Annotated in this window: 107 protein-coding genes and 8 tRNA genes; 47 read left to right on the top strand and 68 right to left on the bottom strand. The window is 35.4% G+C overall.

The annotated features are described in order from the left end of the window. The first annotated feature begins 37 nt into the window (after positions 1-37). The 4 genes from rpmG to VB248_RS00560 all read left to right on the top strand — a co-directional run bounded on the left by rpmG (position 38) and on the right by VB248_RS00560 (position 2203). Positions 38-220: a 50S ribosomal protein L33 gene (rpmG, locus tag VB248_RS00575; RefSeq protein ID WP_109742450.1), complete on the top strand. Its 183-nt coding sequence runs from the start codon at positions 38-40 to the stop codon at positions 218-220. A 119-nt stretch (positions 221-339) separates the two neighbouring features. Continuing rightward, entirely contained in the window at positions 340-492 is a 153-nt protein-coding gene (locus VB248_RS00570; RefSeq protein ID WP_309924211.1) for a DUF4295 domain-containing protein, read from the top strand. A 203-nt stretch (positions 493-695) separates the two neighbouring features. Beyond that, positions 696-1670 (top strand): signal recognition particle-docking protein FtsY, encoded by a 975-nt coding sequence (ftsY, locus tag VB248_RS00565; protein WP_323294783.1) that lies wholly within the window; start codon positions 696-698, stop codon positions 1668-1670. Then, the gene (locus VB248_RS00560) at positions 1670-2203 is read left to right on the top strand and encodes a carboxypeptidase regulatory-like domain-containing protein (RefSeq protein ID WP_323294782.1); all 534 of its coding nucleotides are present in this window, start codon (positions 1670-1672) and stop codon (positions 2201-2203) included. The genes ftsY and VB248_RS00560 overlap by 1 nt, the downstream gene beginning before the upstream one ends. Before the next feature lie 55 nt (positions 2204-2258). Here the strand turns inward: VB248_RS00560 and VB248_RS00555 are convergent, their stop codons facing one another. Beyond that, entirely contained in the window at positions 2259-3932 is a 1674-nt protein-coding gene (locus tag VB248_RS00555; RefSeq protein ID WP_323294781.1) for a glutamine--tRNA ligase/YqeY domain fusion protein, read from the bottom strand. A gap of 327 nt (positions 3933-4259) precedes the next feature. On the opposite strand from VB248_RS00555, the gene VB248_RS00550 reads away from it, so the two are divergent. After that, complete coding sequence (locus VB248_RS00550) at positions 4260-4550, top strand: TIGR03643 family protein (RefSeq protein ID WP_323294780.1); 291 nt, start codon at positions 4260-4262, stop codon at positions 4548-4550. A 289-nt stretch (positions 4551-4839) separates the two neighbouring features. After that, positions 4840-5307 carry an Lrp/AsnC family transcriptional regulator gene (locus VB248_RS00545; RefSeq protein WP_323258707.1) on the top strand — a complete coding sequence of 156 codons (468 nt, stop codon included), beginning with the start codon at positions 4840-4842 and terminating at the stop codon, positions 5305-5307. A gap of 66 nt (positions 5308-5373) precedes the next feature. Here VB248_RS00545 and bshC read toward each other — a convergent pair whose 3' ends face one another. Continuing rightward, positions 5374-6921, bottom strand: a complete 1548-nt coding sequence (bshC, locus tag VB248_RS00540) for a bacillithiol biosynthesis cysteine-adding enzyme BshC (protein WP_323294779.1) — start codon at positions 6919-6921, stop codon at positions 5374-5376. Positions 6922-7080: 159 nt separating this feature from the next. Next, positions 7081-8799 carry a hypothetical protein gene (locus tag VB248_RS00535; RefSeq protein ID WP_323294778.1) on the bottom strand — a complete coding sequence of 573 codons (1719 nt, stop codon included), beginning with the start codon at positions 8797-8799 and terminating at the stop codon, positions 7081-7083. Between the two features lie 355 nt (positions 8800-9154). On the opposite strand from VB248_RS00535, the gene panB reads away from it, so the two are divergent. Beyond that, positions 9155-9970, top strand: a complete 816-nt coding sequence (gene panB, locus VB248_RS00530) for a 3-methyl-2-oxobutanoate hydroxymethyltransferase (protein WP_323294777.1) — start codon at positions 9155-9157, stop codon at positions 9968-9970. Positions 9971-10027: 57 nt separating this feature from the next. Beyond that, positions 10028-10753 carry an RluA family pseudouridine synthase gene (locus tag VB248_RS00525; protein WP_323294776.1) on the top strand — a complete coding sequence of 242 codons (726 nt, stop codon included), beginning with the start codon at positions 10028-10030 and terminating at the stop codon, positions 10751-10753. Here VB248_RS00525 and VB248_RS00520 read toward each other — a convergent pair. Then, positions 10719-10904 (bottom strand): hypothetical protein, encoded by a 186-nt coding sequence (locus tag VB248_RS00520; RefSeq protein ID WP_323294775.1) that lies wholly within the window; start codon positions 10902-10904, stop codon positions 10719-10721. The genes VB248_RS00525 and VB248_RS00520 overlap by 35 nt on opposite strands. Positions 10905-11321: 417 nt before the next feature. Between VB248_RS00520 and VB248_RS00515 the strand changes: the two genes are divergently transcribed. Further along, complete coding sequence (locus tag VB248_RS00515; RefSeq protein WP_323294774.1) at positions 11322-13685, top strand: S9 family peptidase; 2364 nt, start codon at positions 11322-11324, stop codon at positions 13683-13685. 70 nt (positions 13686-13755) lie between these two features. Here VB248_RS00515 and gmk read toward each other — a convergent pair whose 3' ends face one another. The 10 genes from gmk to VB248_RS00465 all read right to left on the bottom strand — a co-directional run bounded on the left by gmk (position 13756) and on the right by VB248_RS00465 (position 22158). After that, positions 13756-14325 carry a guanylate kinase gene (gene gmk / locus VB248_RS00510; RefSeq protein WP_323294773.1) on the bottom strand — a complete coding sequence of 190 codons (570 nt, stop codon included), beginning with the start codon at positions 14323-14325 and terminating at the stop codon, positions 13756-13758. Positions 14326-14435: 110 nt separating this feature from the next. Beyond that, positions 14436-14702: a phosphohydrolase gene (locus VB248_RS00505; RefSeq protein WP_323294772.1), complete on the bottom strand. Its 267-nt coding sequence runs from the start codon at positions 14700-14702 to the stop codon at positions 14436-14438. Between the two features lie 150 nt (positions 14703-14852). Next, complete coding sequence (locus tag VB248_RS00500) at positions 14853-15470, bottom strand: sigma-70 family RNA polymerase sigma factor (RefSeq protein ID WP_323294771.1); 618 nt, start codon at positions 15468-15470, stop codon at positions 14853-14855. A gap of 171 nt (positions 15471-15641) precedes the next feature. Next, on the bottom strand, positions 15642-16148 hold the full coding sequence (locus tag VB248_RS00495; protein WP_323294770.1) for a hypothetical protein: 507 nt from the start codon (positions 16146-16148) through the stop codon (positions 15642-15644). Between the two features lie 50 nt (positions 16149-16198). Then, positions 16199-17047, bottom strand: a complete 849-nt coding sequence (gene mreC / locus VB248_RS00490; protein ID WP_323294769.1) for a rod shape-determining protein MreC — start codon at positions 17045-17047, stop codon at positions 16199-16201. 280 nt (positions 17048-17327) lie between these two features. Next, positions 17328-18353, bottom strand: coding sequence for a rod shape-determining protein (locus tag VB248_RS00485; RefSeq protein WP_323294768.1), 1026 nt, complete (start codon positions 18351-18353; stop codon positions 17328-17330). 180 nt (positions 18354-18533) lie between these two features. After that, on the bottom strand, positions 18534-19199 hold the full coding sequence (locus VB248_RS00480; protein WP_323294767.1) for a beta/alpha barrel domain-containing protein: 666 nt from the start codon (positions 19197-19199) through the stop codon (positions 18534-18536). A gap of 1 nt (position 19200) precedes the next feature. Beyond that, on the bottom strand, positions 19201-20208 hold the full coding sequence (locus tag VB248_RS00475; protein ID WP_323294766.1) for a sugar kinase: 1008 nt from the start codon (positions 20206-20208) through the stop codon (positions 19201-19203). Continuing rightward, positions 20205-21662 (bottom strand): tagaturonate reductase, encoded by a 1458-nt coding sequence (locus tag VB248_RS00470; RefSeq protein ID WP_323294765.1) that lies wholly within the window; start codon positions 21660-21662, stop codon positions 20205-20207. Before VB248_RS00470 ends, VB248_RS00475 begins: the two co-directional genes overlap by 4 nt. Positions 21663-21840: 178 nt before the next feature. Then, positions 21841-22158: a DUF3467 domain-containing protein gene (locus VB248_RS00465; protein ID WP_323294764.1), complete on the bottom strand. Its 318-nt coding sequence runs from the start codon at positions 22156-22158 to the stop codon at positions 21841-21843. A 155-nt stretch (positions 22159-22313) separates the two neighbouring features. On the opposite strand from VB248_RS00465, the gene VB248_RS00460 reads away from it, so the two are divergent. Beyond that, positions 22314-23009 carry a YjjG family noncanonical pyrimidine nucleotidase gene (locus VB248_RS00460; protein WP_323294763.1) on the top strand — a complete coding sequence of 232 codons (696 nt, stop codon included), beginning with the start codon at positions 22314-22316 and terminating at the stop codon, positions 23007-23009. 204 nt (positions 23010-23213) lie between these two features. Here VB248_RS00460 and VB248_RS00455 read toward each other — a convergent pair whose 3' ends face one another. Next, entirely contained in the window at positions 23214-23831 is a 618-nt protein-coding gene (locus VB248_RS00455; RefSeq protein ID WP_323294762.1) for a hypothetical protein, read from the bottom strand. Between the two features lie 140 nt (positions 23832-23971). Continuing rightward, positions 23972-24274: a (2Fe-2S) ferredoxin domain-containing protein gene (locus VB248_RS00450; protein WP_323294761.1), complete on the bottom strand. Its 303-nt coding sequence runs from the start codon at positions 24272-24274 to the stop codon at positions 23972-23974. 165 nt (positions 24275-24439) lie between these two features. On the opposite strand from VB248_RS00450, the gene VB248_RS00445 reads away from it, so the two are divergent. The 4 genes from VB248_RS00445 (at position 24440) to VB248_RS00430 (ending at position 28335) form a co-directional block, all read left to right on the top strand. Next, positions 24440-25321, top strand: coding sequence for a fructosamine kinase family protein (locus VB248_RS00445; protein ID WP_323294760.1), 882 nt, complete (start codon positions 24440-24442; stop codon positions 25319-25321). Between the two features lie 49 nt (positions 25322-25370). After that, a complete protein-coding gene (locus VB248_RS00440) occupies positions 25371-26417 on the top strand; it encodes an AAA family ATPase (RefSeq protein ID WP_323294759.1) in 1047 nt (348 codons plus the stop codon). 6 nt (positions 26418-26423) lie between these two features. Further along, positions 26424-26933 (top strand): hypothetical protein, encoded by a 510-nt coding sequence (locus VB248_RS00435; protein WP_323294758.1) that lies wholly within the window; start codon positions 26424-26426, stop codon positions 26931-26933. Positions 26934-27048: 115 nt separating this feature from the next. Continuing rightward, complete coding sequence (locus VB248_RS00430; RefSeq protein ID WP_323294757.1) at positions 27049-28335, top strand: O-acetylhomoserine aminocarboxypropyltransferase/cysteine synthase family protein; 1287 nt, start codon at positions 27049-27051, stop codon at positions 28333-28335. A 148-nt stretch (positions 28336-28483) separates the two neighbouring features. Here VB248_RS00430 and VB248_RS00425 read toward each other — a convergent pair whose 3' ends face one another. After that, positions 28484-29359: an SDR family oxidoreductase gene (locus VB248_RS00425; RefSeq protein WP_323294756.1), complete on the bottom strand. Its 876-nt coding sequence runs from the start codon at positions 29357-29359 to the stop codon at positions 28484-28486. A gap of 161 nt (positions 29360-29520) precedes the next feature. On the opposite strand from VB248_RS00425, the gene VB248_RS00420 reads away from it, so the two are divergent. Genes VB248_RS00420 through VB248_RS00410 form a run of 3 tightly spaced genes read left to right on the top strand, consistent with a single transcriptional unit; the run spans position 29521 to position 31285 of the window. Next, positions 29521-29886: a winged helix-turn-helix transcriptional regulator gene (locus tag VB248_RS00420; protein WP_323294755.1), complete on the top strand. Its 366-nt coding sequence runs from the start codon at positions 29521-29523 to the stop codon at positions 29884-29886. A gap of 35 nt (positions 29887-29921) precedes the next feature. Then, a complete protein-coding gene (gene nadD, locus VB248_RS00415; protein WP_323294754.1) occupies positions 29922-30494 on the top strand; it encodes a nicotinate (nicotinamide) nucleotide adenylyltransferase in 573 nt (190 codons plus the stop codon). Beyond that, positions 30491-31285: a Rossmann-fold NAD(P)-binding domain-containing protein gene (locus tag VB248_RS00410; RefSeq protein ID WP_323294753.1), complete on the top strand. Its 795-nt coding sequence runs from the start codon at positions 30491-30493 to the stop codon at positions 31283-31285. The genes nadD and VB248_RS00410 overlap by 4 nt, the downstream gene beginning before the upstream one ends. 147 nt (positions 31286-31432) lie before the next feature. Here the strand turns inward: VB248_RS00410 and VB248_RS00405 are convergent, their stop codons facing one another. The 3 genes from VB248_RS00405 to VB248_RS00395 form a co-directional block, all read right to left on the bottom strand. Continuing rightward, entirely contained in the window at positions 31433-33148 is a 1716-nt protein-coding gene (locus VB248_RS00405; RefSeq protein WP_323294752.1) for a GMC family oxidoreductase, read from the bottom strand. Between the two features lie 76 nt (positions 33149-33224). Further along, positions 33225-33770: a gluconate 2-dehydrogenase subunit 3 family protein gene (locus tag VB248_RS00400; protein WP_323294751.1), complete on the bottom strand. Its 546-nt coding sequence runs from the start codon at positions 33768-33770 to the stop codon at positions 33225-33227. 385 nt (positions 33771-34155) lie between these two features. Beyond that, positions 34156-35367, bottom strand: coding sequence for a 4-hydroxy-3-methylbut-2-enyl diphosphate reductase (locus VB248_RS00395; protein ID WP_323295056.1), 1212 nt, complete (start codon positions 35365-35367; stop codon positions 34156-34158). A gap of 249 nt (positions 35368-35616) precedes the next feature. Here VB248_RS00395 and VB248_RS00390 point away from each other — a divergent pair, with 249 nt between their 5' ends. Beyond that, entirely contained in the window at positions 35617-36096 is a 480-nt protein-coding gene (locus tag VB248_RS00390; protein ID WP_323294750.1) for a flavin reductase family protein, read from the top strand. A 132-nt stretch (positions 36097-36228) separates the two neighbouring features. Here the strand turns inward: VB248_RS00390 and prmA are convergent, their stop codons facing one another. From prmA to VB248_RS00370, 4 genes are all read right to left on the bottom strand, one after another. Then, the gene (gene prmA, locus VB248_RS00385) at positions 36229-37062 is read right to left on the bottom strand and encodes a 50S ribosomal protein L11 methyltransferase (protein WP_323294749.1); all 834 of its coding nucleotides are present in this window, start codon (positions 37060-37062) and stop codon (positions 36229-36231) included. Positions 37063-37246: 184 nt separating this feature from the next. Further along, on the bottom strand, positions 37247-38092 hold the full coding sequence (locus VB248_RS00380; RefSeq protein ID WP_323294748.1) for a hypothetical protein: 846 nt from the start codon (positions 38090-38092) through the stop codon (positions 37247-37249). 152 nt (positions 38093-38244) lie between these two features. Continuing rightward, complete coding sequence (locus VB248_RS00375; RefSeq protein ID WP_323294747.1) at positions 38245-39066, bottom strand: HipA family kinase; 822 nt, start codon at positions 39064-39066, stop codon at positions 38245-38247. 257 nt (positions 39067-39323) lie between these two features. Beyond that, positions 39324-39396 (bottom strand) — tRNA-Phe (locus VB248_RS00370). Positions 39397-39657: 261 nt separating this feature from the next. On the opposite strand from VB248_RS00370, the gene VB248_RS00365 reads away from it, so the two are divergent. The 7 genes from VB248_RS00365 to VB248_RS00335 all read left to right on the top strand — a co-directional run bounded on the left by VB248_RS00365 (position 39658) and on the right by VB248_RS00335 (position 46173). Further along, entirely contained in the window at positions 39658-40986 is a 1329-nt protein-coding gene (locus VB248_RS00365; RefSeq protein ID WP_323294746.1) for a (Fe-S)-binding protein, read from the top strand. Between the two features lie 74 nt (positions 40987-41060). Beyond that, on the top strand, positions 41061-42053 hold the full coding sequence (locus tag VB248_RS00360; RefSeq protein ID WP_323294745.1) for an alpha/beta hydrolase: 993 nt from the start codon (positions 41061-41063) through the stop codon (positions 42051-42053). A gap of 76 nt (positions 42054-42129) precedes the next feature. After that, positions 42130-43005, top strand: a complete 876-nt coding sequence (locus VB248_RS00355; protein WP_323294744.1) for a sterol desaturase family protein — start codon at positions 42130-42132, stop codon at positions 43003-43005. Positions 43006-43021: 16 nt separating this feature from the next. Further along, positions 43022-43453 (top strand): PBECR3 domain-containing polyvalent protein, encoded by a 432-nt coding sequence (locus VB248_RS00350; protein WP_323294743.1) that lies wholly within the window; start codon positions 43022-43024, stop codon positions 43451-43453. Positions 43454-43592: 139 nt separating this feature from the next. Next, positions 43593-44390: a (Fe-S)-binding protein gene (locus VB248_RS00345; protein ID WP_323294742.1), complete on the top strand. Its 798-nt coding sequence runs from the start codon at positions 43593-43595 to the stop codon at positions 44388-44390. Between the two features lie 254 nt (positions 44391-44644). After that, the gene (gene rlmN / locus VB248_RS00340) at positions 44645-45724 is read left to right on the top strand and encodes a 23S rRNA (adenine(2503)-C(2))-methyltransferase RlmN (protein WP_323295055.1); all 1080 of its coding nucleotides are present in this window, start codon (positions 44645-44647) and stop codon (positions 45722-45724) included. A gap of 8 nt (positions 45725-45732) precedes the next feature. Further along, positions 45733-46173, top strand: a complete 441-nt coding sequence (locus VB248_RS00335) for a DUF3291 domain-containing protein (protein ID WP_323294741.1) — start codon at positions 45733-45735, stop codon at positions 46171-46173. 40 nt (positions 46174-46213) lie between these two features. Here VB248_RS00335 and VB248_RS00330 read toward each other — a convergent pair whose 3' ends face one another. Beyond that, positions 46214-46897: a response regulator transcription factor gene (locus VB248_RS00330; RefSeq protein ID WP_323294740.1), complete on the bottom strand. Its 684-nt coding sequence runs from the start codon at positions 46895-46897 to the stop codon at positions 46214-46216. 49 nt (positions 46898-46946) lie between these two features. Continuing rightward, positions 46947-48698, bottom strand: a complete 1752-nt coding sequence (locus VB248_RS00325) for a sensor histidine kinase (protein WP_323294739.1) — start codon at positions 48696-48698, stop codon at positions 46947-46949. 275 nt (positions 48699-48973) lie between these two features. Between VB248_RS00325 and VB248_RS00320 the strand changes: the two genes are divergently transcribed. The 6 genes from VB248_RS00320 to VB248_RS00295 all read left to right on the top strand — a co-directional run bounded on the left by VB248_RS00320 (position 48974) and on the right by VB248_RS00295 (position 53195). Further along, positions 48974-49768, top strand: a complete 795-nt coding sequence (locus VB248_RS00320; RefSeq protein ID WP_323294738.1) for a T9SS type A sorting domain-containing protein — start codon at positions 48974-48976, stop codon at positions 49766-49768. Positions 49769-50209: 441 nt separating this feature from the next. Beyond that, positions 50210-50282, top strand: a tRNA-Gly gene (locus VB248_RS00315). A gap of 67 nt (positions 50283-50349) precedes the next feature. After that, positions 50350-50433: transfer RNA gene (locus VB248_RS00310), tRNA-Leu, on the top strand. A gap of 183 nt (positions 50434-50616) precedes the next feature. Then, positions 50617-50898: a hypothetical protein gene (locus tag VB248_RS00305; RefSeq protein WP_323294737.1), complete on the top strand. Its 282-nt coding sequence runs from the start codon at positions 50617-50619 to the stop codon at positions 50896-50898. Positions 50899-51029: 131 nt separating this feature from the next. After that, entirely contained in the window at positions 51030-52109 is a 1080-nt protein-coding gene (locus tag VB248_RS00300) for an LptF/LptG family permease (protein ID WP_323294736.1), read from the top strand. A gap of 204 nt (positions 52110-52313) precedes the next feature. Beyond that, complete coding sequence (locus tag VB248_RS00295; protein WP_323294735.1) at positions 52314-53195, top strand: DMT family transporter; 882 nt, start codon at positions 52314-52316, stop codon at positions 53193-53195. 35 nt (positions 53196-53230) lie between these two features. On the opposite strand, the gene VB248_RS00290 is transcribed toward VB248_RS00295, so the two are convergent. Both VB248_RS00290 and VB248_RS00285 read right to left on the bottom strand, forming a co-directional pair. Next, entirely contained in the window at positions 53231-54190 is a 960-nt protein-coding gene (locus tag VB248_RS00290) for an AAA family ATPase (protein WP_323294734.1), read from the bottom strand. Between the two features lie 164 nt (positions 54191-54354). Further along, positions 54355-54726 (bottom strand): DMT family protein, encoded by a 372-nt coding sequence (locus VB248_RS00285; RefSeq protein WP_323294733.1) that lies wholly within the window; start codon positions 54724-54726, stop codon positions 54355-54357. Positions 54727-54831: 105 nt separating this feature from the next. On the opposite strand from VB248_RS00285, the gene VB248_RS00280 reads away from it, so the two are divergent. After that, a complete protein-coding gene (locus tag VB248_RS00280) occupies positions 54832-55461 on the top strand; it encodes a hypothetical protein (protein WP_323294732.1) in 630 nt (209 codons plus the stop codon). Between the two features lie 42 nt (positions 55462-55503). Here the strand turns inward: VB248_RS00280 and VB248_RS00275 are convergent, their stop codons facing one another. Continuing rightward, positions 55504-56472: an SMP-30/gluconolactonase/LRE family protein gene (locus VB248_RS00275; RefSeq protein ID WP_323294731.1), complete on the bottom strand. Its 969-nt coding sequence runs from the start codon at positions 56470-56472 to the stop codon at positions 55504-55506. Between the two features lie 168 nt (positions 56473-56640). Beyond that, complete coding sequence (locus VB248_RS00270) at positions 56641-57711, bottom strand: mechanosensitive ion channel family protein (protein WP_323294730.1); 1071 nt, start codon at positions 57709-57711, stop codon at positions 56641-56643. A 124-nt stretch (positions 57712-57835) separates the two neighbouring features. Between VB248_RS00270 and VB248_RS00265 the strand changes: the two genes are divergently transcribed. The 3 genes from VB248_RS00265 (at position 57836) to lptC (ending at position 60471) form a co-directional block, all read left to right on the top strand. Continuing rightward, positions 57836-58564 (top strand): type III pantothenate kinase, encoded by a 729-nt coding sequence (locus tag VB248_RS00265; protein ID WP_323294729.1) that lies wholly within the window; start codon positions 57836-57838, stop codon positions 58562-58564. Continuing rightward, positions 58545-59864, top strand: coding sequence for a hypothetical protein (locus VB248_RS00260; protein ID WP_323294728.1), 1320 nt, complete (start codon positions 58545-58547; stop codon positions 59862-59864). The genes VB248_RS00265 and VB248_RS00260 overlap by 20 nt, the downstream gene beginning before the upstream one ends. A gap of 145 nt (positions 59865-60009) precedes the next feature. Then, complete coding sequence (gene lptC, locus VB248_RS00255; RefSeq protein ID WP_323294727.1) at positions 60010-60471, top strand: LPS export ABC transporter periplasmic protein LptC; 462 nt, start codon at positions 60010-60012, stop codon at positions 60469-60471. A 35-nt stretch (positions 60472-60506) separates the two neighbouring features. On the opposite strand, the gene VB248_RS00250 is transcribed toward lptC, so the two are convergent. The 6 genes from VB248_RS00250 to VB248_RS00225 all read right to left on the bottom strand — a co-directional run bounded on the left by VB248_RS00250 (position 60507) and on the right by VB248_RS00225 (position 67115). Beyond that, a complete protein-coding gene (locus tag VB248_RS00250) occupies positions 60507-60971 on the bottom strand; it encodes a c-type cytochrome (RefSeq protein ID WP_323294726.1) in 465 nt (154 codons plus the stop codon). Then, entirely contained in the window at positions 60968-61621 is a 654-nt protein-coding gene (locus VB248_RS00245; RefSeq protein ID WP_323294725.1) for an SCO family protein, read from the bottom strand. The genes VB248_RS00250 and VB248_RS00245 overlap by 4 nt, the downstream gene beginning before the upstream one ends. A gap of 27 nt (positions 61622-61648) precedes the next feature. Continuing rightward, the gene (locus VB248_RS00240; protein ID WP_323294724.1) at positions 61649-62041 is read right to left on the bottom strand and encodes a hypothetical protein; all 393 of its coding nucleotides are present in this window, start codon (positions 62039-62041) and stop codon (positions 61649-61651) included. 40 nt (positions 62042-62081) lie between these two features. Beyond that, entirely contained in the window at positions 62082-63746 is a 1665-nt protein-coding gene (gene recN / locus VB248_RS00235; RefSeq protein ID WP_323294723.1) for a DNA repair protein RecN, read from the bottom strand. A gap of 73 nt (positions 63747-63819) precedes the next feature. Continuing rightward, entirely contained in the window at positions 63820-64626 is an 807-nt protein-coding gene (locus tag VB248_RS00230) for a crotonase/enoyl-CoA hydratase family protein (RefSeq protein ID WP_323294722.1), read from the bottom strand. 116 nt (positions 64627-64742) lie between these two features. Then, positions 64743-67115, bottom strand: coding sequence for an outer membrane beta-barrel protein (locus VB248_RS00225; RefSeq protein ID WP_323294721.1), 2373 nt, complete (start codon positions 67113-67115; stop codon positions 64743-64745). A 240-nt stretch (positions 67116-67355) separates the two neighbouring features. Here VB248_RS00225 and VB248_RS00220 point away from each other — a divergent pair, with 240 nt between their 5' ends. Next, positions 67356-68225, top strand: coding sequence for an AraC family transcriptional regulator (locus tag VB248_RS00220; protein ID WP_323294720.1), 870 nt, complete (start codon positions 67356-67358; stop codon positions 68223-68225). Positions 68226-68247: 22 nt separating this feature from the next. Here the strand turns inward: VB248_RS00220 and VB248_RS00215 are convergent, their stop codons facing one another. After that, positions 68248-70026, bottom strand: coding sequence for a hypothetical protein (locus tag VB248_RS00215; protein ID WP_323294719.1), 1779 nt, complete (start codon positions 70024-70026; stop codon positions 68248-68250). A gap of 397 nt (positions 70027-70423) precedes the next feature. Between VB248_RS00215 and VB248_RS00210 the strand changes: the two genes are divergently transcribed. Then, positions 70424-75145: a hypothetical protein gene (locus VB248_RS00210; protein ID WP_323294718.1), complete on the top strand. Its 4722-nt coding sequence runs from the start codon at positions 70424-70426 to the stop codon at positions 75143-75145. A gap of 99 nt (positions 75146-75244) precedes the next feature. Here the strand turns inward: VB248_RS00210 and VB248_RS00205 are convergent, their stop codons facing one another. Next, a complete protein-coding gene (locus VB248_RS00205; RefSeq protein WP_323294717.1) occupies positions 75245-75463 on the bottom strand; it encodes a hypothetical protein in 219 nt (72 codons plus the stop codon). A gap of 161 nt (positions 75464-75624) precedes the next feature. Between VB248_RS00205 and VB248_RS00200 the strand changes: the two genes are divergently transcribed. The 7 genes from VB248_RS00200 to VB248_RS00170 all read left to right on the top strand — a co-directional run bounded on the left by VB248_RS00200 (position 75625) and on the right by VB248_RS00170 (position 81463). Continuing rightward, on the top strand, positions 75625-77079 hold the full coding sequence (locus VB248_RS00200; protein WP_323294716.1) for a BatD family protein: 1455 nt from the start codon (positions 75625-75627) through the stop codon (positions 77077-77079). Between the two features lie 73 nt (positions 77080-77152). Next, entirely contained in the window at positions 77153-78265 is a 1113-nt protein-coding gene (gene aroC, locus VB248_RS00195) for a chorismate synthase (RefSeq protein ID WP_323294715.1), read from the top strand. A 3-nt stretch (positions 78266-78268) separates the two neighbouring features. Further along, positions 78269-78709 (top strand): nucleoside deaminase, encoded by a 441-nt coding sequence (locus VB248_RS00190; protein WP_323294714.1) that lies wholly within the window; start codon positions 78269-78271, stop codon positions 78707-78709. 87 nt (positions 78710-78796) lie between these two features. Next, entirely contained in the window at positions 78797-79408 is a 612-nt protein-coding gene (locus VB248_RS00185) for a superoxide dismutase (RefSeq protein ID WP_323294713.1), read from the top strand. 97 nt (positions 79409-79505) lie between these two features. Then, positions 79506-79581 (top strand) — tRNA-His (locus VB248_RS00180). 58 nt (positions 79582-79639) lie between these two features. Next, on the top strand, positions 79640-80323 hold the full coding sequence (locus VB248_RS00175) for a carotenoid biosynthesis protein (RefSeq protein ID WP_323294712.1): 684 nt from the start codon (positions 79640-79642) through the stop codon (positions 80321-80323). Between the two features lie 261 nt (positions 80324-80584). Beyond that, positions 80585-81463: a MerR family transcriptional regulator gene (locus tag VB248_RS00170; RefSeq protein ID WP_323294711.1), complete on the top strand. Its 879-nt coding sequence runs from the start codon at positions 80585-80587 to the stop codon at positions 81461-81463. A 37-nt stretch (positions 81464-81500) separates the two neighbouring features. Here the strand turns inward: VB248_RS00170 and VB248_RS00165 are convergent, their stop codons facing one another. Beyond that, positions 81501-82574, bottom strand: a complete 1074-nt coding sequence (locus VB248_RS00165) for a mannose-1-phosphate guanylyltransferase (RefSeq protein ID WP_323294710.1) — start codon at positions 82572-82574, stop codon at positions 81501-81503. A gap of 380 nt (positions 82575-82954) precedes the next feature. Between VB248_RS00165 and VB248_RS00160 the strand changes: the two genes are divergently transcribed. Continuing rightward, complete coding sequence (locus VB248_RS00160; protein ID WP_323294709.1) at positions 82955-86032, top strand: TonB-dependent receptor domain-containing protein; 3078 nt, start codon at positions 82955-82957, stop codon at positions 86030-86032. An 88-nt stretch (positions 86033-86120) separates the two neighbouring features. On the opposite strand, the gene nusG is transcribed toward VB248_RS00160, so the two are convergent. The 10 genes from nusG to VB248_RS00110 all read right to left on the bottom strand — a co-directional run bounded on the left by nusG (position 86121) and on the right by VB248_RS00110 (position 91954). Then, positions 86121-86672, bottom strand: coding sequence for a transcription termination/antitermination protein NusG (gene nusG, locus VB248_RS00155; RefSeq protein WP_323294708.1), 552 nt, complete (start codon positions 86670-86672; stop codon positions 86121-86123). Between the two features lie 92 nt (positions 86673-86764). Beyond that, complete coding sequence (secE, locus tag VB248_RS00150) at positions 86765-86956, bottom strand: preprotein translocase subunit SecE (protein WP_323294707.1); 192 nt, start codon at positions 86954-86956, stop codon at positions 86765-86767. A gap of 154 nt (positions 86957-87110) precedes the next feature. After that, positions 87111-87181: transfer RNA gene (locus VB248_RS00145), tRNA-Trp, on the bottom strand. 117 nt (positions 87182-87298) lie between these two features. Then, a complete protein-coding gene (gene tuf / locus VB248_RS00140) occupies positions 87299-88486 on the bottom strand; it encodes an elongation factor Tu (RefSeq protein WP_323294706.1) in 1188 nt (395 codons plus the stop codon). Positions 88487-88640: 154 nt separating this feature from the next. Continuing rightward, positions 88641-88712, bottom strand: a tRNA-Thr gene (locus VB248_RS00135). A gap of 111 nt (positions 88713-88823) precedes the next feature. Then, positions 88824-88899: transfer RNA gene (locus VB248_RS00130), tRNA-Gly, on the bottom strand. Positions 88900-88992: 93 nt separating this feature from the next. Continuing rightward, positions 88993-89075: transfer RNA gene (locus VB248_RS00125), tRNA-Tyr, on the bottom strand. A 213-nt stretch (positions 89076-89288) separates the two neighbouring features. After that, a complete protein-coding gene (locus tag VB248_RS00120; protein WP_323294705.1) occupies positions 89289-90488 on the bottom strand; it encodes a porin family protein in 1200 nt (399 codons plus the stop codon). A 114-nt stretch (positions 90489-90602) separates the two neighbouring features. Beyond that, positions 90603-91373, bottom strand: a complete 771-nt coding sequence (locus VB248_RS00115; protein WP_323294704.1) for a hypothetical protein — start codon at positions 91371-91373, stop codon at positions 90603-90605. Positions 91374-91399: 26 nt separating this feature from the next. After that, complete coding sequence (locus VB248_RS00110) at positions 91400-91954, bottom strand: RNA polymerase sigma factor (protein ID WP_323294703.1); 555 nt, start codon at positions 91952-91954, stop codon at positions 91400-91402. A 205-nt stretch (positions 91955-92159) separates the two neighbouring features. On the opposite strand from VB248_RS00110, the gene murI reads away from it, so the two are divergent. Next, positions 92160-92966, top strand: coding sequence for a glutamate racemase (murI, locus tag VB248_RS00105; protein ID WP_323294702.1), 807 nt, complete (start codon positions 92160-92162; stop codon positions 92964-92966). A 37-nt stretch (positions 92967-93003) separates the two neighbouring features. On the opposite strand, the gene VB248_RS00100 is transcribed toward murI, so the two are convergent. The 17 genes from VB248_RS00100 to VB248_RS00020 all read right to left on the bottom strand — a co-directional run bounded on the left by VB248_RS00100 (position 93004) and on the right by VB248_RS00020 (position 112203). Then, complete coding sequence (locus tag VB248_RS00100; RefSeq protein ID WP_323294701.1) at positions 93004-93273, bottom strand: hypothetical protein; 270 nt, start codon at positions 93271-93273, stop codon at positions 93004-93006. 22 nt (positions 93274-93295) lie between these two features. Next, the gene (locus VB248_RS00095) at positions 93296-93838 is read right to left on the bottom strand and encodes a DUF420 domain-containing protein (RefSeq protein ID WP_323294700.1); all 543 of its coding nucleotides are present in this window, start codon (positions 93836-93838) and stop codon (positions 93296-93298) included. A gap of 30 nt (positions 93839-93868) precedes the next feature. Beyond that, complete coding sequence (locus tag VB248_RS00090) at positions 93869-94594, bottom strand: SCO family protein (protein ID WP_323294699.1); 726 nt, start codon at positions 94592-94594, stop codon at positions 93869-93871. An 89-nt stretch (positions 94595-94683) separates the two neighbouring features. Continuing rightward, positions 94684-95001 (bottom strand): cytochrome C oxidase subunit IV family protein, encoded by a 318-nt coding sequence (locus VB248_RS00085; RefSeq protein WP_323294698.1) that lies wholly within the window; start codon positions 94999-95001, stop codon positions 94684-94686. Between the two features lie 27 nt (positions 95002-95028). Then, complete coding sequence (locus VB248_RS00080) at positions 95029-95787, bottom strand: cytochrome c oxidase subunit 3 (RefSeq protein ID WP_323294697.1); 759 nt, start codon at positions 95785-95787, stop codon at positions 95029-95031. Positions 95788-95840: 53 nt separating this feature from the next. Then, entirely contained in the window at positions 95841-96434 is a 594-nt protein-coding gene (locus VB248_RS00075; RefSeq protein WP_323294696.1) for a cytochrome c oxidase subunit 3, read from the bottom strand. A 33-nt stretch (positions 96435-96467) separates the two neighbouring features. Beyond that, positions 96468-97355 carry a heme o synthase gene (gene cyoE / locus VB248_RS00070; protein WP_323294695.1) on the bottom strand — a complete coding sequence of 296 codons (888 nt, stop codon included), beginning with the start codon at positions 97353-97355 and terminating at the stop codon, positions 96468-96470. A 50-nt stretch (positions 97356-97405) separates the two neighbouring features. After that, the gene (locus VB248_RS00065; RefSeq protein WP_323294694.1) at positions 97406-98386 is read right to left on the bottom strand and encodes a COX15/CtaA family protein; all 981 of its coding nucleotides are present in this window, start codon (positions 98384-98386) and stop codon (positions 97406-97408) included. Positions 98387-98510: 124 nt separating this feature from the next. Next, positions 98511-100394 (bottom strand): cytochrome c oxidase subunit I, encoded by a 1884-nt coding sequence (locus VB248_RS00060; RefSeq protein ID WP_323294693.1) that lies wholly within the window; start codon positions 100392-100394, stop codon positions 98511-98513. 37 nt (positions 100395-100431) lie between these two features. Continuing rightward, complete coding sequence (locus VB248_RS00055; RefSeq protein WP_323294692.1) at positions 100432-101541, bottom strand: cytochrome c oxidase subunit II; 1110 nt, start codon at positions 101539-101541, stop codon at positions 100432-100434. A gap of 92 nt (positions 101542-101633) precedes the next feature. Continuing rightward, on the bottom strand, positions 101634-102953 hold the full coding sequence (locus tag VB248_RS00050) for a quinol:cytochrome C oxidoreductase (RefSeq protein WP_323294691.1): 1320 nt from the start codon (positions 102951-102953) through the stop codon (positions 101634-101636). 86 nt (positions 102954-103039) lie between these two features. Next, entirely contained in the window at positions 103040-103657 is a 618-nt protein-coding gene (locus tag VB248_RS00045) for a c-type cytochrome (RefSeq protein ID WP_323294690.1), read from the bottom strand. Positions 103658-103713: 56 nt separating this feature from the next. After that, positions 103714-104238, bottom strand: a complete 525-nt coding sequence (locus VB248_RS00040; RefSeq protein ID WP_323294689.1) for a DUF3341 domain-containing protein — start codon at positions 104236-104238, stop codon at positions 103714-103716. Positions 104239-104295: 57 nt separating this feature from the next. Continuing rightward, positions 104296-105705, bottom strand: coding sequence for an NrfD/PsrC family molybdoenzyme membrane anchor subunit (nrfD, locus tag VB248_RS00035; protein ID WP_323294688.1), 1410 nt, complete (start codon positions 105703-105705; stop codon positions 104296-104298). A 113-nt stretch (positions 105706-105818) separates the two neighbouring features. Beyond that, positions 105819-108902 (bottom strand): TAT-variant-translocated molybdopterin oxidoreductase, encoded by a 3084-nt coding sequence (locus tag VB248_RS00030; RefSeq protein WP_323294687.1) that lies wholly within the window; start codon positions 108900-108902, stop codon positions 105819-105821. Positions 108903-108973: 71 nt separating this feature from the next. Continuing rightward, complete coding sequence (locus tag VB248_RS00025; protein WP_323294686.1) at positions 108974-110179, bottom strand: cytochrome c3 family protein; 1206 nt, start codon at positions 110177-110179, stop codon at positions 108974-108976. Positions 110180-110898: 719 nt separating this feature from the next. Continuing rightward, complete coding sequence (locus tag VB248_RS00020) at positions 110899-112203, bottom strand: D-alanyl-D-alanine carboxypeptidase/D-alanyl-D-alanine-endopeptidase (protein ID WP_323294685.1); 1305 nt, start codon at positions 112201-112203, stop codon at positions 110899-110901. Between the two features lie 279 nt (positions 112204-112482). On the opposite strand from VB248_RS00020, the gene VB248_RS00015 reads away from it, so the two are divergent. Further along, on the top strand, positions 112483-113544 hold the full coding sequence (locus VB248_RS00015; protein WP_323294684.1) for a ferredoxin--NADP reductase: 1062 nt from the start codon (positions 112483-112485) through the stop codon (positions 113542-113544). 252 nt (positions 113545-113796) lie between these two features. Here VB248_RS00015 and VB248_RS00010 read toward each other — a convergent pair whose 3' ends face one another. Both VB248_RS00010 and VB248_RS00005 read right to left on the bottom strand, forming a co-directional pair. Then, positions 113797-114816, bottom strand: a complete 1020-nt coding sequence (locus VB248_RS00010; RefSeq protein WP_323294683.1) for an SDR family oxidoreductase — start codon at positions 114814-114816, stop codon at positions 113797-113799. Positions 114817-114892: 76 nt separating this feature from the next. Continuing rightward, positions 114893-115213 (bottom strand): Crp/Fnr family transcriptional regulator, encoded by a 321-nt coding sequence (locus tag VB248_RS00005; protein ID WP_323294682.1) that lies wholly within the window; start codon positions 115211-115213, stop codon positions 114893-114895. Between the last annotated feature and the right edge of the window lie 130 nt (positions 115214-115343).

Here is a 115343-nt window from a genome sequence, read left to right as displayed (position 1 = left end):
AAAACGATTTTTTATAACCAATTAAGCAAACAAAGCAATGGCTAAGAAAGGCAATAGAATCCAAGTGATTTTGGAATGTACTGAGCAAAAAACTTCAGGCGTTCCAGGGATGTCTCGTTACATCACTAAGAAAAACCGTAAAAACACGACAGCTCGTTTAGAGTTAAAGAAATACAATCCTTTCTTGAAGAAAGTGACTGTTCATAAAGAAATTAAGTAATTCATTTAGTTGTCAACGACAAGTTATCAGTTCTGTGTTATCGTAATTTTTGGTTTATCCATTAATTAATTTTAATCAGTCGATAACTCAAAACCGATAACAATAACTTATACAAAGAAATGGCAAAGAAAGTAGTTGCAACCCTTAAAAAAGAAGGTGGCGTAAAATACGCAAAAATCGTTAAAGCAGTGAAAAACCCTGCTACTGGTGCTTACACATTCAAAGAAGAAATCGTTCTTCAAGATGAAGTAGCAGCTGCGTTGAAAGGTTAATTCTTTCGACTTTAAAGAAAGTCCCCTATCTAAATTTAGTTAGGGGACTTTTTTTGTTATATATTTGATAAATGTATTTGTTGGTAAAATATTAGTTTAAAGAGGAATATTTGGCTAATTTCATTATTATTTGATTTCGCACATTTATTTTTATCACTAATTACGAAGCAACAATTATCATTATTGATAACTAATACGTAAAAATGGGCTTATTTGATTTTTTTAAGAAAAAGGAAACTTTAAATACTGAAGAAAAAGAAACACTTGATAAAGGATTAGAAAAAACCAAAGAAGGGCTTTTTTCTAAACTTAGCAGAGCGGTTATTGGCAAATCGAAAGTAGATGAAGAAGTACTTGATGAACTGGAGGAAATCCTTATTTCTTCAGATGTTGGTGTTGATACTACACTTAAAATTATTCGTAGAATTGAAGAACGTGTTGCCAGAGATAAATTTGTTACTACAAATGAATTAGATGGCATTTTAAGAGAGGAAATCGCCGAGCTTCTCGCTCAAAATAAGTCGCAAGATGTCTCTGATGCTTTCAAGTCTAACGTCAAACCTTATGTAATTATGGTTGTTGGCGTAAATGGTGTTGGTAAAACTACCACTATTGGTAAACTTGCTTCTCAGTTTCATAAAGCTGGCAATAAAGTAATTTTGGGGGCTGGTGATACTTTTAGAGCTGCGGCTGTTGACCAGCTCAAACTTTGGGGTAATAGAGTGGGCGTTACCGTTATTGACCACGGAATGAATAGCGACCCTGCTTCTGTGGCTTATGATACTGTAAAACAAGCCGTAGAGCAAAATGCCGACGTAGTAATCATTGATACGGCTGGTCGTTTGCACAACAAAGTAAACTTGATGAATGAGCTTTCAAAAATCAAGCGAGTAATGCAGAAGTTTTTGCCTGATGCCCCACACGAAATCCTCTTGGTGTTGGATGGTTCAACAGGACAAAATGCTTTTATTCAGGCTCAAGAATTTACTAAAACTACCGATGTTACGGCATTGGCTATTACAAAATTAGACGGAACAGCAAAAGGTGGAGTTGTCATTGGGATTTCAGACCAATTCAAAATTCCAGTAAAATATATCGGCGTTGGAGAAAAAATTGAAGATTTACAAGTTTTTAATAAGAAGGAATTTGTTGATTCATTATTCAAAAAAAATAAGTAATGATTAAAGCCAAAATCTTGCTCTTACTTGGATGTTTTTTAATGGTAGCTTCTTTCGGACAAAAATCTAAAAAAAAGATAAAACGAAAGAGTAGCCTTCCTTTGGCTACACAAAAACTCAGTTCAGAACCAACTCCCATTATTAATTCAAAATCTGTGCAGCAAGGTATTTGTGGAACAATTTTTTGGAAATCGGGCAATATGATGCCTTCGCCAGACAAACCAAGCCCAAAAGGTAGGCCTGTTCAAAGAGAATTAGTCATTTACGACCTTACCAATACAGCCGAAACTACTCGTGAAAATGGATTTTACCAAAGTATCGCTACAAAATACATTACCAGTGTAATGTCTGATGAAGAAGGGAAGTTTTGTGTTAATTTAGAAGAAGGACGTTACTCTTTGTTCGTCAAAGAAGGGAATAAAGGATTGTATGCAAATTCTTATGATGGCGATGGCAATATTTTCCCCATCAAAGTATCCAAAGATAAAGTAACGATTGTTGTCTTTACGATTGACTATCAGGCTTCATATTAAATAGAGCATTTAAGAATAGCTTTTCTATCCTCAAATGCTCTATTCTTTTTAATACTTATTTTCTCTGCTCTTTGCCCCAAGTATCTTTCAAGCCAACGGTACGATTGAATACCAAATTTTCTTCAGTACTATCAGTATCTAAACAGAAATAACCTTTTCTGATAAATTGATAATTTGTTCCAATCTTAGCTGTTTTCAAACTTGGTTCGAGATATACTTGTGGAAGTACAATCAAAGAATCTGGATTGAGGAACTTCTTGAAGTCGTCACCTACTTGCGAAGCATCTTCCAAAATCAACAACCTGTCGTACAAACGTACTTCTGCTGTACAAGCGTGCTGAATAGAAACCCAATGAATTGTACCTTTTACATGAATGCCAGAAGTATCCGAACCTGAACGACTTTCAGGAATATAGCTACAATGTAATTCGGTAATATTACCAAATTCATCTTTTACAAAACTATCACATTTAATAATGTAAGCTCCTTTCAAACGAACCATCAAGCCTGGGCCTAAACGGAAGAATTTTTTCATTGGTACTTCCATAAAATCCTCACGTTCGATATAGATTTCACGACTAAAAGGAACGATACGATTGCCTGATTCTAAATCTTCTGGATTATTTTCTACCTGTAATTCTTCTACTTGTCCTTCTGGATAATTAGTAATTACTACTTTCAGAGGGTCGAGTACAGCCATTACACGAGTAGCTTTTTTATTCAAATCTTCTCTAACGCAGTAATCCAAAACGCCAACATCAATCAAATTGTCACGTTTTGCTACTCCAATTCTATCACAAAAATTACGAATAGATTCAGGAGTAAAACCACGACGACGTAAAGCCGAAATCGTAGGCATACGTGGGTCGTCCCAGCCAGAAACTACTTTTTCATTTACTAATTGTAATAATTTTCGTTTACTCATTACAGTATGAGTAAGGTTCAAGCGAGCAAATTCGTATTGATGAGAAGGATAAATTCCTAATTTTTCAATAAACCACTCATACAAAGGTCTGTGAACGTCAAACTCCAAAGTACAGATTGAATGGGTAATTTCCTCAATCGAATCCGACTGACCATGTGCAAAATCGTACATCGGATAAATACACCAAGCATCGCCAGTACGGTGATGCGGAGCGTGCTTGATACGGTACATCAGAGGGTCTCGCATGTGCATATTCGGATGAGCCATATCAATTTTTGCTCTCAATACTTTTGCTCCATCCTCAAACTCGCCAGCTCTCATTCTTGCGAACAAATCAAGATTTTCCTCAATCGTTCTATAACGATAAGGGCTGTCTTCACCCGGAAAATTCGGATTTCCCTTCTGCGAGGCAATTTGTTCAGCCGTTTGGTCATCTACGTATGCCAAACCCTTTTTAATTAACTCTACGGCAAACTGGTATAATTTCTCGAAGTAATTTGATGCGTACAACTCCTCACCTGCCCATTCAAAACCCAACCAACGAACGTCCGCCTTAATAGAATCAACATACTCTGTTTCTTCTTTTTCTGGGTTTGTATCATCAAAACGTAAATTAGTTTTGCCGCCATACTTAGCAGCCAAACCAAAATTCAAACATATTGATTTAGCATGACCAATATGTAAATACCCATTCGGTTCTGGAGGGAAACGTGTTAAAATACGTCCTCCGTGTTTACCCGCTTGTAAATCTTCTTCTACAATTTGTTCAAGGAAATTAAGTGATTTTTTTTCTTCTTCTGCCATACTTCTAAATCGTTATCAAGTTGTAGGTTATTACTCAGGAACATTTATCATGCTAATTAACAAAATTGAGATAACACTATCTTACGAATTTACGGATTTTTTAGGGAAAGGACTTCTTCGAGAGGACGGTTTTATCTTGATTTTGCTGCTTAAACAGCAAAAAATATCATACATTCTGGAATTGTTCTTAAAACGAAGTACTTAGAATCCTGAAAAAACTATTCTTCTGAAACAATAAAATGAGCTTCGAGTATCAAACAATCATTAAGTACTTCGGGTTATGGCATAAGTCAATCTTATGAATGGCTCTGAAATATTGATTATTAAATGGAAAAAGTAAAAACATTTACAGCAGAAGACATCGACAGAATCATCGAAATGGCTTGGGAAGACCGAACTCCATTCGATGCTATTTTTTTTCAATTTGGCATAAAAGAGCAAGAAGTAATTGAACTCATGCGAAGAGAAATGAAGGCTTCGTCTTGGCGTTTATGGCGAGCAAGAGTACAAGGACGAAGTACCAAACACGAAGCCAAAAGTGCAGTAGATGGAAGTCGTTTTAAGTGTTCTTTGCAAAGAAAAATCACCTTGAACAAAATTTCAAAGCGTAGAGCATAATTAGTACCAAATAATATTCTGTTAAGATTTTTAATCTTGGCATTACAAATTTTGTTTTATCAAAATTAACTTAACATATTCTACTGATTTTACCGTTTAATAAAAATATTATTCTAAAATTTAGCTTTTTTGTAGAATTTTTTACAAAATCTACTGAAAAGCTATTAGATTTGCATTGTATTTCCTTTCATAGAAACAATCACTCAATTTAACAATCATGTAATATTGAAAAACCATTGAATTTATCAATGGTGTTTTTCGTTTTCATCAATTCTAAACTCTTTAAGAAATGAGTATTAAATTAGATCAAATTGACCATAAAGTTTTAGAAATTTTGCAACAGAATGCAAAAATTACTAATGCTCAATTATCAAAAGAAATAGGGCTATCACCTGCTCCAACACTTGAACGTGTAAAAAAATTAGAAACTGCTGGTATTATTGAAAGCTACCATGCCCAACTCAACCGTGAAAAGGTAGGTTTGGGTGTTACTACTTTTGTAACAGTAACATTAATCGGACACAAGAAACAGGTTACAGAGTCATTTGTTGCTCAAATCAATCAAATTCCAGAAGTTATCGAATGCCACCACGTAACGGGTTCAGGAGATTTCCTTCTTAAAATTATTGCCAAAGATATTGCGTCATATCAAAAATTAATGTTAGAAAAAATCAATGAAATTGAAGAAGTAGCAGGAACACAAACCATGGTGATTCTTTCTACTTTTAAAGAAAGTAAAGTATTACCTATTCCTTGATTTTCGGTTACCTCTTCCTAAAAGACCTTCAACAAAAAAGTCGAACTTGTAAGTTCGACTTTTTATTTATTCCTCAATCAGTACGTAAAACTTAAAATTCAGCGGGTCGAATACTTCTGAAATTTGGATGAGAAACTCAGGATTGTTCAAAAAGAAATTCAGGAAATTCTCAGACCTCTCTTGCGGAGTGCCATTCGGGAAAAGTTTCTGTTTCACGCCCAGCAATTGATTTACTTCTGTTTCATGATTTCTCTCCTCAGCTTTTTTTATTCTCTTTTCTAAGTTTTCAACTGCGTTTAATAGCTTTTGCTGCTCACCTTTTACTGCACCTTCCAGTGTTTTATCAATCTTTACTGCTTTAGCTAAAATCTCCTCAAAAATTTGAACAAACTCATTACTTTGTTCTGATAAACTTAAACTATTCTCTGAGTGTTTTTCTACGAAGCTTTTCTTTAAACTTACTTCATCTAAAAATAAGTCAGCAACAGATAAGTCCAATTTTTCCATTCTTTTAGCTGTCGCTTTATTCACAACCAAAGCAAAATTCCGAGGCATAAGAATCGGAAAAGCTACTTGATGAAAATCAAAAATAGCCTTTAATTGCAACCAATAAGGTACTTCCGAAGGCCCACCAATATAGGCTAAATTTGGAAGTATTACTTCTTCATACACAGGGCGTAATACTACATTGGGGCTAAACTTTTCGGGTTCATTTGCCAATAAATCCAATATTTCTTCCTGAGTATATTCCAGTGTGGTATTGAGTACTTTATAAGTATTCCCTTCCCGAACAATACGTTCACGTAATCCGTCGGTTAAATAAAAGAAGTTGATTTCACGGGGAGAGATTTGGGTTTTGTAGCCTAAATTTTCAAGCTCTTTTGTTGTACTTGAAACCAAATCAAAAGCAGAGTGTTGTAATAAATCGTTCTTAATAACAGGTGTAAATATTTTTTTCAATGCACGATTATCAGCATCAATACAAATGAGTCCTTGCTGACCAAACAATTCATTGGCGTAACATCGAGCTGCATTTGCCAAAGTTTCGTTATTCAAGTAAGCATCTTTAAAAACCGCAGGACATTCAGACATTTCAAGAATCAAGCTCTCCAATTCCTTTGGATTCATCCTTCCAACAGCACCAGCTTGTGATGTTTCCCAAGCTAATTTTTTCCCAAATAGCGAAAAATGATTGATTTCAGCAAAATCATGGTCTTCAGTTGCCATCCAATACACTGGCACAAAGTTGTAAGCAGGAAAGGCTTCTTTTAATGCTTTTGCTAAATTAATTACAGTTATTAATTTATAAACCACATACAAAGGCCCAGTGAAGATATTCAATTGATGCCCAGTTGTTACGGTAAATGTATTTTCGTCTAAAAGAATATCAATATTGGGTTTATGAGCAAGTGAAGCATATTGTTCTTTTAAAACCTCTACTAATATTTGTCTTTTTTCTACATCAAATCTTTTAGCGTTCAATTGCTCTTTGAATCCTTGAATATCTGGATAATTTAAGTAAAAATCGCTTGTTTTAGGGGATTTACTGATGAAGTCTAAGAAAAGAGGCGAAAATTGATGTACGCTCTCTAAAGGGAGTTGATGTATTTGCATTATTGCTTTATACTTTTGAAAAATTAATGCCCAAACCGTGTTGATTGAGTTACAAGTTTAACGTAGAACTTTTAAAGTTTGTTCTTTTGAGAATTAAAATTCAATAAAAAAGCTCTTCAATCAATGATTGAAGAGCTTTTTTATTCTTATTAAGAATGATTATTTCTTATTTGGAAGAATACGAATATCATCTGGATGTTTAGGGTCAATATAGAATTTATATTTAGCCACAGTACCAGTTGGTTTACAATCACCTGGGTTCAAGCGTTGTACTTCATATTCATAGATTGAAGGATTCTTAGGTAGCGGAAGGTCTGCTGGCCATTTCACCTTCGGATCAGTTGTTACGTTTTCGTAGTTTACATAATCGTTTGCAGGTTTTGCTTTTCTACGAGGTACTAATTTCTTAGGCTGAGCAACAGCTACTGGTTTCACTGCTTTACGACGAGCTTTAGTAGCTTTTTTCGCTGGAGCAGATTTTCCTCCGAATACTTTAAACATGTACTGGTCTTCAACTGGTCTTGTTGCTCCGAATACAGCTGGTGCTGGTTTAGCTTTGTAACCAAAACTTGCAGAAGATGCTTCAGAGAAATGCTTGTTCTGAACTACTGATTGTACTGTATAATAGTAGAAGCTACATTCATCACCATTAGATAAAACAACGTTGTTAGGTAAAGTCAAGCTGTTGTTTTTAGTAGTTTGCTGATAAATTGGTGTTTGAGTACCATCAGCTTTGTACAATTTGAATAAATACTCTTCTTGCTCTGGATTTGGTGAATTACTTTTCCACTTGAATGCAGGTACTTCCGTAGATTTATAATCAAACATTTTTCCATTTACTCCTAACAAAGTTGGAGCATAAGCTACAACTGGTGCAGGTGGTGGAGGTAACAATGTATAAACTGTTTTGCTCTTCTCTTCACCGAACACGTGTGATAACGAAAGACCAATATTATAGCCACCATGTGTTGCTACGTCTTCTTTTGTCAAGGTTTTTGTCGAACCTGGCATTAAGTCTTGTCCAGTCGTTGTGAAAGGTGTTTTTGTAATAAATCCTTGAACGTTAGCACCTAAAGCCCATCTTGGAGACAATTTATATAATAAATCTAAACCAACAAGACCTCCTAACTTATTTTTAGACGCTGAAGAGTTCATTCTAAAAATTAACTCTTGAGCACCAAAGTTTCCATCTTGAAGATAACCGCCAAATCTTGGAGCAGAAGTATTAATTAAACCTCCACGTAAATCAAGGTCGATTTCAAGCTTTTTACCAATTGGCAATGCAAAAGAAGGACCAACGAAGATATAGAAATCTTCCATACTCGAAACTTTATCGTAAAGTAACTTTGAGTTTGCTGGAATTCTTCCTGTTGATAACAAACTATTGAAGTTTTTGTAAATCAAACCATCTGGACCACTGTAATCATCTCCAACTTTAAAGTTTTGATAACCACCTGTAAGTCCTAATCCAAATCCTCCCCAAAAGTGAGTCACAGAAAGTGAATTATAAACGCCAGGTTTCAAAAACATTGTTACATCTTTGCCATTATCATCATTACCTACTGGTACAGAAATACCAACTCTATCAGTAACTTTCCAATATCTTTTTGCGTGGGTTGCCTTTAATACGTTAGCATTTTTATAAAATGCCGAATCCAGATAATATCCATCGGCAACAGTTTTTACTACCTGTCCGTTTGAATAAGTTGTAGTTACAATTCCGTTGTCTGTAACTGTACTAACAATTGTAGGTTTAGTACTTGACGTAGAGCCTTGCCCTATCGACAAATGGCTTAGTGCTAAACAAGTCAATAACCCCAATCCTATTTGGGCTGACTTATTTGGCAATAGACTTTTTTTTGAAAAAAGCTGCTTCATAACTTGTTTGATTTAAGTATAAATGACTGGGACTAAAATAGATTTAATTACAACTGTATAAATTTTCTATGGTAAAAATACTGATTTTAGTCGAACTAATCGCTAAAATTACAGTGAAAAAGCCATATTTTCTAAAAAAAAATCAATCTATTGATTTGAAACCTATTTTACAGACTAATAAATCTTAAATTTGTACACAATTTTAAAATCGGTGGTGTCGAATTAACTCAGGGATGACTCAAAAAAAATAAAACTTCCTAACAATCAAATAGTTACCCTTTGTTAATTTGTTTTAAAATTTATTACAAGTATTTATCGTCTATTAATGACTCATCATTGCTAATCAATAAAAACCATGCCAGCAAATAACGAAATCAAGAGAATTACTACACATATCTTACAAGAAATGAAAAATAGAGGTGAGAAAATCTCTTGCCTTACGGCTTACGACTACTCTATGGCAAGAATCGTTGATGCCGCAGGAATTGATTTAATCCTTGTTGGCGATTCGGCCTCTAATGTAATGGCTGGGCATGAAACAACTCTTCCTATTACGCTCGACCAAATGATTTACCATGCCAATTCTGTGGTTAAGGCTGTTAAAAGAGCTTTAGTGGTGGTTGATATTCCTTTTGGTTCTTATCAAGGAAATTCTTCTGAAGCTTTACGTTCGGCTATTAGAATTATGAAAGAGTCGGGAGGTCATGCTGTAAAAATGGAAGGTGGTTCAGAAATCAAAGAATCTATTCTAAGAGTTTTAAGTGCTGGTATTCCTGTAATGGGACACTTAGGACTTACTCCTCAGTCGATTTATAAATTTGGTACTTATAACGTTAGAGCAAAAGAAGAAATTGAAGCTCAAAAACTAATTGAAGATGCTAAAATGTTGGATGAAATTGGTGCTTTTGGCGTTGTTTTAGAAAAAATCCCGTCAGCACTTACCAAAAAAGTATCTGAAAGTATCTCAATTCCTACTGTGGGTATTGGGGCTGGACCAGATGCAGATGGGCAAATTTTAGTTATTCATGATATGCTCGGAATCAATAAAGATTTTAAACCACGATTCTTGAGAAGATACGCAGACTTAGATGGTATTATGAATGATGCTATTTCACAGTATATTAAAGATGTGAAATCGGTTGATTTCCCTAATGAAAAAGAAAGCTATTAAAATAGCACAATTAAATGTATTCGTGGTTTATACTAAAACCCGAAAAATAATAAAACAATGAAAGATTTTCACGTAGTTTATGAAGACAATCATCTCATTATTGTCAACAAAAGAGCTGGTATATTAGTACAAGGCGACTCTACGGGTGATAGAACACTCACAGACGCTGTAAAAGAATATATTAAAAAACAATACAACAAACCGGGTGATGTTTTCTTGCATCCTGTTCATCGTCTTGATAGACCAGTAAGTGGTTTAGTAATTTTTGCCCGTACTTCCAAGGGTTTAGAAAGAATGATGGAATTGTTTAGAAAGAGAGATATTCAGAAAACGTATTGGGCGATTGTCAGACGCAAACCTAAAGAAGCAAAAGGCAAGTTAGTACATTGGATTGTAAAAGACGAAGCTAAAAATGTGGTTACGGCACACGAGGTTGAAGTGAAAGGTTCGCAAAAAGCTGAATTAAACTATAAACTCTTGGGCGAAATCAATAAACATTTTTTGATTGAAGTTGAACCCATCACTGGTAGACCACACCAAATTAGAGTTCAACTTGCTTCAATGGGCTGCCCAATTCGTGGTGATATAAAATATGGCTTTGACCGCCCCAACGGAGATGCAAGTATTAATTTACACGCCAGAAGAGTTTATTTTATTCATCCAATCAAAAAAGAACCTATTATTTGCAAAGCTGCTGTTCCAGCTAATGCTTTTTGGGAGGAGTTCTTGGAACTTGACCCTGACGATTTTAAGCAAAAGAATCTGGATTATCTTCATGAATAAGCGGATGCGAAACATCGTTCATGATTTGTTCAAAAAGGTCTTGAACAGCGTGTTTTACTCCTTGAAGAATCCCTGAAATGATACTTAGTGGTAAAATCAATGGCAAAAAAACAAGCCATTGTAAAATCATAAATTGATTGTATTTTTTCATGTCTTTTGAGTGGTTAAGCAAATAGTGGTTACAATTATACTTAAATATTTCTTATTGTAAAAGTAACAATTTTTCTAATTATAGTAACATTTCATTTTAAGAAATTGTTACTTTTTTTAGCGTATTTTTTGAAATTATTTTTTTGAAAAATTATCAAGATAAAATCCACTCATTCCCTGAGTGGATTTTTTTATTCATTTAAGAGATTTATTTAAAGATATACTTTACTCTTTTCGTCAAAAATTATATAAAATCACTTATTACTTCAATCGGCTCAAAGCTAAATTTCACTACCGAAAAATCAGTATTTTTCTATCAAAGGAAATACTCCTCAGTTTTGAGTACATTCAATTTATATTCGCTGTTTTTAAAAGTTGATAAAACTGCCTAAATTACAGTTTAAAAAAAATCATCAGCATGAAAAAAATCATTGTTTTAATTCTTCTAAATTGTTTTTGCTTAACACTTTCTGCTCAACAACTTAATATTGAGCATATCATGCAAGACCCAAAATTTACTATTGGGGCTTTGCCTTCTTCTATTTTTTGGTCGGAAGACAGTAAAATGGTTTACTTCAACTGGAATCCTTATCGAAATAAGGCAGATTCTTTGTACGGTGCTTCTATTACCGAAAAGAAACCTTTTAAAATTTTACCTCAAGCACGTAGAGCCATCCCTCCTGCCAATGGTGTTTATAGCAGAGATTTTTCTAAAAAATTACTTACAAAAAATGGCGATTTGTACATTTTAGATTGTAAGACAATGGCATTACGCCAAATCACGAATACTGGTGAAGTAGAGAGTAATCCGCATTTTAATGGAAAAGAAAATAAAGTAATATACAGCAAGGGAAGTAATTTATACAGTTTTAACCTTGAAAGTGGCGAGACGGTACAATTGACCGATTTTTTGACTGGTACAAAAAAAGTGGAGGCGAAACTAAGTGAACAAGAAAAATGGTTGAAAAAAGACCAGCTTAGTCTTTTTGAAGTACTCAAAGAACGTGCAGATAAGAAAAAACAAGAGGCGATTATTGAAAAAGCAGACCTTCCGAAAAGAGCCAAAGAAATTTATATTGAAGATAAAAGAGTAGAAATCCCTCGCTTGAGTCCTGATGAGAATTATGTTACTTATCGCTTATCGAAGCCTGCTGTGGGTACTAAAAATACAATTGTGCCAAGCTACGTAACCGAATCTGGCTTTACAGAAGATATTCCGGGACGAACAAAAGTGGGTGCAGCAGCAAATTCTTATGAGTTTTGGGTATATGACATCAAAAAAGATACAACTTTGCAGGTTTCTACGAAAGAAATCGAAGGTATTTTTGAGCAACCTGCGTACTTGAAAGACTATCTTAAAAAAGATACTACCAAAAACAAAAAAGTAGAAGCTCGTAAAGTAATTTTCAATGACCCATTATGGTCGAGTGATGGAAAGTACTGCGTGGTAGTAGTGAGAAGCCAAGATAATAAAGACCGTTGGATTTTGAAATTAGATGTAGCTACCCGACAGCTACAAACCCTCGACCGCCAAAGAGATGAAGCTTGGATTGGTGGGCCGGGCATTGGCTTTAATTTTAGCTCAGGAAATATCGGCTTTTTAGCAGATAACCAAACACTTTATTATCAGTCAGAGGCAGACGGTTACTCTCATATTTATACCGTAAATATTGCCACAGGTGCAAAAAAACAATTGACCAAAGGCAATTTTGAAATCCAAACACTACAATTATCCAGAGATAAACAGCATTTTTACTTTACTTCTAATGAATCGCATCCGGGTGAACAAAATTTTTATAAGATGTCTATCGAAGGAGGTGAAAGAGTACGTTTAACTAAAATGTCGGGAGCAAACCAAGTAGTGTTGTCGCCAGATGAAAGTAAATTAGCCTATTTGAATTCGTATTCCAATCGTCCATGGGAAGTATATATTCAAGAAAATGCCATTAATGCTGCTCCAGCACAAATCACTAAATCACAAAGTCAGCAATTTAAAGAGTACAATTGGCGAGAACCCGAAATCATTACTTTCCCAACCAAAGATGGCTCTGATGTATATGCCCGTTTGTATGAAGCGAAAGGAGAAAAAGGGAAAAAACCAGCCGTAATTTTTGTACATGGTGCTGGATATTTACAGAATGCCCACAAATGGTGGAGTCAGTATTATCGTGAATATATGTTTCACAATATGCTGGTGGATAATGGCTATACAGTTTTGGATATTGACTATCGTGGTTCGGCAGGTTATGGTAGAGATTGGCGTACAGGCATTTACAGATTTATGGGCGGAAAAGATTTGTCAGACCACGTAGATGGTGTAAGATGGCTGATTGAAAACCAAGGCATCGACCCTAAACGAGTTGGTATTTATGGCGGTTCTTATGGCGGTTTTATTACCTTGATGGCCATGTTTACCAAACCAAAAATGTTTGCTGCTGGTGCTGCTCTAAGACCCGTAACGGATTGGGCGGCTTATAATCATCCTTATACGGCCAATATTTTGAATGAACCTCAAACGGATTCACTTGCTTACCGCAAAAGTTCACCCATCTATTATGCCGATGGTTTGGAAGGAAACCTGTTGATTTGTCATGGCATGATAGATGTAAATGTACACTACCAAGACGTCGTTCGCCTTACTCAGCGTTTGATTGAACTCAAAAAAGAAAACTGGGAATTAGCCTCATATCCGATGGAAGACCACGGTTTTGTAGAACCAACTTCGTGGATGGACGAGTACAAGAGAATCTTTAAGCTTTTTGAAAAAACACTCAAAAAGTGACAATCCAATGAATGTTTTACTTCGTGTTTGCTAAAATGCCTTTTAGCAAACACGAAGCAATACTTCTACTCTATTGTGTAAACTCTTCAAATAATTTCTGTGCTTTTCTGAAAGCTTCTGTCAAATCGTCATTAAGTAAAACAACATCGAATTTATCTTGAAATGACATTTCAAAATTCATTTTAAAAACTCTTTTAGAAATCGAATCTTCAGAGTCTGTACCACGTTCACGCAAACGCTTTTCTAATTCTTGCACGCTTGGTACTTTCACAAAAATCGACAAAGCACGCTCTTTATAATACTCTTTGAGTTTCACACCTCCACGTACATCTACATCAAAAATAACGTGTTTACCAGAAGCCCAAAGGCGTTCTATTTCTGATTTTAAAGTACCATAATAAGCTCCGGGATATACTTCTTCCCACTCCACAAATTCGTCGTTATCAATCTTGATTTTGAACTCATCTGGAGACATAAAGTAATAATCCTTACCGTTTTCTTCATTACGTCCACGTTTATCACGAGTACAAGCAGAAATAGAAAAGCCAAGATTGTCGTTGTTGGCAAGTAAATGTTTTACAATGGTAGTTTTGCCCGAACCAGAAGGGGCAGAGAAGATGATAAGTTTTCCGTTTTCCAATTTTTGAAGCGTCAATGGTAAAAACTTGATTTAAAAAAAAAGTTATTAAGTAAAATCGTAAATAAACGATAAACTTAATAACCATTTTACTGAACCCTCAAAAGGGTTACTTATAATGCACTTATTTTCTTTTTGATACAATCAATCAAATTAGAAGGAATACATTTCTTTTCTAATTTCAATTGCATTGTCTCTTTAATACACTTTTCTAACTCATATCCTTTTTCGCAAGGTAAACATTTATCCATGTTTTCCTTAAACTGAGCTATTTGCTCGTCTGTTGCTTGCCCGTCCACAATTAACTGTACCAATTTCATGCACTCAGACTGATGCTCGCAACTTGTCTTTTTTTGAATTTTTTCAACCTCGGAAACCATTATTCTATAGGATTAATCAATTTTAATTTGGCGTTTCAATGGGGTTTGATTATGATAATCAAGTAGTTATTGAACAGGAAGGTTTAAAAAAAAATTCCCTTTCCTTAAAAAATATAGAAAAATAGTACATTTTTCTCTGTTTGTCAATAATTACTCTGCCATACTGTCAGCATTTACATCATAACCCAATGATTTGGCATAAGATTTTAATTTTTCTTTTAATAACATCCTTGCTCTGTGCAAACGAGAGCGAACTGTTCCGATTGGAATATCCAAAATTTTTGCCATTTCTTCATACGTGAATCCTTCGACATCACAAAGAATAATGACAGTACGAAAATCTACGGGCAACGCATTCAAAGCATTAGCGATTTCATCGCCGATTAAGTCTTGAACAGTATCAGCACGTAAATCTACTGTTTGCGTTGTTTCTGCATCTTCTTCTGAATTATAAGTAGTCTCAACGTCTTGGTAATCAACCTTTGATGGTTCTTTAGATTTTTTTCTAAAGTCGTTGATAAAACTATTCTTTAAAATCCTGAAAAGCCATGCTTTAGCATTAGTTCCTTCTGCAAAAGAGTTGATAAATCTGAATGCTTTAAGATAAGTATCTTGTACAAGGTCGTTGGCATCATCTTCATCATTTGTCAGACGAAAGGCAAAGTTGTACATTGAGTCAATGTACGGCATAAATTCTTTCTCGAAAACCTTGTGTTTTTCGGCTTCAGAATAGGTTTGAGTTATTTTGATTTCTTCTTGCTCGTCCATGGTTGCTGCTGAATATCACTGGATAAAAAATAGAAAATGACATATCATTATCATTCGTCATCAGTCATCCAAATTATAAAGTGTCGGGTATCTTCTACGAACAAACAACTTGCCAAGGATTTTTCAGGCTATATTCCTGACAAAAAGGCACATTATTTTTTTAGAAGAATTTTAATCTTTTCTGAAAAATTGAATGATGATGATTACAAGTGTAGTGAAAATAGTACTGGCTATTACTTTCATTAATATCGGAACTATTAAGCCAAAGTTGGAAGCTTCTAAAGAAAAAAGCACAAAATGGTGAATCATAGTTAGGATAACGACATAACTCAAAAACCATGAAGCTCCCATAGATTTTAAGCTTAAAATCTGACGTTCGTCATAACCTCTTTGTGGCACTAACAAAGTCAACACGGGCTGGCGTAAGTAAGCAATTAAAGTCATGGCGGCGGCATTTGCCCCAATTGTATTGTAGAATACATCTACCAACATTCCTGCCACAAAACCCAACAAGATTAACTGTACTCTTGAGGTATCAAAAGGCAATAAGATGATAGTGGCTACATACACAAAACAAAACGCATAGTTAAAAAATACCAATTGTCTGACAAAGAAAATTTGCAACAAAAGATAAAAAATAAAGGTAAAAATTTGAGGAACTATATTTCTGGGAGTCATTCTTAAATCAGGTTGCCGAGTTTAATGATTGGGCGATGCCGCAAAAGATATTACTTTTTAGGTTCGTTATCAATTTCCTCTAATTTTTTTTGTTCCTTTTCTAAAGTATTGTTAATCACATACACATACGAAAGTGTGTGAAAATCAGTTGCCAACTGTACTTTTATATCATGGAAAGTATTATCTGGTTTTACGCCAACTTTCTTCACGTAGCCAATTACGATGTTTGGCGGGAAAACATAGTTGAAGTCAGAAGTCATAATCGTATCACGTACTCTTACGGTTTTGTATCTTGATACATCTGTCATTTCAACAATTTCAGGATTTACGCCATCCCATTTGATTGAACCAATCTCGCTATTACTTTTTATTTTAGCAGAAACCGTATAATCTGAATGCAAAATTGTGATTACTCTTGAATAATGTTCTGAACAAGATTTAATCTTTCCAACTACTCCAGTTGATGAAATTACGCCCATTCCAGGAGCTAAACCATCAGCCGAACCTTTATCAATCGTAATATAATTATTGAATTGAGAAGTAGTGAGGTTTGTGATTTTGGCTACGGTATATTTAAAACGTGCTGCTACCGCAGAATCTGCTTTATAGCGAACAACAGACGTAGGTACATTAAGCTGCTGAGCCTGTAATTTAGCTACCATTTCATTCAAGCGTTTGTTTTCTGAGGCTAAATCTGTATTTACAGCTTTTAGATTAGAGTATTCAACAAGAGAATTGGATAACTTCAAGGCTTGTGCAACGTAAAGATTTGTGGTATTGAAAAGTATTGCACTTGGATAATTATTGACCGAATAGAAAAACCAGAGACTCAGTATTTCCAACAATGCGAACAAAATGAAGGCTCGTTTTCTGGATAAAAATTGGATTAACTGATACATTTTCTGAAAATAGATTCTTGGATGATTGTATAATTGCGAATTAATTGTGTACGAAAGTTTTAAAGCAATTTATGATTTGGGATTTCTGATTTCGGAAATTGGATAAAATATTTCCTCAAAAAACTTTTTACAAAGCTGAAATCCGACATCTGAAATCCGAAAACAACAGTTTTATAATCCTTCGTACAGTACTAACTGCGAATAGCCCTTAATGTAAAATGAGTAAATGAAAGAACGTTTGGTTTTATTCTTTCATTTACCCATTTCATGTATTGCCACATTAAGAGATAAGTATTGGCTTGAAATGATCAAGGTGCTTGAGTACCTCGCCAGTACCTCGCACAACGGCTCTTAAAGGATCATCGGCAATATGAATTGGAAGTTTTGTTTTATTCGCCAAGCGTTTGTCTAAACCATGTAATAAAGCTCCACCGCCTGTTAAATGAATACCATTATGGTAAATATCGGCTGAAAGTTCTGGAGGAGAAACCTCTAAAGCCTTCATTACGGCTTCTTCAATTTTTGAAATCGACTTGTCCAAAGCATAAGCAATCTCAGAGTACGTTACTTTAATTTCTTTAGGAATACCTGTCATCAAATCTCGTCCACGAATTTCATAATCCGCTGGCGGATTATCTAATTCTGGTAAAGCCGAGCCTACTTCGATTTTGATTAATTCTGCCGAACGTTCACCAATTAATAAATTGTGTTCACGACGCATATAATCAACAATGTCACGAGTAAACACATCACCAGCAATACGAACCGAAGCTTCGCATACAATACCTGAAAGGGCAATAACAGCAATTTCAGTAGTACCACCGCCGATGTCCACAATCATTGAACCATTTGGTTGTTCAATATCAATACCGATACCGATTGCCGCAGCAATTGGCTCGTGAATCATGTACACTTCTTTCGCTCCAGCGTGTTCGGCTGAATCTTTTACCGCTCTTTTTTCTACCTCTGTGATACCAGAAGGAATACAGATAACCATTCGATGAGAAGGTGTAAAGAAACGGTTGCCCGTATCAATCATCTTAATCATTCCACGAATCATCAATTCGGCAGCCGTAAAGTCGGCAATTACTCCATCTTTCAAAGGACGGATAGTTTTGATATTTTCGTTAGTTTTTTCGTGCATCTGCATTGCCTTGTTTCCAATCGCCAACACTTTGTTGGTGGCTTTATCAAGGGCAATAATAGATGGTTCGTCAACCACTATTCTATCTTTATGGATAATTAACGTATTGGCAGTACCAAGGTCAATCGCAATGTCTGAAGTCAGGAAATTAAATAATCCCATTTTATTATTTTGTTCTTTATTTTAGTATTCTTGTCAGGTTTCGTGTAAAGTTAATTAATTAAAACAACCTGTGCTTGGATATTCTTGTAAAAGTACAAAATTAATGAGAATGTAAGATATTACCTTCAAACGATATGAAAAAATTACTCATTGAATAATAAGTAAATGGCATCGTATAAGTTATTCGTGCTTTCCTTTCACTATACTGATACAGTTTCTGACGGTAGTTTCAATCCAATCAAAATTATTTTTTTCCAAAATGTCTTTAGGGAATAATTGTCCTCCCATTCCTACGGCTTTTGCTCCTGCACCAAACCAAGTATTCAAACTTTGAGCAGTAGGCTCAACCCCTCCCGTAATCATCATTTCTACCTTTGGTAAAATACTTTTAATAGATTTAATGAAGGATGGATTCAGTACATTGGCTGGAAATATCTTTACAATATCAGCTCCTAAAAGATGTGCTTGGTAAATTTCATTGGCAGTAAGTACGCCCGGAAACCAAGCCATTTGATTTTGCTGACAAACCTTTGCCACTCCTGCATCCAAAGTGGGCTGAACGATAAAATCAGCATCTAAACTAACAAAGTACTCGGCTTCTTGGGCATTATAAATTGTACCGATACCAATTGCCATATCAGGGAATTCGTCACGAATGTATTTTACCAAAGCTGCAAAAACTTTATCCGCTCCTTTACCACGATTGGTATATTCAAATACTCTGATGCCTCCATCATAACAAGCTTTGGCAACGGCTTTGCTTGTTTCTATATCTGGATGATTGAAAAGTGGCATGATAGGTACTTCGTCCAATTTGGCATAAATACTTTTTTGAGGAAATTTCATCTTATCTTCTTATTTTTCCGCTAACATCGCCATTCATTACGGCTTCTATTTCGGCAACACTGGCAATATTAAAATCGCCTTCAATGGTATGTTTCAAGCCCGAAGCTGCTACCCCAAATTCTATGGCTTTTTGGGTATTTTGGTAAATCAATTCTCCATAAATATAACCTGCCATAAACGCATCGCCTCCGCCAATTCTATCTACAATGTCTGGAATGTTCAAGGTTTTGGTTTCTAACATTTCTACTCCATTCCAACATTTTCCGACAAGTGTATTATGCGAAGCTGAAATCTGTCCTCTTTTGGTAGAAAGTATTTTCTTGAGTTTAGGAAACCGTTCATTGAGTTGCTGACACACAGATTTAAAGCTTTTCTTTTCGTCTGTCGGAACAATACTAAACATATCAGCGGCATCGCCTTTGCTACAAATGATTACATCGCAGTACTCTATCAGTTCGGGCATTACTTCTTTGGGGCGTTTTCCCCATTTCCATAAATTTGAACGGTAACCTACATCTGCCGAAACGGTTAATCCCATTCTACTGGCTGCTTTAACGGCTTCCAAACAAGCCTGAGCCGCCGAAGCAGAAATCGCAGGGGTTATTCCTGTAAAATGAAACCACTGGGCATCTTGAAAAATCAATTCCCAATCAAAATCCGCTGGATTCAGCGTAGCAAATGAAGAAGCGGCTCTATCGTAAATAACTTTGCTGGGTCGCATGGCTACGCCTTGTTCTACAAAATAAACACCGATGCGGTCGCCACCCAAAACGATATGCTGGGTATCCACACCATGTTTTCTGTAAGCGTTGATGGCTGTTTGCCCCAAGTCGTTGTCTGGGAATCGAGTAACATGGCTGGCAGGTATTCCCATTATAGACAAAGAGGACGAAACATTCGCTTCGCCCCCTCCAAAATTAATATCGAAACTTGTCGCTTGTTGAAAACGGTGATGACGAGGCGTACAAAGCCTCATCATTACCTCACCGAAAGTGACTACTCTTTTCATAAATACTTTCTTACGGCATCTGCGAAGCCATCTAATTGTGTTAAATCTTCACCCCACAAACTGCGGTTGGCTAATACTTTGTCTAAATCAAAATTTTCCCAAGCTTCATAGAAGTAAGGAGCAAAATTACAGTTGATTGGATAATACTCTCCGTTCGACTCTCCGTAATAATTTCCATTTACTTCTTTTTCTGCCTTCATAAATTGTAGATAAGCAGCAAAACCCATTGCAAAAAGTTCTGGAGCTTTACCAAACTCACGGTAATATTGAAGCAGAATCGGGATATTTCTCATCTTCATTTTGGCAGTATATTGAACCGTAATATCTAATAATTTATGATTCAAGAATGGATTACGGAAACGGTCTAAAACCATTCTACCGAAACGGTCTTTAATTTTTGAATCAATTTTATACGGAATCGCTAAAGATACTTCGCCAAGCATTAAGTTGGTAATGATTCTGTTCAAATAAGCATTACTCATTACATCTTTTACCAAACGGAAGCCCAATAAATAAGACATTCCACAAGTAAGCGTATGCGTTCCATTGAGCATTCTTAACTTTAATTCACGATATACTTCGATGTCTCTTTCGATAATTACGCCCGAATCAACAGAAGCAAAAGTTAAAATTTTACGAATTTTCTCATCTCCTTGAATCGCCCATAAACGATATACTTCTGAAAGAATCATCAAATCGTCTGTGTAGCCAAATCTTTTTTGTAGGTCAGTTCTCGTTTCTTGGTCTGGTTTTCCCGGAACAATTCTGTCAACTAATGAATTACAAAAATGATTATGGGTTTCGAGCCACTCGATAAAATCTGGCTCAAGTCCGTTTCTATGAGCTTGTTCTAAAACAATTTCTTGAAGTTTATCACCATTTCCTACGATTAATTCCGTTGGGATAATCACCATTCCACTTTTGGCTGTACCACCAAAAGTTTTCCAACGCTCGTATAAAAACGCTAATAATTTAACAGGGAAAGATTGTGGAGGATTGTTGGTTACTTTATCGTTTTCCAGCAAAGCAATACCTACTTCTGTGGTATTAGAAATGATTACTTGCATTTCTGGGTTTTTGGCACAGTTGAGTACTTCATTCCATTCCGAACGAGCAGATAATGTACGAGAAATCGACGCATTCAGCACATACTCTTCTATTGGCTGGCCGTTCTCAAGTCCTTTAATACAATGCGTGAAAAGTCCATCTTGTTCATTAAAATCGTCTGCTTCACCTTTGTCAGTAGATTTTACTACAACAACACGACCATTAAAAACGCCTTGCTTATTTGCTTTGTCGATAAAATAATCACAAAGCCCTCTCAATAAAACTCCTGTTCCAAATTGTAGTACTTTTTCGGGTAATTCAAATACTTTTTCGTCGGGTACTTCAAGAAGTTTGCTCAATTTTTGAGAATGTGAGGCTAAATGTGCTTTGGTCAGTTTTGGGTTCATTGTATCTCAATAGTTTATTATTTATTTTGAAAGTAGTATAGTACAATTTATCTACTGTTTTTGTCATATAAAATCAACAATAAAGCGTAAAGTAAGTGCATAGACCTAAGTCTAAAACCCATTTTACGCTTTGTTGATGAAAATTTTAAATAAATGATTGATGCTATTTTGTCCTTATCTAAGCTTCGCCGATTGGCCCACGGTAATTGGTCGGAAACTGAAAACCGTTCTTGTCTTGAGTAATTGGGCCATAAGCATCCTCGTATTTTTCGATATTTTCTTTCAAAGCATTCAAAAGACGATAAATATGGTCGGGTGTAAGGATTACTCTTGATTTTACTCTTGCCTTCGGAATACCGGGCATCATTTTAATAAAATCAATAACAAATTCACTCTGAGAATGTGCAATCATCGCCAAATTCACGTATTCACCTTCTGCCATCGCTTCGGTTAATTCTACATTTATCTGGTTTTCATCGGTGGGTTGACTTGCCATTTTATAATTTAATTTAATTTCTTAAAATTGTTTTTACAAACTATGAATTTATACAAAAGAATAGCTTATTGCAAATTAATTCATTTTTATCCTTGAAAAACAAAAAGCGAAGGATTTTGTTATCAGCAATAGACTTCTTCTTTCCTGAAAAATTTATGTATAAACATCTCTTCTTCGACCTCGACCATACGCTTTGGGACCATAATACAAACTCAAAACTGGCTTTGGATGAAGTATATCAGCATTATCATTTACAAGAACTCGGCATTAGCTCTTCTGCTCAGTTTTATCTTACTTTCAACGAAGTCAATCATCAATTATGGGATTTGTACGAACAAGGGAAAATCTCTCAATCTGTTTTACGTCACGAACGCTTTCGGATGATTTTCTCTCGCTTAGGCTGCCACGACCATTCGCTTTGCGACGAAATCACCGAACGTTACATTCATACTTCTGTCCGAAAACCACATTTACTCCCCAATACAACAAAGGTTTTAGACTACCTTTTTCCGAAGTATCCGTTACATATTATTACCAATGGTTTTATTGAAATTCAAGAAGTAAAGATGAGTTTTGGTGGAATCAAACATTATTTTCGTGAAATTATTACTTCTCAGAATTCGGGTTACAAAAAACCTGATGTGGGTATTTTTGAATATGCTTTGGATTTAGTCGGGGCGAAGGCTTCTGAGTGTATTATGATTGGTGATAGTTTTCAGAGTGATATTGTTGGAGCAAATAAAGCGGGCATTGATACGGTTTTCTTTAATCCTGACGGCAGAAAACAAGAACGGACTTTTGTGCCTAAGCATGAAGTGAAGGATTTGATTGAGTTGAAGAGAATTCTCTGATTTTGAGACTGAAAGACTTTAGGACTTTAAGATTTTTGGAGATAAGATACAAGACTTTGGGACTGGAGGACTTTAGGATTTTTGGAGACAAGATACAAGAGGCAAGAAACAAGATTTGAAGACTTTAGATTTTTGTGATTTTATTTTTTAAATGAATAGAAAAAAATTAAGCCTATTGCCTACGGCTTATAGCCTAAAGCCACTCTAAAATAACGACAATTGATTGGTGTCTCCTTTTTTGTCGAAAATCTTTTTGTCTTTGATGAGTTTGCGGTGTTGTTCTAAAAAGTCAACAAAAGCATCTATTTGTCGGTAAAGTGGTGCAAAATTATAAGTACTGATGCTGTATTTTTCTTGATACACTTCTTCAAAATCTGTGATGATGTACTCCAACGTTTTTACGCCCCACTTCTGCAAACCCAATAAGTATAAATTCTGATGATTGAAGGCAAAGCGATTGGGTTCATAAAATCGAGTGGATTTTAAATCAACGGCACGGTCGCCACCAACCAAATCTACAAAACCATAAATCAAGCAGTTTTTATACCTTGCTTCGGTATAAAATTGAGTTTTGTACTTGTGTGGCAATAATTCTCTGGTTTTTTCGATAACTTCTTCTTTGAAAGCCTCTTCATTTTCGCCAGTAATGATGGCTTTTTCAAAATCTATTCCCCGTTGTTGTGCGTCGGTAGTTGGCTTTTTTACTCGATTAATGCGGTCTATCATTTCCCATAAATCCACCATAATGTTCCCTTGAAAATCAGTAGTTTGATTTTCATAGAGAGCAAAAGAATTTAATAATGTTGGATAAATTTTGTACATGATACGTTGGAATGATGAGTTGTGAATTGTGAGTGATGAGTTAAAATACTGAATTACAGAAATTTAATTTGCATAACACTTTTTGAGTAATTTTAAAATTGTCCTTTGAAAGAGTTTTGCTATTTCAAAGGACAATCATATTAAGCAATTACTAAACGCTCAACAGCCTTGTCGCCAACTAAGTGGCTTTCTACGATTTCTTCTACGTCCGACAATTGAACATTACCATAAAATACGCCTTCTGGATATACTACCAAAGCTGGGCCAAATGCACAAACATCTAAACAACCTGCTTTCTGAGCTCTGATTTCAGCCGATAATCCTTTTTCTTTCAAAGATGCTTTGAAGGCATCCACTAATGCACTTCCTCTTTCTGCTCCGCAACATTTTTTTGGAGCATCTTTCTGATTAGTACAAATAAAAACGTGTTTCTTGTATTTCATTACTGTGTTTGAATTTTATGAATTGTCGTTGAAGTGATTTTCAACAATTTGTTTTGATAAAATCGTTCATTCCATGCAATTTAATGGTTTTCTCGTAATTTTGGAATAAACCAATGAAGACAGGAAACAAATAAATCCTATTACATACTTCACAATCCTTTTTTTATGACTTTCCAGACACAAGAACAATATCAGTTTATAGAGAGTATTCTTTTTGAAAACTTAGGGCATCATCCAGAAGTACTTGATTTTCAGTTTTTTTATGGCGGAAATTTTAATCTTGCCGTAAAAGTAAAAGTTGCCGAAGGCAATTATTTTATCAAGTGGAATCAAGGCGACCACGAAGGAATGTTTGAATCAGAAGCTCGTAGTCTTAGAGTATTAAGAGAAACAGGTGTTTTGTCTATTCCCGAAGTAATCAATTACGGAAAGATTTTAGACAAAGAGTACTTGATGATGGAATTTCTGACGGCTGGTTTCCAACAAGAAAACTACTGGCAAGATTTCGGACAGAAACTGGCAAAATTGCATTTGCATACCAATCAAAATCACGGATTAGACTTCAACAATTATGTGGGTGCATTACGCCAAAGTAATGAATGGATGGAAAATGGCGTAGCATTTTTTATTGAAAAACGCTTGAAAGTACAAGCTGGTTTGGCTCTGTATGACCGCAAAATTTCGCCAGAATTATACGAAAAGTTTCAACGTTTGTACGAGAAACTCCCCAGCCTAATCCCCAACGAAAAGCCAGCACTTTTGCATGGTGATTTGTGGTCGGGCAATGTAATGACCGACAACGAAGGATTAGTAGCCTTAGTTGACCCAGCCTGTTATTACGGCTTGCGTGAAGCAGAATTAGCATTTACAACCATGTTTGGCGGCTTTAATACCGTATTTTATGAAGCCTATCACGAAGTATATCCAATCGAAAACGGTTTTGGCGACCGCATTCCTTTGTATAATTTATATCCTTTGATGGTTCATGTAAATCTTTTTGGCGGCGGCTACTTGGATGCAGTGGAGAAAATTTTGAAAAAGTTTTAGTAAAAAGAAGTCCTGATAAGTAATTAAATTTCTCTTAAATTACATTAAGATGATTCAGAAAATTCATATTAAAAACTTTACTCGCTTTGAGGATAATTCTTTTGAATTTTCAAAAGGTTTGAATGTATTTGTTGGACAAAATGGCTCAGGGAAAACTCATTTATTAAAACTTTTATCAGTAATTCTAAAAACCAATGAAGCAAATAATGGCTCTGGGAAAGAAAAATTCGAGAGCTTATTAGGAGAAAATTTGGTAAACTATTTCAAGCCTGAAAACTTAGGAAGGCTTGTAAAAAGAAGTCAAGGAAGAGCAAAGGCTGAAATAGAAATCATTATTGACGGCACAGCACAAAACTTCAATTTTTCAACCAATTCAAAAACGAGTGTAAAAACTGAAAAATATGCTACTTTAGCACAAACACCATCTTTATACATTCCTCCACGAGAAATTATCTCTGTTTTTGAAGGTTTTATCAGTTTATATCAAAAAAGAGAAATTAGTTTTGATGAAACATATTATCAATTAGCATTGGCATTAGATACCAGTTTATTAAAAGGCAGACGATTTGATGAAGCTCAAAAATTAGTAAGTCCTTTAGAAAAAATTACTGGAGCAAATGTATTGAAAGAAAATGGACGGTTTTACTTCAAAAACGAACAAGGGAAAATGGAAATGCCCTTAGTAGCCGAAGGTTTTAGAAAAATTGCTACATTGATGTATTTGATTTTAAATGGTGAATTAGGAAAAAACTCCGTACTCTTTTGGGATGAACCAGAAGCCAATTTAAACCCAAGATTAATTAGTCAGATTGCTGAAATTTTAATCACATTAGCCAATAGCGGAGTTCAAGTATTCATTGCTTCACATGATTATTTATTAACGAATTTACTTTCTTTGAAATCAGAATATCGAAAAGATTTAATTGAAGAAAACCTTCCTCCTATCAAATTTTTTGGAATGTATGAAAAAGAACAGGAATTATTAGTGGATGAAGGAGAATGTATCGCCGATTTATCCGAAAATTCGATTTTAGAAGAATTTTCAAACTTCTATGACTTAGAGCAAACCTATTTTAATAAAGCACTCAAATCATAAAATAAGATGACCGTTTTTGAAGAAAGTAATCTACATTTTGAATTTGACTCTCGGTACAACATCATCAAATCGGATAATGATGTCAATATCATTAATGCTAAAAAGTTTTTACAAGGTACAAAAGACACTGATTTTTTGGGTTTCTATACTCCTGATAAAATCTTTTTTATGGAAGTCAAGAATTTTAAGGGCGTAAAACATGAAGATATTGAAGTACTTACCAATGAAGTTGCCCAAAAGCTTAGAGATACTATTTCAATCATTGCTGGAGCATCCAGAAATACGACCAATCATAAAAATTTTTGGGAAACGCTTCATCAGAAAATCGGACAAAGTAATACTGAAATCTTTTTTGTTTTTTGGTTAGAAGAAAACACCTATACACACAGAGAAAAGCATCGACTACAAAATATCACTGAAAAGCTTAAAACAAAGTGCAAGTGGCTTAAAACAAAAGTAATTGTTCAATCCACCAAAAATTTTCAGTTGGAGGGAGTAAATGTAAAATTTTGTTAAAACAATTTATTTTTAATAGATAAAATACTTGACTATAATTTTACGTTTAAATTTATTAATTAACTTTGTCTATCGAATAAGTAGAATATATCGTTTAAAATTAACAAACAATCTCATGAAATTTGAAACACTTCAATTGCACGCTGGGCAGGAAATCGACCCTACAACAAATTCTCGTGCAGTACCTATTTACCAAACTACGGCTTATCAGTTCAACAGTTCAGAACATGGGGCTAACCTCTTTGCTTTGAAAGAATTTGGGAATATTTATACCCGAATTATGAACCCAACAAGTGATGTTTTTGAAAAACGTATAGCTGCCTTAGAAGGTGGCGTGGCGGCTTTGGCTGTTGCTTCGGGGCATGCGGCACAGTTTATCGCTATCAATAATATTACTACGGTTGGCGACAATTTTATTACTACTTCGTTTTTATACGGTGGTTCGTATAATCAATTCAAAAATTCATTCAAAAATATTGGTGTTGAAGCTCGCTTCGCTGATGGCGACGATGTTTCGTCTTTTGAAGCCTTGATTGACGACAAAACCAAAGCGATTTATTTAGAAACTATCGGGAATCCAAGTTTCAGTATTCCTGATTTTGAAGCCTTTGCTGAATTAGCTAAAAAATACGATTTACCCATTATTGTTGATAATACTTTTGGTGCGGGCGGTGCTATTGCACAGCCAATCAAACATGGTGCTCATATCATTGTAGAATCGGCGACTAAATGGATTGGTGGACACGGAACTACGATGGGTGGTGTAATTGTAGATGCAGGTACTTTCAACTGGGGAAATGGAAAATATCCACAGTTTACAGAGCCTTCGCCAAGTTATCATGGATTAGTATTGAATGATGTTTTTGGTATCGGTGGGCCTTTCGGAAATATCCAGTTTATCATTCGTGCCAGAGTAGAAGGTTTGCGAGATTGGGGGCCAGCACAAAGTCCATTTAATTCTTTCTTGTTATTGCAAGGCTTAGAAACGCTAACTTTAAGAGTAGAAAGAATTGGCGAAAATGCACTTGCACTTACTAATTGGCTGGCTGAACATCCAGAAGTTGAAAGTGTAAATTATCCCGGTTTAGCAAGTAGCCCTTACCATGAATTAGCGAAAAAATACCTTACTCGTGGTTTTGGTGGCGTGTTTTCGTTTAAACTAAAAGGTGATAAAGCCAGAGCCGAAAAATTTGTGAATAGCCTTAAACTCATCAGTCATTTGGCCAATGTGGGCGATGCTAAAACATTGATTATTCACCCAGCTTCAACAACGCACTCGCAACTTTCGGAAGCTGAACAAATTTCGGCAGGCGTTGAACCAACTTTATTGAGAATTTCAGTAGGTATCGAACATATCGACGATTTAAAAGAAGATATTGAACAAGCTTTGGCGGCTTTGTAGGTTTTTAGCTGTGAGCGTTGAGCTTAGAGCTGTGAGCTGTCAGTCATCAGCTTTCAGTTTATTTAAAAATACAAAAACCCGTTGTTGAAAATTTCAACAACGGATTTTTGTATTAATTTTCAAATTAACACATCTTCAAATTTTCAAATTACTTCCCATAAACTCCTTGCAAATAAGTCTCAAGAGAAGTTGGTGTTCTACCCAATAAAGTGGCTAAATCTGTGCTTACTTCGTCAAATTCTCCCTCTTTGATTGCTCCACTGAAACCAGCAAATAAACCAATGTACTCTGCTGGTACGCCTGCTTCTGTAAGTGTTTTGCTAAATTCTTCAACACTTGGCGAAACATACACGATTTGCTTACTTGTAATTGATGAAATTATCGCTGCTATGTCTTGATACGAATAGGTTTTCGCACCTGTGATTTCATAAATCTTATTCTCATGACCTTCGCTTGTCAAGATATTTGCTCCTGCTTCTGCCATATCTGTACGCAAAGCGAAAGCTGTTTTTCCATCTCCAGCAGGCTGATAAATTACGCCTGTTTCAAGTACTTGTCCACCGATAAACAATGGCAAAATATCGGCATACAAAGTATGTTTCAAAATTGTGTAATTTAAACCAGATGCTTTTAGCCACTCTTCTGTTTGGATATGCGATTTAGCCACAAATACAATTGGCGAAGTTTCAGTTTCATTTTTACGTTGGAAACTGGTATAAATCACGTGTTTTACGCCTGCGGCTACGGCTGCTTTTACTACATTTTCTTGTTGTGCAAGTCTGTGTTGAACATCACTTCCTGAAACAAAATATAATTTATCAATTCCTTGAAAAGCAGCAATTAATGAATCTATATCGCTGTAATCGCCCACAACAATATTTACTCCTTTTTCTTTCAAGGTTTCCACTTTAGCGGCATCTCTTACCAATACTGAAATGTTTGACGCTGCTGTTTTTTCTAATAAAAAATTTACAACGGCACTTCCTAATCCGCCTGTTGCTCCTGTTACTAATATCTTACTCATTTCTTTAAATGTTTATTTATGAATGTTTTTTTGCAAACTAAAAGTTATTAAGTTACTTTTGGTAAGTCAAAGGTAAAAGGTAAGTAAGTACCTCACAAGAAGGCACGAAAAAGTTAGGCACTTACTCAGAAGTAATTAATATTGAAAATCAATCAATTAAGATGGAAAAAAATTTTAAAAAATTTTCAACCTCTCCTCAATGTCCCATAAGAAATGTATTAGACAGATTTGGCGACAAGTGGTCGATACTGGTGATTTTGGTTTTGGGAGAAAACGGCACGATGCGTTTTAATGAAATCAATAAAACAATTGGAGATGTTTCGCAGAAAATGTTGACGGTTACGCTCAGAACTTTAGAAGCCGACGGCTTGGTGGCAAGACAAGTATTTCCAGAAATTCCTCCGAGAGTTGAGTACCAATTAACGCATTTGGGAATGAGTCTTATGCCACATATTACCAGTTTGGCAAGTTGGGCAGACCAGAATATTCATCAAATTAAAACTTCGAGAGAAAAATTCAATGCTTAATTTTGTAAGCAATCATTAAAGACACATACCTTTTTATGAAAATTGGTTTATTTTTCGGTTCGTTCAATCCTATCCATATTGGACATTTGATTGTGGCGAACGTAATGGCTACTACAACCGACTTGGAGCAAGTATGGTTTGTTGTTTCTCCACAAAATCCATTTAAAAAAAACAAATCGCTTTTGCACGAATTCGACCGTTATGATATGGTAGAAAAAGCCATTATGGATAATCCAAAATTCAGAGTAACGAATATTGAATTTTCGATGCCAAAGCCTTCTTATACCATTGATACGCTGATTCGGCTACAAGAAAAACATCCACAACACGAATTCAAATTGATTATTGGCGGCGATAATTTGGCACAATTTCCGAATTGGAAAAATCATGATAAAATTTTAGAATACTTTGGTTTGTACGTGTACCCACGCCCCAACGCCGAACCAAGTCCTTTAGAAAACCATCCACAAGTACGTTTGGTGAATGCTCCTTTATTGGACATTTCAGCAACTTTTATTCGTGAATGTTTGAAAAAAGGACAGTCAATTAGTTATATGATTCCGGAAGTAGTGGAAGAATTTATCCACAGAAAAAAGTTTTATTTATGAAAATTAGCATTTTAGGTTGCGGTTGGCTTGGCTTGCCTTTGGGCAAATTTTTGGTTGAAAGAGGACACCAAGTAAAAGGTTCTACAACTTCGGAAAATAAATTTCCTTTATTACAAAATGTAGGAATCTCGCCTTATTTACTTCAATTTTCGCCTGCTATTGAGGGCGAAAAACTTTCGGATTTTCTTCAATCAGAAGTATTAATTATTTGTATTCCTCCACGTGCTAGAAAATTTGGCGAAGACTATCACATTCAGCAAATACAGTCTTTGGCAAGTGCCTTGGCGACTTCTACTATCCAATCTGTTATTTATACTTCTTCAACTTCGGTCTATCCAGATTTGAACAAAGAAGTAACAGAAAACGACGTTGTTAATGAAAACTCGGCTTTGATAAAAGTAGAGAACCTACTGAAAAACCTTGAAAATATTCAGACAACTATTTTGCGTTGCGGAGGATTGATGGGCTATGAAAGAATTGGAGCGAAGTACTTTGCAGGAAAACGAATCAATACTGGTAATATTCCTGTTAATTATGTTCATCAGGACGACGTGGTGGCAATCATTACGATGATTCTTGAAAAAGGTTTTTGGCAAGAAACTTACAATGTAGTTTCGCCTGAACACCCGATTCGTAAAACTGTATTTTTAAAAAATTGTGAAAAATATGGCTTTGAAAAACCAATTTTTGAAGAAGCGACTGAAGAAATTCCTTTTAAAATTATTAGTCCTAAGAAATTGATTGAGCAAACAGCTTATCAATTCAAATACGAAAACCCTTCGGATTTTTAAGTAGGTTTGTACATTTACTTCTTGCTTGTTTCTATTAAGTAGCGATTAGTGTTTTATATACCTAATAATCAAATATTTACAAAAACGTCGTTTAAATTGTAAAATAGCTGATAATTACGAATATAAAACACCAATCACTATTATCACTTACAAATTCCCTTTTCTCATTTCCTTCACAGCATAGTCAGCAGAGCGAGCCGTCATAGCCATATAAGTAAGCGATGGGTTTTGTGTTGAAGTTGAAGTCATGGCAGCTCCGTCAGTCACAAACACGTTTTTACAACTATGAATCGCATTCCATTTATTCAAAATTGACGTTTTAGGGTCTTTACCCATTCTTGCTCCGCCCATTTCGTGAATATCCAAACCAGGAGTACGATGCGAGTCGTTCGTTCTGATATTTTTGAAACCTGCTTTTGTGTACATTTCTGTAAGCTGTTCAAAGAAATCTTTCACCATTTTGCGGTCGTTGTCGTCGTAATCTACTGAAATTTTCAATTGTGGAATTCCCCACGGGTCAAGTTTCGAGCTATCCAAAGCTACATAATTACTTTCTTTCGGAATGGTTTCGCCCATCATGTGCGAACCTACATTCCAAACATTGTTATACTCAGGTTTTAATAAAGCCTTTTTCAAATCTTCGCCTAAGCCACTTCTGTCATCATGTTGATAATGCCCTGCCGAGAAGCCAGCCGCATAACCACGCAAGAAATCAGTTTCTTGTTTTTCAACATTTCTGAAACGAGGAATATAAGCAGAATTTGGTTTACGTCCGTCCGTTGTACTTCCCAAAAATCCTTCATACTCAGCATCAATCGTTGCAGTATAATTGTGGAAAGCTACATATTTACCCAACACGCCGCTGTCGTTTCCTAAACCATTCGGGAAGCGATGTGAAGTAGAATTTAACAAAACCAAATTTGAATTTAATGCAGCAGCATTTACAAAAATGATTCTTGCATAAAATTCCATCATTTGCTTAGTATTGGCATCAATTACTCTTACGCCTGTGGCTTTGCCTTTTTTCTCATCATAAATGATAGAATGTACCACTGAGTGCGGACGTAAAGTCAATTTACCAGTTTTAGCCGCCCAAGGCAAAGTAGATGAATTACTACTGAAATATCCACCATAAGGACAACCTCTTTCGCAAATTGTTCGGCTTTGGCACTGAGCTCTCCCTTGGTCGTAATGTACTTGTTTGGGCGAAGTAAGGTGTGCACATCGCCCAGTAATGATATGGCGGTCTTTATAATTTTTGGCTACTTGTTCTTTGAAGTATTTCTCTACACAATTGAGTTCGTGTGGTGCTAAAAATTCACCATCAGGCAAACTCGCCAAATTATCTTTATTCCCAGAAATACCTGCAAATTTTTCTACATAACTGTACCATGGAGCAAGGTCGGCATAACGAATTGGCCAATCAACGGCAAAGCCATCACGGGCTGGGCCTTGAAAATCATATTCTGACCAACGTTGTGTTTGGCGAGCCCAAAGTAAAGATTTTCCACCAGTTTGGTAGCCACGAATCCAGTCAAATGGTTTTTCTTGTACGTAAGGATGTTCGGCATCTTTTACAAAAAATTGTTCTGTTCCTTCATAAAAAGCATAACATTTACTTACAATCGGATTGGCGTCTTTCACTTCTTTTTTAATACGATTGTGGTGTTCAAACTCCCACGGTTGCATCAAAGTAGTTGGGTAGTCCACTACGTGTTTTACTTCTCTGCCTCGTTCTAAAACTAAGGTGCGTAATCCTTTTCCAGTAAGTTCTTTGGCAGCCCAGCCACCACTTATTCCCGAACCAATTACGATAGCATCGTAAGTTTGATTTTTTATGGCATCTATATTTATATTCGACATATCGCTTGAATGATAAATTATTTTACTTGTTTTGATTGCTTAGTCGTTTAACCTTTGGACTAAAAAAAGTAAAAATTTACTTTTTAATAGGAACACATCCATGATAACGTCCCGGAACCATTTCGTAAATTCTTAGATTGGTCATTACATATTCCGAAACCAAGTACCCGTCGATAGTCAGTCCTTTTACCAAATGTAAAAAACCTTTTTCATCACTGTTTTGTGAAGTACTCATTTTTTTCAAAACTTCTAACCGTTGTTTTGAGTCATTTTCTACAAAAGTTTTACCATTCTCTTTTTTAGCTAATTCATCCACAGAAATAAGCCCTTTTGCAAAAATGTCTTGTGATTTTTTATCGTAGCAATCAGCTATCATTCTCAGAATAAACTTATCAGCACCCAGTTCTTTTGCTCCTGGAGTATCAGTTTTTGGAATAATGGTAGCTACGATTTCTGCTAATAATGTTTCCTGAGAAGAAGTAATACTCAATGAATGATTTTGCAGTGTTTCTTTACTCCACGCATTTGCCCATGTCGGTAAAACGATTGTTCCGCCAATCGTCAGGGCTAAGTTTTTAATTGCCGAACGTCTTTGCATTTTGTTGGATTGATTTATGGACACAAATAAAAGATTTTTTACTTTAGACTTTAGTCTGACTTATAGGCTTTTAATTAATTGGTTTTAGGGAACTGAATTTACAAATAATATTCATGCTAAACCAAATTTCTACACCGAGAATGATGGCTGAAAGTTATCCACAATAAAAATTAAAATGTGGATAACTCTGAATTGTGTGGATAAGTAAGCAAGAGTGTAGAATTAGTTTTAAAATTTTGCTTTAGGCTCTAAGCTTTAGGCAATAGGCAAAATGTTTATTTTTTACAGTGAAAAGTATTTTTGCTTACGGCTTACAGCCTATTGCCTATTCTGCCTGATTACTTATTGCTATCAAAAAAAGAGGCTAAACCCTCAAGTTTAGCCTCCAAAATATAAAATAAGAGTATTTTTATGCCACCGAAATAGGTAAAGCTTCTGGGAAAAACGAATGTAATTTCAATAAAATTGATTCTACCACTGCATCTGGACAAGAAGCTCCGCAAGTAAGCATTATGGTTACTTGTTCTTTTTTCGGTATAAAATCACTTGTATGTTTTTCTGTTTTTGAATGTAAATCAAAATGACAAATCAGATTTTCTGTCAAGATTTTATCGGCAGAAGAAATAAAATAGGTTGGCAATTTTTGCTCACATAATTCTACCAAATGCGAAGTATTCGATGAATTATAACCGCCAGCCACTACTGCTAAGTCTGCGTTTTCTTTCAATAAACCATAAGTAGCACTTTGGTTATCGTTAGTAGCATAACAAAGCGTATCACGAGTATCAGCAAAATAAGCCGTTACATCAGAGCCTTCAATATTATACTTTTGAATCATGATTTGCTTCAAATAATCTGCAATTCCTTGAGTATCAGAAGCCAACATAGTAGTTTGATTTACTACACCGATTCTCTGTAAATCTTTACTTACATCAAAACCTTCTGAGTACTGACCTTTAAATTCTTCATAAAATTGTGCTGTTGGTTTTTCTCCAGTGATGTACTTTGCCAATTCTACGGTTTGCTTCATGTCTTTTACAACAATGGTCGGTGCATTCTCTTTAGCATGAGAAAAAGTAGCTCTTGTTTCTTCGTGCGAAGGTTTTCCATGCACTACAATGGTATAATCTTTCTGTCCAATTGCCGAAGCACGATTCCACACTTTCTCTACAAAAGGGCAAGTAGTGTCATACTGGTAAGCATTAATTCCAATTTCAGCAAGTCGATGTTGGATTTCGACCGTTGTACCGAAAGCTGGTACAATTACTACGTCTTTATCTGTCAAATCATCCCACGGAATCAATTGGCTGCCCGAAGTATCCATAATAAAATTCACTCCACGACTTTGTAGATCAGCATTTACGTCAGGGTTATGAATCATTTCTGATAATAGAAAAATTCTCTTATCTGGATTTTCTTCGATAGTACGGTAGGCAATTTCAACAGCGTTTTCAACACCATAGCAAAAGCCAAAGTGTCGGGATATGAGAAACTTTACCGAACCACAATCTAAGACAGTCGGTGTAAAGTCCTTTTTAAGTTTATCTTGTACTCGGCGTTTCTCCTTGATGCCGCCAATAATACTACTTTTATATAGCTCTGGAATCTGAAATGATTTCATTTTCTTCATTTTTTTTCGGGCATCTACGTCTTGTGGCGATATTACCCGAAACCGTTCAACATCAGAAGAATTACTAATTACCTCCATCTCTCTAAACAACTTTTTTGATTAACAGTTTTCAAAGTTACATCAAATTGTAAAATTCAGGACAAATAATATTGGTAATTGAGCAACTGGTTACTAAAATTCAAGCTTTTATAGTTGTTTCATGACCTGTCTTACAATCTAAAAATCCTAAATACGCTACTTATGACTAAAGCATTATTAAAATACAAAAATTACGATGTACATTCAATCACTACGGTTTCTTTATTAGGAAAAATAAATGCTAACATTGCTACTTGGGTAATGCAAAGTGCTATGCAAGGCAAATTTATTACGGTGGCTCTCGACAAAACAGATTATACTATTGAGTTGGTAAAGGAAAGTATGATACTGAATGTAAATCTTTTAGCAAAAGAACAAGCCAAAAAACTTATACCCAAACTGGGTAGAAAAAGTGGTAGGACTTCAAACAAATTCATCAACCTTCCTTTTGAGATGGACGAAAGAGGTTGCCCGTATTTAACCGAAGCCATTGGCTATATTCAATGCCGCTGTGTAGGAAATATCGACTCTGGCGACCATGAATTGTTTGTTTGTGAAGTATTGACTCAAAAAGTACTCAACCCCGAAAAAGAAGTTTTGACGAATGATTACTTGCGAGCGGAAGGATTGGTGAGGGGGTAAAGGGCTTTCGGCTGTCAGCAATCGGCTTTCGGTTTTAAGAAAATAAAAACGGTAACCGTGAAGGTCGCCGCTACGTTTTTTTATCACTTTCAGTTTAAAGCTGAAATCAGAAAGCTGACAGCCGAAAGCCACTTATTTTCTTTCAAAAATCACCGCAGCCCAATTGTTTTTGTTTTCGGTATGTGTTTTTGTTAAACCTGATTCGTTTGCTACTTTTTCAATATCTTCGATGTCGTGCTGATAAAAACCACTAACAATTAATTTTGATGGAGCAGCTTTCATAAATTCAACATATTTTGGAATATCACGCATCAAAATATTACGGTTGATATTTGCCAAAATAATATCGTATTGGTCGGCAGGTTCATCTTCAATTGTTCCCTGACGAATCACTACATTTTCACAAGCATTTAGCTCTACATTTTCACGAGAATTTTCAGCCGCCCATTCTTCAATGTCAAAACCTGCTACTTCCGAAGCCCCCAATTTTGACGCAAAAATGGCTAAGATACCCGTTCCACAACCAACATCTAATACTTTTTTGGCTTGATGGTCAATCTCCATTTGTAAACTCAACACCATCGAAGTAGTTTCATGATGTCCCGTTCCGAAGGACATTTTAGGATTAATCAACAATTCATATTGAATATTTGGGTCAGGTTCATGGAAATTCGCTCGTACTCTTACACGCCCATTGGCGGCTAAAATTGGCTCATAGTTTTTCTCCCATTCCTCATTCCAATTCTTTTTCTCTAAAGTCGAGTAGCTATAACTAATAGGAGTCATCGCTAAATAACGCTCCATAATTTCATCCAGATTTTCTTCCGAAAACAAGTCCTCCGTAATGTAAGCGTTCAAACCCTCCACTTCTTCGGTAAAAGTTTCGTAGCCAATTTCACCTAACTCCGCCATGAAAATATCCGAAAATTCTGGGTTGATGTTTAGTTTTACTTCTATGTAGTTCATGATTAAATTTTGATTTGCTTGTTTGCAATGCCAAAGATAATATTTTTCTATGGGTGGGTTTGAATAATTTTGAAGTGAAGTTTAAAATAAGCATACAACAACAGACTCTTAGTGGTTTGTCAAACGAATATTTGTTAGTAGTACCCACAAAAAAAGAGAACCATTTTTTCGGTTCTCTTTAGATTTATAAATTTAACGCTTCCAAAGTTCGCTGGGAATATTCCTCTAATTGGTTTTCTGCCCAAAGCCTTACACACTTTACTTGTTCTAAAATTGTAATAGCTTCATCGTACTTTTTTACAAGTGATTTCTGCTTTGGTTCTGCTAATAAAATATCAAACATTGCCTTGTTTTCATCTGCATAGCTTTGCAGAAGTGTAAATTTACCAAAATTTAGCGTTGCCTTTCTGATGATAGATTCAGGCATTTTTAAATCTAAACTTACTGGGCTTACAATATTATAAGTACCATTCTGCCAAGCAAACGGGAAAGAGTACTCTCCTATCCTTTTATTTTCTTCGATTTTGTTTTGAGTAAAAATTTGCTCGTTACCTAACTTTATTTTCTTTCTATACTCTTTTATCAAATACTCCTCAGTATGGATTTTATAAGGACTTTCTTCAACCTCATAAAAAGACAAGTACAAATCTTTTAACTGTGTTATAATATCCTTAATATTCTCTGTGTAGAGAATACTTGTTTTAATTTCCCCAAACTGCAATGCAGAAGCATCTTTTATTAAAAGTTCATTATTAATAAATTCAATTGGGCGATTTTTGTAGTCATTAAAAATTTCAGGTTGACGATTCAGAGCATGAACCTTGCCATCAATACCCTTTAAAAAAGCTTTTAAAGTACGTTCTGCAATACTATTCGGATAGGCATAACGAAGACGATTTAGTTTTTCAGGATAAACAAAAGCAATTTTTTGTTGGTCAGGAAACAATACCAATAAGCCCACATTCAATACTTCTCCAGAAGCTGAATTATAGTGATATTGAAGAGGGCTATATTGAAAAATGTTATTCATCTTTTGTTTCAATCCTTATTTTATTAAGATTTAAAATCTTTAAATTATTATTCTAATTGCCTATAATTTTAGGCATTAGGTAATTTTTATTCGCTATTTCAATTCCAAATATATACGACTAAATAGACAAACTCTTTTACTTCTTGCTTGACTCAAGCAATCTTTTGAATCAATAAATCACAAAACTTATCAGGTTTGGACTTTATTTCATAAATATATTCTTTTATCAAATCAAAATTCCCTATCGAAATTTGATGTTGACTTAGGAAAAATGCCGTCTCATCCAAAATATTAGCATCTAAGTTTTTTAGATAATACCAGAACGTACCAAAAATATCCTTTTTTGCTCGTGATGATAAACTTTTCAACAAAGGATAAAATAAGTGTCTTTCAGCCTGATAATTCCAAATATTATTCTTGAAGTCTGCGATTACTGGATTGTCGGAAGCATTGACATCATCTGAAAAGTAAAAAAGTTGTTCATGATCAATCAACAAAAAATGTTCATCATTAACTAACAGATTGGGTTTGTTTCGGTATCCACCTCTATCTAAGTTGAGTACAAAGTTATCGAAAGCAAAAATGGTAGCCAAATCATAATCTTTTAAATGGGATTTTAAGTTATTTGTATCAACAATCTGCATTCCATTAACCCACTCACAACCAAATTTCAATCCATTATCTCTTTGTGAAAGTATATCCTTTTCAGCCTGTCGGAGTTGATACTCAACAAACGGTTCTGAAAAATTCACTAACCCTGCTTCTGGAACATTTAATTCAAACTCACGAGCCAAGACATTACCAAATAATTCTTTGGCAATAGCATGTTGCTGTAAGAGTTGTCGTTTCGTAAATATCTTAACTAAAAATGGTCTGATGTGATTATTTTCATCTACAACCAACACTCGCCACGGATAAGTAGAACCACCAACACCCACAATTTCCTGAAAAGATATAGCCTCGTAAATCTGCAAGTCAATACGTTTATTTTATTTACTCAAATATACTCTTTTAGTCTGTATTTGATGAAGAGTATAAGTATATTTTCAGGATTAACAATTGACTCTTTCTAAAGCCAAGACTTAAAGAATCCTTGCATAAAATTGTGGAATTGGGACTGGGAAAAGAATTGAAATTGGAGGTGGTTTGAAATTCTTTGTAAAAAACTGTCCCCCAAAGCTACTCCGAAAAAGCAAAAACCCCTCAAACGTTGCGTTTAAGGGGTTTTTTGTGGTAAAGGGCGGACTCGAACCGCCGACACACGGATTTTCAGTCCGATGCTCTACCAACTGAGCTACTTCACCTGAATCCCGCCTGTGTTTCGGGACTGCAAAGGTAGAAAACTTTTTTTTAAGACCAAACATTTTCCGAAAATAATTTCAAAAAAATTTAAAATTATTTTCAAATAGTATGCTTGCATACTATTTGAAAAATCAACATCTTTGTATCACACAATAAAATCAGTAAATTGTTAAATAAAGTACAAGATTTACCTTAAATTCATCAAAAAGGGTTCTGATTCATTTTAAAAATAAATAAGTACCAAAACTTATTTTTTCTGAACTATGCAAATCATCCAACAAATTCTCTTCGTAGCAGCTTTCGGTTTGGCGGCTTATTTTATTTCAAAACGCATACAAATCATAAAAAAAACCATTCTATTGGGCAGAGATGAAGACCGTTCGGATAATCCTTCTGAACGATTGAAGACGATGCTACGCATTGCATTCGGACAAAAAAAGATGTTCGACCGCCCCATTGTTGGCATTATGCACTTTGTCATTTATGCAGGTTTTTTGTTGATTAATGTTGAAGTACTGGAAATTGTATTGGATGGTATTTTGGGAACTCATCGGCTTTTTGCTCCTGTTTTGGGTAGCTTTTATACTTTCTTGATTAATTTCTTTGAAATATTAGCCGCTGGCGTACTCTTGGTTTGTGTGGTGTTTTTGATTCGTAGAAATATTACCAAAGTAGAACGCCTACAAGCTACTCGGCACCGAGAATTAAATGGTTTTCCTGTCATTGATGCCAATAATATTCTTTTTGCTGAAATTATTTTAATGACGGCTCTCCTCAGTATGAATGCTGTTGATAGCATTTTGCAAGAACGTGGCAACGAACATTATCATCCAGTGGGTTCTTTTGTAATTAGTACTTTCTTGAAACCCATTTTCAGCAATTGGAATGAAACTGCTCTAATTATTTACGAACGCACGGCTTGGTGGCTACATATTTTGGGTATTTTGGGTTTTGCTTTGTACGTTACTTATTCCAAACATTTACATATTTTCTTGGCATTCCCGAATACATACTTCTCGAATCTGAAAGCAAAAGGCGAAATTCCGAATATGCCAGAAGTGACAAAAGAAGTACAAATTATGTTGGGTTTGGCACAGCCTGATACTGAGGCAAGTACTGAAATTGCTCGTTTCGGAGCGAAAGACATCAAAGATTTATCTTGGAAAAACTTAATGGATGCCTATTCTTGTACAGAGTGCGGTCGCTGTACTTCGTCTTGTCCTGCCAATTTAACGGGCAAAGCTTTGTCACCACGAAAAATCATGATGGATACCCGTGACCGACTTGAAGAAGTAGGTAGAAACCTTGTTGTAAACGGTGGCATTTTTGTAGAAGACGGCAAAGCTTTGTACGGAAGCTATATTACTTCCGAAGAGTTGCGTGCTTGTACTACTTGCAATGCTTGCGTGCAGGAATGTCCGATTAATATTTCGCCTTTAGATATTATTCTGCAATTGCGTCGCTATCAAATCATGGAAGAATCAGATGCTCCAGCTTCTTGGAATGCAATGTTTTCAAATTTAGAAACCAATCAAGCTCCGTGGAAATTTGCGACTTCGGATAGATTCAATTGGGCGAATGAAGTGAAATAAAGCTGTGAGTTTTGAGCTGTGAGCTATGAGATTTCTGAAATTATTTTAGTAAGAAACAAAACAATTTTTGAATAATGAAACCATTATCAAGAGTATTAATTATACTGTTTGTCGTTGGCATTTTTGGTTATTTAATGGGGCCAAAGCCTGATGCCCCTTCGATGAAAGTACCCGCTTTTGAATTGCCAGATTCATTGGCGGACTTAGAAACAAAAATCAATACTGCTGAAAAAGCCGTAGTAGGCATTCGCCCAGACTGTGAAGCAAGAATCATTTGGGCTGATACCGCCAAAAAAGTAAAATCAAAATTAGCCATTGTATATATCCACGGTTTTTCGGCAAGTCAGGAAGAAGGCGACCCAGTTCATACCAATTTGGCAAAGAAGTACGGAGCAAATCTGTACTTGGCTCGCTTGGCTGGTCATGGCATTGATTTGGGCGATTCTACAATGAAAAACGTAAAAGCCGATGATTTTATTAATTCAGCCGAAGAGGCTTTGGCAATTGGCAAAAAACTGGGAGATGAAGTAATCGTGGTCGGAACATCTTTCGGCGGAGCGTTGACTTTGTATTTGGCTTCGCAACATCCAGAAATTAAAGCCATCGTACTCTACTCACCTTGTATCAAGATTTTTGATAATAATGCCGAATTGTTGGACAATCATTGGGGATTAGCTATGGCAAAATTGGTGACAGGTTCAGAGGTAAGAGACTTCCCTCCTCACAATCCGATTCATGCCAAATATTGGAGTACGCATTATCATATCAATGGCGTAATTGCTTTACAGAATTTCTTGACAAACGTAATGACTCCAGAAACTTTTGCAAAAGTAAAATGCCCAACTTTTTTGGGATATTACTATAAAAATGAAGAAGAACAAGACAAAGTAGTTTCTGTGCCAGCGATGCTAAAAATGTATGATGAATTAGGCGTGGCTACCAATCAAAAACAAAAAGTAGTTTTCCCAAATGCTGGAAATCATGTGATTGGCTCTTATGTTTTATCAAAAGATTATCAACACGTTCAAAGAAAAACTGAGCTGTTTTTAGATAAAATTTTAAAATAAAGGCTTTGGGCAATCAGATTTCAGTTGTCGGTTATTTTCAAATTTAGCTCATTTTCAAATTTTCAAATTACGCTCAATGGCTCCTAATCTAATTTTATACGCTGTTCCGTTTTTTGTGCTGACGGTTATTCTTGAGGCAATTTTTATTACTCGTGAACAAAAAGATTATTTGGAAGTAAAAGACACTTTTACTTCTATCGCTTTGGGTTTGGGAAATTTATTCACGGGCTTAATCACGAAAACGTTTATCGCTTTTATCTTTTTGTACTTGTACGAAAATTTTCATGTTTTTACTTTAGACGGTTCGGCTTGGTGGATGTGGGTTTTAGCGTTTTTCGCCGATGACTTTAGTTATTATTGGTTTCACAGAGAAGCACATCTGATTCGATACTTCTGGGCTTCGCACAAAGTGCATCATTCATCTGAAAAGTATAATTTGGCAACGGCACTTCGACAAACTTGGACGGGCAATATTTCGGGTTCATTCATTTTTTATCTGTGGATGCCCATTCTTGGTTTCCATCCCATCGTCGTGGTGATTATGCAACAAATTAGCTTGCTTTATCAGTATTGGATTCACACCGAAACCATTGGTAAAATGTGGAAACCTTTTGAATTTATCTTTAATACGCCTTCGCATCATAGAGTGCATCATGGTTCGGATGTGAAGTATTTGGATAAAAACTACGCAGGTATTTTGATTATTTGGGATAGAATGTTCGGTACTTTTATTGAAGAAGAAGAGCGACCGACCTATGGTTTGACCAACAATTTAAAGACTTATAATCCTGTGAAAATTGCTTTCAGCGAGTGGATTGATATTGCCAAAGACGTTTGGAAGGCAGGTTCACTGAAAAACGCTTTCAACTATATTTTTGCTCCTCCGGGTTGGAGTCACGATGGTTCAAGAAAAACGGCTAAACAGATGCAGGAGGAAATAAATAGAGACTAAAATTTCATACATACCAATGGATTTAAACGAAATTCTAACCTTAGCAAAAACAGACACCGAAAATAAAAACAAAGTTTTGATTATTGGTGAAATATCTCCAGAGTTATCTGTTCTTTTGACAAATCAATCAGGTATTGAACTAAGAAATTATCGGTTTTCGATAGATGTTTATGCTGTAAAACATATTATTAAAAATCATGGAATACCTGAAATTGAAACACCAAAAGGACAAGTAGCTATTACAGACGAAGATTTTACCCTAATCCCTGAAATTTTAGAGAATCCTGATGTTGTTTTCTATGATGGAAAAAATAAGTTGGGAAAAGATGTTTTTCAATTTCAGAAAATAATTGGTGACAAATACGTAATTATTAAAGAAGTGAGAACAGGGAAAAAACAGTTAGCACTAAACTCAATGCGTATAATAAAAAAGAACCATCATTCCTGACAGTTCCTTTTAAAAACAACGAGCGAGTGCCTAAAAATATTTATCCCTCCTCCTAACGTCCAAAACGTCTTTGTTCATTGCAAATATAGTGAAAACTTAAAGACTTATCCAGCAAAATAAAAGATTTATCAATAAAGAAATGACACAAGAAATAGAATATAAAGTGCCAACAATGGCAGAAATGATGAGTACAGGCGAAAGCCCTGAGATTTTGTTTTGGGTGGGTTGTGCAGGTTCGTTTGATGACCGATACAAAAAAGTAACGATTGCTTTTACAAAAATCCTAAATCAAGTTGGGATAAAATTCGCTGTACTTGGCACAGAAGAATCTTGTACAGGTGACCCCGCACGCAGAGCAGGAAACGAATTTCTATTTCAAATGCAAGCCACTATGAATATTCAAGTATTGGATGGTTATGGTGTAAAAAAAATCGTGACGGCTTGTCCACATTGTTTTAATACTTTAAAAAATGAATATCCAGCTTTGGGCGGAAATTATGAAGTAATTCATCACTCTACTTTTTTGCAACAATTAATTGATGCTGGAAAAATAAAATTACAAGGCGGTGGCGAATTTAAGGGCAAGAAAATTACTTACCATGATTCTTGTTATTTAGGACGTGCCAATGATATTTATGAGGCCCCACGCTCGGTTTTGGAAGCATTAGATGCTGATTTAGTAGAAATGAAACGTTGCAAGACCAAAGGTTTATGTTGTGGTGCTGGCGGCGGACAAATGTTTAAAGAACCCGAAAAAGGGAACAAAGACATCAATATAGAACGCATTGAAGACGCTTTAGCCACAGGAGCAAGCACCATTGCCGTAGCTTGTCCATTTTGTATGGTAATGATGTCGGACGGTGTGAAAAACAAAGAAAAAGAAGATTCTGTAAAAGTATATGACTTGGCTGAATTGCTGTTGGAGGGGATGAAGTGAGAAAGTATTATGCTAAAATACCGTTTATTGAAGGCATGACTTCGATTCATGCCTTCAATAGTTTTAAAGCTACAATATTAATATTTATAAACATTTGATTATCAATCCCATACCAACATCTTGGTTTGGTTTGTTTTTATCCTTAACTTTGTGAAAAATTAACCTAAAGAGTAAAGACGCCAATCTTTGCTCTTTTTTTGTCGATAAAAATAATCTTACTTTCGGTAAAACTCAGAGTAACGATTGCCAAATTCATGGAAAAAGCAACAATCACCAAAAAAGATATACGTAAATTATCGTTGGCTCAAATCAAAGATTTCTTGACAGAGCATGGCGAACAGGGTTTCAGAGCTAAACAAATTTATGAATGGCTTTGGAAAAAATCGGCTCATACTTTCGAGGAAATGACTAATCTTTCTAAGAAAACTCGTGAGTTGTTAGAAAACAACTTCGACATCAGAGCCGTAAAAGTATCTGAAAAACAAGTAAGTTCAGACAGAACCATCAAATCATCCTTTGAATTATTCGACCATAATTTAGTAGAAGGTGTATTGATTCCTGCCGACGATAGAATGACAGCCTGTGTTTCTTCGCAAGTGGGTTGCTCGCTTACTTGTAAATTCTGTGCTACGGGTTATATGGACAGAAAAAGAAACCTCGACCCAGCCGAAATTTACGACCAAGTAGTTTTAATTCGTGACCAAGCAGAATCGCATTACCAAACTCCGCTTACCAACATTGTGTATATGGGTATGGGCGAACCTTTGTTGAATTATGCCAACGTGTTGTCGTCTATCAATTACATCACTTCGCCCGAAGGCTTAGGAATGTCACCAAAACGTATTACAGTTTCTACGGCTGGTATTGCAAAAATGATTACAAAATTGGGCGATGATGAAGTAAAATTCAATTTGGCACTTTCGCTTCATGCCGCCAACGACGAAAAGCGTAATCAAATTATGCCCATCAACGAATCCAATACTTTGGAAGCTCTGAAAGATGCTTTATTGCATTTTTACAAGAAAACGGGCAACAGAATTACCTTAGAATATATTCTTTTCTATCGTTTCAACGATACGTTACAAGATGCAAAAGAGCTTTGGGAATTTGCCAAACAGTTTCCTTGTAAAATCAATATTATCGAGTACAACCCAATTGCTGAAGCCAATTATACCAATACTGACCCACAAACTTTATCGAAATTTGCTCAGTTTTTAGAAAGTAAAAACATGGTTGTAAATGTTCGTCGTTCAAGAGGGAAAGATATTGACGCTGCTTGTGGACAATTGGCTGGCAAAAAACCGCCCGTTGTAAAAGAAGAAGTAACCATCTAAGAAGCTATATGAAGAAAAAACTTTTAGCTCAGCTAAATATTTCAAGAATGATTTCTGCAAATATCCAAGACCCCTTGATGGCAGATTTTGTTGCACAATTGGACCGCATCAATCAACTTGCTGAAAGTAGCAAAGGCTTTGTTTGGCGATTGAAAGATGAAGGTGGTAATGCTACCAGTATTCAACCTTTTGATGATGAGAGAATCATTGTGAATATGTCTGTTTGGGAATCTATGGACGATTTAATGGAATATGTTTTCAAATCTGCACATTCGGCAGTAATGCGAGACAGAAACAAATGGTTTGAAAAATTCGGGAAAGCTTCTACTGTATTTTGGTATATCGACGAAGGACATACACCAAGCCTTGAAGAAGCCAAAGAACGACTGGAATATTTACAGAAAAACGGAGCATCGGAATATGCTTTTGACTTCAAAAATAAATACTAAATAAAAAAGCATTGGCTGTATATCGCCAATGCTTTTTTATTTATACTATCAATTTAAAACCTTCTCCATGTAAATTAACAATTTGAATATCAGGTTCTTCTTTTAAGAATTTTCTCAATTTCGTAATATACACATCCATACTTCTGGCATTGAAATAAGTATCGTCGCCCCAAACCATTTTCAAAGCAAAACTTCTACTTACAGGTTTACCCATGTTTTCACAAAGTAATTTCAATAGTGCCGATTCTTTCACTGTCAATTTTTGCGAAACGCCATCTCTTACTAAAATTTGCTTCTCAGCATCAAAAGCAAAACCTTTGATTGTGAAATTTGAAATCTTCTCGTTTTGTAACTCTACTTTCTGGCTTCTTCGCAAAACAGCTTGCAGGCGAGCCAACAACTCTTCCATCGAAAAAGGCTTGGTCATATAATCGTCTGCACCCAATTTAAACCCTTGCAAAGTATCCTCTTTCATCGCCTTTGCCGTCAGAAAAATGATTGGCGTATCTTTATCAGACATTCGTACTTCTTTTGCCAAAGTAAAACCGTCTTTTTTAGGCATCATTACATCAAAAATACAAAGGTCGTAATCTTGCTGTACAAACTTTGTAAGAGCCTCATCGCCATCTTTTGCTAAAATAGTTTCGTAGCCTTTTATCGTTAAATATTCTTGAAGTAAAGTACCTAAATTGGGGTCGTCTTCGGCAAGGAGAATCTTCGTCATGTTAATAAAAATAAATAGGAATAATGATTAATTGGATATACTAATTTTGTTATGAAGTAATGTAAATCGGTAAAATTACCTCAAATTCACTACCTTCATTCAGCTTACTTTGTACGTTTATTTTTCCGTGATGTTCTTGAATCATTTTCTTTACATAGCTCAATCCCAATCCAAAACCTTTAACATCGTGTAAATTACCAGTTGGAACTCGATAGAATTTTTCAAAAATATTCTTCAAAGATTCTTTACTCATCCCAATACCTTTATCTTTTATCGTAATTGAAATTCCCTTTTCGGTATTCTTAGTAGCAATCGTAATTTCAGGTTTTTCGGGTGAATACTTGTTGGCATTATCCAAAAGATTAAAGATAATATTGGTCAAATGTACTTCATCCGCTTCAATTTCTGTGATTTCAGCCTGTAAATCTAAGTCGATGATGCCTTCACGCAATTCAATTTGCGGACTAATATTTTCTAATACTTTCTCAATAATTTCATGAACATCAACCGTTTTCAGCTTCAATTGTACGTCTCCTCTTTCCATTTGAGCCGTTTGGAGTACTTTCTCTACTTGCGAACCTAAACGCTTATTTTCATCTCGAATAATACCTAAGTACCGTTTGAACATCGACGGACTTGCCGCAATGGCTTCATCTTGTAACATTTGAGTCGCCAACGAAATGGTAGAAATTGGCGTTTTAAACTCATGCGTCATATTATTGATAAAATCATTCTTAATATCAGCCAATTGTTTTTGCTTTACAATCGTACTTACAGCTACATAAAAGCAACTCAAAACCACCAAAATCAACAACAATGAAGTGGCGTACATTACCCAAATATTTCTGATAATGTATCGGTCTTGATTTGGGAAATATACTCTCAGATAATTCTCAGAATTGGCATAATCATTCGGAAAAAGATTGACGATATAAGTATCTTTATTGCTCTTCAATCCATTCATTTTATACTTCATCGACGAGGCATAATGCAAATAATTGGGTTCTTCTTGGCTACTAATTCCGTACTCAAAAGGAATTTCTATTCCCTTCATTTTGATTTCATATTTCAACAAAGAATCTAATACTTGGTAGTTGATTCGTTCATAAATATTTCTTTTTGAAAACAAGAAATCATTAAACACCTCTTTGGCAATTTCTGCTTTGTTTTTCACTTTATTGCCAGTGTCAATTACTACCTCATCTACATGCCTTTGATTTACTTTTACTTTTTTTCGTTTTTCCATCAAAGTATTGGCTTTTTGCATAGAATCTTGCTTCAAAAGCATATTTTGATGTTGTTGCAAAACTTCTGTAAAAATTTCATCCAACTGCTTGTGTTCATTCAAACGGTTTTGAAAATCTTGCAAATCCATGTTCATCGAAAATTCCTGATATTCACGAATTTCGCCATTAGGTAAAATTTCCGTTCCTTTAGAAACCAAAATATCAGACGGAAAAGGCGTAGCTCCAACTTTATCCAAACCCAAAGCCGACTGGTTTGCTCCACGACTGGGTACTTTTTCTTTTGCTTTGTCTTTTACTTTTTCTGTAATAGGCTTGGCTATTGCCAAAAGTTGCTTTTGTTTTTCTTCGGCTTCTATTTTTCGCTGTACAAAGTAATAAAACTCTTGCTTACCAAGTTTACGCACTACTTGTTGCATCGCATCACGAACATCGCTACCAAACTGGTCATTTTTTGAACGTACAGTAAAACCCAGCCAATACATTTGGAAGGCTATTAAACCCAACAAAGCAAAAGCCATCAAAGCGATAATATATTGTATCTTTCTTTTAGTCATACTTTCTCAACCATTTTGCCAGATTGCTAAACACTTATTTCAATCTTTTTCAAGTGCAATGGAGCATTTTTCAATTTTTCAGAATAATCTATTGCAACTTTTCAAAAGTGTCTGTGTCTATTTCATGGCAACAAAATTAAACTAAAACTGAAGCAATCTAATCCGTTTAACATCTTTTAACAAAGAACAATGATTTGAAACAGAATAGGTTGATTAAGTTTGTTTGATGAAATTTTTAAATTGATTTTAACAAAATCCGTAAACTCAGTAATACTATGCAAAATTACATTAAAACACTCAGTACAGCCATTTTGCTTGTAGGTAGCTTGTCGGCAATGGCTCAGAAAAATATCACTCAAAACATTGAGGAAAAAGACGGTAAACTTAAAATCCACGTAGAAACAACCGAAAAAGGACAAAAACAAGTTTTCGACCGTACTTATAATGCCCAAGGCATGAATGCTGAGGAAAAAGAAAATCTAATCAACCACATTACAGATTCGCTTTTTGCAGCCAATGGCGACCAAGCACGCAAACAAATCAGAATTAAAGTTGATAGAAACGACGACATTGCCATCAATGAGCCACGTTCAGCTCGTTCTCCACGTAAAAATCAGAAGCGAATTGAAATTTACAAGGACGGCAAAAAAATTGAGAAAAAATTTGACGATAATGACCAAGATGAACTTGAATTTGAATTCAACGATGGCGAGCATGACAACCTTTTTGGTTCGTTGCAACCGATGATGAAGGAGTTTAAATTCAACTTTGATGGCGACTTTAAAAATTTAGACCCATTCAATGAATCAAAAACGGTAAAAGCTCTCAAAATTTATCCGAATAAGCCTTTCGATAATAAACTGAATCTAAAATTTTATACGCCTGAAAAAGGAGATGTGAACGTAATCGTTACCGATGTAAATGGAAAAGAGGTTGGTTCTCAAAAATTCAAAGATTTTCAAGGCGAATTTATGGGACAAGTTGAATTAAAGAAAAATACCAAAGGCACAGTTTTCGTTACTGTTACACAAGGAGAAGACGGTACAGCTAAGAGAGTAGTGATAGAGTAATTTGATTGGGGTGTTACAGAAAAGAGTAGTTGTTTTTCAACAATTACTCTTTTTTTATTGGAATCAATTTTAATAAAAGTACAACCAAGCGTGGGTTTGTCTTAATATTTCTTCAAATTGGCTTTTAAAATCATTTTTTGTACCAACAGAAAAATTTACTCGCCTTTTTAATACAAAAAGTAGAGCCTTTAAACAGCTTCATTTTTACAGTTTCTATTTTTAGAAGTAATAAATAGTCCATTTTATGTTTTGAATTCATCCAAACCATGAAAAAATCTCAAAAAAAATCAAGACTTAATTCAAACAAAATCAACTATTTATAAATTTTATCAAAAATTCTTGTTATTTTTTTTCTTAAAAAGCTTGCACAGAAGAAATCTATCGCATAATTTTGCACCACAATTCAACGGAATTACAACAAAAAATTCAAAAGAATCACAAGCGAAAGTAGCTCAGCTGGTAGAGCGCAACCTTGCCAAGGTTGAGGTCGCGAGTTCGAACCTCGTCTTTCGCTCAGCTTATAGAAGCACCTTATGGTGCTTTTTAAGTTTAAGAGATTAGAGTAATATCTTTAATTTCATGCCAGGGTGGTGGAACTGGTAGACACGCAGGACTTAAAATCCTGTGAACGCAAGTTCGTACGGGTTCGATTCCCGTCCCCGGTACTTTTGGGGCAATTAAAAGCCAAATAAAAAGAGTGTAAATAGCTAAATATCAGCAATTTACACTCTTTTTGCTTTTTAGTTGTTTTTACAAATTCGCTTAAATTCTTTACTTTTACAAAAACGCTCATTCTTTTAAAGAACTTTTACTATTTTTAATCTAACTCCTTTTAAATTTTAGCACTTATGGAAATCATCAAAAATTTAGCCCAGATTCATTATCTAAACGACGAGCAAAAATCAGTCATTGAACAACAAGCTCAAGCACATCTCCGATTCAGTAATATTTCCTTTAATGTTTTACAAGTAGATGAAGATTCTCTCTCTGTACAAACTATTCAGGGTAAGCATTTAAGTGAAAATTATGCTGATGAACAGAGACTCATCGAAATTACCCAAAATACATTCGCAGATGCTTTACTCGGACGAAGCTTAACGATTGAAGTAATCCCTTATGTATCGCAGTAGATTTAAGCCTATTAACAATTTTTAATCCTTCAATTTTGTGCTTCAAACCATAGAGTTTTTTTTTATTCGTAGCTTTGTAGAATATTATGATTTGAATAGCTGCGGTTGTCGCTATTGTGACTTGATAAAAAATGAAAATTCTTGATTTATACATCATTAAAAAATTTCTAAAAACTTACATTTTTGCGGTTATTATCATTGTTACCATTATTATGGTAATTGATTATACCGAAAAAATTGACAATTTTATTGATAATAAGGCATCTGTTAGAGCGGTTTTGTTTGACTATTACCTTAATTTTATTCCCTATTGGGCTAATTATATTAGTCCGCTGATGGTGTTTATCGCTACGGTATTTTTTACGGCAAATTTGGCTTCTCGTACCGAAATCATTGCTATTCTAAGTACGGGAGTAAGTTTCACTCGTTTTATTCGTCCATATATTATTTCGGCTTCTATTATCGGCGTGCTTACTTTTTTTATGGTTGGCTGGATTATCCCTATTGCTAATAAAACTCGTATTGCTTTTGAACGCAAGTATGTTGTAGGCTCATATTATTACAGTGGACGAGATGTGCATATCAAAATCGCCCCACAGGATTACGCTTATATGGAAAGCTATGATACTGGAACAAAAACAGGTTTTAGATTTTCTATTGATAAAATTGAGGGAAATACGCTAAAATCTAAACTCCTTGCCGACCATATTACTTGGGACTCTACTCGAAGAAAATGGACGATTTACGATTATCGTATCCGTACTTTTTTGCCTGATGGTAAACAAAAACTTAGCTACGGTGCAAAGATTGATACAACACTTAATCTACTTCCAAAAGATTTTGAAAGTACTTATCAAATCCACGAAACGCTGACGAATTCTGAGCTTGAACAAACCCTCGACCAAATGCGTAGCCGTGGTTCGGATGGAATTGAAGTATTTTTGATTGAAAAGTACCTTCGCTTTGCTAATCCGTTTTCGGTAATTATTCTGAGTGTAATTGGCGTAATTGTTTCTGCCCGAAAAGCTCGTGGTGGAGTTGGTTTTCAAATTGCTTTGGGCTTTATGCTGGCATTCTTATACATCTTGTTTTTTATGATGAGTAAAGGAATTGCCCAGTCTGGTGGAATGCCTCCGCTATTGGCTGTTTGGCTTCCTAATATTGTGTTTACTGGTATTGGCTTCATTTTATATTATACAGTGCCGAGATAAGTGAGAGTTCGTAATGTAGGATGTTTGATATTGGATGTCGGATTAATTGAACGATTTTTTTAGAAGTATTTCATTAAAAACAAAACCCTTTTATCAACATTCAGAAATCCCAAATCAACAGTAACATTTTAAATTCGTCAGTACCAATTAAGTTATGAGTATGGCATTGAAAAATGCTCTTTAATTCACAACTCCTAATACTTCATGAAAACAAACAGCGTAAAAGATTATTTACAACTTCACTTTGTGGTTCTGATTGCTGGTTTTACCGCAATACTTGGGGCATTGATTTCGGTGCATTCGCTAAGTGTGGTTTTTTTCAGGACTTTTTTGGCGGCTTTGGGGCTGTTTTTATACTTTTCTGTAAAGAAAATTCCTTATAAAGTTCCTCCCAAAATTATTGGCCAACTATTGCTTATGGGCGGAATGATTGCCCTCCATTGGTTTACTTTCTTTTATGCTGCTAAAATCTCGACGGTAGCTATTTGTTTGGCTGGACTTTCTACGACTTCACTCTGGACGAGCTTTATTGAACCTATTTGGAATAAAAGAAAAATACAGTTGGTTGAAGTAGGCTTAGGACTACTGACGATTGTGGGTTTATATTTGATTTTTCTGTTTGAATTTAGTCATCTTGCTGGCTTGTTGATAGCAATATTTTCGGCATTTCTGAGTGCTTTATTTTCCGTTATCAACAATCGTTTTTCTAAACATTATACGCCACAAGTTATCACGCTGTACGAAATGATGGGGTCGGCTATTTTTACTTTTTTCCCCGTAGTGTACTTATTCTTTTTTGGCGAAGAAAACCTAAAAATCATTCCACAGGGATACGATTGGCTCTGGCTGATGATTCTTGCTATTGTTTGTACGGTGTATGCTTTTGCCGAAAGCGTGGAATTAATCAAAAAGTTTTCGGCTTTTACTTTCAACCTTACGTTAAATCTTGAACCCGTTTACGGTATCATTTTAGCCTTTGTTATCTTTGGCGAAAAAGAACGCATGACGTTGGGCTTTTACTTAGGTACTTTCGTAATTTTGGCGGCGGTGTTGGCGTATCCAATTTTGAAAAAAAGAATCGCATAAAAAAAAGGGATGATTGTACAATCATCCCCTTTTGATTATCTACCAATCGCTACTCTTCGCAAAATAGTGTCTATTACTTGCATCGTTGTGATTCCGTCGGCTTCTGCTTCATAATTCAGCATAATTCTATGGTTTAGTACGTCTGGTGCAATTTCCTTGATGTCTTCTGGTAAAACGTAATCTCTTCCGTCTAAATACGCTAATACTTTCGCCGCTAAATTCAGGTTGATACTCGCCCTTGGCGAAGCACCGAACTGTACATAGCGAGCTTCTTCTCTCAAACCATAATCGCCCGGTTTTCGTGTGGCAAAAATCAATTCAATGATATAGCGTTCTAAAGTTTCTGAAATCGTAATATCATTAATTTCTTTTTTGATTTTAAAAATATCGTCTTTATCAAGAATTGCCTGTGGCTGATAATTAAAATCCATGTTCGACATCTTCCGCATTACCTCCAACTCTTGCTCTTTATTCAAATAATCCACAAATACTTTTAGCATAAATCTGTCAACCTGTGCCTCAGGTAGTGGAAACGTTCCTTCTTGTTCAACGGGGTTTTGGGTTGCCAGTACCAAAAATGGTTTATCAAGCGGATAAGTATAGTCGCCGATGGTTACTTGTTTTTCTTGCATGGCTTCCAACAAGGCAGATTGTACTTTAGCGGGAGCTCGGTTTACTTCATCGGCAAGAATAATGTTAGCAAAAACAGGCCCTTTTTTTACTTCAAAATCATCTGATTTTCTACTGTAAATCATCGTTCCAATCAAATCGGCAGGAAGTAAATCGGGGGTAAATTGAATACGGTGAAAGTCGAGTTTAAGAATTTTGGATAAAGTATTGACAGACAAAGTTTTTGCAAGTCCGGGTACACCTTCCAACAGTACGTGTCCGCCCGTGAAAAGTCCAATCAGTAATCGGTTCGTCAATTTTTCATGCCCAACCACTACTCTGCCCATTTCTTCAAAAACCAGCTTTATTTTTTCTCTTGAAACCATTGGTCATTATGAATTTTGATACTTGGATGAGTAATTTTTACAAGTTGAGTTCTATACTTTACTCAAAAAACATTTAAAAATACATTTCCAATTTATCATGCTTTACAGAGCAATTTTACGAAAAAAAATCCGCAATCCGAATTTCCCAATCCAAAATCAGTACCTTACCATTTTCTGAAAATCACATAAACAGCCAGTACAATTAAGCCAAAACCTACTAAATGATTCCAGCCCATTTTTTCGGTACGAAAAACGAAAGTAGTCATAAAAGCAAAAACTATCAGAGAAATGGCTTCTTGAATCGTTTTGAGTTCAAACATCGAAAATGGGCCACCGTTACCTTTATAACCTATTTTATTAGCAGGTACTTGAAAAATATATTCAAAAAAAGCTAAACCCCAGCTAATGAGAATGACAGCAAAAAAGCCCAAATTTTTGAGCGAAGTAATATTTTTAAACTGTAAATGCCCATACCAAGCCAAAGTCATAAACACATTTGAAAGAATTAGCAGGCTAATCGTGTAAATTGTTTTCATTCTTTTATATTCGTAAATAATAATTATTTTATTTCCTCCAGATTACCAGTCAACTTATTAGCTTGAAAATCTTGCTATTTTTCCTCCACGTCAAACAACAATAAAATGAAAAAAATACTCTTGATTACTGTACTCTTTTGCTGTACTTGCTCATTTTTATCTGCACAAGATTTAGAAGGTAAAAAAATTTACAGCGGAAACCTTTCTTTGAGTTTTACTAATGACTTCTATGAATCTAAACTATCAACGGCTACACTCAAAAACTCATATTTAACTACCAACTTAAATTTTTTGACGGGCAGAATCAAAAAGAATAATACTTATATCGCCTATGGTATCACGCTTGGGATTCGTTCGCAAATTGAAGACGAAAATACTTTCAAACAATATACTTTAGGCCCAGCCGTACAATTTGGCAAATTTGTAAAGATTTTTAATCAATTTTATATCGCTCCAAAATCTACTTTTTCGTTGGCAGGTCTTTGGGGGACAAGTGTCAACAATACGCTCGAATCAAGTATCAGTGGTGCTACGGCGGGTGTCAATCTGTCGCCGCTGAACTTTGTTTACCAAGTAAAAAATAACTTGATGCTGAATTTAAGTTTAGGACAACTCGACCTTGGTTATACGTACTTTCATGCAGACAACGACAATTATACACAAAATTCACATAGTTTAAATGTTTCTGGAAATATCTCAAACTATACTGGTTTTGGTGTATTGTACTTATTTTAAGCTAATAGGCTTACAATCGGAGGTGGATTGTAAGCCTATTTTTTAAAATCCTATACCTTTTGTAAGGGTTCGCACTCTACAAAGATAATTTTTGGCAGTGATATACAGCGTTGAACCATCATTTCCCCAAGCACAATTGGCAGTACCCAAACCCGTTTCGATACGCCCCAAAAGTTTTCCTTCTGGCGAAATTATCAATACTCCTCCCGGCCCAGTAGCGAATAAATTTCCTTTTTTGTCGATTTTCATGCCATCGGGCAAACCACTGAACGGCCCTTCTTTTAATATCGGGGTTGCATCGAAAAATACGCTTCCTTTTTCTAAAGTACCGTCTGGTTTTACAGGGTATGCCATATAAATAGCTCTGTCATTGTCCGACTGAGCCACGTAGAGTGTTTTCTCGTCTGGTGAAAAAGCCAAACCATTCGGACGTACCAAATCGTTGGCAACTAAAGTAACTTTTCCATCCGTAGCGATACGATACACGCCAAAATCAAGTTCACGGCTGGCATCGTCTTGCTTATTAGGCAAGCCATAAGGCGGGTCGGTAAAATAATAAGTTCCGCTCGAATGTTGAACAATATCATTGGGACTATTAAATCTTTTTCCTTGAAAATTATCTACCAAAGTACGTTTACCTCCACTTGTTAGTGGCATTGCACTTACCCGTCTATCGCCATGTTCGCAAGCTACCAATTCTCCTTTTTGATTGATGATTAAACCATTACTTCCGGGTTCTTCGCTATAAGGGCCAAGTCCAGTATAGCCCGAAGGTTTCAAAAATACTTTTATGCCTTCGTTTTCATTCCAATGATAAATGGTATTGGCTGGCACATCCGAAAAAAGCAATGAATTACTTTCTTTCAACCACACGGGGCCTTCTGTCCAGATATAGCCCGATGCCAATACTTCAATTTTGGCATCTGTTGAAATAAGTGTTTTTAAGGCTGGGTCGAATTGGGTTATTTTCCCCAAAGTTGGATAAGGTACTTGAGCGGAGATTGCGGACATCGTACAAAAGATTAGTAAAGTTGATATAATTTTTCTCATTGTTTTTGGAATTAAGTACTTACAATAATTTTGGGCATCTTATTTTTGTCAATTTACTGAAAGACAAACAATTAACAAATTTCAGACAGATAAATATCTTGAAGTAATAAAACAACCTTTTTCCACTCATCAACGCACTGGATTGGCAAATTTTGCCCCATTTCTCTCTACAATTTCAATGATTTTATAATTGATTTCCTCTTTGGTAGCATTCAACACCGCAGCATTATTCCCTGCCACATTGTATGAAACTAAAATATCTAAAGAGCCTTCGCCAAAACCTTCAAAACGAGTTACACCGGGGTCGGTTTTGTATATTTTTTCGTGCTTTACTACTTCTTCTTGTATTTCGTGTACGATTTTATAAACAGTTTCAGAAGACGTTTCTATCTGTAATTTCACATGATACTTTGCTCGTCTGAATTGGCGAGAACTCATGTTTTCTAAAGCCTGAGCCGTGAGTAAACGATTGGGAATGGTTACTAAACTTCCGTCTGCGGTACGGATTCGGGTACTTCTGAAACCAATTTTTTCTACATCACCTGCTACTTTATCAATTTGGATAGAATCGCCCACCACAAAAGGGAAATCTACAAAAATCGTAAGCGAAGCAAAAAGGTTTTCTAAAGTTTCTTTAGCAGCAAGGGCAATCGCAAGTCCTCCGATACCAAGCCCAGTTACTAAAGCAACTACATCTATTTTAAAAACAACGCCAAGTATCAGAAAAAATGAAAGCGTTGAAACCAGCAGAATCACCAAATCTTTAAAAAATGGGACGAATTGGTCATCTAATTTTGTTTCGGTTAAAGCGGCTCTTTCCTGAAAAATAAGTGAAATAAATTTGATAACTCTTACAAGTATCCAGTTGATCGAAATGATAATCAAGCATTGAAAACCCTTTGAAAGAATCATTTTCAATCCGAAATTTTCGGGCGATTCTAAGTTCCAAGCATTAGGGAAATGAAGATAAAAAGCACTCGAACTAACAATCATCAACACTATAAATAGCTCGACGGGCTTTCCGAGCATATCGATACAAGTCTGAATCGAAACGGAGTCATGTTTGATAAAACGATAAAGTATTTTGGTGAAAAGAACCGAAAGCAACCGCTTCAACAGGAGTCCGTAGCTTAGAATACCGATAAACCAGAGAATATCACTAACTTTATTTTCAAGAATTTCAGTTTGTAAGAATTCCATACTATTTAATTTTTGGGTTTAATATGCAATAATCGTGATAACGAATTGGTGTTTTGCCGAAAACATTCCTTTGTCAGAACGATAAAATCTTGTATTCATTTTATGTTTTCCACGCTTTATACTCATGAATTTAGCCATTGATTTGGGCAATACTTTTGCAAAAACGGGTCTTTTCCACCAAGGGAAATGCTTAGAAATACATTGGAAATTTACGTATTCAGATTTACAAAAGTATGTAAAATCCGTCAATCCAGAGCGTATTATTGTTTCATCTGTTAGTTATTCAGAAGAACAACTCAAAGAAGATTTTGCTGACATTGATGCTCAAATTTTTCTGTTAAAAAATACAACACCCGTACCGCTCGTCAAGCTTTACGATACTCCCGAAACACTCGGTGCAGACCGCATTGCGGCTGGCGTTGGTGCAAGAGTAGTATTCCCATCCGAAAATGCGATGATTATCGATATGGGTACTTGTATTACCTACGATTTAGTGGATACTTCCGAACAATTTCACGGCGGAATTATTTCGCCGGGCGTAAATATGCGATTCAAGGCAATGAATACTTTTACCCAACGTTTGCCGTTATTAGAACCCGAAGCCTTGCCAAGTATCATCGGAAAGAGTACAAAACACGCCATGCAAAGTGGCGTAATGAACGGAATTTGTGCTGAAATGAACGGTTTTATTGAAGAATACCAGAAAGTTTTAACAAAAATTAACGTCATTTTGTGCGGGGGCGATGCTACATTCTTTGCAAACCGCATAAAATACCCGAACTTTGTAATTCCAGAGTTAGTGCTGATTGGACTTAACAGAATTTTAGAATATAATGTCGAACAAAATAAATAGTATTTCAAATTTCAAACCAACGAGCAAAAGCTCTCTATTTTTCAAACACTTTTGGGTTCTTGCTTTCTGCTGCTTTTCGGCTTTTCAATCATACTCACAAGAAACTAACTCTCCTTATTCTTTTTTAGGTGTTGGTGAAGTTTACAATGGCGGAACAGCTGTCAACTCTATGTCTGGCGGTTTGGGGGTTGCCAGTTCAAACGGACTTTATATCAATACGCTAAACCCTGCCATGTTAGTTAGAAACCGTTATACGGTTTTTGAAATGGGGGTAAATACAGAGTTTAAATCTATGCAGAATACGGCACAGCGTTCGGGGACATATTCTGGAACGATTGGCCCAATTTTTTTAGCACTCCCTGCTTCGCCAAAATGGACGCTTGCTTTAGGGCTTACTCCATACAGTACTGTTGACTATAAAACGGTAGCTTCAAGAAAAAGTAACATTTTGGGTACAGATAGTATCACTTATACTTATAGCGGTAGTGGCGGACTTAACAAAGCCGTAGTAAGCAATGGTTTCAAGTTAGGAAAAAACATGGCAATTGGCTTAGAAAGTTCTTTAATCTTTGGGGTTATCAACCGAAATGTAGTTACTCAAAACTTCAATGATGCACAGCGTTATCAAGTAACTTTAGCCAATAGAACCAATTATAGTGGCGTACATTTTAAATTAGGCTATGCTTGGAGACCAAAAATTAGTAAAGATTATTTCTTGAATATTGGTGCAACGGCAGATTTTGCACAAAATGTTAAAACTAAAAGCTTTAAAAGTTTTGATATTTATGATTCGTCGGGCATTACGCTTATCAATGCTGATACACTCGAACAAACTAATGGAAATGTAAAACTTCCTGCCAATTATAAAGTAGGAATCAGTCTTGAAAAACCGGGTAAATTATTGGTTTCATTAGATTACTCTACTACCAAATGGTCGGGATTCAGTAATGTAAGTGGTAGTTCGGATAATTTAAAAGACGCTTATACCGTAGCCGTTGGGGCAGAGTACATTCCTCAGTTTGATGCTATTTCTGGATATTTCAATCACGTAATGTACCGTGTAGGTGCAAATTACACACAGTCTCCGTATTCATTAAACGGTGGCGAGCCTGCAAAAGACATGAGTTTCTCGGTTGGTGTTTCTTTACCACTCAGAACTATTTCATACATTAATATTGGTTTTGTAAGAGGTAAAAGAGGTGTTTTGGCAACCAATGGCTTAGAAGAAGTATATAACAAAGTGGTCGTAGGTTTCTCATTGGGTGATTTCTACTGGTTCCGCAAGCCAAAAATTGATTAATATTATTTTCAATATGAAGCTTTTACAAAATATCATAAAGTATAAAACAGATTTGACAACTCAGTTCCGAGTTGTCAAATCTGTTTTAGGGCCTTGTATTGTATTATTTTTAATACTTACGGCCTGCAAAGAAGAAAAAAAGGTCATGGACAGAAAAACTTATAATGGCCCACTTTCAGAAGTTTATGGCGTAAATATGGTGTACTCCGACTCCGCCCGAATGGTTGTGAAAATGTCCACAGAAAGCCAACTGACCATGCCTAATGAAGATAAAGTATATCCACATGAAGTTCGGGTTTTCTTTTTCGACAAATTTGGCAATAATAGCACGACATTAAGAAGTGATTCGGCACGATACATCAGAATTAAAAATGTGTATCATATCATGGGGCGTGTGGTTATTAACAACCAAGTAAAACAAGAAGTACTGGAAACAGACGAACTGTACTGGAATGTGGATAACAAGAAAATTTATACAGATAAGCCCGTAGATGTAAAAACGCCTCAGCAAGTATTACACGGTGTAGGAATGGACTCAAATCAAGATTTTACTGATTATAAACTTCGGAAAGTAACAGGTGTACTGAATGTGAAAAGTTTACCATAATAAAAAAGGCGATGTTCATCACATCGCCTTTTTTATTATTCCACTTTGTTTTTACAAGTTGCTAATATTTTTTGTACATCTTTTACATCTGTAATGGCTGTATCTCCTGCCCATTCAGTATAAATAAAAGTAGCGATTTCGGCTACATCAAGTGCCTGTAATTGCGAGTTGGCAGGCATTGGCTGATGATATACTTTCCCGTTTACCGTAATGGTGTCCGTCAGTCCGTTACGCATCGAGCAAAGTATTAATGCTTTATTATTCTTTAAAAAATCAGAACCAGCAATTGGTGGATAAAGTCCTGCTAAACCTTCGCCTTTATCTTGATGACAGTTGGCACAATGGGTTTTGTAAAGTGCTTGTCCGTCGATATAATATTGCTTTCTTTTAAGCTCCTGCTGGCTGTCGCATGAAGTAAACAATGTTGCTACTGCAAAACACAATAACATTCCTAAGCTTACTTTTACACTTGAACTTCTCAACGCTTCTCCCTTATTCATTTTGTTTTTGTTTCTTTTAGTAGGATTTCTAAATCATCCATCAAATTATCTACTTTCGCAGGCACAGTTCCATCATAAATTCCACGAATGTGACGGTCTTTATCTACCAAAATAAATGCCCCACTATGCACTACTCCGCCCGGTTGTGTAGGGTCGTCGGCGGCAGAAACCATATAACTTTTTTGTCCGATTTCAAAAATTTTAGCCTTCTCGCCCGTCACCATTTGCCAAGAATTCCCCTTGATACCCAAATTACTTTTAAATTCCTTCAACACCGCTGGCGTATCGTGGCGTGGGTCGATTGAATGAGAAAGTAAAATTACGTTTGGATTATCCTTGTACTTTTCATAAATCCTCAACATTTGCGTTTTCATTTTAGGGCAAATAGTTGGGCAAGTAGTAAAAAAGAAATCAGCAATATAGATTTTACCTTTTACAAATTCTTGCGTGATTTTTACAGAATCCTGATTGATAAATTCAAAATCAGGAATGGTATGATAAATCGTATCGACCACAACTTTTCCATCAACCGTTTTCTCAACGGCTTCTTTGTTCCCCAGATAAGGCAAGGTTTTAGGCGACTCAGCACAAGCCAACAAAGTTGCCGACAAAACTACTGATGACAAATACTGTACAATACTTCTCTTCATAATGTTGATTGTACAAATACAAAAAGGTTATTTTTTCAAAAATGCTTTTGCCTCTTCAATACTTGTATTGGTTAATTCTTTTACTTTAACAATCTTGTTTTTTTCTTCTTCGTAATACTTCAATACTTCCTCCTCCGACTTCCCTTTTACGGCATCTGGGTTATAACCCGACATCCAATCTGACATTTTTACATCTGCTGAATCTAAAGCTACGTACAAATCTTTGGCTTTTACAGAATCGGGCGATACCTTGGCAACAGAATCTAACTGACCTTTCAAAGTCATAATTTCATCCATTTTAGGCATTACTTCATCGTGAACTGCCATTACTTCTTCAATCATTTTCTTTTGTTTGTCTTCAGATTTTGAACAAGCAAAAGTAATTGACAACATCAAAACAGGGAGTAGGATTTTTCTCATATTGTTGGTTTTTTACGGATGATTAAATGATGATGAAATATTAATTGATAAGATGTTTTTCCAACATCTCACGAGCATTTTCCACAATGGCTTTTGAAGGATTTTCGCCACCAATCATTTGGGCTATTTCCATAATTCGCTCTTCACTACTTAACTTCCTGATTCTCGAAACAGTTCTATCCGAAGAATTATCTTTATACACAAAATAATGTGCCGAACCTTGTGCCGCAATCTGATGCAAGTGCGTAATGGCTATCAATTGGTGATTTCGGCTCATTTCACGCATCATATTTCCTACTTTTATAGATACTTCACCAGAAATCCCTGTATCAATTTCGTCGAAAATAATGGTTGGTAAAGCTCTTTTATTGGCTAAAATATACTTTATCGCCAACATCAAACGACTAAATTCACCGCCAGAAGCCACATTTTTGATGGGTTGTGGCTTCATCCCTTTGTTGGCCGAAAACAATAAATTTATCACATTCGTACCCATTGGCGAAGGTTTGATAATTTCGTCTTCAATTTTCAAAAGAGCGTTCGGCATTCCTAAATCTTTTAACAAATCTGAAATCTGTTTTTCGATAATTGGTAAAGCCGTAAGTCTTGACTTCGACAATACTTCTGCACTTTTCAGTACTCTTTTTTCCGTTTTTTCTACTTCGGCTTTAGCCGTTTCCAGGGCTTCGTCGATATTGAGTACTTTATTTACTTTTTGTTCTAAATCTTTCTGAATGACCAATAATTCAACATCCGTTTTTACTTGATGTTTTTGAAGAAGATTATACAAAGAATCTAATCGCTGCTGAATACTGGTGATTTTTTCATCGTCCAATTCTACTTCCTCGGCTTCACTTTCTACTTCAACGGCAATGTCTTTGAGTTCAATCAAACAACTTTGTAGGCGTTCTTTCAACTGCAAATACTGTTCACCAAAAGTACTGATACCATTCAAATTGGCTAAAGTAGAAGTAAGCAAAGGAATGATAGACTGTTCGGTAGCATTCAAATATTCGGCAGAAAGCAACAATTTAGATTTTACTTCTTCGGCATTTTCTAATTTGTTTAGCTCTTGCTCTAATACTTCTAATTCGCCGGCTTTTAGTTTTACTTTCTGTAGTTCATCCAACAAAAAGGAATTATAGTCAAACTCCTTTTTACTTTCTTTGGCTTCGTGGCGAAGCTGTTCATATATTTTTTGGGCTTTATGAAAAGCCTGAAAATCTTTTTTATAAGTATCTAATAATTCGTGGTTTTGAGCGAAAGTATCAACGATTTCTAACTGATAATCATTTGCCCCCAACAACAAATTATCGTGTTGTGAATGTACATCCATCAACTGCGACGATACTCTGCGAAGTGTTTCTAAATTTACGGGCGTATCATTAACAAATGCACGTGTTTTGCCTTGCGGAGAAATCTCACGACGGATAACGCAATGCTCGTCATAATCCAATTCCTCTTCTTCAAAAATATTTTTGATGATATAGCCCGAAACGTCAAATTCGCCCTCAATAACACACTTTTCATTTGGGTTGAAAAGTGTACGAGTATCGGCACGATTGCCCAATAACAATCCTAAAGCACCCAACATAATAGACTTTCCCGCACCAGTTTCGCCTGTAACAATGTTCAAGGCAGCATCAGGCAATAACACGAGATGCTCGATTAAAGCGTAGTTTTTTATTTGTAACTTCGTTAGCATAAGTTGTTGGCATCAAAGCCTTGTCTGTCATTTCTTCGCAAATATACTAAGGACGGAGGAGTTCCTTTACAATTCAGTTTTCAAATTTCGGTTCTCTTTTGGTCATTTTCGCTTCAAAAGCTTCTTGCAAATCTGCCGAAAGTAACATTCCTGCATTCCAAGTTGCCATATAATTGAGTCCGTCGGCAACTGAGTGTTCACGGCTATGTTGTAAAATATGCTTTGTACCCCGAATTGCCACAGGCGATTTCTGAGCAATTGTTTCCGCCAAAGTCATTACTTCGGTCAACATCGTTGCTTTATCCACAAAAGTACGATTCACCATCCCGATTTTTTCGGCTTCCTTCCCTCCTACATTTCTACCAGTATAAGCCATTTCTCGCACGAATCCTTCGCCAATCAGTTTGGGTAATCTTTGTAAAGTACCCAAATCTGCCACCATGCCCATATCAATTTCTTTGATGGTGAAAAAAGTATCATCCGTACAATAACGCATATCGCAAGCACAAACTAAATCTACGCCGCCACCAATACAACCGCCATGAATAGCCGCCAATACTGGTTTTGAACAATTTTCGATAGCATTGATGGGAGCTTGTAAACGCAAAATATCTTTTCTAATTTTTTCTCTTCTGCGAGCGTCGCAAGGCGTTTTGGCTTGTGTAACAGACATCAGCAAACTTAAATCTATGCCCGCACAAAAATGCTTGCTGTCGCCACCTTCCAGTACGATTACTCTTACATCTGGATTTTCGTCGAGTTCAGTAAAGACTTGTAAGATTTCATCCCAAGCGGTTTGGTTCAGGGCATTGGCTTTATCAGGACGATTGATGATGAGATGAGCAATATGCTTTTGGATTGAGATTTTGAGCGTTTCCATGTTTTTGGGAATAAAAAAATTCACAGAGAAAAAACTGTAAATCAGTAATTTCCCTGTGAATGTTGAAGTTAGACGATATAGATTTGGAACGCAAAAATTAAGCTAAAATATTTCTATCAACCTTTGCCTTTTCCATCACCTCCACCATCTATACTGCTTGGTCTTTGGTTTACTTTTACGTTGGTATTACCAAAATTATAAGTAAAATTGATTCTTAGTCGGCGGTTGTCCCAACGATACTCTCCCGTAGAAATCAATTCGTTGGTACGAGCTACGTTTCTGAAACGGTTTAAATCGGCAGGATCTTGGATTGAAATTTTCAAAGTACCTTTTTTGTCCCAAAGGAATTTCTTGATTCCCAAGTCAAAAGCACCTTGTGCTTTGCTGGTTTCAAAACCCCAAGTTTCACCCGAATTGACATAACCCGAAATTTCGGCTGAAAGCGTTTTGTTCAAAGTAAAAGTTTGTTGCAAGTACAATCCGCTATAAAATTGGTTTACATCAACCACAGCTTTTTCTCGGCTATAATTATACATATTGATACCGCTCCAAATATTTACATTTACATTCCACCATTTTGTAAGATTGAACGGCAATGAAGTACTGAAACTCCACCATGATACTTTACCATTTACATTTTCTATGGATTCTTGAATCAAGCGACGACCCGGAACATAAGTAGAATCTACACTATACACTTCGGCAAAAAACTGATTTACATTGACATAATCTAAAGTAAAACTAAAGGCATCTTTAATAGTGTGCGTCATCGAAACACTGTTTTGTAAAGAAGGTAACAAGAACGGATTTCCTTTTACGTATTGTTGTGGAGAAAAGAATCGGTTGAAAACATTGAAATTATCGCTGTTGGGACGATTGATTCTACGAGAAAAACCCAACGAAACAGCATAATCTTTGGTTACTTTTTTATTCAAAGAAAGTGTTGGGAATAAATTGAAATAATGCTGTGACGAAAGTTCTTCGCCTCCTCTATTTTTACCCGAAGTATTGGTTTGTTCACCTCTTAAACCAATTTGTAAATTCAGCGTTTTGCTCAACTCGGAATTGAGCATAAAGTACGCCGCATTGATATTTTCTTTGAAATTGAAGTATGAATTCACCAATACGCCGTCATCGTTCATAAAATTATCATTGAAGTCTTTGGCATTCGTTGAAAAACTACTCTTGAAGCCCGTTTCTAATTTTACTTTTTTGGTAAAATTCTTTACAAAATCAGCTTTCAAAGCATAAGTAGTGAAATTATTTGGCGAAATTATCTGATTTTCCACTACGCTATTATTGTTTTCCAAAAACGTTGTTGTTGTAAATCTGTCATCATAATTCGACTTATTCAGAATCACATCAAAATCAACATTGAGTACCGTTCCCGAAGTATCAAAAGTTTGTTTCCAGTGAGTATTGATGAGGTAGTTTTTATTATTGGTATTTCGGTTACGCAACATTTCAATGGCTTGAATTGACCCAAGCTGTTGGTTATTTTGGTTGATGGTTCTTTTAAAAAGATTATCCGACAAAGCTCCTTGTACTGTAAAACCTACACTGGTGTTTTTAGTGAAATCATAGTCGAATGCCACTTTAGACGACCAAGAATCTCCATTACCTGTTGCTTTACCAATATTTTTACGAGTTTCCACCAAATTACTGCCTTCGTACAATTCCTGCGTTTCATTAAAAGCATTGAACCAAGTCATGTAATTTCTGCTAATATTGGCATAAAGGGTATATTTTCCTTTTTTGGCATTCATCGTAATTCCCTGATTATTTTTCGGGAAACTGCCGTATTCTTTATAATTGCTATATCCTACACCCATATCCACGATGTAGTTTGTGCCAAAATTTTTGCCTTTTTTCGTTTTGATATTGATAATTGCCGTAGTTCCCGAAGCATCATAACGAGCCGAAGGATTAGTGATTACTTCAATTTTTTCAATGTCATCGCTTTTTAGTGTTTTCAAAAAATTGGCTAATTGTTCATCGCTTAGATACGTTTTTCGGTCGTCAATCATTACCAAAACACCCGATTTTCCTTTTACTTTGATAGTCTCTGAATTTCTATCAACCGTAATGCCAGGTACTTTTTCCATGAGTTCCAAGCCATTCAAACCCGAAGTAATTGGACTGGCTTCAACGTTCATAATCATCTTATCGCCCGAACGTTCTATTAATTGTTTTTTTACACTTACTTCTACTTCTGCAAGTGTTTTTGATTCTGGCAATAATTGAATATTTCCAAGATTCAAATCAGCACGTACTTCTATTTTTTGATAATACTTTTGATAGCCAATCGTTGTAACCGACAACAAGTAAGTATTATGAGCAATTTGTGGCACTTGGAATTTTCCGTCCACATCAGCCACTACACCTTTTACCATACTTGAATCTTTCTGATTCAAAATCAACACATTAGCAAAAGAAGCAGCTTGTTTTTTTTCATCTATTACAATTCCAGAAACGGTTGATTGAGCCATTGATTGAATTGAAGCAAATAGGAAAAAGGCGAAAAAAGTAATTTTCAAGGACATAGCGTTTAGTTGTTAAAATTTCGGAAAGAAGATGTAAATTTTGTACAAAATGTTGCATCCAAGAAGTTAAAAACTATTAATAAAAGTTAAACTTTCTAAAAAACGTTGATTTATACCCCAAGAAAAGACGCAATTTTTATCAGTGAACGCTATTGAAATACGAAAAGAAATGTATAAATTTTTGCCATGATTAGAGTCCCTTCCCTTATTCACGCTGGAGAGTTTCAATCCCTGAAAATTCAGGACATGACTTTCGTTGCCTACCGCAACCAAGACCCTCCGCTCAAGAACGAAGTATTTTTTGAAGAACACGCCATGATTTTTGTTTTAGAAGGCGAAAAGCGTTTTACGCTTCCCAGTCAGACGATTCATGTGCGAAAAGGAAATGTGGTATTTATTCCGAGGGGCTATTATTTGATGCAAGAAACCATCGACTCAAGCTATCGAAGTTTGGTCTTTTTCTTCAATGAAAAATTATTAAAAGAATTTGTCAGCCAACATTTAGAGCTTTTTGAAGAGTACCAAAGCAACCAAACCCAACAAGGTATGTGGGATAATGCCAGTCCGCTGTTGGTCTTAGAAATTACCGAAAGTCTGGATAAATTTACAGAATCTATTTTCCCCTACTTCCATTACGAAACCCAATATTTGAATCATTTCTTACGATTAAAATTGCAAGAATTACTCTTGCATATTCTGGAAATCGACTATTCAAAACAATTCAAGTCAATACTGTTTAGTTTGTACAAAGGCGAAAAACCTGATTTAGCCTTTTTGATGAATTCTTATTACTTAAAACCGCTTTCGTTGGAAGAACTTTCTCGACTTTCAGGACGCAGTTTATCGGCTTTCAAAAGAGATTTTCAACATGAATTCAACACCACGCCAGCCCATTGGATAAAAAATAAACGTTTGGAGTACGCTTTTTTACAAATAGAAAAGACTGATAAAAACGTTTCAGAAATCAGTATGGAAATTGGCTACGAAAGTGTTTCGCACTTTATCAAAGCCTTTAAAGAAAAATACGGGCATACGCCTTCGGCTTTGAAGAGGTAGTCTGTTTTACTATTTAAGATTTTCACATGAATACCTCTGTAAATCCTTTAACATTCATACAGTTAGTAAATTTAAAACTATTCATTTCTAACAATTTGTACTGTATTTCGTAGTACAACAAGCAATCATCAATAGTTATCTGACCACTCCCATCAATATCAATTGGATTTTGAGAAAAATAATCTAAAAAAAGATTAAGAATAAACACTAAATAATATCTAACGTTACTCGTAACAGTAGATATTTCCATGTGAATAGCAGCCTCATGAATTATTTCATTCCTAATTCTATAAATTCTTGCTAAGTGATACTCCAAATTTTCTTTGTGAGAAACTATACTCTCTTTGAGATTCCTTTCTTTACTTATTTTTTCACCATAACGATTAGCTCTGAAAGCTAAAAGAGGTTTTGAACGCAAATGTTCTCGCTCAATATAATCAAATGTATGTTTATCCGAAATATATCTTCCTTCATCATCATAATTGGGAAGACTATTCGATAAATCTAAACGCTGTATATCTTGATGGAAATTATAGAAATTTCTTCTTGTATAATACACAACATCACATTTCACAAAATAATCCTTCATCCTTTTTACCGTATTTTCTCCAATATCAGCATTGGCGAACAAATACTCCATCCCAATCCAATAATGCAAAAATTTTTGTTCCATTTCAGATGCATCCCAGCCCAATCTTAAATTTCTAAAAGCTGAATAAAGTTTATTTTTTGTTTCATTCGCTATAAATGGATTTTGATTAATTGATTGTAATCTTTCAGTAAAAGAATCATAAACAGTTTTACTATTTTTAAAATTCCCATCAAGTCTATATTCCAAACGATGAATTTTTGATTTCTCTGGACTTAACGTTCCTATAACGAGTATTTCATTAGAAATATGAATACTCAATTCGGGAAAACCAATGTGTGAGTAATCCAGAATGGTATTCAATTGCGTTTTTGCTTTTCCTATCACCGAGATATAATCAAGTCCTGAGCAAGTAATTTTCAAGTAATAACGATTTGGACTGTCTTTTAAAAAATATTTACCTGAATCCGCAGAATACTCTTTGATTTTATTCTTCTCTACGTTATTCAATAAAAATTTATCTATAAAATCAAGCTGGGGAAGTTTTGGATTAGCACTGACGGTTGTGAATCTAAAAATGACATCGTAAGATTCTTCTTCACGCTTTGTTAAGCTATTGATAAACCTAAAACCTATGTCGAAGGTAGGCTCGCCATTTTCTTTAAACAGCTTCCAAAATAATTGATGCAAATAGTTTTTAGCAAACCCAATTTGTAATAATTCACTTATAAAATAATCACAAAGTGTGTTTAGACCGCTAAAATCTTGTGCATTTATAGGTAGTTCACGAGTATCTATTTCAGTTATTTCTGAATAAATCAAGTCAATTAATTTTTCAGCATAATTTTGGTTACTATTTATGAGTAAGTTCAAACTATGAAGTAAAATTTCAATTTTCTTAGTACTAATAGCTTCACTAAGTGCTTTAATTAAGAAAGGTTTACTGATTACATCAAAGCAAAGACCTCTTTCTTGATTGATTATTTTGATAGCTTCAAGTATTACAGGTGCAACTGTGATTTCAAAACTTTTAATTTTGTTTCGTTTAAAATCTGATAACACTTTCGCTAACTCAGATAGAATGGATTTGGGGTTATGAAGCCTAACTCTATAAGAATCTAAGGTTTTTCGATGGACAAGCTCTAATAACTTTTCAGCAAAAAATCTCTGCGATACAGTAAAACTGTGATTAGGTATAAATTTAGAAACCATATTTATATTGATTTATCTTGTAAATGCAGAAAAAACCTTACATTTTTGTATTATATTTTTCTGACTGACATAAGAATTATAGATATAATTTAAAGATAATAAAAAAGGAGGGGCGACATAAAATGGTTAGAGATTTTATTCCACATTTTTGAGACCTCCTTTAGGTATTAAAACAAAAGCCCATTATGTAATGGGCTTTTGCTATTTTATATGTTGTTGTGTTTCTACTTCTCTTCACAATACTTCCCTCCCCAATGAAATACAAAATGAAATCATTTCGTTAATTTTATGTGAATATTGCTTGTGTAGGTGCAGAGGCCTATTTGCATTTTATTGCCGAAGCGAGGTTTTTTATTCCTAAAACCTAAATACTCGTAGCCAATTAATTTCTATGACGATGAACACAAACCGCTACCTTTTACTTTTTGTGACGATATTATTCAGCTTTTTCTCGCAAGCTCAAGGCTTAAAAATGTCTGATAAACCAGAGGAATTTTTGAGTGATGCTCAGAATTTTTTAGCCATGTCTGGAAACCCTGCGGCTGAAAGTATTGCTCAGAGTTTGGATAAAAACTGGAATTCGGGGAAAATTTCGGCTTCGCAAAAAGCTACTTTGGCAAAACTTGCCAATTTTATGGTAAAAAAAGGTTACAAACCGCCACAATTTGTGCCGTTTTTTGATGCCATCAATCAAGGAATTAATAGTCTTTTGTTGGAGTCAAATACACTGGATGGTTATTTAGAAACCGTTCAAAAGTCGGTTGAATCGGGCGATGTAAAAAATACAATCAAGTTTATCGACATTTGCCGTTTGTACTTTCGTAACAGAAGTCTTTACTTCACCAATTACAATCGTCTTTATGCCGTAGCGGGTTCGGTAGCTTTTAAATTCAATGACCAAAAAGTTGAGGTTTTCAAACCCGAAAAAGCGGTTCAAGCTCCTACGCCCACTACACCTGAACCTGTTAAAAAAGCAACATGGGACGATTGGGACGCACCACTACCCAACAGCAACACAACCACAACAGCTCCAGCAGCTTTCGACGAACCTATTGCTCAATTCTTGAATCCCGGGCCAAGTATAGAATTGAAAAATATTATGTTGGTAATTGCCACGGCAAGCGATTCGGTCATTTTAGAAAATACAAAAGCTTTTTTGGATGTAAAAGAAGGAATTTTGATTGGTAATGGTGGGAAATTCTCGTGGGAAAGTGCTGGCTTTAATGAAGCCTTTGCCAATTTAGAAAATTACAGTATGGCAATTAAAAATCCGAAACTAAGTGCAGAATTAGCAACGCTGAATTTTCCACAATATTTAAACGCTCCTGTCAAAGGTGTTTTTGAGTACCAAAGTAGAAAACGTGCCAAAAATGCTTCGCCTGTTTTTCCAAGATTTATGTCTTTACAAAATGATGTCAGACTAAAAAACAGTACTGATATAGATTATCTCGGCGGTTTTACTTTGGTCGGAAACAAGATTTCGAGTGCTTCGGTGCAGTCGAAATATGCTACTATTTTGGTAAAAAAAGACGGCAAAACGGTTTTTAAAACCACAAGTAAACGTTTTGAAATTGGCGATTCGCTCATTACTTCGCCTGCGGCAATTTTTACAGGTTATTTCGCTGGACAAGATTCTATTTATCATCCTTCGGTTAAACTCAATTACAATCGTCAATCATCATTACTTCGTTTGAGCAAAGTTGATGAAGGAGGTTTTAGAGAATCGGCGTACTCTGATAGTTATCATAAATTAGACATTACTTCGGACGTGATGCGATGGAACATCAAAGACCAAAGAATGGATTTTATGATTGTGACGGCTAAAAATATTATCCCTGCTCTTTTTGAATCTTACGATTACTTCAACCCTGAGCGTTTTGCCAAAATTGCCTCCAGTTATAATTTCAATCCTTTGTTGGTGGTTTCAAATTTTCTCAAGAAGAACAATTTAACGGCTACTACTTTATCAGACCTTGCTCGTGCTTATCAAAAAGATGTTGCAGCCTTGAAACCAGTATTTTTAGACATGATGCAAAAAGGGTATTTTGACTACGACCCTGATGTTGAAAAACTAAAAATTTCTCGCAAAGGGCTTCATTACTTAGCCGTAGTGAATGCCAAAAAAGACTACGACAATTTCTTGATTCCATCTTATTACGCTTCAAATAGCAAAGATTCTACGTCAAATGCTTCCTTGGATTTAAAGAATAATCAACTGGTTATTCGTGGAGTAAAGCAGTTTTACCTTTCAGATTCGCTGAATGTTTACATGGCTCCTTACGACAATTTGATTAAAGTAAATAAAGACCGAAACTTTGGTATTAGTGGTGAATTAAAAACAGGAAATTTCAGATTTCGTGGAAGAGATTTATCCTTCAATTATGGCGAGTTTAGCGTAAAATTGAACAAAATCGACTCCATTACTTTCGTTCCTCAAAAAGAATTAGCCAAAAAAGGAAGTACAGAAATCGGTGGAGATTTGAAGTATGAATCTGGCGTAATTTATATCAATAAACCCGACAATAAATCGGGGCGACAAAGAATGTTGGAATATCCACGTTTGGTTGTACCCACGGGCGTAACGGCGTATTTCGACCATCCGTGGCGAGCAAACGGCGTGTATCATAAAAATATTTACTTCAAAGTACCCAGTATCGACTTCGACAGTTTGAATGTAAAAGACATCAACTTTGTAGGAACGTTTTACTCTGATGGCATTTTTCCACCTTTCAAAGAAACCCTTATTTCAATGCCCGACAATACTTTAGGCTTTAGTCACAAGGTTACCGAAGGCAAATACAATGTTTACAACAGCAGTACTTTTATAAAATTCAGTTCAAATTTATTGATGGACAGCAAAGGTTTGCATACCGAAGGGGAAATCAATCACCTAACGGCACAAATCAAAGCGAAAGAAGCCTTCTTCACTACCGATTCCGTGACGGCTTATGGTACAACGGGGATTATCAACGAAGGGGCTGTCGGAAAAGCCTATTTTACCAAAGTAGCCATCAATAATTTTACCTTGAAATGGCAACCAAAAGTTGATAGTATGTTGATTGAAACACAGAAAAACACTTTTGATTTTTATGCTGGAAGTTCCAAATTAGAAGGTAAGCTTTTGGTTCGTCAGACTGGTTTATTTGGTTTCGGAAAAGTAAAAAGACAAGATTCTGAAATTACTTCTGATAATTTCAAATTCGGGAAAGCCGCTTTCACCGCTGAAATGGCTGATTTATTCGTAGGCAATACGCTTAATCCAGCAAAACCCGCTTTATTGGGCAATAACATGAATGTCAATTTTAATTTACAAACAGGTTTGGTCAGTATCAAAACGCCTGATAAATTAAAATTAGAAGATTCTACCAGTTTATTTTTCCCTTATACGGCTTACAAAACATCTATCAATAGTGCCGAATGGGACATTAACAAAAAGTTAATTACCATGAAAGGCGATGTGCGAAATACAACTTTCTCTTCGCTCGAACCAAGTCAGGAAGGACTTTCTTTCAATGGTTCAGAAGCCTTGTACAATATCGAAAAACAAACCTTGAATATCAACGGCGTTCCGTTTATTAAATCCGCAGATGCGAAAATCATTCCAGACAAAGGAGCAGTATTTATCGGAAAAGATGCTGAAATCAAAGATTTTCGTCAAGCTAAATTGATTATTGATACCGTAAACGCCTATCATCATTTAGTAAACGGTAATATTAAAATTCTTTCAAGGTTACGCTTTGAAGGTGATGCCAACTACCGTTTTGTGAATATTGCTGGCGATACGTTGAATATCAAAATGGGTAATTTTGACTTTAAAGAAACCATCGTTGACGCTCGCAAGAAAACCAAAGGCTATATCACTACCGCAAAAGCTACGCTCGAACAAGGCAACAAGTTTTACCTTTCTCCGAAAGTAATGTACAGAGGCGATGTGAGTATGACTTCAACCGATGAAAATTTAAGCTTCAACGGTTTTGTGCGTCCTGATGCGAAAAATAGAAGAGGTGAACTGAATTGGCTGGCATACAACGGACACGGCAATAGCCGAGAAGGCGTAAATATCAATGTTCAGCCAAACTTAATGGGCGAATTAAATATGCCTCTTTTTGCTGGGCTTCACTTCCGAACGGCTTCGAGTGGCTTGTACACAACTTTTCTTTCAAGTAAAGAAGATGCCAAAGACGAAGATATTTTTGTAGCGAAAGGTAAATTCAGAGACGTTCCGAAAACGACTCGATTTGAAATCGGAGCAGACGAAACCGAACAATCCTATGAAGCCAATCGCTACATTTATGACGATGCCAAGAAAACCATCAAACAAGAAGGTACTTTTACCTTCTTCAATCCTTCGAGTTTATTACAAACTACAGGTTTTGCAGAAATGCGAGTGGATAGCGGAAAGTATAAATTCGACCAAATGATGGTAGTGAATTTTCCGATGCCAACCGAAGTACTAAAAGCCATGGCTGATAAAATTGTGAAGGAAAATTTAGAAGCAAGAGACCTAACCAGTGCCGATGAACCCGAAGACAAAGAACAGTTACTTTCAAAATTGGCGAATCTTTTAGGTGGGAAATACCTTGCCCCTTTTGAAAAACGCCTGAAAAACGAACACGTTCCGCTTTATACTGTTTCACAAAAACTGAATACTTCAATCGTTTTATCGAAAGTAAATTTGCGATATTCTGAACAAAATTCTTCGTTTTACTCGGTCGGAAAACTGGCCGTTGCTAATATCGGCGGCATAGATATTAATGCCGAAATTGAAGGAATGATTGAAATCAGAAAGACGGTTGAAGGAGACGAATTTTATCTGTACTTAGAGCCTACGGAAGATGTTTGGTACTTTATGGGCTATCTTAAAAATGAAATGGGTGTCATTTCTTCGGATGGCGATTTCAACAATGCCGTAGCAGCAAAATCAAAAGGAGTGAAAAAGGGAGCAGGCAAAAATGCCTATGCTTTCTTGGGCGTAGGAGCAGAAGAAAAATTGGCTTTTGTGGATAGATTTACGGATTTGTACAGAGTACGACCAGAAAAAGGTAAAAAAGTAGCCACAAAAAAAGAAGAAAAACCAAAAGTAGAAAAGAAAAAAGAAGAAGTGAAAGAAGGTTTTTAACCATCTCCTTCCAAAAATTAGAAGTACTTTTGTAAAAATAAATCCGAAGTAAAAGGCTTTTACTTCGGATTTATAAAAACTCAGTTGATAAGTAAAGTCTTAGGTTGAGGCGACTTGCATCTTTCTTCTGATACGATTAAAGCATTTTTCAATTACTCGTTGGTAAGTATTACCAAATTTAACATTACACCATTCACGCAATTCACTAACTTCATCGGATAAAAGCGTTTTAATTGCCTTTTTTAATTCTTTCTCGAATAATTTGGCGTCAAAACTAACTTTTTCCAATATAACTTTGACATAGTTTAAGGTAATCATAGTTTTAGTTGGATTTAACAGAATGACAATACAAAATCTTTAGTCAAATTTATCATTTAAACATCTGATTATCAAGTATTTTAATTGAAAAATTTTCACTCAACAAAACACTCAATTCGTACTATCAAAATATTAATTTTTGAAATTTCTCTTAAAAAACGGTGCAAAATAAAAAATATTATATAACTATTTCAATAATTTTTTATTCTTTACTTTGCTTTCTCGCTAATGCACAGGAAAGTGATATTTCGTTAAACATCGGAGAAAAGACCATAACACTCAACGACCCGTTCGTTGTAACCGTAACGGTAAAGTACAGTGGCGAAGCTCAAGTACCTGCCTGCAAATTCCCAGATTTACCCAATTTTACAAAAAAAGGCTTTTCTCGTTCTATTACGCATTCTTTTGTGAATGGTCAGGCGGTTTCTACTTGCAATATCATGCAAAATTATGCACCACAAAAAATTGGCTCTTTCAAAATTTCCTCCTTCAAAGTCAATGTTAATGAATTAAATCTCAAGGCAGAAAATTTTACGATTAAAGTAAACAAACCGCTTTTTGGTGTAAGTAATTCAGACAAAAAAGATAATAAAACCAACGAAGAAGATTTTACAGATTTTATCGAAGGCAATAGCGAAGAAATCAAAAATATTAAAAACGACGCATTTCTGACTTTAAGTACCAACAAAACAAACCCATTCGTCGGAGAAGGCTTTACCGTAACGCTGGCTTTTTACGTTGCCGACAACAACGCTACTGAAATGGAATTTGACCACAACGAAATTCAAATTCCACAAATCACCAAACAATTGAAGCCCGAAAACTGCTGGGAAGAAAGTTTCGGTCTGACAGAAACCCAACAAGGACAAGTATTATTAAATGGCAAACCTTATACACAATTCAAGTTTTATCAAGCTACTTTTTACCCTTTAAACAATAAACCAATTGTTTTTCCTTCGGTTGGTTTAAAAATCAAAAAGTATGTTATCGGAAAAAATGGCGAAAAAATTCCGCAATACACCACTTTCCGAACTCGTACTTTTGTGATAAAAACGAAAGATTTGCCCAATCATCCGCTTAAACAAGAAGTATCCGTTGGAGAGTTTGCATTGAAAGAAGTCATCAATAAGAGTACTATTACAACGGGCAAATCTGTTCAATATCGAATTCAAATTACGGGCGATGGCTATAATATCAAATTGCCTGAAATGAAAAATGATAGCCTTTTTGATTTCTTTCCACCAGAAGTAGAAGCCAATACTTATCCACAAAATGGAAAAGTTGTTGGCACAAAAACCTTTTCTTTTCTGATTATTCCAAAACAGGCTGGTAACTTTGCACTTGATAAGTACTTTAAGTGGGTTTATTTCAATACAAAAACCGCCCGTTATGATACACTGAGTTCAAAACTCAATTTAAAAGTAAGTGGCGAAACCATAAAAACTTCTGATACACCGCCATCAATCGTTTCGGTATATGACGGTCTGAAAGACAAAGATTCTTCGGAAGCACCCAATAACTTTGGAAAACTTCTGAAAGATGAAGCCAATATTTTACTGGCAATTATGCTGATGGGTATGTTTTTCATTTTATTACCTATCAAAAAAAGAAAATAATTTTGTAAAAATTAAAGATTGGAATTTTACAAATACGCAGTGATTGGTTGAAATTCCTTATTCAAACTCATATATGAGCAGTACATACGGTAGATTATTTAAGATTAGTACATTTGGCGAGTCACACGGCACAGCCGTTGGCGTAATTGTGGACGGCTGCCCAGCAGGTATAGAATTTGATTCAGCATTTATTCAAAGTGAATTAGACCGCCGCAAACCGGGGCAATCTCGTATTACCACACAACGCCGAGAAGCCGACGAATTCCAAGTATTATCAGGAATTTTTGAAGGAAAAACCACTGGTACTCCTATTGCCATGCTGGTTTGGAATGGCGACCAACGTTCAAAAGATTATTCACATATCGCACAGCAATTCCGTCCTTCGCACGCAGACTATACTTATACAGCCAAGTATGGCAATCGTGATTATCGTGGCGGAGGTAGAAGCTCTGCACGTGAAACCGTAGCAAGAGTAGCCGCTGGAGCATTGGCAAAACTGATTTTAAAACAAATCGGTGTTGATATTAAATCTTATGTTTCGCAAGTAGGAAAATTAAAATTAGAGATTCCTTATCAACAATTAGATTTAACCTTGGCAGAAGAAAACGCCGTTCGTTGTCCGCATCCAGAAATCGCTCAACAAATGTTTGATTTAATTGATGAAACTCGTAAAAAAGGAGATTCAATTGGCGGTGTTGTCAACTGTGTAATTACGGGTACTCCTGTTGGCTTGGGTGAACCTGTTTTCGATAAGCTTCATGCCGAATTAGGAAAAGCGATGTTGAGTATCAATGCCGTAAAAGGTTTTGAATACGGTAGCGGTTTTGAAGGCGTTGAAATGTACGGTTCAGAACACAACGACGAAATGTACATCGACGAAAGCAAATCTGTTAGAACAAAAACCAATCATTCTGGCGGTATTCAAGGAGGTATTTCAAACGGAGAAGATATTTATTTTAGAGTAGCCTTCAAACCTGTGGCAACCATTATGCAAGACCAAGACAGCGTTGATGCAGAAGGAAATGCCGTAACAGTTTCAGGAAAAGGTCGCCACGACCCATGCGTTGTACCTCGTGCCGTACCAATTGTTGAAGCAATGGCAGCTTTAGTTTTGGTAGATTTTTATTTAAGAAATAGAGCGAGCCATAACTTAGCCAATGAACTTTCAACTGATATACCGTGGTAAGCCATGCAATTTTCAGATGAGTACTTCATGCGAATTGCTTTACAGCAAGCCGAAATAGCTTTTGACGAAGGAGAAATTCCTGTCGGAGCAATTGTGGTTTGTCAAAATCAAATTATTGCCAAAGCACACAACCAAACCGAAAGACTCAACGATGTAACGGCTCATGCTGAAATGTTAGCTATTACTTCGGCTGCCCAGACTTTAGGTTCAAAATATTTAAAAGACTGTACTTTGTACGTTACTCTTGAACCTTGCGTGATGTGTGGTGGAGCAATTTTTTGGTCGCAATTAAGTAAAATCGTTTGGGGAGCATCTGATGCAAAAAGAGGTTTTCAGAGAGTCCAACCAAGTATAGTTCATCCAAAATCTCGTGTCGTTTTAAATGTCTTACAAAGCGAATGTGAAGAAATTTTAAAGAGATTTTTTGAAAAATTAAGAACTTAATTAGGCTTTTGATAGTTTTTGAAAGAACACGAATGAGAACAATTCTCAAACGCTTTAACTATAATATATTTTAAATCAACATAAAAAATGGCATTCGTATTAGACCCTTTACCTTATGCAAATGACGCTTTAGAGCCTCATTTTGATGCGTTGACGATGGAAATTCACCACGACCGTCACCACAATGCTTACGTTACAAACCTTAATGCTGCTGTAACAGGAACAGAATTAGAAGGAAAATCAATTGAAGAATTGATTGCTGGCATCAGTAAACTTTCGCCTGCGGTTCGTAACAATGGTGGAGGACACTGGAATCATACATTTTTCTGGAATATTCTTTCTCCAAACGGTGGAGGAGCTCCAGTAGGAACTTTAGCAGAAGCAATTACTGCAAAATTTGGTTCATTTGAAACTTTCAAAGACGAATTCAAAAAAGCAGGTTTAACTCGCTTTGGTTCAGGTTGGGCTTGGTTAGTAGTTACTGCTGATGGTTCATTGGCTGTTACTTCAACACCAAACCAAGACAATCCATTAATGGACATTGCAGACGTAAAAGGCACACCAATCATTGGTTTAGATGTTTGGGAACACGCTTATTACTTGAAATTCCAAAACAAGCGTCCAGATTATATTGATGCTTTCTGGAATGTAGTTGATTGGGCAGGTGCTGAGGCTCGTTATCAAGCTGCTAAAGCTTAATTAGTTATAAAAAAATAGCAATTTTTTCTAAGAATTTCTTATGAAAAAATTGCTATTTTAAAATTGACCTTTTACCTTTGCAGTCCCATAACAACACGGAGGATGTAGCTCAGTTGGTTAGAGCATCGGTTTGTGGTTCCGAGGGTCGTGGGTTCGAGCCCCATCTTTCTCCCAAGGTCTTGTCTATTAGGCAAGACCTTTTTTTGTACTCTTTATTCATCCATTCTTGATATGAATATTACTCACATACAATCCGTACTCATAAGCCGCTACACCAAAATTGTCTTTATTATTTTACCCCTCATGTATGTTGTGGGCTTTATCGGACTAATGCTTCCACAAACACAAGCGTATTTTAAATTACTCTCAGCTTTTAATCTTTGGGTTTCTTTTGCTGTCCTTTTAGCTTTTCATCAAGACTTCCAGAAATCTTTTATTTACTTTATTATCATCTCATTTTGTACTGGTTTCTTTGTAGAAGTACTTGGCGTTCATACAGGAATCATTTTTGGTAAATATTGGTATGGAGCTACTCTTGGCACTAAGTTGTTTGAAGTACCCATCGTAATTGGAGCAAACTGGTTTATTTTAGTGTATAGTGCAGGAATCATAGCCGAAAAAGTACTAAGTACTCTCAAAGCTTCATTGTATAAAAAAATATTAGTAGCATTCATTACAGCCACTTTAATGGTTTCTTTAGATATTCTGATTGAACCAATCGCTATCAAACTCGACTTTTGGCAATGGGACGCCAATATTATTCCTCTTCAAAATTTTATTGCTTGGTTTATCATCGCATTTATCTTAGCATTATACTTTACCTTTACACAGTTTAAGAAGACAAATCCACTTGCTTTCCTCATCTTTTCTTTACAATCCTTGTTTTTTTTACTTCATACCTTTTTTAATACTTAGAAATAATATTTTTATTTTTGAAAACCTTTTTATAAACAATAAGTTATCACAGCATACAAAGGTAGAGCCTCGGTAATATCTAAAAAAAATAATAAAAATCTTTAGTGATACATCCATCAATGTTGGAGCGAGGGCATCTCATCACGAAAAATAGTGCTTACAATCACAAAAAATGGTAAAATCGTAGTTTTTAAGTAATTCTTAATTTTGAGATTCTCCTCCAGTTTTTGGCGAATTTTTTAGCATTTTTATCACAATTCCATGAGCAGTTATTCCATTAAAGACCTTGAACACCTGTCTGGTATCAAGGCTCATACCCTAAGAATTTGGGAACAACGTTATGGTATTTTAAAACCAGAACGGACTGATACTAATATCCGTACTTATGACGATACTGACCTAAAGTTGGTTTTGAATATTTCTCTTTTGAAAGACCACGGATACAAGATTTCGGAGATTTCAAAGATGAATCAAGACGAAATGTCTAAAGAAGTATTATTGATTTCTGAAAAGCAATTAAATTATCCTGATCAAATACATGCTTTAACGATATCGATGTTGGACTTAGATGAAGAGAGGTTTGAAAAAATCGTGAGTACTAACACGTTGCAATTTGGCTTTGAAAATATGATGATTAATATCATCTACCCATTTTTAAGTAGAATTGGAACACTCTGGATTACTGGTTCTATCGGACCGGCTCAGGAGCATTTTATTTCAAACCTTATTCGTCAGAAACTTATCGTTGCTATTGATGGGCAATTACCTTCGCTAAAACCTAATGCGAAGAAGTATTTACTTTACTTACCAGAAGGCGAAATGCACGAACTAAGCTTATTGTTTAGTAATTATATCATTCGTTCTCGACAAAATAAGGTAATTTATTTAGGACAAAGTTTGCCTTTTAATGAACTGATTTTCGCTTATCAGGCTCACAAACCTGACTATATTCTTACGATTATTACTTCTGTACCCGGACAGGACGAAATTCAAAAATATGTGTATCGTTTGGCGAAAGAGTTTCCAGATGCGAAGATATTACTTTCTGGTTATCAAGTGATTGGGCAAGACATCGACTGCCCTGATAATGTAGAGATTCTTACTCAGATTCAATATTTAATGGATATTGCGTTAGGATAGGAAACAAACGATTTGTTTACTATCCTAACGTATATATTTAAACAAATTCTTTACCTACTTTTGTAGCATCTGCTACAAAGCTTTTCACGAATTGTTCTTGTTCTTTTTCACAAATCATCAATACGTTGTCGTACTCAGCAATGATGTATCCTTCTAAGCCTTGTATTACAACTAATCTCTCTTTTGGAGTTTTGACAATACAATTTTTTACTCCATAAAGCATTGTTGAGCCATCAATTACATTTTCATTGTCGTCTTTATCAGAAACTTCGTATAAAGACTTCCAAGTTCCTAAGTCAGACCAGCCAATATTTCCTAACACAGTGTGTACATTATCGGCTTTCTCCATCACAGCATAGTCAATTGAAATACTTTCACAAGTTTGATATACTTCATTGATGTAATCTGTTTCTTGTTCGGTAAAATACACATTGTCACAAGCTGAGAAAATTGCATGAAGAGCAGGACTATTTTTAGCAAAAGCTTCTTTAATTGCTTTTGCTGACCAAATGAAAATACCTGCATTCCAAACATATTCGCCACTGGCTACAAATTCTTTTGCTAATTCAAGATTTGGTTTTTCTCTGAAAGTTTTTACTTTTTTCACTTCCGAATCCGACTGTTCGTATTGAATATATCCATAGCCAGTATCAGGTCTTGTTGGAGAAATCCCTAAAGTAACTAATACGTCTCCAGAAGCAGAAGCCTCTAAAGCTATATTAATTCTTTTTTCAAACTCATTTTCTTTTAAGATAATATGGTCGGCAGGAGCTACAACAATATTGGCATCAGGATTTTGCTTACCAATTTTATAACAAGCATAAGCTACACAGGGAGCAGTATTTCTACGAATTACTTCAGTTAAAATTTGGCTGTCTGCTAAAAAGGGAAGTTGCTGTTTTATAATATCTACGTAGTCAATACTGGTTACGATATAGATATTTTCTTTGGGACAGATATTTTCAAAACGGTCTGCCGTTTGTTGTAAAAGTGTTCTACCTGTTCCAAGTACATCATGAAATTGCTTCGGATTATTTGATCTACTAAATGGCCAGAAACGAGTACCTACTCCACCTGCCATAATGACTACATAGTTGTTATTATTCATCATTCTGAATTAAGTAATATAATTTTAGTCTTCTGTGTGTTATTAATCTAAGTAATAAAGATATACAGACTTTTTATAAAAAATAAATTAGGTCTAAGATTTTAAGAGTATATATCTAAAATTCTAATTAAAATACTAAATATTCTATAAAATATCGCCCAACTTATTGGGCTAATGACACCCCTTCTTTTTTCGTTAAAAATGACTAAGATTTTGTCCAATTACTGTACTTTTCAAGTACTATTAGATAATTTTAAGAAATAATATAAAAAATTTGCTCTGCTTGCATAATATTATGCAAAATTTTCTTTCTCTTTGTATTATATTATTCCATAATTCAATCGACAAAAAAATTGGCTTAAAATTCACTAAAAAAGAAACGTATGAAGAATTTATTTACAAAAATGAAGTTTGGCTTTATTGCCATACTTGTTTTATTTACCTCATCTGTTTTTGCCCAAACAAAAATATCGGGAAAAATCAGCGATGGTTCTACTAAAGAGCCTTTGATTGGGGTAAGTATCGCCGTTAAAGGAAAAGTAATTGGTACGATTTCAGACACAAAAGGCTCTTTCTCACTAAGTACCAATACTCCTACTCCATTTACAATTATCATTTCAAGTGTTGGATATACAACGCAAGAAATATCTGTAACTAAAAGTTCGGATGATTTCGATATTAAACTTGAAGAACAAAGTACAATGGGACAGGAAGTAGTAGTAGCAGCTTCTCGTGTTGAGGAAAGTGTTATGAAATCGCCAGTAACAGTTGAAAAAATGGATATTCGTGCTATTCAGAATACTCCATCTGCTTCATTTTATGATGGTTTGGCTAACTTAAAAGGAGTAGATATGGCAACACAAGGTTTGTTGTTTAAATCTGTTAATATGCGTGGATTCGGTTCAACTGGTAACCCCCGTGTTGTACAAATGATTGACGGTATGGACAACTCTGCTCCGGGTTTAAATTTTGCTGTTGACAATATTATTGGTATGCCAGAATTAGATGTTGAAAATGTTGAGTTGTTACCTGGTGCTGCTTCTGCATTGTACGGGCCAAACGCTATCAATGGTTTAATTCTAATGAATAGTAAAAGTCCATTTTTGTATCAAGGTTTAAGTGCCTCTACTAAAATGGGAGTAATGTCGGCAAGTAACCGCTCCACTGTTACTACTCCTTTTACAGATTTGAGTATTCGTTATGCAAAAGCATTCAACAATAAAATTGCCTTCAAGCTCAATTTTTCACATATTCAAGCAAAAGATTGGCAAGCTACGAATTTCACAAACATGAACTTAGGTGGAAATAATGACCCATCAAGAGGACTTGGTACAAAAACTGACTACGATGGTATGAACGTTTATGGAGATGAAATTCAAGCCAATTTACAGTCGCTCAACTCAGCTTTACCAAATGTCAACGTGAGTAGAACAGGTTATAAAGAAGTAGATTTGGTTGACCACAATACAAAATCTCTAAAATTTAACGCTGCTTTACACTACCGTTTAAATGAAAAAGTTGAAGCAATTGCTCAAGTAAACTATGGTGAAGGTACAACTCTTTACACAGGTACAGGTAGATATTCATTACGTGATTTTAAAATTACTCAAGCAAAATTAGAATTAAGAGGAAATAACTTCACTCTAAGAGCATACACCACACAAGAGCGTTCTGGAAGCTCCTACACTGCTGGTTTAGCAGCTATTGGTATGCTTACAGAAATCAAATCTAACAGTACTTGGTACACAGAATATGCTGGTGCTTATGTAAGTGCTAAAACGGCTGGTGGCACTGATGAAAATGCCCATCTTGCTGCTCGCCAATATGCAGACCGCAACATGCCTCAGCCTGGTTCTGCTGCATTTAATACTTTGTTAGATAAATATCGTAATGCTTCAATTACAAATGGCGGTGGTGCTTTTGCTGATAAGAGTAACTTGTATCATGTAGAAGGTATCTACAACTTCAAAGACCAAATCAAATTTGCTGATGTAACTGTTGGGGCAAATTACCGTATGTATGAGCTTCGTTCATCTGGAACGCTTTTCTCTGACCAAAAAGATGGCCGTACAGGAACAATTACTATCAATGAATATGGTGCTTTTGCACAAGTTTCAAAAAACCTTCTTAATGACCATTTGAAACTAACAGGTTCTATTCGTTATGATAAAAACCAAAATTTTGAAGGACAATATACTCCTCGTTTCTCAGCTGTTTATTCTCCTTCGCAAGACCACAATGTTCGTTTGTCTTATCAAACTGGCTTTAGAATCCCAACTACTCAAAACCAGTACATCGACCTTCAAACACCAGCCGGAACTTTAATTGGTGGTTTACCAGAATTTGATGCTCGTTACAAATTGGCAACGGGTGTTACAAGAGAAGTACTTACTGATTTTGCAACCAATCCAACTAAATATATTACGCCAGCAGTTTTAGCAAGTGCACAACAATATGCTACTGCTGCTGTACAAGCTCAATTATCAACCATCCAAAACGCTGTTATTTCAGCAGTTCAAACACAAGTAACTAATGCTGTAACGGCTCAAGTACAAGCCGCCGTAGCTGCTGGTCAAATTCCTGCTGCAAACGCTGCTGCTGCAATTCAGGCGGGCGTTCAACAACAAATGACTTCTACTGCTGTTCAAACTTTAATTCAAAATACAGTTCAGTCAACTGTTGTTCAGAAAGTAACAGAAGTAACGAAACAAGTAGCTCCAGCTTATGCTTTAGCTTCTTTACCAAAATATAAAGCAAAAGCATTAGTTCCAGAAAAAATTCAATCTTATGAAATCGGCTACAAAGGACTTATCAGTAAAAAACTTTTTGTAGATGCTTCATATTATTACAGTGTTTACAGAAACTTTATTGGTGGTAGTACTATTGTAGTACCTACGGCTGCGGCCGCTCCTGGTCTTCCAATAGAATCTGGTTTAGGTAGTGGAAGTACTCGTGCAGGTTATTCTCGTCCTGCCAACTCAGATGAAGACATTACGATTTCAGGATGGTCTTTAGGCTTAAACTATCTGCTTAGTAAAGGTTACACAGTAGGTGGAAGTATCACTAATAACCAAATGAACAATTTTACAGCAAGTACAGAAGTTCCTTACTCTGGATTTAATACTCCTAAAAACAGTTATAAATTTACCTTCGGAAAAAGAATTAGCAGTGGTAACAAATGGGGCTTTAATTTAGCTTATCGTTACCAAGAGGCATTCACTTGGGAGTCGAGCTTCCCTCTTCCAACTACAACGGCTGTACCAATTTTCACGAACACAACAGTTCCTGCTATCAATAACTTCGATGCTCAGTTTAGCTATAAATTGAATAGTATCAAATCTATTGTAAAACTTGGCGGAACTAACATTGGCGGAAAACCATATATCCAAGCTTATGGTAGTGCTTATGTCGGCTCAATGTATTACGTATCTTTAACTTTTGATGAATTATTGAACAAATAAGTCATCAATTGATTGCAATAAAAAAGGTGAATTCATTAAATGAATTCACCTTTTTTATTGATGTTTTTTCAAGAAATACTAAAAAATATTATTTTTCAACTTGTGAATAGTTCAATTCAACTGGCGTATTACGTCCGAAGATTTTAACCATTACATTAAGTTTTTTCTTATCATCAAAAATTTCTTCCACTGTACCTTCAAATCCAGAGAATGGGCCATCAATAACCTTGATAGTTTCGCCTTTAGAGAATGATGCAGGAGCAGATTCTTCAACAGCAATGGCTTCGTCCATTTTCCCTAAAATACGCTTAATTTCGCCAGCACGTAAAGGAATAGGAGTTTTAGAAGTTTTTCCATCATTCCAGCTTAAGAAACCAATAACTCCTGGCATTGAAGTAATCAAGTGAGCTACCTCTCCGTATTTAATATCAGCCTCAACGAAAATATAGCCAGCAAATAATGTCTTCTCACGTACAGTTTTCTTTCCATTACGCATTTCAAATATCTTTTCAGTAGGAATTATAATCTGTGGAATATAATCCTGAAGATTTTGTCGTGCTATTTCATTTTCAAGATAAGTACGTATTTTCTTTTCTTGTCCTGAAACTGCTCTCAGAACGTACCAATTAGTCTCTGCCATTGTTTTATATATTTCGGTTTGCGATTGTTGATTTTGGATTGATAAAATATCTAAACAGATTTACAGGTAAATCCGCATTCCGAAATCTGCAATTAAAATGATTGATAGAACAATTCTAATCCAGACTTGAATAAGAAATCTATTGTACCAACTACTAAAGCAAAAATTAATGATGCCACTAACACAAGTGTTGAACTTGCTTGTAATTCTGAAAATTTAGGCCATGTTACATTTTCGGTAACTTCTGTCCAAGACTCTTTAACAAGTTGTTGTAATTTGTTCATGGTGATTGCTTGCTTTAACTATTACTTGCTTTCAAGAGCGACAGTAATAAAATATTATGCTTATAAACTTTTAAGTTCCAATATTTTAGGTTTTAAATTCAGACATAAAAATGTATTGAACTTAAAACCTAAAACTTGGAACTTAATTACTAAGCACGGGAACAAGGATTCGAACCCTGATCAAGGGTTTTGGAGACCCGCATTCTACCATTGAACTATTCCCGTGTAAATCGACTGCAAAGATAGGTATTTATCCTAAAAACACAAAAAATACTTGCAAATTTTATTAAAAAAAGAGCGTTACAGTTTTGTAACGCTCTTAATCTATTTTTTAGCTAAAAATTAGTCTAAAATTTCAGTTACTTGACCAGCACCTACTGTACGACCACCCTCACGGATAGCGAAACGAAGACCTTTGTCCATCGCTACTTTGTTCAATAAAGTTACTTCAATTGTCAAGTTATCACCAGGCATACACATTTCAACGCCATCTGGCAACTTGATTTCTCCAGTTACGTCAGTTGTACGGAAATAGAATTGTGGACGATATTTGTTAAAGAATGGAGTGTGACGACCACCTTCTTCTTTAGACAAGATATAAACCTCAGCTTTGAATTTAGTGTGAGGCTTAACAGAACCTGGCTTACAAATAACCATACCACGACGGATAGATTCTTTGTCGATACCACGTAATAATAAACCTACGTTGTCACCAGCTTCACCACGGTCAAGGATTTTACGGAACATCTCAACACCAGTAACAACTGATTTCAAGCCTTCAGCACCCATACCTAAGATATCTACTGCATCACCAGAGTTGATGATACCAGTTTCGATACGACCTGTTGCTACAGTACCACGACCAGTGATCGAGAATACGTCTTCAACTGGCATCAAGAATGGCTTATCAACATCACGTTTTGGAAGTGGAATCCAGCTATCAACAGCATCCATTAACGCTTCGATAGTAGCAACCCATTTCGGCTCACCGTTCAAACCACCTAAAGCAGAACCTTGGATTACTGGAATGTTATCTCCATCAAATTCATAGAATGATAACAATTCACGGATTTCCATTTCTACTAATTCTAATAATTCTGGGTCATCAACCATATCCACTTTGTTCATGAATACAACCAATTGAGGTACACCTACTTGGCGAGACAACAAGATGTGTTCACGAGTTTGTGGCATTGGACCGTCAGTTGCAGCAACTACGATGATAGCACCATCCATTTGAGCAGCACCAGTTACCATGTTTTTAACGTAATCGGCGTGACCTGGACAGTCAACGTGTGCATAGTGACGATTTGCTGTCGAATATTCTACGTGAGCAGTGTTAATTGTGATACCACGCTCTTTCTCTTCTGGAGCTGAGTCAATTGAAGAGAAATCTTTTTTCTCTGCAAGTCCTTTTTCTGACAACACTTTAGTGATAGCAGCTGTCAATGTAGTTTTACCGTGGTCAACGTGACCGATTGTACCAATGTTTACGTGGGGCTTACTACGGTCAAAATTCTCTTTTGCCATGATATTTAGTTCTTAATTAGTTTTATTTAAAAATTGTTTGATACTTTTTACATTTGAAAATCTGAGGATTTGAAAATTTGAAAATATTTTCATTTAGTTTTTAATCAAAAACAAATTCAAATCTTCAAATTAGTATAATCTTCAAATTGATTCGAGCCTTTGAGCAGGATTGAACTGCCGACCTCTTCCTTACCAAGGAAGTGCTCTACCACTGAGCTACAAAGGCAATTACTAAAACCTAACCCTTAGAAATTATAAGAGGTTAATTGTTAATCGTTTTTAGCTAAACTAATAACTATTAACTAATTAACAACTAACCACTTACTATTGTTTCTTATGGAGCGGGAGACGGGGCTCGAACCCGCCACCTATAGCTTGGAAGGCTATCGCTCTACCAAATGAGCTACTCCCGCTTGCTTAATAATAGTGAAATGATTGAGTTTTGAATATAGAGTAACAACTTACATGTATATAACCAACTACTCTATATTCACTCATTCAAATCGTGGGGGCGGATGGATTCGAACCACCGAAGGAATACTCCAGCAGAGTTACAGTCTGCCCCATTTGGCCACTCTGGTACACCCCCATTTTCTCTTTTTTGAACTACTTTCGTTTAGCGTTCTGGTGAAAGAGTGTGCAAAGGTAAGTTTATTTTTTATTTTGTCAAACGTTAAAACAGTTTTTTTTACGTTTTTTTTGCAAAAAAATTATAAACTCCTGAAATATTGAAAGTTACAAAATAGACATAAATTGATATTTTTTCTGCCGAATTCAACATCAATTTATGTCTATCTATTTTTTATAATCTTATTCCAAAGCTAACCCCTCCAATTTTAGGGCCTCTTCCATCTTGAAACAAATTATTCATATCATAATTCAGGAATAAATCTGGGAAGTTTTTCAATCCTAATTCAAAGGCTAAACCGTAACGAAAATTATTTACATAAAAACTACTATGATTCCACTCTTTATGACCGTTATCTTCTTCTTTGGTTTTGGTGTAGCTATCAAGTCTATAACCAACGTATCCTCCAGCCGCTACATAAGTAACTACGCTTCCTTTTTTGAATGCCACATAAGGCATTACGGGAATATTAATATTGGCAACCGTAAGCTTATTTCTTGATAAAGGTATTACGTTTCCTTGGTTATCTTTATAATTAGCAAATTCAACATTGTTTGCTCCTTTTACTAAGTAATTATTGTTTTCAAACATATAATTGTTCCAAGAAACTTCTAAGCCGTAGCTTATTTTCAATGCTGCATTTGTACCTCTGCTAATCATTCCGCTACGAGTCCAGCCGAAACCAAAATATCTTGAGCCAAATGGACTTAATTCAAAGTCTTTTGAATTGTAAATTCCAGAAATACTACCTGTATTGCTAAAACCATTAAAACCAAAGTAAATATTAAAACCTGAACGGCTATTAAAACCATACTCTCTTCGGTTTCTCTTGGCTGTATCTTTTAGCATTACGTTGATTTCCTCATCGCCATCTTTTACTTGTACGCCATTAAAACTCACGTGTACTTCTTCGTTTCCGTCTATTACATGAACTCCGTTCAAACCAATTTTTACATTAGTATTGTTATTCATATTATAGTTTTTTTTGCTTGAAGAACTTCCATTTGAAGGTTCATTACGATTACTGTCTTCAACTTTTGCATTAATCGCCACTTTGATACTTTTATTATTTTGTGAAATTACCAAAATGGTGTCTTTGCTTAAATCACTATTAACAACTCTGCGAATACCTTTCCAAGTTTCATCGTCAAGTGTCATACCATTTTTTTGAAATAATTCCTGCAAATCTTCTCTCAACGATTTATTAGGATTTTTGCTGTCTAATAAAGTCTGATTACGTTTGTCAATATTGATTACTGTTGAATCTTTATCGTTTGCTAAACTTTGAAAACTTGTTACGAATAAAAACAAGATGCTTACAAAAAATGAGTTGGTGAATGTTTTCACGATACTCTTACGATTAATTGTTTCCATGACGTTATTTTAGATTTATTGTTAGGTTTTAAGAGATTCCTTTTATACTTCTCAAAACTTGATATTTATACATTCAAGATGCAAATGCTTTAATCAGGGTTGCATAAGTTTTGTTTATTTTTCGGTTTCTTCTCCGTTGGTAAGTGCATTTTCGATTTTAGCATCGGCTCTTGCAATTAGCTTTTGTGGTTTAAATCCTACTTCGTTCCAATTTACATTTTCACCGTTTTTCGCTCGCTTCAATTGTTGCCAAATTTTACTGAACTTACTTTGTCTTTTACCACTTGGTTCTTCGGTTTGGGCTACTTGAGTTGCTTCCTCTCTTGAATCTACCAAATTCAACACAATGGTTTCTTCTCGTTTTGGTTCTTTATCAACGACAAGTACAATGGTATTTGCTTCCTCTATGACTTTATTCATCGGTGTTTGAGGTAAACTCGGATTTTTCGCCAATAGTTGCTCTTCATGTACTGGTTTTTCCTCTGGCAGACTTATTTTTTTTTCAAGTTGGTTGTTAAGCTTCTTTACTTTGTTAATACCTGCTGGAGTAACAATACTGTTTTGTTTTGTATCGATTTCTGATTCGGTTGATTGAGCAAAAACTTTGTTTTGATTTTCTTTTTCAACCAATACTTTCTTCGGTGTTTGAATTGTTGCAAATTCTTTTGCTTCGTTACTTTCACCAGAATTCATCCAGTAAATACCACTTCCCAATATCAAAGCTACCGAAGCAGCCGAAGCGTACTTCCACCATAAAGGAAGTATTTTACTTTCTTTTTTCTCAAGTCGTCCTTGGAGTTTATCCCAAGCGGCTGGTCTTGGCTGACGCTCATAGTTTTTTAAACGTTCAGCAAAAAGTTTATCAATATTTTCCTGATTTTTCATATATCTTCAGATTCCTAAGAATCAAGTTAAATCGTTTGAACTACTGCATTTTGTAAAATAACCCTTGCTCTTGATAATTGTGATTTTGATGTACTTTCGGTAATTCCTAATTGTTCGGCAATTTCAGCATGTGAATATCCTTCGATAGCATACAAATTAAAAACTGTTTTATAACCCATCGGTAATTTTTCTATCAATTTTAGTAAATCAGCTGTTTCGAGGTCTGTTCTAAATTGTTCAGGTTCGGGTTCGTAAAGGATTTGGTCATAGCTTAATTCAAATTGTGTTTTTTTGTTACTCCTTAAATACATTAATGATTCATTGACCATTATTCGCCTAATCCAACCTTCAAAACTTCCTTCTAATTTAAAACTTTGGATTTTTTCAAAAACCTTTATAAAGCCTTCAATCATTATTTCTTCAGCTTCAAATTCATCATGTACATAGCGATAACATATCCCCAACATTTTTGGGGAATATTTCTCGTAAACTTTCCGTTGAGCTTTAGGGTCACCTTTTTGGCAAGCTTTTACCAACGCTTCTTCTGTTTGAAATAAATTAATCAGTTTCACGGTATTCATCCTGGTTTAGCTTAATATGCTGATAATTCAGATTTAGAGGTCGAGCTGTAATTTTATGAATTCAAGATGAAATATCATAATGAAAGGTTGCACAAGAAATATTGAATTTTCAAATTTGTGAACAATATGTCATTTTAATTTTGAATAAGGCTATTTTTAAAGCCCCAAATACCTTCTCAAATACTTAAAAATTAAATTTTACTTTATGAACTCTTCGGCAGCAATCGGAATTTTTGACAGTGGTATTGGCGGTTTAACGGTTGCTCATGCCGTAACAACACTCTTGCCAAACGAAAATATCATTTACTTTGGCGATACGGCTCATTTACCTTATGGAGATAAATCTGCTACTGCCATTCAAGCATATTCTATTAAAATTTGTAATGTATTACTTCAACAGAAATGTAAAGTTATTTTAATCGCCTGCAATTCGGCTTCTGCGGCGGCTTATGAATTGGTGAAAGAGTATGTTGGTAGTAAGGCAAAAGTTATTAATGTAATTGACCCTGTTATTGAATTTCTTGCTGAAAACTATGAAGGAAAACGCATTGGATTAATTGGTACAAAACAGACAGTCAATTCAAATATTTACCGAAAAAAAACAGATTCTTTAGATAAAGATATTACCCTGAAATCTTTGGCTACGCCTTTACTTGCTCCTATGATTGAAGAAGGTTTTTTCAACAATAATATTTCCGAAAGTATTATTCAGGAATATTTAAAAAACGATACTTTAAATGACATCGAGGCTTTAATTTTAGGTTGTACTCACTATCCTTTGATAAAAACACAAATCGAAAATTATTACCAAGGTAGTGTAAAGGTGTTAGACACTTCTGAAATTGTGGCAAAATATTTAAAGAAATATTTAGTTGAAAATGATGCTCAAAATCCGCTGAATGCCCATATCAAGCATTTTTATGTGTCTGATTTTACACAATCTTTTGAAACATCAACCAAGATATTTTTTGGCGAACAAATACGCTTGGAGTATTATCCATTATGGGAATAAATAAAAAAGGTTTCGGAAAATTCCGAAACCTTTTTTATTAGCTAAATGCTTTGCGTAATCGCTGACGCAAAATCCTTTCTGCTGACATATTTTTCTTTGAACTTCTCCACCATAAATACCCAATTACCATTACAATTAAGTATGGTGTAACCAATAAGTACAAAATGGCAAAATTCAGGTTGGAAGCAATTTGGCTTCTACCGTTTGAAACTGTACTCTCAACTGTCATTCTACACATGGCACATTGAGCAAGGCTTATCGTTTGACAAGCCAACAATATCAGTGAAGTTAAGATAAGCTTTTTCATTTTATTCTTTTAAAATTATCTGCTAATTACTGTAATACGGCGAAATCATTAAATAAACGATTACTCCCGAAACCGAAACATAAAGCCACAAAGGGAAAGTCCATTTCACAATTTTCTTATGCTCCTCAATTTGGTTACTTAATGCAAAATAAACTGCTTTTAAAACAAACCAAACCACCCCAATCGAAAGCCCAATATGTGAAATCAATAAGGTATAATAAATTGGTCGAATCAATCCTTCACCACCAAATGGTGTAGATGGATTAGAGATGTGATACAAAATATACAACACTAAAAACAAAGAACCTTGAATAAATGAAAGATACATCATTCGTGTATGTCCGGCAATGTTGTTACTTTTCACGAAAATGAAACCAAGCATCAAAGTAATTGAAGTAGTTGTATTTAATATTCCAATTATGTGTGGTAATATTTTAGTCCAACTTCCTAAATCAATCTTAGTTCTAATTCCGATTAGTAAAGCCACGGCTAAAGGAATGGCTATTGCCAAAACATTTACCAACTTTTCGTTCTTCTTGTTTTTTTCTAATTTGATTGAAGCCATCTTCTGTATTTCAGTTGTTGTGATTAGATTTTAACTTGCTGTTTGGTATATTTTTATTAATACTCTCATTTCTAAAATCAAACGGTCAACATCCTTTTTATTAGTACCATCGTAAAAACCTCTGATGTGTCCTTCCTTGTCCACTAATATTAACTTTTCTGAGTGTATAAATGTTTCATCAGGGGCTTTAATCGCTTTATCATATTCCGACGCATCGGCTACTGGAATATAATAACCTTTTACAGCAAGTGGATAAATCACCTTTTTGTCACCAGTCAAAAAGTGCCACTTTCCGCTGATAGCATCATATTCTTTAGCATATTTTTGAAGCACTTCTGGCTCGTCGTAAAGAGGGTCAACCGAAATTGAAACAAAGTTTACATCTGCATTTTGAATAAAAGTATCTTGTACTCTTGTCAATTGCGTTGACATTTTTGGGCAAATAGAAGTACAACGAGTAAAGAAAAAATCTGCTACATAAATTTTTCCTTTTAACGTTTTACTTGAAAAAGCCTTTCCATTTTCATCTTTCAATTCCCATTCTGGAATTGTATGAAAAACGGTATCCATTTCTGGCTGATTCCATCTTGGATTCGGATTTTTCTTCATCAACACATTTCCAGTTGTTGAATCCGTCAATGGAATCATATAAGGTAGTTCGTAGTGATTTTCACCGAAACCTTTTAAGTATAAAAAAATTAAAGCTGGAACAACTAATGCAGCGATTAGAATTCCAGCTTTGATTGTCTTTTGCATGATTATATTCTTTAATCAATTATAATAGAAGTCTAAAACTTGATTTTAGACTTCTAAAAACTTGTGCAAGTAGTCTAATTGAACGAAAATCAATAAAGGTGACCACCTTCATAAATCAATGCTATTAATAACCAAACAACGAAAATAGTTGGTATTAAAATAGCCCAGATTAATGTTTTTACTTCATGCTTTAAGTGCATAAATTCACCAACAATATAGAATGCTTTTACGATAGTCATTCCTGCGAAAATTGCAACTCTGATTCCGTTAGCAGGTAATGTAAATGCAATAATGAATTCGATAGCAGTAAGGATTAAAAGAATCCAGAATGTTTTCCAAATCGCAGCAGTTTGTGGTGCTGGTATTACTTTCTCCTCAGAGTGAGATGAATGTCCGTGTGATGCCATTTTTATATGAGATTAACTGAATCTAAATTAAACAAGATAGAAGAAGGTAAATACGAATACCCAAACTAAATCTACAAAGTGCCAGTAAAGACCTACTTTCTCAACCATTTCATAATGTCCACGACGGTCATATAAACCTGTTGCTGTATTGAAGAAAATTAAGATATTCAATACCACACCTGAGAATACGTGTGTTCCGTGGAAACCAGTAATGAAGAAGAATAAATCAGCAAATGCAGGAGGGCCGTATGGGTTACGAACCAAGTTTGCACCCTCTATTGGGTTGCCAAGAGCATCTTTAGCAGCAAGTGCTAAATCTTCTGGGCCATGGATAAAGTGTGACCATTCCCAAGCTTGAGAACCTAAGAAAGTAAAACCACCGATAATAGTCCAAAGCATCCATTTTTCAACGTCAGCACGGTCGCCACGATGACCAGCCTCAACAGCTAATACCATAGTAACTGAACTAAAAATCAAGATAAAAGTCATGATTCCGACAAATACTAATGGAGCTTCTACCCCATGTAAAAATGGAACAGCTTCAAATACTTTATCAGGAATTGGCCAGTGAGTTGTTGAGAAAAAGAATTTCTCATGTACTCCCTCGTATGCTTGCTGGCTAAAGCGAATCATACCGTAAGTTACTAATAAGGCTGAAAATGTGAAAGTATCCGAAAGTAGGAAAAACCACATCATTAGTTTTCCATAACTTGCTTTCAAAGGCTCTGAACCACCCGACCATGTCAATTTCTCAGGAACGGCAGAAGCAGCGTGTAATGCAGACATCTTTTATTTTTTTTGGTTTACAATTAATTTAAAACTTCGCTAATTTATAAAGATTAACGATTGAAATACAAGAAAAAGAATAAATACACCCAAAGTATATCCAAAAAATGCCAATAAGTAGCACATAATTGGATTCTGGTAAGATTTTTTGATTCGGCTGTAAATCTGAATGAAGAAACAAGCGAAACCAATAGTACAACTAATCCAGAAATAACGTGAACACCGTGTAAACCTACCAATACATAAATCCACGAAGCGGCAATATCACTACCTGCAAAATATAATTGATTTTCTATCAAATCAGAGAAACCTATTACTTGTGTTGCTAAAAAACACAACCCGAACACAAAAGTAATAGAAATTGCGGTTTTGAGTACAGTGAAGTTATTTTTTTTTGCAGCTTTTACTGCTAAAATCATAGAGATACTACTTACAAAAAGTATTGCCGTTGAATACCAAAAGATATTTGGCAATTCGAATTCATGCCATCTTCCTTCTGCTTTTCTAACTAAATAGCCAGAAGTCCAGCCTGCAAACATCATCGTAATTGATACGATTGCTAACCAGAGCATGAATTTTTTGGGGTTCATCGAGAGCGTTTCCTCTGGCTCACCCACTTTTATATCTGCTAAATGTTCTTGTGTCATGGTATTGAATATCAATTTAACTGTTTTTGGAAATTATATTTTGTCCATTAAATAAGCGATTTGAACAATCGGTAGATAAATAAATGACCCAAACATCATCATCAAAGCAGCCCTATCGGTAGGTTTTGACATCAGGTAAAATGTTTGTGATAAAAACAAAACACCACAAAGTACCGCTACCATCGCCGAATTTATTCCAGTCATGTGTAATAAATAAGGAACAAAACCACAAGGAACTAAGAAAATGGTATAAATCATTATTGTAATGGCGGTTCTCAAATCCTTATGACCATTGTTGGGAAGCATTTTAAAGCCAGCTTTCTGATAATCTTCATCTGCCACCCAAGCAATTGCCCAAAAGTGAGGAAACTGCCAGAAAAACTGAATAGCAAATAAAATTCCTGGTTCTAAACCAAAATGATTGGTTGCAGCTACCCATCCAATCATTGGAGGGAAAGCTCCCGGTATTGCTCCTGCAAATACTGAAATTGGGCCAACTCTTTTAAGAGGTGTATAAACAAATCCATAGAGGAAAAAACTTATTACACCCAATAATCCAGCTTTGAAATTAAATTCTACAAAAAGTATATAACTTGATAAAACAAATAAGATAACACAAAAAACAAGTGCTTCATTAACCGTTAATCTTCCAGTTGGTAACGGACGATTTTGTGTCCTCTTCATCAATTTGTCTAACTCAATTTCTTTGATTTGGTTAACAATATTTGCCGCACCAGTAATAAAAAAACCTGCTAAACTTATCAAAGTTATTTTTCCCCAATCCAAGTAATCCACTGCCAAAGAGTAACCGAATGCCCCAGAAAAAGCCACCAGTAACGACAGTCTGAATTTTAATAATTCGTAATAAGCTTTTACTTTCAAAGCAAACCCGATAGAAACTTTATCCTCTGTTGAAGTCATTTTTAACGCATAAATCTAAAGGAGTACCTTAAATCTATGTTATAATTTGTTTATTTTAATTCAAATAAATGATTATGCTTACCGAAAACACTTGCTGAATTTACTAACAGAAGTATGATAAACTGAATCCCTAAAGAAATAATAGATAAGGTTAAATGAATAGGTTGGATATATGCAGGAACACCAAAGTAAGCCATAATTGCCCCAGTAAAAATTTCAATAACAACAATAGCGACTAAGGCTATCATGTATTTATAAATCAATCCTTGAGGTTTTATGTTCTTTTTAATTAACCAAATCAAATAGATATGGAAGCCCAAAATAACCAAAGAATAAGTTCTATGAATATAAAAAGGAAGCCCCATTTGCTCTATCCAAGTGTTTCTATTGTAACTAAACACTGGATTAGCAATTACTCTATCTATCGCTTCTCTTACTTGCGTTCCAAGCAGTACTTGTAAAGTTGACAGTACAAGCGTAATAATTATTACTTTATTTAGTTGACTTTTGTTTTGAATTGTCTCTGCATTAATTACTTCGGACCAAGCTCTCGCTATGGAATAAAGAATCACAAAGATAACTAAAACAGCTAATAACATGTGTAAAGTTACTACACCTGGCTTTAGAAAAGAATCAACTACAAATTTTCCTAAAACACCATTAGCTCCAATCAATACAACACTCAGAAAAGATAAAAAAACAATTACTTTATCTTTCTTAAAATATGAGAAGAGAGAGACAACAAACGTAGCCAAAACCAATATTCCAGTAATAGCTCCCAGCAATCTATTCACATATTCAATCCACGTTTTGGTAGCGTTAAATTCTACTTCTCCATGTAATTTAGCCCCATAAATTTCTTGATAATTGGCTGGTAACTCACTCACATGGGTAGGTGGAATATATCTCCCAAAGCATTTTGGCCAATCGGGACAGCCCATTCCAGAGCCTGTACTTCTCACGATTCCACCTGCTAATACTAATAAATAAACTGTAATGATAGTAACTATTCCTAACTTTCTAAAAACCATTTCCTGAAGTATTAATAGAATTTCATTCTATTCTATGAAATCATTACAAATAAAAAATTGAGAACATATTAATTCATGGCGAAGCCTAAATTAACATATTCTCAATTTTAGAGTCAATTAGTTATTAATGGCTGTAAGATGAATTTTGCACATCTAATAAGCCTTCAATTTCTTTTTCTAAAGCAATCTCTTCATTCTCCTCTGGAAGATTTGATTCAGTAGTAGCCGAGTATGGAACATTTTGTGGGATAAAATCAACCGCCGAACCAGGCTTACTATAATCGTAAGGCCAACGATAAACAGCAGGGATTTCGCCAGGCCAGTTTCCATGACCAGGTTCAACTGGAGTAGTCCACTCTAAAGTAGTAGAGTTCCACGGATTTTGTGAAGCTTTCTTACCTTTGAAAATTGAGTAGAAGAAGTTGATTACAAATATTACTTGTGCTGTAAATGTTAGAATCGCTGCAATTGAGATAAACATGTTCATATCAAGAAAAGCTTCCATTCTTCCATTTCCTAATGCTGTAAATGAATAATAACGACGAGGGAAACCTGCTAAACCTACATAGTGCATTGGGAAAAATACACAGTAAACACCAATGAAAGTAGCCCAGAAGTGTGCATATCCAGCAGTTTTGTTCATCATTCTACCAAACATTTTAGGGAACCAGTGATAAACACCTGCCATTAATCCGAAGAATGAAGCAGCACCCATTACCAAGTGGAAGTGAGCTACTACGAAATATGTATCGTGTAAGTTAATATCAAGTGCAGCATTACCCAAAATGATACCTGTTAAACCTCCAGAAATAAATAGAGAAACAAGACCAATTGAGAACAACATTGCTGGAGTGAAGATAATGTTACCTCTCCATAGTGTTGTAATGTAGTTAAATGCTTTTACAGCTGATGGAACAGCAATGATAAGCGTTAGGAACATAAATACTGAACCTAAGAATGGATTCATACCAGTAACAAACATGTGGTGAGCCCAAACAATAAACGCAAGCATTGTAATACCCATCATTGAACCAATCATTGCACGGTAACCGAAGATTGGTTTACGAGCGTTAGTAGCAATAATTTCTGATGTAATACCCAAAGCTGGAAGTAATACAATATATACCTCTGGGTGACCTAAGAACCAGAATAAATGTTGATAAAGAATCGCCGAACCACCTACGTTTGGTAAAGCCTCTCCACCAATATAAATTTCTGATAAATAGAATGATGTACCAAAGCTACGGTCAAAAATCAATAATAATGCTGCTGATAACAATACAGGGAATGATAACAAACCTAAAATAGCTGTAAAGAAGAATGCCCAGATTGTCAAAGGTAATTTTGTGAAAGACATACCACGAGTACGTAAATTAATTACAGTACAAATGTAGTTGATACCCCCCATTAATTGTGACACGATAAACAAAGCCATACTTGTCAACCAAAGTGTCATACCTAAGCCAGAACCTGGCATAGCTTGTGGTAATGCACTTAGAGGAGGATAAATTACCCAACCACCTGATGCAGGACCTGTCTCAATAAAGATTGACGAGAACATTACAACTGAAGCTAAGAAGAAGAACCAATATGACAACATATTGATAAAGCCTGAAGCCATATCTCTTGCACCAATCTGTAATGGAATTAAGAAGTTCGAGAAAGTACCTGATAAACCTGCTGTCAATACAAAGAATACCATGATAGTACCGTGCATTGTAACAAGAGCTAAATAAAACTCTTTCTCTAACTTTCCATCAACAATCCACTTTCCTAATACTGGTTTCAACCAAGTTAAATCCATATCAGGAAAACCTAATTGCAAACGGAAAATAATTGACATAGCACCTCCGAAGAAAGCCCAGATGATACCTGTAATCAAATACTGCTTTGCAATAGTTTTGTGGTCTTCAGAGAAAATATACTTTTGAACGAAGCCTAACTCGTGATGCTCATGTTCATGCTCGTGTGCATGAGCGTCTGTTGCGTTTAGTGTCGCAGTTGCCATAATTTATAAAAATTTATTCTTGGTTGAATAAGTAATTTTAACGTAAAGCGGCTGTACCAGCAGCAGCTGTTTCTGTTGATGTTGTAGTACTATCAGATTCGGCAGCAGGAGCTTCAATATATTTTTGAGCTTTCGCTTTGAACTTTTCAGGTACTTTAGCTAAAAAATCTGGATTCTGAGTCAAGAAAGGTTTTTGTTGTTTACACCAAGCTGCATAGTCAGCAGGTTCGTCAACAAAAACTGTGATTGCCATCCCAAAGTGACCGCTACCACAAATTTCTGTACAGTTCAATTTGTAGTTAAATTCTGGATTACCTGTTTTATAACGCATCTCTTCAGTTGAAATGGTTGGAACAAACCAGAATTTAGTTGGCATACCTGGTACTGCATCCATTTTAACACGCTGATAAGGTAAATAAACAGAGTGTAAAACGTCTTGAGCCTTAATTTTCAACAAAACAGGCACTCCTTTAGGAATGTGCATTTCGTTTGCTGTAAAGTCATCAAATGATTTCTCATCAGAAAAATCAATACCAATGCTATTTGTAGGATCAATCAATTTGTAGTTACTGTTTCCTAATTTATTGTCATCATTACCTGCATAACGAACATACCAACCAAATTGATGACCAGTAACTTCAATAACAACTGCATTCTCTGGTGCTTGAGCAGTAATGTCTCTCCAAGTTCTCCAACCTGTAAATACTAAAACTGCCATAACAATTGCTGGAATTACTGTCCAAATCAACTCTAACTTGTGGTTTACAGGATAGAAAGTTGCAACATTTCCTTTTTTGTAACGATAAATAAAAGAGAAAATGAACAACAGAGCATTTGTTACAAAGAAAGCAAATGTGATGATTCCCATTGAAATCCAAAACATTTTATCAGTTTGAACTCCATGTTCTGAGGCTGCCACTGGTAAAAAATCTGGTTTTGCATGAATAAATGACCATGCAGCACCAATTGACCCTAAAACCAAGAATACAACCAGACCAATAGCATTTGAATTATTAGCACCATCTAAAGGTATTTCAGCATTTTGATCGTTACTCTGAATACCTTTTGAAAGAGCTATACTCTTGTTGACAATGATTATTGCCAATATCAAGAACACTATCGACAAAAGACCTATTAAATACGTCATGTTCGTAAATTAATTTTGATTATAAATTCTAAATAATATGTTCATCAAAAATGTTTAGTGATGAAGCGATTTTTTTAGGAAAAACGCTTCTACTAAATATCGTGATGAAGTGCCTCTTCCAAAAATGGGTGATTCTTAGCCACTAAAGATGCTTTTGTCAATTCTGTAGAAATAACATAAATGAAAGCAGAAGCAAAAATAGTAACCATACCAAACTCAACTAAACCAAATCCTCCGTGTGGACCGATTGTTCCAGGCATAATCATTTGATAAAAATCAAAATAATGGCCTACGATAATGAAAGCACAACAAATCTTTAAGAATATTGGTGTTCTCTTTGCATCACGAGTCATCATTACCAAGAATGGGAAGAAGAAGTTGAACACAACATTAATAATTTCACTTGCTTTGTAGATTTTATTATGACCTTCCCAACGCTCTAAGAAGTAAATAGTTTCTTCAGGGAAGTTTGCATAGTAAATCAATAAGAATTGAGCAAACCAAACGTAAGTCCAGAAAATAGAGAATGCAAACATAAACTTACCTAAATCATGTAAGTGGTTGAAGTTTACATATTGCATATACCCTTTATCTTTCAACAAAAGAACTGTTAAAGTAATTGTTGCTAAACCTGTAACATGCCAAGAAGAGAACATATACCAACCAAACATTGTTGAGAACCAGTGTGTGTCAATTGACATAACCCAGTCCCATGCAGACATTGAACTTGAAATACCCATCAAAACGATGAAACCAGTAGCAATTTTCACCATTGAGTAGAAATTTTCATTTCCACCATTAAGGTCTTCTTCAATAGATTTTTTACGCATCCAGTTCCAAAGTACTAACCAAAGTACAAAGAAAACTACCATTCTACCCAAGAAGAAACCTTGATTCAAATAGCCTGATTTACCAGCAATAATTTTATCATAATGTTCACTCGTAGGGTCAGTAATTCCATGGTGCATCCAGTGGAAAATCACATCACCTTTGAAAATGAATGTTAAAAGCAATACAGGGCCTGTAATAAATAAGAATTTAGGGAAAGCCTCTGGAATTCTTTTTACAACAGATGACCAACCAGCTTTAGCTAAATATTGAATAGAAACGAAGAACATCCCGATTACAGATATTCCAGTAAAATATACACCATTAAGCCAAAGGTTAGCCCAAATACGATTTGTCCAATCGTAATCTCCATGGTGAGAAGTTGCTCCACCCGATAAGTGTTCGCCATGTTCTGCCACAGCGTGTGCAGCTTCGTGTCCTTCACCACGTGATAATAAGTAAACTCCAACTATGAGAGCCACAACTCCTGCCACAAAAGCATAAATGATTCTCTTGCGACCTTCCGCCGTGAACTCGAAGTATTCTTCGACGTTAGCTGGGGAAAAATGTGAATGTCCCGCCATTATACTTTAAATTTTGTAAGTTTGATTTTATATTGTAGGGAAGTTTTCAATTAAAAACTTCTTAGTGATTGCTAATCAAAAGCTATTTATTGCTTTTGTAATTCATGAACATACAACACAATTTTCCAACGGTCAGCAGATGAAATTTGTGAACCATGAGCCCACATACGGCCTTTACCATGAGTAATTGTATGATAGATATGACCATCATTCAATGTTTTCAAGGCATCTGATGAATACACAGGAACACCTTTATACATTTTAGCAACTAAGCCATCACCTTTTCCACCTTCACCATGACAATGAATACAGAATCTTTCATATTGCTCTTTACCAGCTTCGATGTTTTTCTCAGTCGGTGCAAATGGGTTTGATAACAAAGCTTCAGATGATGCCATATCTCCAGATTTAATATTACGAGAGATTAAATCCATTTGAAGTAATTTTGCATTTACAGAATCACTTTGTGTTAAACCATAGCTACGACGAGGAACAGTCCCTTTTACTGGTAAACGCATATTCATTCCGTAAGGATTAATATGGTTGGTGTCTCCTTCTGTTTGTGACATTGGTTCGTATGCAACCGAATGATACATATTCGGGGCAAACTCAGTACCTGAGTCGTTATGTTTATCTCCGCAAGCCGTTACTGCAAAAGCAATAACTCCACTCATCAACAGACTTTTAGTTTTATTAGTAAACATAATTTTAGAAATATTTTTTTCGTCAATCACTCAAATTTATCTTTAAGTGACATAAACTAAAATTGCTTAACGTTCACTTCGATTGCACCAGTTGCTTTCAAAATTGATTCAATTTCGGATTCTGACTTTTTATTTTTAGCCATGTTAACCGTTAAAATGAATCTATCGTCAGTACTTCTCAAGTCAAACGTTTTTGGTTGTTTTCCTGGCCATAAGCTATTTGAAACTAAGAATGTTCCTACCATACCAAAAGCCGTAAACAATACTGTACCTTCAAAAGAAACTGGAATCCAGTCTGGCAAAGCGAAGAAATCTTTACCACCGATAATCATCGGCCAGTCAAAAACCATTGTATAGTTGATTAATGAAAATAGACAAGTAAGTCCTAAACAACCAAACATAAAGGCTGCAATTGGAATACGTGTACGTGGATGCCCGATGGCTACGTCTAATCCGTGAATTGGAAATGGAGTATAAACTTCTTCAATTTTCACTCCGCTATTTTTAACTGTTGTTACAGCATGCAAGACTTCCTCATCATCGTCATATACTCCTACTAAATATCTTTCTGTTGAATCCATTGTTTGAATCTTTATTCTGTTTTGTAATTAGTTCTTAATGAATCTAAATGATAAATACTAATGTACGCTTTCTTTAGATTTTTCTCCGCCTGATTTTTTCTTAAAAGGATAGTTCGTTGAAACGCCTTTCATTACTGACTTTACTTCAAACATGTTGATTACAGGTAAGAATTTAGCGAACAAGAAGAACAACGTAAAGAATAAACCAAATGAGAAGATATAGTCACCAATATCATACATTGTTGGCGAGAACATTGCCCAAGAAGATGGGATGTAGTCACGGTGCAATGAAGAAACAATGATTACAAAACGCTCAAACCACATACCGATGTTTACAATCACAGATAAGATGAAAGATACAAGGATACTTGTTCTTAACTTTTTGAACCAGAAAAGCTGTGGAGAGATTACGTTACAGCTCATCATCATCCAATATGCCCACCAATAAGGACCAGTAGCACGGTTGATGAAACAGTAGCTTTCATATTCAACTCCTGAGTACCAAGCGATAAAGAACTCTGTTAAATAAGCAATACCTACAATTGAACCTGTTACTGTTATGATGATGTTCATCATTTCAATGTGTTCAATAGTAATATAATCTTCTAATTTGAATACAACACGAGTAATCAATAAAAGAGACTGTACCATTGCGAAACCAGAGAAAATAGCTCCTGCTACGAAATAAGGAGGGAAGATTGTAGTATGCCATCCAGGAATTACTGAAGTAGCAAAGTCCATAGATACAATCGTGTGTACAGAAAGTACAAGTGGAGTTGAGATACCAGCTAAAATTAATGATACGTATTCATAACGTGCCCAAGTTTTCGCTGAACCATTCCAACCTAAACTGAATAATCCGTACCAGAATTTTGATGCTTTTGTTTGAGCTCTATCACGGATAGTTGCTAGGTCAGGAACAAGTCCCATGTACCAGAATACTAATGATACTGATAAATATGTTGAAATAGCAAATACGTCCCAAACTAATGGAGAGTTAAAGTTTACCCATAAAGAACCGAATGTATTTGGTAATGGAAGTGCCCAGTGGAATAACCATGGACGACCCATGTGTGCCAAGATAAATGATGCTGCACAAAGTACGGCAAAAATCGTCATCGCTTCCGCAGCACGGTTAATAGATGTTCTCCATTTCTGACGAAACAATAAAAGTACAGCAGAAATCAAAGTACCAGCGTGACCGATACCTACCCACCATACGAAGTTGGTAATATCCCAAGCCCAACCAACTGTTTTATTGAGACCCCAAACTCCAATTCCTTGCCACCATGTCCAGAATAGACAATAAGCACCGTAAGCAAAAACAACGAGAGATACTCCAAAAGCAATTTTCCATTCTTTTGTTGGAGCTCCTTCTACTTGCTTACAAATATCATTTGTAACGTCGTGATAAGATTTACCGCCTGAAACGAGGGTTTCTCTTATGGGTGATACTACGTGCGACATATTTTAATATTTGATAGTTTTAATTTCAGTGATGGTTCGATAATTAATTTTCTTGTAGAGTGAGTAAGTTTTGGTTACTCACTCACTCTATCAAATAATAATTCTCGACAATATTATACGTGTTCTTTATGCTCTACTTTTGCTTCTTCTTTCTTAAGTACTTCCTCTTTGTTTCGGATTTTCACTAAGTAAGAAATATTTGGCTTAACATTGATTTCTTCAATTACACCAAATGCACGACCTTTATGTTCAACTGCCAACAATTTAGAGATTTCTGATGTTTCATCATTCATATCTCCAAAAGTGATAGCATTAGTTGGACAAGATTGAGCACAAGCAACTTGAATTTCTCCGTCTTTCGGTCTTCTCTTCTCCTTTTTAGCTTCTAATTTACCAGCTTGGATACGTTGAACACACATTGAGCATTTTTCCATAACTCCACGTGAACGAACTGTTACGTCTGGGTTGATAACCATACGTCCTAAATCGTTATTGAAGTGGAAATCATACTCATCTGTTTGATAGTAACGGAACCAGTTGAAACGACGCACTTTATATGGACAGTTGTTTGCACAATAACGTGTACCGATACAACGGTTGTAAGTCATTTGGTTAAGACCTTCAGAAGAGTGAGTTGTTGCCAATACTGGACAAACTGTTTCACAAGGAGCATTATTACAATGTTGACATAACATTGGTTGGAATACCACTTCTGGATTTTCAGAAGCATATTCTAAACCTTTTACATCTTCAACATCAGCATCAGAAGAATAATAACGGTCGATACGCATCCAGTGCATTTCACGACGATTGATTACTTCTTGACGACCTACGACTGCAATATTGTTTTCAGCATTACAAGAAACTACACAAGCCGAACAACCTGTACAAGTGTTTAGGTCAATGACCATTCCCCATGCGTGGTTGTTGTATTTATGACCATTCCAGATAGAAATGTCCATTGTAGATTTCTTACCTTCTGCTGTTGAAATTTCTGGTTTAAAACGACCTGCTTCAACATTTTTCTTGTAAGCACTTAATACCGTTTCTTGAACTACAGCCTCACGAGCCATAACTGTGTTGTGAGTCTGAGTACGAGCGATTTTGGCAGTTTCTCCAGTAGCTTTTACTTGAACATCGCCTGTATTGAAATAAGCGATATTACCGTTTACCACTGAAGTTAATGGATAAGCATTTACACCAACACCATCAGCTGATTTACCTGCTTTTGTACGACCATAGCCGATTGCAATAGCAACAGTATCGTTTGCTTGACCTGGTTGAACAATAAATGGAAGTTTTACTGATTTTCCGTTTACTACTACTTCAACTTCAAGTGTATCTAATTCTACTTCTTGATCTAAGCCCAATTTTTTAGCAGTTGCTAAAGAAACTGTAGCGTAATTTCCCCAACAAGCTTTAGATACTGGCTCAGGACATTCTTGTAACCATGGGTTGTTAGCTTGAGAACCTGTACCCATTGTTACTTTTTCATAAACTGCTAATTCGATTTTATCAGAAGAAGCTTTATAATTTTTAGCAATAGCAGCAGCAGCCTCAGCAACATTTACAGAAGGAGTTGCAGCAGAGATAGCTGAACCAGCTTCGTAGATACCATCGTGTAATGCTTTTGACCATGCTACTTTTCCACCTAAAATACCAGTCCAGTTATTTTCAACATACGTTGCATAATCACCGTTCAAGCCTGCCCAAATTAATAAACTTGATTGTGCTTGACGAGTCTTGAAAATTGTTGAAATTGTTGGCTGAGTGAAAGAGAAGAAACCTTTTTTAGGTTCTGCATCATTCCATGATTCTAAGTAGTGAGAATCAGGAGTGTTATATTTACAAAGAGAGCCTGTTTCGTCTGCTCTATCATTTGTAGAGATTGTCAATCCAATTTTTGGTAATGCTTCAGCTAACTCAGCTCCACGTGGGTGGTTATAAACTGGGTTTGCGTTGTAGAAAATTACCGCTGCAATTTGTCCAGCTTTAGCTTCTGAAATGAATGTATTCATTTCAGCATCTGAACCTTGACGATAATTCACTGGACTACCTGCATCAATTGTTGAACCATAAGAGCCTAACAAAGCATTGATAGCTACAACTACTGATTGTACTGCTGGGTCGTTAGAACCAGACACTACTAAAGAAGCTCCTTTTGTCGCTACTAAATCTGCGGCAGCTTTGTCTAAATGATCAATTTTAACAGATGCTGCTGAAATTGAAGCACCACCTACTTTCGCTGCAACTGCGTTATAGAGAGCTGCTACTACTAAACCTTCTTGAGATGGTTTATAAGTAGCACGATAGTCAGCATTAGCACCAGTATTTGACATAATTGTCTCAAACTGATAGTGACGTGACATTTCTTTATTTCCACCTTCAGCTGAACTTACTCTACGAGTTTTAGCCCATTGACCAGCAAATTCTGCTGGAGCAATCCAAGTTCCTAAAAAGTCTGCACCAATCGAAACGATAGTTTTAGCTTTACTGAAATCAAAACTTGGTAAAACACCTCCGTTAGCTTGAACTAAACCTGATACTGAATTTGGATCGTAACTTACTAATTTAGTAGTAGGATATTTAGCAATAAATTCTCCAATTACTTTTTTAGTTGATGGTGACAAAATTGTATTCGACACAATTCTGATTTGTCCACCACGAGCAGCGATTTTTGCTAACTCAGCACTTACTTCTTTATCTATTGAAGCCCAGTCTGTTGCTTTTCCAGCAACTAAAGCTCCTTTTAATTTTTCATTGTCATAAAGGCTTAAAACTGAAGCCTGTACTCTTGCAGATAAAGCACCTTTGCTGATTGAAGAACTTTTATTTCCTTCAACCTTAATTGGGCGACCTTCACGAGTTTTAACCAAAACAGAAGCGTAATCACCACCATCAGTAAAAGTAGAAGCATACCAGTTGGCAATTGTTGGTTCTACATCTTCTGGTTTATTCAAATAAGGGATAGTCTTTTTCACTGGTGCTTCACAAGCCGCCAATGTAACTGCTGATACGCCAAAACCTAAAACTTTTAAAAAGTCACGGCGATTGGTGTTTGTACCATCAATAATAGCTTCACCTTTTTCATCTGTTGTAGGGGCATCTCCAAATTCACGATGAGCATACTTTACAAATTCTGCTTCATTAGTCAATTCCTCAAGCCCTCTCCAATATCGTTTTGTATTATTTTCCATATATCCTAATATGTATAACGAAATATCTTGATTATAAACTTAAAATGTCAATACTTAACAAATCAATATGATTAATAGTGACATTTTGAACACTCTAAACCTCCGATGTTTTGAACTTTCAAAGGCTCTTTGTTTTCTTTATTATGCAATTCTACTAACTTGTCGTAGTAAGCATTGTCTTTTGTATTAACTTCTGTCTTTCTGTGACAGTCGATACACCAACCCATTGTAAGAGTAGAGCGTTGTTCTACTACTTCCATTTTGTTGATTTCTCCATGACAATTTGTACACTCTAAACCGCCAACATTGGTATGTTGTGAGTGGTTAAAGTATGCTAAATCAGGCAAGTTATGAACACGAACCCATTGAATTGGCTCGTCGTTCTCAAGAGAACGATAAATTTTCTGAATTTCAGGAGATTCACGCTTAATTGTATTGTGGCAGTTCATACAAATGTTTGCAGAAGGAATGTTTGCGCCTTTTCCTTTGTAAACACCTGTGTGACAGTAGTTACAGTTGATTTCGTACTGCCCAGCGTGTAATTTGTGAGAGAATTGAATTGGTTGCTCTGGAGCATAACCTTGGTGAATACCTACACCATAAGCTGTATCAATAGTAGCTTTACCAATCAAAAGAGTAATTAATAATGCTGCACCCGTTTTAAATGCACTATTCGCAGCTAACTTTTTACCGTTTTCAGCAAGATTTTGAAAGAATGGAGTTTTAGATGCTTCTTCAGAATTAGGGTCAATTGAAGCTAATTTAGAAAGAGAAGAAACAATCGACAACAAGGCTACCAAAACCAAAACCATCACGCCTAACAATGCTACTAAAATGTATTGCATCATTCCGCCATTTTCAGAACCTGCTGCTGGAGCTGCTGCCGCTGGAGCTGAACCGTCTGCTGGAGCTGCCGCTGCTGGAGCTGCTTGAGCATCTACATAAGCAATAATACTTTTAATCTGAGCTTCAGAATAACCCGGATAAGGAGTCATTTGAGCTTGATTGAACTTCTTGTAAAGGTCATTGGCGTATTTATCACCAGATGCAATAACTGCTTGTGGGTTATGTACCCATTTCACAATCCATTCCAATGGTCTTCTTTCGCTAATACCTTTTAAGCCAGGCCCTACTAAGGTTTCATCACTTGTGTTGTGACAAGCTGCACAGTTGTTTTTGAAAATTTGTTCACCTTCGGCGACGTCTTGTGCTTTCATCACAGTTGAGGCGAAGAAGCCTAAAACTGCCGTAAGAGCAACAATTTTCAAGCGTTTCATGGTTATCATAATCGTTTTATAACAGAACATTTATATAAAAGTACAAGATTTATTCAATTTACTATAAGATATGTTTGACCAACCCTTTTTATTAAAATGTAGAGAAGCAGAAGTGAACTTTATTTACCAAAATAACATTTAGATACTACTGCGGGTCACAAAAGTACAATTGGATTGTTTATGAACCAATTAATTTAATGTTCATTTTTTGCTAAATACATATCGCATCAATCAATTTAGAATCTTTCTAATCAAAATCTCAATATTGTTTTTTTCCGTTTGAAATTTACTTTGAAAGTATTGTATAATATTAAGAATATATTGGCTTAAAGATTTGTCGGCATAAAGATAATAATGCTTTTGATTTCTTTAATACTTTCAAAGGGCAATTCCTTAGTTTTTTGTCAAAAATCACACTTGATAAGTTTGATAAAATTAACTGTATTCAAAGTATGATTCTATGCTTTTAATGTTGATAAACTCTATCGAAAAAGTATTTAGCTTGTAAATTTTCAAGATTTGTTTTTTCGCTAATTTCCCTTTTGATATCGTATCTGATAAAAACTTTGTTAAGTGATTTTGTTTGGATAATCTCATTTAAAGTATTTTCTTTCTCGAAATTTATTGTTTCAATTTTTCAAATCGTACCTCTATATAATAAGGATTGTTGAAAGCACTTTTGAGCATCTACATTGAATAGCTGTGCTAAACATTCTTTACTAATTCTGTTCATAAACTTCCGTTAGAATCTTAGATACTTCCTTCCGAATTTCACTGCCAGATTTTAAGAAATTATTATTCATTATACTAAAAATGAGTACTCGCCCTTTTTTTGTCACTAAATAGCCACTTAAATTATAATTATTACTAAATGAACCAGATTTGGCAAAAATAAAGGCTTTGTCTGACTGACTAAGGTTTCTGATTGTGCCTGATTTGCCTGCGGCTGGCAACAATTTAAAAAGCCTTGCTTGTGGAACTGTGGCATAAATTTTTTGTAATAAAATAATGAAGTTTCGAGGTGTAAAAAGATTGTACCTTGATAAACCAGAACCATCTACCCATCTGGACGCATCGGGTAAATCTGTTAGAAACTGTTTCTTTACTTGTTCTATTCCTACGCTTACGCTCAGTTCACCAGCCAAAGCGTCGGCATTTAATAACATTAGATGTTCGGCTATCATGTTATCGCTTACGTGCAACATTCGTTGATACAAACTGTCTGACGGAAGACTGTAAAATACTTTCGTTGATTTTGGCAAGGGTTTATTGATAAGCGTTACTTCTTTTTTTAGGGTATCGCTCAAAAGTCCAACGATTACATCTGCTCCTGTTTTAAAAGGAACATCTTGTTCATAATTGGCTTTGATTGACTTTCCGGCAGGATAGCTAAATAAATTGGCTGACAAATCTCGCTGAACCGAAAACTCTTTGGAGTGCGACCAATTATATACTTTATTTTCAAAGAATTTTGGCGATACTTTTAATTGCGTTGGCGAATCGGCTGTAAAACGCACAAAATTGCCATAAAGTGGAAAAGCTGAAATTTCGGTTGCGTAATAATCGTTGTAGTCGTCCCAAGCCCAACCTTGTCCGTAAAATGAACCTGTAAAATTATCGTTGGAGAAGTAGAGTTTTTCAGTACGATTTTTCAAGAAATCATATACTTTACTTTTGGCTAAATCTGGATTTAAAAATGAAGGGTCGCCCGTTCCCCACAAAATCAGAGAATCGCCTGTTTTTTGATAATGAAAAGCGGGGATAGAATCGCCCAAAGATTTTAGGCTGGCATAAAAAGTAAAAAGTTTGGTATTGGATGCAGGCATAAAATAACGATTTGCCTGTTGTTCAAAAACCATCTTTTGTTCAGCAAGGTCGTAAAAGGCAATACCTGTATGATTTTGAGAAAATGCTTCTGAACTACGAATGAGGCGTTCGGTTGATTTTAAATTGATTTTATGAGTACTGCACGACAACAAAATTGCTGTACAAAAGATTACTAATAATTGAAGAGTTACTTTCATATTGAATGAGCTAATGATGAATTCAAAAATTATTTTGTGATGAAATTACCGTAAAGTACTCATTTTTTCCTTAAAAGAATTTTGTCAAATAGATTTTCGAGGAATACGCAAAAAATGATTTTTGTTATTTAAAGGCTTGTTTTTGATGGAATGTCAGATTGCGATGCTTCTGAAAGTATTTTCTTCATTACCTTTGTGAGGTATTTTTAAAAAGCTTAACCATTATTTTTATATAAATACCATTAATATCATCTAAAATTTACATTCCGTAATCATCAAATGTCTGTAAAATATTTTCATCTCACAGTAAAAGAAATAATTGAAGAAACGCCCGATACCAAAACTTTTACTTTCTGGCATCCTGTTCACCAATCGGTAAGTTATAAAGCAGGGCAATTTCTTACTTTGATACCTGTTATTAACGGTCAAAAAGTACGTCGTAGCTATTCAATGTCGAGCTCACCAAACAAGGATGCCTCTATTGCTGTAACCGTAAAAAGAGTACCCAATGGTTTGGTTTCAAATTATCTGTGTGATAATGTAAAAGTAGGTGACGCCATTGAAGTAATGGAACCAATGGGACATTTTGTGATTGAACCCAACCCAATGAAGGAACGTACCATTGTACTTTTTGGTGGTGGTTCAGGAATTACTCCATTGATGTCGATTCTGAAATCTGTATTACCTGTTGAACAAGGTTCAAAAGTATTTTTGGTTTATGGTTCAAGAGATGAAGAAAACATCATTTTCAAAAAACAATTAGCAGAATTAGAATTAAAATACGAGGGACGTTTTAAAGTACTCCACGTACTGACGAAACCTTCTTATACTTGGACGGGCTACAAAACTCGTATCAATCAAGCATCAACCGTTATCTTTTTAAAGCAAGATTTTGCTATCGACATCGCCAAAGCAGAGTACTATCTTTGTGGGCCAGAAGGAATGATGGAGCAAGTAGAAAATGCTCTAAACTTGTTTGATGTACCTAAAGAAAATATCCATAAAGAACACTTCGGTTCGACTGGAACGCATGAAATCACACAAGAAGAGGAAGATGAGTCTATCAAAGACCAAACCGTGACGATTCAATACGAAGGCAACGACTATCAAATACTTGTGAAAGCACACGAAACTATTCTGGAAGCTGCCTTGCGTGAAGACATCGACTTGCCTTATTCTTGTCAGGCAGGAATGTGTACGGCTTGTTTGGGCAAATGTGTATCAGGAAAAGTACACATGGACGAAGAAGATGGTTTGACAGACAAAGAGCTTCAACAAGGTTATATTCTTACTTGCGTAGCCCATCCAAAAACGGCTGGTGTAGTGATTGAGGTAGAGTAAATGATTAGACGATATAATAAAAATCCCCCAATCGGTTTGACTGATTGGGGGATTTTTTTGTGCCATTACTCGTGTCTCCACGAGCATTTTTGAAGTACACAAGTGAAGGAAATATTACTTGTGATGACATGAGCGTAAAAATAACACGATTTGTAAGTAAAATTTATCATTCTCTCGAAACCTGAGATACCATCATTTCGTAACTAAAATGTTTCTATTTGATTATAACCAAAATTATCTATCAATACTTTTTTATATTATTCCTTGCTTCAATAAACTTTCTGCAGTATCCACAACTGCTTTTTCTAATTCAATTGGTTGCCATTTCAATAGCTTTTTAATTTTTGAATTATCCACTTTTCTACTTGTTTCTAAATCATTTAAAATAGGTTTAGTTTCTTTATCAATGTTGCTGAAAAAACGTACCATAAAATTTGGCAATGTACCACTTGGTATTTTCTTAGTAGGATATTTATCTTTTAATATTTTAGCAATATCCGAGAAGGTTAAGTATCCATTTGTACACAAAAATCGCTCTCCTTTTGCTTCTTCAATTTCGATTGCATTTATAAAAGCTTGTGCAACAGAACGAACATCAACCATTTCATAGCCAATCTTAGGCATAGCTGGCATACTGCCATCTAAGAGTTTTTTTACAATGTTTGCAGATGTTCCAAAATCTTTTTCTAAAACCGGACCAAGTATAGCACCAGGTAAAATTGAAACCAATTCTGGTGCATTTGGGATTTGCTTTACAAAATCCCAAGCGGCTTTTTCAGCAATTGTTTTACTTCTAAAATAAGCTGTTGTGTCCTTTAAATTGGCAATGTTTGTCCAATCCTTTTCTGTAAAAATGCCTACCTTTTTATTGCCATAAACTGCAGCACCAGATGATGAAGTGATGACAACTCTTTTTACACCTGCTTTTGTTGCCGCATTCAATACATTTAATGTGCCTTGCTTTGCTGGAATAATTAATTCGTCATCTGATTTTGGTAGGGTAGTAGGGAAAGGCGAAGCAATATGTACAACGTAATCAATATTAGTAAGTGCCTTATCCCAATCGGCTTGAGGACTTGCTAAATCTATTTCAACAAAAGAAAGCATATTACCGTTGTTTGTATGCTCAACGATAGTTTTTTTAATTGCCTCTTTTCTGGAAAAATTTCGAATAGTTCCCACTACTGCATAGCCTTTTTTTAAAAAAGCGATGGCTGTATGAGAACCTAAAAAACCTGTAATTCCTGTGATTAATACTTTTTTGTTTTGCATATTATTTTATATTTAAAATGTAATGCAAAGGTGTATTGAGGGAGTAAAAAAATATTTGCCAAATGGCAAAAAATGATTAGCCTTTACGAATTCTGCTCAAAGAAGATTGCGTAACGCCTATGTATGAAGCTAACAATGATAAAGGAATACGATTTGCCAAATTTGGGTAAGTTTCCAAAAAACGATTATAACGAGTTATAGCATCTTCAGACATCATAGGACTAATTCTGTTTACTTTTTCCATCAAAGCTTTGGCTGTAATTTTACTAATGATTGCGTCCCAAGCAATAATTGTCATACTCAATTCTTTCATCGCCTCAAATGAAAAAGTGTACAATTCACAATCTGTAACCGCTTGTAAATATTCTGTTGCTGGTAATTGAGAAGAATAGGGCACCCTCCCTTTAGTTGTGTAAGTTGTTTTTTGAATTTCAATTGTTTTTGATTCTTTGGTCAAAAATAAGGTAAAATTGGTTGATAATAATTCCCCAGTTCTGGATTGGTTTTGTCCAAACTTTGGCTACTTC

The sequence above is a fragment of the Arcicella rigui genome (assembly GCF_034929435.1).
GTDB classification, from domain to species: domain Bacteria; phylum Bacteroidota; class Bacteroidia; order Cytophagales; family Spirosomataceae; genus Arcicella; species Arcicella rigui.
The sequence above is the reverse complement of the archived record's forward strand: the minus strand, read 5'-3'. Positions and strand labels throughout refer to the sequence as shown.

Excerpts from the sequence above, each read along its gene's own strand:
- rpmG (WP_109742450.1), top strand. The coding sequence starts at position 38 with ATGGCTAAGAAAGGCAATAGAATCCAAGTGATTTTGGAATGTACTGAG.
- VB248_RS00570 (WP_309924211.1), top strand. The coding sequence starts at position 340 with ATGGCAAAGAAAGTAGTTGCAACCCTTAAAAAAGAAGGTGGCGTAAAA.
- ftsY (WP_323294783.1), top strand. The coding sequence starts at position 696 with ATGGGCTTATTTGATTTTTTTAAGAAAAAGGAAACTTTAAATACTGAA.
- VB248_RS00560 (WP_323294782.1), top strand. The coding sequence starts at position 1,670 with ATGATTAAAGCCAAAATCTTGCTCTTACTTGGATGTTTTTTAATGGTA.
- VB248_RS00555 (WP_323294781.1), bottom strand. The coding sequence starts at position 3,932 with ATGGCAGAAGAAGAAAAAAAATCACTTAATTTCCTTGAACAAATTGTA.
- VB248_RS00550 (WP_323294780.1), top strand. The coding sequence starts at position 4,260 with ATGGAAAAAGTAAAAACATTTACAGCAGAAGACATCGACAGAATCATC.
- VB248_RS00545 (WP_323258707.1), top strand. The coding sequence starts at position 4,840 with ATGAGTATTAAATTAGATCAAATTGACCATAAAGTTTTAGAAATTTTG.
- bshC (WP_323294779.1), bottom strand. The coding sequence starts at position 6,921 with ATGCAAATACATCAACTCCCTTTAGAGAGCGTACATCAATTTTCGCCT.
- VB248_RS00535 (WP_323294778.1), bottom strand. The coding sequence starts at position 8,799 with ATGAAGCAGCTTTTTTCAAAAAAAAGTCTATTGCCAAATAAGTCAGCC.
- panB (WP_323294777.1), top strand. The coding sequence starts at position 9,155 with ATGCCAGCAAATAACGAAATCAAGAGAATTACTACACATATCTTACAA.
- VB248_RS00525 (WP_323294776.1), top strand. The coding sequence starts at position 10,028 with ATGAAAGATTTTCACGTAGTTTATGAAGACAATCATCTCATTATTGTC.
- VB248_RS00520 (WP_323294775.1), bottom strand. The coding sequence starts at position 10,904 with ATGAAAAAATACAATCAATTTATGATTTTACAATGGCTTGTTTTTTTG.
- VB248_RS00515 (WP_323294774.1), top strand. The coding sequence starts at position 11,322 with ATGAAAAAAATCATTGTTTTAATTCTTCTAAATTGTTTTTGCTTAACA.
- VB248_RS00505 (WP_323294772.1), bottom strand. The coding sequence starts at position 14,702 with ATGGTTTCCGAGGTTGAAAAAATTCAAAAAAAGACAAGTTGCGAGCAT.
- VB248_RS00500 (WP_323294771.1), bottom strand. The coding sequence starts at position 15,470 with ATGGACGAGCAAGAAGAAATCAAAATAACTCAAACCTATTCTGAAGCC.
- VB248_RS00495 (WP_323294770.1), bottom strand. The coding sequence starts at position 16,148 with ATGACTCCCAGAAATATAGTTCCTCAAATTTTTACCTTTATTTTTTAT.
- mreC (WP_323294769.1), bottom strand. The coding sequence starts at position 17,047 with ATGTATCAGTTAATCCAATTTTTATCCAGAAAACGAGCCTTCATTTTG.
- VB248_RS00485 (WP_323294768.1), bottom strand. The coding sequence starts at position 18,353 with ATGGGATTATTTAATTTCCTGACTTCAGACATTGCGATTGACCTTGGT.
- VB248_RS00480 (WP_323294767.1), bottom strand. The coding sequence starts at position 19,199 with ATGAAATTTCCTCAAAAAAGTATTTATGCCAAATTGGACGAAGTACCT.
- VB248_RS00475 (WP_323294766.1), bottom strand. The coding sequence starts at position 20,208 with ATGAAAAGAGTAGTCACTTTCGGTGAGGTAATGATGAGGCTTTGTACG.
- VB248_RS00470 (WP_323294765.1), bottom strand. The coding sequence starts at position 21,662 with ATGAACCCAAAACTGACCAAAGCACATTTAGCCTCACATTCTCAAAAA.
- VB248_RS00465 (WP_323294764.1), bottom strand. The coding sequence starts at position 22,158 with ATGGCAAGTCAACCCACCGATGAAAACCAGATAAATGTAGAATTAACC.
- VB248_RS00460 (WP_323294763.1), top strand. The coding sequence starts at position 22,314 with ATGTATAAACATCTCTTCTTCGACCTCGACCATACGCTTTGGGACCAT.
- VB248_RS00455 (WP_323294762.1), bottom strand. The coding sequence starts at position 23,831 with ATGTACAAAATTTATCCAACATTATTAAATTCTTTTGCTCTCTATGAA.
- VB248_RS00450 (WP_323294761.1), bottom strand. The coding sequence starts at position 24,274 with ATGAAATACAAGAAACACGTTTTTATTTGTACTAATCAGAAAGATGCT.
- VB248_RS00445 (WP_323294760.1), top strand. The coding sequence starts at position 24,440 with ATGACTTTCCAGACACAAGAACAATATCAGTTTATAGAGAGTATTCTT.
- VB248_RS00440 (WP_323294759.1), top strand. The coding sequence starts at position 25,371 with ATGATTCAGAAAATTCATATTAAAAACTTTACTCGCTTTGAGGATAAT.
- VB248_RS00435 (WP_323294758.1), top strand. The coding sequence starts at position 26,424 with ATGACCGTTTTTGAAGAAAGTAATCTACATTTTGAATTTGACTCTCGG.
- VB248_RS00430 (WP_323294757.1), top strand. The coding sequence starts at position 27,049 with ATGAAATTTGAAACACTTCAATTGCACGCTGGGCAGGAAATCGACCCT.
- VB248_RS00425 (WP_323294756.1), bottom strand. The coding sequence starts at position 29,359 with ATGAGTAAGATATTAGTAACAGGAGCAACAGGCGGATTAGGAAGTGCC.
- VB248_RS00420 (WP_323294755.1), top strand. The coding sequence starts at position 29,521 with ATGGAAAAAAATTTTAAAAAATTTTCAACCTCTCCTCAATGTCCCATA.
- nadD (WP_323294754.1), top strand. The coding sequence starts at position 29,922 with ATGAAAATTGGTTTATTTTTCGGTTCGTTCAATCCTATCCATATTGGA.
- VB248_RS00410 (WP_323294753.1), top strand. The coding sequence starts at position 30,491 with ATGAAAATTAGCATTTTAGGTTGCGGTTGGCTTGGCTTGCCTTTGGGC.
- VB248_RS00405 (WP_323294752.1), bottom strand. The coding sequence starts at position 33,148 with ATGTCGAATATAAATATAGATGCCATAAAAAATCAAACTTACGATGCT.
- VB248_RS00395 (WP_323295056.1), bottom strand. The coding sequence starts at position 35,367 with ATGAAATCATTTCAGATTCCAGAGCTATATAAAAGTAGTATTATTGGC.
- VB248_RS00390 (WP_323294750.1), top strand. The coding sequence starts at position 35,617 with ATGACTAAAGCATTATTAAAATACAAAAATTACGATGTACATTCAATC.
- prmA (WP_323294749.1), bottom strand. The coding sequence starts at position 37,062 with ATGAACTACATAGAAGTAAAACTAAACATCAACCCAGAATTTTCGGAT.
- VB248_RS00380 (WP_323294748.1), bottom strand. The coding sequence starts at position 38,092 with ATGAATAACATTTTTCAATATAGCCCTCTTCAATATCACTATAATTCA.
- VB248_RS00365 (WP_323294746.1), top strand. The coding sequence starts at position 39,658 with ATGCAAATCATCCAACAAATTCTCTTCGTAGCAGCTTTCGGTTTGGCG.
- VB248_RS00360 (WP_323294745.1), top strand. The coding sequence starts at position 41,061 with ATGAAACCATTATCAAGAGTATTAATTATACTGTTTGTCGTTGGCATT.
- VB248_RS00355 (WP_323294744.1), top strand. The coding sequence starts at position 42,130 with ATGGCTCCTAATCTAATTTTATACGCTGTTCCGTTTTTTGTGCTGACG.
- VB248_RS00350 (WP_323294743.1), top strand. The coding sequence starts at position 43,022 with ATGGATTTAAACGAAATTCTAACCTTAGCAAAAACAGACACCGAAAAT.
- VB248_RS00345 (WP_323294742.1), top strand. The coding sequence starts at position 43,593 with ATGACACAAGAAATAGAATATAAAGTGCCAACAATGGCAGAAATGATG.
- rlmN (WP_323295055.1), top strand. The coding sequence starts at position 44,645 with ATGGAAAAAGCAACAATCACCAAAAAAGATATACGTAAATTATCGTTG.
- VB248_RS00335 (WP_323294741.1), top strand. The coding sequence starts at position 45,733 with ATGAAGAAAAAACTTTTAGCTCAGCTAAATATTTCAAGAATGATTTCT.
- VB248_RS00330 (WP_323294740.1), bottom strand. The coding sequence starts at position 46,897 with ATGACGAAGATTCTCCTTGCCGAAGACGACCCCAATTTAGGTACTTTA.
- VB248_RS00325 (WP_323294739.1), bottom strand. The coding sequence starts at position 48,698 with ATGACTAAAAGAAAGATACAATATATTATCGCTTTGATGGCTTTTGCT.
- VB248_RS00320 (WP_323294738.1), top strand. The coding sequence starts at position 48,974 with ATGCAAAATTACATTAAAACACTCAGTACAGCCATTTTGCTTGTAGGT.
- VB248_RS00305 (WP_323294737.1), top strand. The coding sequence starts at position 50,617 with ATGGAAATCATCAAAAATTTAGCCCAGATTCATTATCTAAACGACGAG.
- VB248_RS00300 (WP_323294736.1), top strand. The coding sequence starts at position 51,030 with ATGAAAATTCTTGATTTATACATCATTAAAAAATTTCTAAAAACTTAC.
- VB248_RS00295 (WP_323294735.1), top strand. The coding sequence starts at position 52,314 with ATGAAAACAAACAGCGTAAAAGATTATTTACAACTTCACTTTGTGGTT.
- VB248_RS00290 (WP_323294734.1), bottom strand. The coding sequence starts at position 54,190 with ATGGTTTCAAGAGAAAAAATAAAGCTGGTTTTTGAAGAAATGGGCAGA.
- VB248_RS00285 (WP_323294733.1), bottom strand. The coding sequence starts at position 54,726 with ATGAAAACAATTTACACGATTAGCCTGCTAATTCTTTCAAATGTGTTT.
- VB248_RS00280 (WP_323294732.1), top strand. The coding sequence starts at position 54,832 with ATGAAAAAAATACTCTTGATTACTGTACTCTTTTGCTGTACTTGCTCA.
- VB248_RS00275 (WP_323294731.1), bottom strand. The coding sequence starts at position 56,472 with ATGTCCGCAATCTCCGCTCAAGTACCTTATCCAACTTTGGGGAAAATA.
- VB248_RS00270 (WP_323294730.1), bottom strand. The coding sequence starts at position 57,711 with ATGGAATTCTTACAAACTGAAATTCTTGAAAATAAAGTTAGTGATATT.
- VB248_RS00265 (WP_323294729.1), top strand. The coding sequence starts at position 57,836 with ATGAATTTAGCCATTGATTTGGGCAATACTTTTGCAAAAACGGGTCTT.
- VB248_RS00260 (WP_323294728.1), top strand. The coding sequence starts at position 58,545 with ATGTCGAACAAAATAAATAGTATTTCAAATTTCAAACCAACGAGCAAA.
- lptC (WP_323294727.1), top strand. The coding sequence starts at position 60,010 with ATGGACAGAAAAACTTATAATGGCCCACTTTCAGAAGTTTATGGCGTA.
- VB248_RS00250 (WP_323294726.1), bottom strand. The coding sequence starts at position 60,971 with ATGAATAAGGGAGAAGCGTTGAGAAGTTCAAGTGTAAAAGTAAGCTTA.
- VB248_RS00245 (WP_323294725.1), bottom strand. The coding sequence starts at position 61,621 with ATGAAGAGAAGTATTGTACAGTATTTGTCATCAGTAGTTTTGTCGGCA.
- VB248_RS00240 (WP_323294724.1), bottom strand. The coding sequence starts at position 62,041 with ATGAGAAAAATCCTACTCCCTGTTTTGATGTTGTCAATTACTTTTGCT.
- recN (WP_323294723.1), bottom strand. The coding sequence starts at position 63,746 with ATGCTAACGAAGTTACAAATAAAAAACTACGCTTTAATCGAGCATCTC.
- VB248_RS00230 (WP_323294722.1), bottom strand. The coding sequence starts at position 64,626 with ATGGAAACGCTCAAAATCTCAATCCAAAAGCATATTGCTCATCTCATC.
- VB248_RS00225 (WP_323294721.1), bottom strand. The coding sequence starts at position 67,115 with ATGGCTCAATCAACCGTTTCTGGAATTGTAATAGATGAAAAAAAACAA.
- VB248_RS00220 (WP_323294720.1), top strand. The coding sequence starts at position 67,356 with ATGATTAGAGTCCCTTCCCTTATTCACGCTGGAGAGTTTCAATCCCTG.
- VB248_RS00215 (WP_323294719.1), bottom strand. The coding sequence starts at position 70,026 with ATGGTTTCTAAATTTATACCTAATCACAGTTTTACTGTATCGCAGAGA.
- VB248_RS00210 (WP_323294718.1), top strand. The coding sequence starts at position 70,424 with ATGAACACAAACCGCTACCTTTTACTTTTTGTGACGATATTATTCAGC.
- VB248_RS00205 (WP_323294717.1), bottom strand. The coding sequence starts at position 75,463 with ATGATTACCTTAAACTATGTCAAAGTTATATTGGAAAAAGTTAGTTTT.
- aroC (WP_323294715.1), top strand. The coding sequence starts at position 77,153 with ATGAGCAGTACATACGGTAGATTATTTAAGATTAGTACATTTGGCGAG.
- VB248_RS00190 (WP_323294714.1), top strand. The coding sequence starts at position 78,269 with ATGCAATTTTCAGATGAGTACTTCATGCGAATTGCTTTACAGCAAGCC.
- VB248_RS00185 (WP_323294713.1), top strand. The coding sequence starts at position 78,797 with ATGGCATTCGTATTAGACCCTTTACCTTATGCAAATGACGCTTTAGAG.
- VB248_RS00175 (WP_323294712.1), top strand. The coding sequence starts at position 79,640 with ATGAATATTACTCACATACAATCCGTACTCATAAGCCGCTACACCAAA.
- VB248_RS00170 (WP_323294711.1), top strand. The coding sequence starts at position 80,585 with ATGAGCAGTTATTCCATTAAAGACCTTGAACACCTGTCTGGTATCAAG.
- VB248_RS00165 (WP_323294710.1), bottom strand. The coding sequence starts at position 82,574 with ATGATGAATAATAACAACTATGTAGTCATTATGGCAGGTGGAGTAGGT.
- VB248_RS00160 (WP_323294709.1), top strand. The coding sequence starts at position 82,955 with ATGAAGAATTTATTTACAAAAATGAAGTTTGGCTTTATTGCCATACTT.
- nusG (WP_323294708.1), bottom strand. The coding sequence starts at position 86,672 with ATGGCAGAGACTAATTGGTACGTTCTGAGAGCAGTTTCAGGACAAGAA.
- secE (WP_323294707.1), bottom strand. The coding sequence starts at position 86,956 with ATGAACAAATTACAACAACTTGTTAAAGAGTCTTGGACAGAAGTTACC.
- tuf (WP_323294706.1), bottom strand. The coding sequence starts at position 88,486 with ATGGCAAAAGAGAATTTTGACCGTAGTAAGCCCCACGTAAACATTGGT.
- VB248_RS00120 (WP_323294705.1), bottom strand. The coding sequence starts at position 90,488 with ATGGAAACAATTAATCGTAAGAGTATCGTGAAAACATTCACCAACTCA.
- VB248_RS00115 (WP_323294704.1), bottom strand. The coding sequence starts at position 91,373 with ATGAAAAATCAGGAAAATATTGATAAACTTTTTGCTGAACGTTTAAAA.
- VB248_RS00110 (WP_323294703.1), bottom strand. The coding sequence starts at position 91,954 with ATGAATACCGTGAAACTGATTAATTTATTTCAAACAGAAGAAGCGTTG.
- murI (WP_323294702.1), top strand. The coding sequence starts at position 92,160 with ATGAACTCTTCGGCAGCAATCGGAATTTTTGACAGTGGTATTGGCGGT.
- VB248_RS00100 (WP_323294701.1), bottom strand. The coding sequence starts at position 93,273 with ATGAAAAAGCTTATCTTAACTTCACTGATATTGTTGGCTTGTCAAACG.
- VB248_RS00095 (WP_323294700.1), bottom strand. The coding sequence starts at position 93,838 with ATGGCTTCAATCAAATTAGAAAAAAACAAGAAGAACGAAAAGTTGGTA.
- VB248_RS00090 (WP_323294699.1), bottom strand. The coding sequence starts at position 94,594 with ATGCAAAAGACAATCAAAGCTGGAATTCTAATCGCTGCATTAGTTGTT.
- VB248_RS00085 (WP_323294698.1), bottom strand. The coding sequence starts at position 95,001 with ATGGCATCACACGGACATTCATCTCACTCTGAGGAGAAAGTAATACCA.
- VB248_RS00080 (WP_323294697.1), bottom strand. The coding sequence starts at position 95,787 with ATGTCTGCATTACACGCTGCTTCTGCCGTTCCTGAGAAATTGACATGG.
- VB248_RS00075 (WP_323294696.1), bottom strand. The coding sequence starts at position 96,434 with ATGACACAAGAACATTTAGCAGATATAAAAGTGGGTGAGCCAGAGGAA.
- cyoE (WP_323294695.1), bottom strand. The coding sequence starts at position 97,355 with ATGACTTCAACAGAGGATAAAGTTTCTATCGGGTTTGCTTTGAAAGTA.
- VB248_RS00065 (WP_323294694.1), bottom strand. The coding sequence starts at position 98,386 with ATGGTTTTTAGAAAGTTAGGAATAGTTACTATCATTACAGTTTATTTA.
- VB248_RS00060 (WP_323294693.1), bottom strand. The coding sequence starts at position 100,394 with ATGGCAACTGCGACACTAAACGCAACAGACGCTCATGCACACGAGCAT.
- VB248_RS00055 (WP_323294692.1), bottom strand. The coding sequence starts at position 101,541 with ATGACGTATTTAATAGGTCTTTTGTCGATAGTGTTCTTGATATTGGCA.
- VB248_RS00050 (WP_323294691.1), bottom strand. The coding sequence starts at position 102,953 with ATGGCGGGACATTCACATTTTTCCCCAGCTAACGTCGAAGAATACTTC.
- VB248_RS00045 (WP_323294690.1), bottom strand. The coding sequence starts at position 103,657 with ATGTTTACTAATAAAACTAAAAGTCTGTTGATGAGTGGAGTTATTGCT.
- VB248_RS00040 (WP_323294689.1), bottom strand. The coding sequence starts at position 104,238 with ATGGATTCAACAGAAAGATATTTAGTAGGAGTATATGACGATGATGAG.
- nrfD (WP_323294688.1), bottom strand. The coding sequence starts at position 105,705 with ATGTCGCACGTAGTATCACCCATAAGAGAAACCCTCGTTTCAGGCGGT.
- VB248_RS00030 (WP_323294687.1), bottom strand. The coding sequence starts at position 108,902 with ATGGAAAATAATACAAAACGATATTGGAGAGGGCTTGAGGAATTGACT.
- VB248_RS00025 (WP_323294686.1), bottom strand. The coding sequence starts at position 110,179 with ATGAAACGCTTGAAAATTGTTGCTCTTACGGCAGTTTTAGGCTTCTTC.
- VB248_RS00020 (WP_323294685.1), bottom strand. The coding sequence starts at position 112,203 with ATGAAAGTAACTCTTCAATTATTAGTAATCTTTTGTACAGCAATTTTG.
- VB248_RS00015 (WP_323294684.1), top strand. The coding sequence starts at position 112,483 with ATGTCTGTAAAATATTTTCATCTCACAGTAAAAGAAATAATTGAAGAA.
- VB248_RS00010 (WP_323294683.1), bottom strand. The coding sequence starts at position 114,816 with ATGCAAAACAAAAAAGTATTAATCACAGGAATTACAGGTTTTTTAGGT.